The sequence below is a fragment of the Pseudomonas helvetica genome (genome assembly GCF_039908645.1).
Taxonomy (GTDB): Bacteria; Pseudomonadota; Gammaproteobacteria; order Pseudomonadales; family Pseudomonadaceae; genus Aquipseudomonas; species Aquipseudomonas helvetica.
Window position 1 is genome coordinate 347,719 of sequence record NZ_CP150917.1, and the last position, 115,343, is coordinate 463,061.

Sequence of the window (115,343 nt, forward strand, 5' to 3'; positions counted from 1 at the left end):
AGGCTGCGGCACCCTTCGCGCATCGGCAGGCGCAGGCGCTGTTCGGCAGGCAGGGCGTCCAGCACCTCGGCTGGCAGGCCACGGCTTTCCGGTCCGAACAGGAAGGCATCACCCTCGGCGAAGCTGGCGTCGTGGAACAGCCGGGAGCCCTTGGTGGTGAAGGCGAACACGCGCGGATGACCAAGACTTTCCAGGCAGCTTGGGAGATCAGCATGGCGCTGCAAAGTGGCATACTCATGGTAATCGAGGCCGGCCCGGCGCAGGCGCTTGTCGTCCATCTCGAAGCCCAGCGGTTCGATCAAATGCAGGTGGCAGCCACTGTTGGCGCACAGCCTGATAACGTTGCCGGTATTCGGCGGAATTTCTGGTTGAAAAAGGATGACGTGAAACATGCACGGCTCCGAAGGTAAAGATGGGCAGCATTCTACGCCTGAAGAGGACCCAAGACCGAAGCTATTCCCTCGGGTGATGGCCTCATTGGCGATTGTCGGCGTCATGGTCGGGATGATGATCGGTCGCCTGACCGAGCCCGACCCTACAGTATTGCAACAGGTTGAGGTCGAACCCGATGGCTTGGTGGTGTGGTTCAACAATGAACCCAAGACCCACGGCGAGTTCATCGACGGTAGCGTCGCGTTGCTGTTCGAGGCTGAGGGCAAGGCGCAAAACGGTCAGTTGAAGCTCAACGGCAAGGACGTGAACTGGCGGGTGCGATTGAGTGATAAGGGCTTGTTGCTGACGCTGGTGGCGGCCCGCCCCTTGAAGGGGGAGTGGGCCGGTAGCGAGGTCAATGACCGCTGGCGGTTGGAGGTCCATCTCCAGGAGCAATAAAAGAGGGAATCCCCGGCCTGCCTGTACCAAGGTTCCCCAAAACGGGAGGGGTTCGTCGCGGTCTGCGTGATGAACCCCGGATGTAAAGAGGGGAATCCCCGGCCTGCCTGTACCAAGGCCCCCGAAACTGGGTAGTGAATCGAATCACTGATTGGACTATTGCAGGGGGCGTGCCAGGTTTTTATAGGTAGCAACAAAAAGCCCGCATGAAGCGCTGAAAGCCCCGTATTCCGGGGCTTTGTGTTTTTTGTGCAATGGTTTTTCGTGTTGCTGGAGGCGGGATTTTGCTTGCCGTGGAGTGCGCGATTGCGGTTCACGGTGCATTGAGGCGGTGCACGCAGCCTCTAAAAGCATCGCGGGCAAGCCTTGCTCCTACAGGTTCGGGGTTGAATCATCGATGTGTGATTCACCACAAAACGGTAGGAGCAAGGCTTGCCCGCGATTGGATCTGCAGATCAGCGAAGATCTATAGGCGGCTTAACCCTCATCCCCTTCATCGTCATCGCCGCTATCGACCTTCATCCCCAGTTCCTTGATCTTGCGGGTCAAGGTGTTGCGGCCCCAGCCCAGTAATACGGCAGCGTCGCGACGGCGTCCGGCGGTGTGTTTGAGGGCGGTTTCGATCATGATCCGCTCGAAGCTCGGTACGGCGCTGTCGAGCAGGCTCGACTGACCACGCGCCAACGCCTGATCGGCCCACTGACGCAGCGCTTGCTCCCAGTTGGTCACCGGTGCCGAATCCTGCGGCAAGCTCAGCAGCTCTGGCGGCAGGTCACTGATGTGCACTTCGCGGCCCGACGCCATCACCGTGATCCAGCGGCAGGTGTTTTCCAGCTGCCGTACGTTGCCTGGCCATGGCAGGTTCTTCAGGTATTCCTCGGTTTCGCTTTTCAGCAGCTTCGGCTCCACCGCCAGTTCTTGTGCGGCGCGGGCGAGGAAATGCTTGGCCAGGGTCGGAATGTCTTCGCGACGGTCTGACAGGCGCGGAATGTGGATACGGATCACGTTCAGGCGGTGGAACAGGTCTTCACGGAATTTCCCGGCGTGCACCAGGGTTTCCAGATTCTGGTGAGTCGCGGCAATGATGCGCACATCGACCTTGACCGGCACATGACCGCCGACGCGATAGAACTCGCCATCGGCCAGTACCCGCAGCAATCGCGTCTGGGTGTCGGCCGGCATGTCGCCGATTTCATCGAGGAACAGTGTGCCGCCATCCGCTTGTTCAAACCGTCCGCGCCGCAGGTTGGCCGCACCGGTGAACGCGCCTTTTTCGTGACCAAACAGCTCGGACTCCATCAGGTCCTTGGGGATTGCCGCCATGTTCAGCGCGATAAACGGCGAGGCCGCGCGCGGGCTGTGGCGGTGCAGGGCGTGGGCCACCAGTTCTTTACCGGTACCGGATTCGCCGTTGATCAGCACGGTGATGTTGGAGTGGCTCAAACGCCCGATGGCGCGAAACACTTCCTGCATCGCCGGCGCTTCACCGATGATTTCCGGGGTGCGGGCCAGGATTGGCGCCACTTCCAGGCCTTGCTGTTCCTGGGCATGCTGGTTGGCGCGCTTGACCAGCGACACTGCTTCATCGACGTCGAACGGCTTGGGCAGGTACTCGAACGCACCGCCCTGATAGGACGCGACAGCGCTGTCCAGGTCGGAGTGCGCGGTCATGATGATCACTGGCAACCTTGGGTGTTGCTCGCGAATCCGTGCCAGCAGGTCCAGGCCGCTGGTGCCGGGCATGCGGATGTCGGAGATGATCACGTCCGGTTGTTGGCGCGCCAGGCGGCTCATCACGCCATCGGCGCTGTCGAAGCTTTGCGTGGTCATGCCTTCCTGTTGCAAGGCTTTTTCCAGGACCCAACGGATAGAACGGTCGTCATCGACGATCCACACGGTTTCACTACGGCTCATGTCGATGTGGCTCCTTGTTCCAGTGGCAGAAAGATCGAGAATGTGGTGTGGCCTGGATGGCTGTCACATTCGATCAGGCCCTGGTGCTGGCTGATGATGTTCTGGGTAATGGCCAGGCCGAGCCCGGTACCGTCCGGGCGGCCGCTGACCATGGGGAAGAAGATGGTTTCCTGCAGGTCTGCCGGAATCCCCGGGCCGTTGTCGATGATCTCGAGCTTGGTCACCAGGCGATGGCGCACGTGGCCGATGGTGAACTGGCGCATGGCACGCGAGCGCAGGGTAATGCGGCCCAGGCGCAACTCGTTCTGGGTGCTGATGGCCTGCATCGCATTACGCACGATATTCAGCACGGCCTGAATCATTTGCTCGCGGTCGATCAACACGTCCGGAATGCTCGGGTCGTAGTCGCGCACCAAAGTGATGCAACCTTGGCTTTCGGCTTCCACCAGATGACAGACGCGCTCCAGCACTTCGTGGACGTTGCACAGGGCGAGCGACGGCAGTTTGTTCGAGCCGAGCATGCGATCAACCAGATTACGCAGGCGATCCGCTTCCTCGATGATGACGTTGGTGTAGTCCTTGAGGCTTTCTTCCGGCAGCTCGCGGGCCAGCAACTGAGCGGCGCCGCGAATCCCGCCGAGCGGGTTCTTGATCTCGTGAGCGAGGCCGCGCACCAGCATCTTGCTGGTTTCCTGCTTGGAGAGCTGCGCTTCTTCTTTGGTGATGCGCAGCAAGCGATCCCGCGGGTGGACTTCGAGCAGCAGCAGCGTGTCGCCGTTGCTAAGGATCGGCGTCACCGCATAGTCGACGGTCAGGGTCTGGCCGGTCAGCGCGGTGAGCATCGCTTCGCGCTTGGTAAACGGGTGCGCTTGTTCGACCGCCTGGCGCAGGGAGTTAAGGGCTTCGGTCGACTCGGTGAACAGCTCGCTGATGAATTGCCCATGGCTGCGCTGGCCGCTGATGGCCAGGAGCATTTCCGCCGCGGGGTTCATGTACTCAAGGCGCAGGTCGGCGTTGAGCAGAATGGTGGCGGTCGTCAGGTTGTCGAGTAGCAAGCGGTGCAGTGCGTCGCTGATGGTCATTAGGACCTCTTTTGGAGCGTGGCGGCTCAGGCGGGGCTGAATCGCGCGCGTGAACTGGGCGCTGATACGAGGAAAATGCAAAAACCAAACCAAGGCTCCGAAAAGAAGCGTTCAGGCCCTGAAACAGGCGTTTTAAGCGCGATTGCGTGGCGTTCTGCCGGCCTTTGCGGGTATTTTCGAACCAAAATGGGTTGGAATATGGGTGGGGTGCAGCCGAATGCACCAATATAGTGCGTAAACCTGAACAAGGTTCAGAAGAAAGAAAAAATCCCGACTTTTTCTTCTTCTGGCTTATCCGCGAGCGGACATTCCGGGCGTTGGCCGTAATCGGTCAGGGTGCAGGGCTTGATCTGGCGCTTCTGCGCCAGGGAGATACGCAGCATATGGAATGGCTGATTGGCTGTGCGTTCGACAATCCGCCCGTGTTCGTCGAGGATTTCCACTGCCAGTTGATGGGTGCCGCGATCAATATTGCTCAAGGCGAACACCGGGCTGGGGCCGGGATCGGCAGTCGGTTGGCCGTCCAGTAACAACCGATAGCGATGGCCGCGTTGCAAGGTGGGTTCGTTGGTGACACTGACGATCACTTCCCCCGCGCTGCTGCGCACCGAAGCGTCCGGTTCCGGTACGAGTACGCGAAGCATGTCGTAGTGAAACAGTGGTTTTTCCTCAGGCTTCTTGGGGGCTGCTTGCGATATTGTCCCGCCGGGATTGGCCGACATGCGATTACCTGGCGCCAGTGTGACTCGCTTGGCGTTTCCTGGGCGGGGTTGATCGGTGAAGACCCGATTGCCTTGGGCGTCGATGTAGGTGTAGACCTCGGCCTGCGCCGGCACAGCGATCAGCCACAGGCACATGGTGATTATCCAGCACCTCACGGGAGGTGTACCCGCTGCACGGTGAAGGTTAGGGTCGGGCTTTGCTGCACCAGGCTTTCTCCGGCGAGCACCTGCACCGCGAGCTGGTGTTCGCCGCGATCGATGTTCACCAGTTGCAAGCGCGGCACGTTGCTTGGCTCGCCGTAGGGTTGGTCGTCCAGCAGCAATCTAAATACATGTGATCCTTGCAGTCGTGGCTGAATCTGCACGCCGACGGTGAAGGTGCCGTTATTGGCGCGCAGGGCTTCATCGCTGGGCAGGCCGGTCAGTTCCAGCACTGAATACACGGCGTTTTTGTCTGCGTGCGGGGTTGGTTGTTCGGGCGTCATCGGTGGTTGGTGTTCGATGCTGTTGAGTGGCGGCAACTCGACGGCCTGGCTCTTCACGCCATCGGGCGGCTGATTGCTGTAGGCGGTATTGCCGCTGGCGTCGGTGTAGCGGTAGATCTGCGCGGAGGCGGGCAGCGCGATCAGCAACAGGATGAACAGAAAACCACGACCCATGAAAAACGCCCAATAATCGAAAACGTTGGTTTGCAGCATAGGCCAGGGTTAAGTGTTGGCCCAATTCACTAACACCCTGACACGAAAGATCAATAAATCTCGCTCAAATGCGGCTCCTACGGATGGGCGCCGCACAATTCGGCGGTGGCGCGTACCAGCGCAAGCTCACGCAGCGGCACTTGGGTCGCGGCTTTATTGGCTTTGGCCAGCCATGACGGGCAGTGCGGATCATTGCGATACGGGGTGAAATCGGCCAATTGCTGCAGCAGGCGTGTTTGCAGCAGGTCGAGTTGCGGGCGGATCAGGCCAACGAGGTCGGGGCGAGGGTCGTTGGGCGCTTTGCCTTGTGCGTGCCAGTCGGACAAATGCGCGTACTGCACTAACTTGTTGGCTTCGATCTGCGCCGAGAAGAACTGCTCAACGGCTTCATTGCTCAATTTATAGTAGGGCGCTTCGGCAATAGCATCGGCAATGACTTCACGTTCACGCTGACGGTCCTCGACAGGCTTGCCGCTGTCCCACTTGCTCAGCGCGACTTTGTCAGCAATCACCAGTCGCTCCTGAATGGTGCTGAGCAGCGGGGCGAGGGCCGCGGGTGCCGGGGTTGGAGCTGGAGCATGAGTGGCAGTGGTGGCAGCGCAGGCAGTGTTGGCGAGCAGGGCGGTGAACAGTGCAAGGCTCAAACGTAGGTACATGGGACGTCTCTTCTTCATTCCGTGGAAGGGCATGATGCCTATAACAGTAGGCCTGATAATAAGTGTTCGCCCACAAAAAAGGCCTCCCGAAGGAGGCCTCTTTTTTGTTACGCCGCTTGCGCGGGCGTTACTGGATCAGCAGCTGTAGTACAGCTCGTATTCCAGTGGGTGTACGAAGGTGCGTACTTTGATTTCTTCTTCGCTTTTCAGGGCGATGTAAGCGTCGATGAAGTCGTCGCTGAAAACGCCGCCTTTGGTCAGGAACGCACGACCTTTGTCCAGCTCTTCCAGGGCTTCTTTCAGGCTGCCGCAAACTTGTGGGATCTCTTTCGCCTCTTCAGGCGGCAGGTCGTACAGGTTTTTGTCAGCCGCATCGCCTGGGTGGATCTTGTTCTGGATGCCGTCCAGGCCAGCCATCAACAGTGCAGCGAAGCCCAGGTACGGGTTGGCTGCCGGATCCGGGAAACGTGCTTCGATACGGCGAGCGCGAGGGCTCGACACGTAAGGAATACGGATCGAAGCGGAACGGTTGCGAGCCGAGTAGGCCAGCATTACTGGAGCTTCGAAGCCTGGGACCAGACGCTTGTAGGAGTTGGTCGACGGGTTGGTGAAGCCGTTCAGGGCCTTACCGTGCTTGATGATGCCGCCGATGAAGTACAGGGCGGTGTCGGACAGGCCGGCATAACCTTCGCCAGCGAAGGTGTTCTTGCCATCTTTGGCGATGGACAGGTGAACGTGCATACCCGAACCGTTGTCGCCGTACAGCGGCTTAGGCATGAAGGTCGCGGTGCGGCCGTATGCATCGGCAACGTTGTGTACGCAGTACTTCAGGGTCTGAACTTCGTCAGCCTTGGCGACCAGGGTGTTGAACTTCACACCGATTTCGTTCTGGCCGGCAGTCGCCACTTCGTGGTGGTGAACTTCGATGACCAGGCCCATTTCTTCCATGGCGTTGCACATGGAGGTACGGATTTCGTGGTCGTGGTCGAATGGCGGAACCGGGAAGTAGCCGCCTTTGACGCCTGGACGGTGGCCTTTGTTGCCGCCTTCCACGTCCTGGTCGGACATCCACGAACCTTGTTCGGAGTAGATCTTGAACATCGAGCCGGAGATGTCGGACTTGAACTTCACTTCGTCGAAGATGAAGAACTCAGGCTCTGGACCGACGAAAACGGTGTCGCCGATACCGGTGGACTTCAGGTATTCCTCGGCGCGCTTGGCGATGGCACGTGGGTCACGGTCATAGCCTTGCATGGTCGAAGGCTCGATCACGTCGCAAACCAGGATCAGGGTCGGCTCTTCGGTGAACGGGTCCAGGACGGCAGTGGTGTCGTCCGGCATCAGGATCATGTCGGAAGCTTCGATGCCTTTCCAGCCAGCAATGGAGGAACCGTCGAACATTTTGCCTTCTTCGAAGAAAGCTTCATCCAGCGCATCGCGAGCCGGCATGGTCACGTGGTGCTGAGTGCCTTTTGTGTCCGTGAAGCGCAGATCAATCCACTTGACGTCATGATCTTTGATGAGTTGAACCGACTTCGACATAGTGTCCTCCGGGTGGCTTCGGGCTTAGTAATGGATGCCCTTAGAATGTGGGTGATGCCGGCGCGAATACTCTGCCTTGGCAACCTGCCTCACAAGGGAGCAAATTGCATGCCAGTGCCCCGACTTGGGTTAATTGCCCCAATATCACGCTTATAAAGGTGCAAGGCGCTTTAAAACAGGAAATATCGCCCTTTAATGTAGCGCTCAATTTCATAAATGACCTGTTTTGGTGCATTGAAAACCTTCTGCACATTAACTGGTTAAACCTTGAGCAATTTCCGCTATAATCCGCGCCCCCCTTTTTCGGCTGGCCCTGCGCGCGCTGTTTTCATGAAACTAATCGTAAAAGTCTTCCCCGAGATCACCATCAAGAGCCGCCCGGTACGGACGCGTTTCATCCGTCAATTGGCCAAGAACATCCGTGCTGTGCTCCGCGACCTGGACCCGGCCGTGGTGGTGAACGGCGTGTGGGACAACCTCGAGCTGGAAACGCACGTCAGTGACCCCAAGGCCTTGAAGGACATGACCGAGCGCCTGAGCTGCATGCCGGGCATCGCGCATTTCCTGCAGGTCGACGAGTACCCGCTGGGCGACTTCGACGACATCGTTGCCAAGTGCAAGCAGCACTATGGTGATTCGCTGGCCGGGAAGATCTTTTCGGTGCGCTGCAAGCGTGCCGGCAAGCACGAATTCAGCTCGATGGACGTCGAGAAATACGTCGGCAGCCAGCTGCGTCGTCAGTGCGGCGCCGCCGGGATTTCGCTTAAACAGCCTGAAATCGAAGTTCGCATCGAAATTCGCGACAAACGGTTGTTCGTGATTCACAGCCAGCACAACAGCATCGGCGGCTACCCGCTCGGCGCGCTGGAACAGACCCTGGTGCTGATGTCCGGCGGTTTCGATTCCACCGTCGCGGCTTACCAGATCATGCGCCGCGGGCTGATGGCCCACTTCTGCTTCTTCAATCTCGGCGGGCGTGCCCACGAATTGGGCGTAATGGAAGTCGCGCATTTCATCTGGAAGAAGTACGGCAGCTCCCAGCGCGTGTTATTTGTCAGTGTGCCGTTCGAGGAAGTGCTGGGAGAAATTCTCGGCAAAGTCGATAACAGTCATATGGGCGTAGTATTGAAGCGTATGATGTTGCGCGCTGCGTCCCGGATCGCGGATCGACTGGACATCGAGGCACTGGTCACCGGCGAAGCGATTTCCCAGGTTTCCAGCCAGACGCTGCCGAACCTGTCGGTGATCGACTGCGTGACCGACAAGCTGGTGTTGCGTCCGCTGATCGCCAGTCACAAGCAGGACATCATCGACCTGGCCAACGAAATCGGCACCGCCGATTTCGCCAAGCACATGCCGGAGTACTGCGGGGTCATTTCGGTGAACCCCAAGACCCACGCCAAGCGTCCGCGCGTGGAGCATGAAGAGAAAGAATTCGATATGGCAGTGCTCGAGCGTGCGCTCGAGAACGCCAAGCTGGTGCCGATCGATCGGGTGATCGACGAATTGGGCCAGGATGTGCAGGTTGAAGAAGTCAGTGAGGCGCTGGCCGGTCAGATCATCATCGACATCCGTCACCCGGATGCCGCCGAAGACGACCCGCTGGAGCTTGCTGGTATCGAGGTACAAGCGATGCCGTTTTATGCTCTGAACGCTCGTTTCAAGGAACTGGACCCTACTCGCCAGTACCTGCTGTATTGCGACAAAGGCGTGATGAGTCGCCTGCATGCCCACCATTTGCTCAGTGAGGGGCATGCCAATGTGCGCGTTTATCGACCGAGCTAAGAGCCCGGGGCTGTTTGCCTGTGGCCTGCGTCACCGGCCCCCCGACGCCGCCGTCAAGCTGTAACGGCAAGGCCTGACTCTACTGTAAATCGCTGCCAAGACTTGTCAGCACACCGAATCCTCTGATCGAGATACACAAGTGATCGAAAATCTACGCAACATCGCCATCATTGCTCACGTTGACCATGGTAAGACCACCCTGGTAGACAAGCTCTTGCGTCAATCCGGCACCCTGGAGCGCAACGAGCTCAACGACGAGCGCGTGATGGACTCCAACGACCAGGAGAAAGAGCGCGGTATTACCATTCTGGCGAAAAACACCGCCATCAACTGGAACGGCTACCACATCAACATCGTGGACACCCCGGGCCACGCCGACTTCGGCGGTGAAGTTGAACGCGTAATGTCGATGGTTGACTCCGTTCTGCTGCTGGTTGACGCTCAAGACGGCCCTATGCCGCAAACCCGTTTCGTGACCAAGAAGGCCTTCGAAGCCGGCCTGCGTCCGATCGTGTGCATCAACAAGGTTGACCGTCCAGGCGCACGTCCGGACTGGGTTCTGGACCAGATCTTCGACCTGTTCGACAACCTGGGTGCTACCGAAGAACAGCTGGACTTCCAAGTCGTCTACGCTTCGGCCCTGAACGGTATTGCCGGTCTGGACCACACCGACATGGCTGAAGACATGACCCCGCTGTACCAGGCGATTGTTGACCACGTTCCAGCTCCAAAAGTTGACCGTGACGGTCCATTCCAGATGCAAATCTCGGCACTGGACTACAACAGCTTCCTGGGTGTTATCGGCGTTGGCCGTATCGCTCGTGGTCGCGTCAAGCCGAACACTCCGGTCGTGGCTATCGGCGCCGACGGCAAGAAGCGTAACGGTCGTATCCTGAAGCTGATGGGTCACCACGGTCTGCACCGTATCGACGTTGAAGAAGCTGCGGCAGGCGACATCGTGTGCATCAGCGGTATGGACTCGCTGTTCATCTCCGACACCCTGTGCCACCCGGACACTGTCGAGGCGATGAAGCCTCTGACCGTTGACGAGCCAACCGTTTCCATGACCTTCCAGGTAAACGACTCGCCTTTCTGCGGTAAAGAAGGCAAGTTCGTGACTTCCCGTAACATCAAGGAACGTCTGGACAAAGAGCTGCTGTACAACGTTGCACTGCGCGTTGAAGAAGGCGACTCGGCTGACAAGTTCAAGGTTTCCGGCCGTGGTGAGCTGCACCTCTCGGTACTGATCGAAACCATGCGTCGCGAAGGCTTCGAAATGGGCGTTGGTCGTCCGGAAGTGATCATCCGTCAGGTTGACGGCGTGAAGCAGGAACCGTTCGAAAACGTCACCATCGACACCCCTGAAGAATCCCAGGGCAAGGTCATGGAAGAGATGGGCCTGCGTAAAGGCGACCTGACCAACATGGTGCCGGATGGCAAAGGCCGTGTTCGTCTGGAATACAACATCCCTGCTCGCGGTCTGATCGGTTTCCGTAACCAGTTCCTGACCCTGACCAACGGTGCTGGCATCCTGACCTCGATCTTCGATCGCTACGACACCATGAAGTCCGGCGACATGTCCGGCCGTCAGAACGGTGTTCTGGTATCGGTAGAAACCGGCAAGGCGCTGACCTACTCCCTGGAAACCCTGCAGGCGCGTGGCAAGCTGTTCGTTGAACACGGTCAAGAGATCTACAACGGTCAGATCGTTGGTCTGAACAGCCGTGACAACGACATGGGCGTCAACCCAACCAAAGGCAAGAAGCTCGACAACATGCGTGCTTCGGGTAAAGACGAAACCATCGCCCTGGTTCCACCTGTTCGCTTCACCCTGGAACAGGCTCTGGAATTCATCCAGGACGACGAGCTGTGCGAAGTGACACCTAAGTCGATCCGCCTGCGTAAGAAGATCCTGGACGAAGGCGAGCGTACCCGCGCTGCCAAGAAAGCCAAGAACTGAGTTAACTCAGGCTGAATGAAAACGCCCCCGGTCGAAAGGCCGGGGGCGTTTTTGTTTGTCTGCCTGTAGCAGCTGTCGAGCCTGCGAGGCTGCGTTCGGCTGCGCAGCAGTCGTAGTCCGGTAAATATGGTGTATCTGATGCACTGCGGTGTTTGAATTCACGACTGCTGCGCAGCCGAACGCAGCCTCGGCAGCTGCTACGAAATAGTGGCTTTGATCAGAACTTGTCGAGGGTCCGCGGATTGCTCTCGCGCACGACTTCTTTCGGCTTGTACGCGCAATACCCAGGCCGCGGACCGATTTTCGGGTGGTTGCGGCAAGTATCCGGGCGCTTTTCATAAATAGTGCACAAACGGCTCTTACGATCCAGATACAGGCAATCGTTGTTGCTCATGCGTTGGAGCGTGAAGATCTCGGACTTCTGGTTGTAGCGCTCGACAATCCCTTCCTTCTGCAAGCGCTTGGCGATGTTCTTGGGTGGATCGCCCAGTTCGAATTCGTCGACGATACCGATGCGGATCAGGTCTTTGATCTTGACCTCGACCGGCAGCGTGCAGCAGCTGGACGCGCACGAGCCGCACATCGGGGCGGAGTACTTGGCCCAGGTATCGAGACGGTCGATCTCCGCGGCGGCGATCAGGTTCGGCTTCATCATGTGGAATTACCAGCGTGCATCAGGGCGCGCGATCATACCGGGACTGGTGATTTTTTGAACGACCATTTGCCGGTTTTTTTATGGCTACACTGAATTTTTCGAGGGAACGGCATGGCATCTGCATCTTTTCAACGTGTATCGGCAAGGGGATAGGCTCGATTCAGGCGATTAAAAAAAACGCCGAACGAGTGCATTTATCTCATGTCAGACCGACTAGGCTCAGTCAATTTCATGCTCGTCCGAGGTCCTATCGATGACTCAAGAACCACTAGTTCGCGAAGCTGAAGTGGCCGCATTTCGCGACGCCGTATTGACCAAACTTACCTATGCAGTGGGCAAGGATCCGGATCACGCCTTTGACCATGACTGGTTCGAAGCCATTGCCCTGGCGGCGCGTGATCACATGGTCGAGCACTGGATGGACCACACGCGGCAGATCTACCGCAAAGGCCAGAAGCGCGTTTACTACCTCTCGCTGGAATTCCTCATCGGCCGCCTGCTCTACGACAGCCTGAGCAACCTTGGCCTGCTCGACGTGGCTCGTGAAGCGCTGACCGAGCTGGGCGTCGACCTTGAACGCATACGCCTGCTGGAGCCGGACGCCGCACTGGGTAACGGCGGCCTCGGTCGCCTGGCAGCGTGTTTCATGGAAAGCATGTCGACGCTCGGCATCGCCGGCCATGGCTACGGTATTCGTTATGAACACGGGTTGTTCCGCCAGGCGGTTGTCGATGGCTGGCAGCAGGAGCAAACCGAAAACTGGCTGGATTTCGGCAACCCCTGGGAATTCGAGCGGCCGGAAGTGGCTTACCCGATCGGCTTTGGCGGCAGCGTTGAAACCGTGACCGATGAGACCGGCAGCTCCAAACAAGTCTGGTCGCCGGCGGAAACCGTTCGAGCGATTGCTTACGACACGCCAGTCGTCGGCTGGCGTGGCGCTAGCGTCAACACCTTGCGCCTCTGGCGTGCACGCGCCATGGAGGATTTGCACCTGGAGCGCTTCAACGCCGGCGACCACTTGGGTGCGGTGGCCGAAGTGGCCCGCGCGGAAAGCATCTCCCGCGTGCTCTATCCCGCCGACAGCACCGAGGCCGGTCAGGAACTGCGGCTGCGTCAGGAGTACTTCTTCGTCGCGGCGTCCTTGCAGGATCTGCTGCGCCGTCACCGCAATATGCACACCTCGGTGCTGACCCTGGGCGATCACGCAGCGATCCAGCTCAACGACACGCACCCCTCGATCGCCGTGGCCGAATTGATGCGGCAACTGGTCGATGTGTACGACGTGGCGTGGGACGCGGCCTGGCAGATCACCGTCGATACGCTTTCCTACACCAACCACACACTCTTGCCCGAAGCGCTGGAAACCTGGCCAGTCGGTTTGATGGAGCGGATGCTGCCACGGCACATGCAGATCATCTATTTGATCAACGCCCATCACATCGATTCGCTGCGCGCCAAAGGCATGCATGACTTTGACGTATTGCGCGCGGTGTCGCTGATCGAGGAAGACAACGGTCGCCGGGTGCGCATGGGCAACTTGGCGTTTCTGGGTTCCCACAGTGTCAATGGCGTGTCCGCCCTGCACACCCAGCTGATGCGCAGCACGGTGTTTTCCGAGCTGCACAAGCTGTATCCGGAGCGAATCAACAACAAGACCAACGGCATTACGTTCCGCCGCTGGCTCTATCAGGCCAACCCGGAACTGACCTCGATGATGGTCGATGCGCTGGGCCCGGATCTGTTGGATAACCCGGAACAGAAACTGATCGGCCTGGAGCCGTTTGCCGAGAAAGCGGCATTCCGCAACAAGTTCGCCGAGCAGCGCTTGCACAGTAAAAAAGCCTTGGCCTATCTGATTCATGAACGATTGGGGATCGCGGTCAATCCGGCGGCAATGTTCGACGTGCAGGTCAAACGGATTCACGAGTACAAGCGCCAGTTGCTCAACCTGATGCACACCGTGGCGCTGTATCAGGCGATCCGCGCCGAGCCGGAAGTCGATTGGGTGCCGCGGGTGAAGATCTTTGCCGGCAAAGCTGCCGCGAGTTATCACCAGGCCAAGCTGATCATCAAACTGACCAACGACATCGCTCGGGTGGTCAACAATGACCCGACGGTGCGCGGCTTGCTGAAAGTGGTGTTCTTGCCCAACTACAACGTCAGCCTGGCGGAGAGCATCATTCCGGCGGCCGACCTGTCGGAGCAGATATCCACGGCTGGCTTTGAGGCTTCCGGTACCAGCAACATGAAGTTTGGCCTCAATGGCGCGCTGACCATCGGCACCCTGGACGGTGCCAACGTGGAAATGAGCGAGCGCATTGGCGTCGAGCACATGTTCATTTTCGGACTGACCGCGCAGCAGGTTGAGGCGCGCAAGCAGAATCACGAGTTCTATGCCGCACCGGACATCGCCGCCTCCCGTCGATTGGGGGATGTACTGCAAGCGATTCGTGGCGGTGTGTTCTCGCCCGATGAGCCGTCGCGTTACACCGGGTTGATCGATTCGTTGATCGAATATGACCGCTTCCTGGTCTGCGCCGACTTCGATTCCTACTGGAATGCCCAGGTGCGGGTTGAAGAGCATTGGCACGACTCGAAGGAGTGGTGGCGCTCGGCGGTGCTCAACAGCGCGCGCATGGGCTGGTTCTCGTCCGACCGGACCATCCGCGAGTACGCCACGGATATCTGGAAAGCGCTGGAGTAACTTTTAGCAATAATTGCGAGCAAGGCCCAGCGGTTGTAGGGCCGGATCGATATACTAGGCAGCAGTTTTACCGGGCCATGAGTGGCTCGGATCTGTCCGTCTGTGCGTTTGGTATCTGCCCTGTCAGGTTGGAACACCGTCCGTAGCAGCTGGCGTAGCCTGCGTTCGAGCGCGCAGCGGTCGTAAATGCCATACCTCGTTTCTGAAGAGAGACTGAGGTGTCTGGATTGCGACTGCTTCGCAGCCGAACGCAGGTTTCGCCAGCTGCTACGAAGAGCAGTGTTTTCAATGGTAGATATGCTCGGTTTCAACGGACTGTGGGAACCGCTTAGGGATATCGACCATGCAATGGATGTTCATGCTGATAGGGCTGGTGCTGGGCTGGGTGCTCGATGAGTCATTCAGTGATGCGCTGATTGGCGCGTTGATCGGCCTGGGTGCGGGGCAGGCGATTGTGCTCAGGCGCCTGAATTCACAAACGGACGAACAGCGTCGCCAACTGGAGCAGGCGCAGGTTGCCCTCGACGTGGTCGAGCAGCGGCTGGCGTTATTGGAAACCCGTGGCGTCCAGGCAGCTCCGGTCCCTGAGTCGACAACGGCCAGCGAGCCGACTATTTCTCCTGATATCGTCTTTGACCAAGCGCCCGAGCCTGGCCCGGCGCCGTTGTCTGCCGCGCAGGAACTGGTTTGGGAATTGCCGCCCGAATTCGAACCGGTACACGCGAGCATCACACCTGAGCCTGCTGATCTCTGGGCCCCGCAACCCAGCGAACCACCACAACCGGCCGAACCCCGTGGTCCGAATCTGATCGAGCGCGGTATTACCGCCGCACGCAATTGGCTGTTCGGTGGCAACACCGTACTGCGGGTCGGCGTGGTGCTGTTGTTCTTCGGTTTGGCGTTTTTGCTGCGCTACGCCACCGAAGGCATGGTGGTGCCAATTGAATTGCGTTACGCCGGGGTCGCTGCGGCCGCGTTGGCGTTGCTGGGCCTGGGTTGGTGGTTGCGACTGCGCAACACCAACTACGCGTTGATCCTGCAGGGGACCGGCATTGCCGTGCTGTACCTGACGGTGTTCGCCGCCATGCGCCTGCACCCGTTGCTCGACCCGACGGCGGCGTTGGGCTTGCTGGTGGCGGTGACGATCTTCTCGGCGATTCTGGCGATCACCCAGGACTCGCTCGCGCTGGCCTGCGCGGCGGCATTGGGCGGGTTCGCCGCGCCGATCCTGACCTCCACCGGTGCCGGCAACCATGTCGCGCTGTTCAGCTACTTCGCCTTGCTCAACACCGGCATCCTCGCCATTGCCTGGTTCAAGGCCTGGCGCCCGCTGAACCTGATTGGCTTCGCCGGCACCTTCGGCATCGGTTTCGCCTGGGGCGTGCGTTCCTATACGCCGGAACTGCTGTGGAGCACCGAGCCGTTCCTGATCCTGTTCTTCCTCATGTACCTGGCGATCGGCTTGTTGTTCACCCGCCGCAAACTGCTCGAGATGACTGACGCGCCGGAGGATGACAGCCGTGACGCGCTGTTGCGCTGGTCGGCGCGCAAGGGCGACTACGTCGACGGCACGATGCTCTTCGGTCCACCACTGGTGGGCTTTGGCATGCAGTTCGCGCTGATTCATCATTTTGAGTTCGCTGCCGCGTTCAGCGCGCTAGCGTTGGGCATCGTGTACATGGGCCTGGCGCGTTTTCTCAGCGGCGGTCGAGCCCTGCTGCTGGCGGAAACCTGCCTGGCGCTGGGGGTGATTTTCGCCAGCCTGGCGATCCCGCTGGGTCTCGATGCGCGCTGGACGGCGGCCGCCTGGTCGGTGGAGGGCGCGGGAATCTTCTGGCTTGGCTTGCGTCAGCATCGGCCGTTGGCGCGGGCTTTTGCCTTGCTGTTGCAGCTGGGTTCGGCGCTGGCGTTCCTCAGCAAACTGAGCCTGGGCGACAGCAGTCTGCTCGATGGTTCAGCGCTTGGTGCGCTGATGCTCGGCGTGGCGTTGCTGTTCAGTTTCTACCACTTGCGCAACGCTTCCCCTGAGCAAACCTCGGCCTGGGAACGCAAGGGCTTGCCGGTGTTGGCCTGTGCAGGACTGACGTTCCTTTATCTGTTGGCGCCGTTGTCCTTCTTCACCCACGGTACTGCGATCAGTTGGGCGCTGGCCGGTTTGGTGACGTTGTTTGTCGGCTTGCGCCTGCAATCGCGGACCTTCCTGTTTACGGCGTTTGGGGTGCAACTGCTGGGCGGTGTGTTGTTCCTGCTGCGGCTGCAAGGCGCCAGCGGTGAGGAGGCGGCGGTGTTCAGTGCTGGCTGGAGCGGTTTGCTCACCGCATCGTTGATTGGCCTGGCGTTGATCGGCGGAATGCTGTTCGCCGCTCGCGACGACATGGTGCGCAGTGACGCACGATTGCTGCGTGGGTTGTCGGTGGTGTTGCTGGCCGGGTTGGTGCTGATCAATCTGGCGGTGCTGTTCGTGTTGCCGTGGCAAACGGCGAGCGCGGTGTGGGCGGCCAGCGGTCTGTTGATCATCTGGCTGAGCCTGTACTTGCAGCAGCGGGTGAGTTTTGTCTTTGGCTTGTTGTTGCAGGTGATCGGCGGCGCGGCGTTCCTGATCGCTGGCCCCGAACTGCTCGGGCCGCTCGCCAGCGAAGGTCTGCGGCCACTGGGCCACAGCGGTTTCTGGACGCCGATGGTGCTCGGGCTGGCGGCGATGGTCGGTGCCTGGCGCTTGCAGCTTGGCAATCATGCCAGTGCGTTCGATGCCTTGAGTTTGCAGCGCTTGTCCGAGTTGCTGCTGGTGTGGGGCGCCGCCTGGTGGGCGCTGGCGCTGATCAGCGAAGTGCTGCGGTTTGCACCGCTGAACCTGCAAGCCACGCTGTTGCTGGGCCTCGCAGCGCTGAGCGTCGCAGTGTGGACGTTGTTGTCCCGACGACTGCAATGGCCGGCACTGGGCGTGCTCTGCACGTTGCTGATTCCAGCGGCGGCGCTGGTATTGGTCGCGGCCTGGTATTCGCGTTATCACCCTGCAGCGAATTTCGGCTGGCTGGCGTGGGCGATGGTGTTCGGGATGCATTTCATCTCGCTGCGGCGCCTGGCGCCGATGCTCCCCGCGCGAGTATTGAGCGCTGCTCACGTGGTGGGTTGCTGGCTGTTGATCGGCGTGTTGGCGCTGGAGCTGCGTTACGGCTTGCTGGTGTTGTCCGAGCAATACAACGCTTGGCGCTGGCTGGGTTGGGCGATCTTGCCGAGCCTGTATCTGGTGCTGATGGCCGCACCGCGCGCCTGGCCGTGGCCGGTATCGACGTATGCCCGCGAGTACCGCGTGTACGCCGCGCTACCGCTGGCGCTGTTGATGCTCGGCTGGTTCTGGCTGGCGAACATTGCCAGCGACGGCACCGCCGAACCGTTGCCTTATCTGCCGTTGCTCAACCCGTTGGACATCGGCCTGCTGTTTGCCTTGTTCGGCGTTTATATGTGGTCGCGCAGTGCAGTCAGCCAATTGGCGATTCGTGCCGATTACGCTGAGGGTGCCACGCAAGTCGTGGCCGGAGTCTCGCTGTTTGCCTTCTTCACCGCGCTGGTGATGCGCAGCGCTCACCATTGGGCTGGCGTGCCGTTTGAGTTGGATGCGTTGCTGGAGTCGATGCTGGTGCAGGCGGGCTTGTCGATCGTCTGGACCCTGATTGCCCTGAGCCTGATGATCGGCGGGCATTTGCGCCATCGTCGGGAAGTCTGGCTGGTCGGCGCAGGGTTGATTGCGCTGGTGGTCGCCAAACTGGTCTTTGTCGAACTGAGTAACCGTGGCGGTCTGGCGCGGATCGTGTCGTTTATCGGTGTGGGCGTGTTGCTGCTGGTGGTGGGCTATTTCGCACCGCTGCCGCCCAAACGCGCCGAACCAACGCCCGGGCCTGAGAAACCGGCCAATGAATCTGAAGGAGTGTCATCTTGAATCGGAAGTGGTCGCTGGGCGTTGTTGGACTCTGTGTGGCGTTGTCGGCCGCGGCTCAGGAAGCACCGGCAGACTTCACCACGCAGGTGCCGTTGAGCCTGAGCGGCGAGGGGCCGTGGTATCGCCTCGAATTGCCGCTGGCGGTGCAATTGAATGCGCGCCAGACCGATCTCAGCGACGTGCGGGTATTCAACGCAGCCGGTGAAGTGCAGGCCTATTCGCTGGCGCGGGAACAGGCGCAGAGTCGCGAAAGTCTGGTGGTGAATAACGTCAAGTGGTTCCCGATTTACGACTCGGCCTCTGCCAGCGAGGCGGTGCCAAGTGTGCGCGTGCAGTCGAATGCCAGCGGCACGCTGGTGGAGGTCCAGCCATCGAATCCGCTCAAGGCTGGCAAAGAAGTACTGCGCGGCTGGTTACTGGACGCCAGCGCGATCAAGGCGCCGTTGCAGCAGTTGATCCTCGACTGGAGCAGCGAGCGCGACGGCTTCCAGCGTTTCAGCATCGAAGCCAGTGATGATTTGCAGCATTGGCAGCCTTGGGGCGAAGGTCAGGTAGCGCGGCTGTCGTTTGCCGACGAACGCGTCGAACAGCATGACGTCGATTTGCCGGGGCAGAGCGCGCGTTATCTGCGCTTGCTGTGGAAAACCCCGCAAGCGGCGCCCGCGCTGACCTCGGCGCAACTGCAAAGCACCAGTTCCAGCTACCTGCCGCAGCCGTTGGTCTGGTCCGAGCCGTTGGCCGGCAGCAGCACCAGGGCCGGTGAATACACCTGGCAATTGCCGATGGGTTTGAGCGTGGAGCGCTTGCAGGTCGAGTTGAGCCAGGCCAACAGCCTGGCGCCGGTGACCCTGTCGGGACGTCGCGAAAGCAGTTTGCCGTGGCAGCCCTTGAGCAGTGGTTTGCTCTATCGGCTGACGCAAAATGGTCAGGATGTGGTGCAGAACCAATTGCAGCTGCCTGGCCATGTGGTGCAGCAGTTGAAACTGACCGTCGATGAGCGTGGCGGCGGCTTGGGCGCACAGGCTCCGACAGTGCGCTATGCCGTGCGCTCGACCCAAGTGGTGTTCCTCGCTCGCGGGGTGGGGCCGTACACACTGGCGCTGGGTAGCGCGACGGTTAAAGCGGCGAGTTTGCCGCTGTCGACGCTGATTCCCGATTACAGTCCCAAGCGTCTGGCAACGTTAGGCCAGGCCAAGGTCGATGGTGCGGCGGTGGTGACTTCGCCGGCGACAGCAGTGGTGCCGATTGTCCCGGGCATGAACTGGAAGAAGATCGGCTTGTGGGCGGTGCTCTTGCTAGGAGTGGCAGGCTTGGCAGGGATGGCGTTCAGTTTGCTGCGCAAGCCACCCGTCAAATCCTGAGGCTGGCGCAGTTTTCTCTTTTGTGGCGAGGGAGCTTGCTCCCGCCGGCCGGTCCGCGTTCGGGCGTAGCAGTCGTAAACCTACGGATGCGATCTATTTGAAGCACCGTGCCGCATGGTTTTGGGGCCGCTTCGCGCCCCAGCGGGAGCAAGCTCCCTCGCCACAGTTATGTGCATTTGCAGCTACGCTCAACCTCGCGCATGAACTCTATTCAGTGAATCTCGTCTGATAAGAGGAATTGCGCACCGACTCGCGTTAAACTGCGCGGGTTTTTAGCCCCCATTCCTTCGGAGCCTTCCATGTCCCGCGTTACCTTGAGTCGCTATCTGATTGAGCAGACCCGTAGCAACAACACTCCTGCCGATCTGCGCTTTCTGATCGAAGTAGTGGCGCGTGCTTGCAAGGAAATCAGCCACGCCGTTTCCAAAGGCGCCCTGGGCGGCGTTCTGGGCAGCATGGGCACTGAAAACGTGCAAGGCGAAGTCCAGAAGAAACTCGACGTGATCTCCAACGAGATCCTGCTCGAAGCCAACGAATGGGGCGGTCACCTGGCCGGCATGGCGTCCGAAGAAATGGACAACGCCTACCAGATCCCGGGCAAATACCCGAAGGGCGCGTACCTGCTGGTATTCGACCCACTGGACGGTTCGTCGAACATCGATATCAACGCGCCGGTCGGTACTATCTTCTCCGTGCTGCGTTGCCCGAACGAATACCTGAGCCAGAACGAACCCTTGAACGAAAAGGCGTTCCTGCAGCCAGGCACCCAACAGGTAGCCGCCGGTTATGCCATCTACGGCCCGCAAACCATGCTGGTGCTGACCCTCGGTGATGGCGTGAAAGGCTTTACCCTGGACCGTGAAATGGGCAGTTTCGTACTGACCCATGAAGACATCAAGATCCCGTCCTCCACTCAGGAATTCGCGATCAACATGTCCAACCAGCGTCACTGGGAAGCGCCGGTACAACGCTACGTCGGCGAACTGCTGGCTGGCGAAGAAGGCCCGCTGAAAAAGAACTACAACATGCGCTGGGTCGCCGCGATGGTGGCCGACGTGCACCGCATCCTGACCCGTGGTGGCCTGTTCATGTACCCACGTGACAGCCGCGAGCCCTCCAAACCGGGCAAACTGCGCTTGATGTACGAAGCCAACCCGATGTCGTTCCTGGTTGAACAGGCCGGCGGCGCGTCCACTAACGGTCACCAGCGTATTCTCGACATCCAGCCTGAAGGCCTGCACCAGCGTGTAGCGGTGTTCCTGGGCTCGAAAGAAGAAGTCGAACGCGCCACGGCTTACCACAAGGAATAAACCATGACCGCGCCCTGGCAGCCGTTACTCGAATGGTGGTTCGGTTCAGCCGAAGCACCTAATGACGTAGCGGCTGACAAGGGCAAGTTATGGTTCGGTAAGCGTGACAGCCAGGACCTCGAAGCGCGCACGCGTTTCGGGGATCTGGTGGAACAGGCACTGGCCGGCGGATTGACCGAGTGGACGCAATGTCCCGAAGGTTGGCTGGCCCTGGTGTTATTGCTTGATCAGTTACCGCGGATGATCTTTCGCGAAACCCCCAAATCCTTTGCCGGCGACTTGAGAGCCCAGGCGCTGGTGGCGCAAGGTATTGCCGCGGATTTCGATCGGCAACTGCGGCCTATCCAGCGAGTGTTCATCTATCTGGTATTCGAGCATTGCGAGCATCTGGCGGTGCAAAACGAAGCCGTCTCACGTTTTGCCGACTTGCTGGCTGAGCAACCCGAGGCGGATCGTGCGGTGTTTGCCGATAACCTCGATTACGCCGAACGGCATCAGAAAATCATTGCCCGGTTTGGACGTTTTCCCCATCGCAATGCGATTCTTGGGCGGGAAAGTACGCCTGAAGAGATGGTATTTTTGAGTGGGCCCGGCGCACGGTTTTAACTACGGCATTGATCTCATGTGTTCACTTGCAGAAGTCGTTTCATCAACAGTGTCGGCAGATTTTTTCGTGTGTCGGCAATGATGTGGATGTAGACAGTCTTTTCCCTGACTTCATAAATGACCCGGTTCATCCCTGACAGGACTTGCCGATACTGGCTGATATTGAGTCTCTTGATTTCTTCCGGGATTGAGCCTGCATAAGGCTGTGTCGCCAAATGACGGATGGCTGCCTTCAAAGTGGCATAGGTGTTTTGCCATGTGTGGGCAGAGAACTGTTGGGTAAGGTAGCTGCGGAGCTCTTTGAGGTCTGTTTCTGCGGACTGAAGAATGACGACATTGAAGCTCATTGATGCTCGGCCTCGTCAAGCTCTGCGAAGACGTCCTCCGCACCCCGGAATTTTCCTTCCTCAATTTCACGATTGCCCATTGCCAGTAGCTTGAGAAGGGCCATTGTGTCTTCTTGCTCTTCGAAGCTTTTCACATCCATGACCACCAGTTTTGCTTCACCGTTTTGGGTGATAACCAAGGGTTCACGGCTTTCGGTGATCGTCTTGACGATTTCGGCAGTATGGCTTTTCAGGTAGCTGATGGGTTTGATTTGAGAGGAAAGCTTCATAAGATTGATCTCCTTCTGGTGAGCAGGACTGAGTTTAGTCTGAATTCAGTCCTGCGTCAGATTCACCAGACGGGCGCACTCAAAGTGCGCCGTTTGGTTTTAGATCCTGAAACTACCCACCAACTGCTTCAACCGCGCCGCTTGCTGCTCAAGATCGGCACAGGCGCGCAAGGTCGATTGCAGGTTTTCCACGCCTTCCTGGTTCAGGGTGTTGATCTCGGTGATGTCGACGTTGATCGATTCGACCACGGCGGTTTGCTCTTCGGTGGCGGTGGCCACCGACTGGTTCATGCCGTCGATTTCGCCGATGCGCTGGGTCACGCTGCCCAGGCGCTCACCGGCCTGGTTGGCGATGCCGACGCTGCTTTCGCTCTGGCGCTGACTGTCGGTCATGATGGCGACCGCCTCACGGGCGCCGACTTGCAGCTCTTCAATCATCTTCTGCACTTGCTGCGCCGAGTCCTGGGTGCGATGCGCGAGGTTGCGCACTTCGTCGGCAACCACGGCGAAACCACGTCCGGCCTCACCCGCGCGCGCCGCTTCGATCGCGGCGTTGAGAGCCAGCAGGTTGGTTTGCTGGGAGATGCTGGTGATGACTTCGAGAATCTGCCCGATATTCACCGTGTTGCTGTTCAGCGTTTCGATGTTGCCGCACGAGTCGCTGATTTTGGCCGACAGTTGCTGCATCGCCGCGATGGTCTTATCCACCACTTGCTGACCGTCTTCAGCCAGGCTGCGGGCGTCGCTGGAATGTTGCGAGGCGAGGGCGGCGTTCTGGGCGATTTCCTGGGCGGCGGCGCCCAGCTGGTTGATCGCCGCGGCCACACTGCTGGTGCGCGAGGCCTGCTGGTCGGAATTGAACATCGACGAGTTGGACGCGCTGACTACACGCAGGGCGACTTCGTTGACCTGGCCGGTGGCCGATGACACTTCGCGGATCGAAGTGTGAATACGCTCGACGAAGCGGTTGAACGAAGTGCCCAGCGCCCCGAATTCGTCCTGGCCATGAATGGTCAGGCGCTTGGTCAGGTCGCCTTCACCCTCGGCGATGTCATGCATGGCGCGACCCATGGTCAGCAACGGCTGCATCAGGACGCGGATCAGCATGCCGAGCAGCGTGATGATGATCACCACGGCAATCACCATGGCGATGATCGCCGAGGTGCGGAACTCACTGAGCATCGAGAATGCGGTGTCCTGGTCGAGCACCAGGGCCACGTACCAGTCAGCCGACGGCACGCCGTTGACGTGGGTGAACGAGATGAACTGCGTCTTGCCGTCCACCTCGACTTCCTTCATGCCGGGGCTGACCTTCGGCGCACCCGCGGGATAAGCCTCGGTGAGGCTTTTGAGCACCAGTTTGCTGTCCGGGTGAATGAGGATCTTGCCCTCGCTGCTGACGATGAATGCGTGGCCGTGGCCGCCGAAGTTCAGCGAGTTGATGATGGTGCTGATGCTGCTCAGGTCGATGTCTGCACCGGCGACGCCGATCATCTGGTTCTGATGCTGCACCGGGGTAGCGACGGTGATCACCAGCTTGCCTGAGGACGCAGCGATGTAGGGTTCGGTGACGATGGTCTGCTGTGCACTGTTGGCGGCTTTGTACCAGCCACGGGCACGAGGGTCGTAGTCCGCCGCGCGATTACCGGCCGGCACCGAGAACATCACGCCGTCGGCACCGCCGAAGTAGCTCAACTGAAAGTTGCTGGTGTACGCCGGCAGGCCGACCGCGCGTTTCAGGTTGTCCAGCGCCGGACCGTCGACGGCCACTTGCTGGGCCAGCGATTGCAGCAACTGGATGCGGCTTTCCAGCCAGGTCTGGATGTTGCTGGTGGTCAGGCTGCCGAGTTCCTGCATCGAGGACTCGGTGCTGTTGCGCAGGGTTTGGCGCTGACGGTAGTCGTTGAACAGAATGAAACAGGCGAACGCTACCGCGACCACAAGGGCAGCGGCGAGCAGGATCTTGTGGCTGAACTTCATGTTTCTGGTCATTAAAGGCGCTACCGCGGGAGGACTGATCAACGAGGAGCGTCAAATTGCCACAGGGCAGGCTTGGCGCTGCTTCTATGTCGACAGGGAAGCGCCAAAGATTAGGCGGGTTTGACGAAAACCGACGAAATACCGATCAGCGCAAAAAAATGCCTGATTTTGGTGCGAAATGTCGATTTTACCCTTCAAGAAATACCCGGTACCGGTGGGAACCAGAAGGGGGTTTTCTCTTCTAAGCTTCTGGTTGGCAGCCATGCCTCCCCCTCTTTACCAGGAGTTACACCATGTCGCTGCGATCTATCGCCTTGTTGTCGTTTTGCGTGCTGTTGGCTGCGTGCAGCAAGATCAACCAGGAAAACTATTCGAAACTCTCGACGGGCATGCCCAAGGCCGAGGTCGAAGCCTTGTTGGGTAAACCTGCCGATTGTTCAGGCGCGTTGGGCATGTCCAGCTGTACCTGGGGCGACAAGAACAGCTTTATCAGCGTGCAGTACGCCGGTGACAAAGTGCTGATGTTTTCCGGGCAAGGCCTGAAGTAAACCGGGGCCAAACGCCCTCGGGAGAAAAATAATGATGCGGTTAGTAATAGTTCTTTTGGCCGGTCTGTTGTTGGCCGGCTGCGCCACTTCTGGCGATGATGCGCTCGCGCCGAAAACGGTCAATAGCGTCAACCTCAAGCGTTACCAGGGTAAATGGTACGAGTTGGCGCGCATGCCGATGTACTTCCAGCGTAACTGCGCGCAATCCGAAGCCCATTACACCCTCAAGACCGATGGCGACATGGAAGTGTTGAACCGTTGCCTGACCCCAGAGTGGAAATGGGAAGAGGCCAAGGGCACGGCAACGCCGCAGATTCCCGGCAAGAACGACAAGCTGTGGGTGAATTTCGATAACTGGTTTACCCGGTTGTTGCCAGGCATGAGCAAGGGTAATTACTGGGTGCTGTATGTCAGCGATGACTACCAGACCGCGATAGTCGGTAGCCCCAATCGGCGCAACCTGTGGCTGCTGTCACGCAAGCCGGAAGTCAACGCCGATACCCGCGAGGAACTGCTGAGCAGGGCGCGTCAGCAGGGTTACGACACCACACGCCTGATCTGGCGGGTGTCGGACACCAAAATGGCCCAGACCTCTAAATAAGCGGCGTGCGGTTGGACTCCGTGGCGAGGGAGCTTGCTCCCGCTCGGCTGCGCAGCAGTCGTCACTCAGCTGATGAGATCTTTCTGAAAGAGCTCATTTGCTGATTTGGGGTCGCTTCGCAACCCAGCGCGAGCAAGCTCCCTCGCCACAGAAGCGGTGATCAGCCCAACAGCTCGCGCAGTACTTGGGTGAACGCCCGGTTACTGTCTTCTTCGCCAGCGTGATGCCCGTCGCGTACCACCCACTTGCCATTCACCAGCACGTCACGCACCTGGCGGTCGCCACCAGCAAACAGCCAACGGTTCAGAATCCCGTCGCCACTGGCGGTTGCCAGGTAAGGGTCGTTGCCGTCGAGCACCAGCCAGTCAGCGCGTTTGCCGACTTCCAATGCGCCAATCGGCTGGCCCAGCGCCTGTGCGCCACCGTCGAGTGCGGCGTCGTACAGGGTGCGCCCGACCATCGGCTGATCGGCGCCATACAAGCGGTTACGTCGCTGATCGCGCAGGCGCTGGCCGTATTCCAGCCAGCGCAGTTCTTCCACCACACTCAGCGACACATGGCTGTCCGAGCCAATGCCCATGCGCCCGCCTTGGGCGAGGAAGTCCACGGCCGGGAAAATCCCGTCGCCCAGGTTAGCTTCCGTGGTCAGGCACAGGCCGGCGATGGCGCGACTCTTGGCCATCAGGCTGACTTCTTCCGGGTTGGCGTGGGTCGCGTGGACCAGGCACCAGCGCTGATCGACGTCGGTATTTTCATACAGCCATTGCAGCGGACGGCGACCACTCCAGGTCAGGCAGTCGTCGACTTCCTTTTGTTGCTCGGCGATGTGGATGTGCACCGGGCAGTGCTTGTCGCTGGCTGCCAGCACTTCGCTGATTTGCTGCGGGGTCACGGCACGCAACGAGTGGAAGCACAGGCCCAGTTGTTGCGCCGGTTGCTGCGCCAGCAGCGGCTGCAAGCGGGCTTGTAGCTTCAGGTAGTTTTCAGTGCTGTTGATGAAGCGTCGCTGGCCTTCATTGGGCGCCAGGCCACCGAAACCGGAGTGGCTGTAGAGTACAGGCAGCAAGGTCAGGCCGATGCCGGAGGCGCTGGCGGCCTGACTGATTTGCAACGACAGTTCGGCCGGGTCCGCGTACGGATGGCCGTTGTGGTCGTGGTGCACGTAATGAAATTCGGCGACCGAGGTGTAACCGGCCTTGAGCATTTCGATGTAGAGCTGACGGGCGATGATCCCGAGTTGTTCCGGACTGATTTTTCCGACGAGGCGATACATCAGATCGCGCCAGGTCCAGAAACTGTCGTTCGGATTACCCGCTACTTCGGCCAGTCCGGCCATCGCCCGCTGGAAGGCGTGGGAGTGCAGATTCGGCATGCCCGGCAGCAGCGGACCGCTCAGCCGTTCGGCGCCTTCAGCGCTGGCATCGGCCTGGATGTGGGTCAGCAGGCCATCGGCACTGACCTCAAGACGTACATTGTTGGCCCATCCACTAGGCAAAAGCGCGCGTTCGGCAAAGAAGGCGGACATGGTTCAGTACCCCATCGTGTGTTATTTGTATATACATATACAGACGTTTGCCTGCTCGGTAAACTCCGGCAAGCTAGCGACTTTCATCAACGAACAAGGATTTCCTGTGCCGACTCCGCCTGTAGTTTCACCGCTGAGTGCCAATCTGGGCGACAGTCCGGCGCCCTTGTACGCTCGCGTCAAACAGATGATCACCCAGCAAATCGACAGTGGAAACTGGCCGCCGCATTACCGCGTGCCGTCGGAAAGCGAGCTGGTCAGTCAGTTGGGTTTCAGCCGCATGACCATCAATCGCGCCCTGCGCGAGATGACGGCTGACGGCCTGTTGGTGCGCATGCAAGGCGTCGGGACCTTTGTCGCCGAACCCAAGAGCCAGTCCGCGTTGTTCGAAGTGCATAACATTGCCGACGAAATCGCCTCCCGTGGCCATCGCCACACGTGCAAGGTGATTACTCTGGAAGAAGAGGCCGCCGGTTCCGAGCGCGCCCTGGCACTGGACATGCGTGAAGGCCAAAAGGTCTTCCACTCGCTGATCGTGCATTTCGAGAACGATATTCCCGTGCAAATCGAGGACCGTTTCGTCAATGCCCTGGTCGCGCCGGAATACCTCAAGCAAGACTTCACCCTGCAAACGCCTTATGCCTATCTGAATCAGGTCGCGCCATTGACCGAAGGCGAGCACGTGGTCGAGGCGATTCTTGCCGAGCCTTCCGAATGCAAATTGCTGCAGATCGAAAAAGGCGAGCCATGCCTGCTGATCCGTCGTCGGACCTGGTCCGGACGTCAGCCAGTGACGGCCGCTCGTCTGATTCATCCCGGTTCCCGCCATCGTCTGGAAGGGCGGTTCCACAAATAAAGAGCCATCAATAAAGAGACATAAATGGGCCAGTTGAACGTTTTGCGCGCGGCCAATTATCCGCGCATGCCGTGGAAAAACGGCGGCGGCAGCACCGAAGAAATCACCCGCGATGCAGGCACCGGCCTGGATGGCTTTGGCTGGCGCCTGTCGATTGCCGATATCGGTGAGTCGGGCGGGTTCTCGACCTTTGCAGGCTACGAGCGGGTCATCACCGTGCTGCAGGGTGAAGGCATGACCTTGACGGTCGACGGCCAGAACACGCGGCCCCTGTTACCACTGGACCCGTTTGCGTTCAGCGGCGAAAGCCATGTTTCCTGCACCCTGCTTGGCGGTGCGATCCGCGACTTCAACCTGATTTATGCGCCGAATCGCTACCAGGCGCGGTTGCAGTGGCTGGCGGGCGAGCAACGGTTTTTCAGTTCTGCCGGAACGCTGCTGGTTTTCAGCGTGGCTGATGCGCTTGAAGTTCGAATCAATGGCAGTGCGGCCCAAGTGCTGGGTCGTCATGATTGTCTGCAACTGGGCGGTAACACTGGGCTGCTGGATGTTTCCGTCAATGGCCAGTGCTGCGTGATTGAACTGACAGCACTCTGAGCTCCCTATTCCGGGAGCTTTTCTGTGGTGAGGGGGCTTGCCCCCGCTGGGTGGCGAAGCCGCCCCAATGGCTGCATGCCTACCCTGTCCCCTGTATTGAATCTCCGATTCTGCGACTGCTACGCCCGAGCGCGGACCGGTCGACGGGGCAAGCTCCCTCGCCACAAAAACCAACCTCCAGCGTTTCCCTGTGCGCACCAGTTTTGTTACCGAACGCCCCAGCGTGACGCAAAACCGCGCTCAGGTAACAACTGTCACTCCTCGAAAAAAACCTTCCCCCAAAAATATCGACAGCCGCAAAACCCTTGTCCCAAGGGCTTTTCAGCCAGGTTCAGCACTTTGTTGAAGCGCCATCCAGAAAGTTGGCCGCTTGATTGCATATGCTTGTATGTACAAGTAAAGACGTATGCGTATGAGTCACGAAGACTCGACCATCGTCCACTGATTCGCCGGTGTGCACCATCTGCACATTGGCTTGCTCGCCCACTGCCTGGGCTGGTTTGGATTGATTGCTGAGGAGCTTTTTTCGTGACTGACAATACCCAGAAACCGACCCCCGTTACTTTTACTAAGCACCGTGACGTTGAAATCCGTGCTGCTCGCGGCAACAAGCTGACCGCCAAAAGCTGGCTGACCGAAGCGCCGCTGCGCATGTTGATGAACAACCTCGACCCGGAAGTTGCCGAGAACCCTAAAGAACTGGTGGTTTACGGCGGTATCGGTCGCGCGGCGCGTAACTGGGAATGCTACGACAAGATCGTCGAGAGCCTGACCAACCTGAATGACGACGAAACCCTGCTGGTGCAATCCGGCAAGCCAGTCGGCGTCTTCAAGACTCACAGCAACGCCCCACGCGTGCTGATCGCCAACTCCAACCTGGTGCCACACTGGGCGAGCTGGGAGCACTTCAACGAACTCGACGCCAAAGGCCTGGCCATGTACGGCCAGATGACTGCCGGCAGCTGGATCTACATCGGCAGCCAGGGCATCGTTCAAGGCACCTACGAAACCTTCGTTGAAGCCGGTCGCCAGCACTACAACGACAACCTCACCGGTCGCTGGGTCCTGACCGCCGGTCTGGGCGGCATGGGTGGCGCTCAACCACTGGCCGCGACCCTGGCCGGCGCGTGCTCGCTGAACATCGAATGCCAACAAGTGAGCATCGATTTCCGCCTGAAAAGCCGTTATGTCGACGAGCAGGCCAAAGACCTCGACGACGCGCTGGCGCGCATCGCCAAATACACCAAAGAAGGCAAAGCGATTTCCATCGCCCTGCTGGGTAACGCGGCAGAAATCCTGCCGGAATTGGTCCGTCGCGGCGTGCGTCCGGACATGGTCACCGACCAGACCAGCGCCCACGATCCGCTCAACGGTTACCTGCCAGCCGGTTGGACCTGGGAAGAGTACCGCGCTCGCGCCAAGACCGAGCCGGCTGCTGTGATCAAAGCCGCCAAGCAATCGATGGCCGTGCACGTCAAAGCGATGCTCGACTTCCAGAAGCAAGGCATCCCGACGTTCGACTACGGCAACAACATCCGTCAGATGGCGCAAGAAGAAGGCGTCGAGAACGCATTCGACTTCCCGGGTTTCGTACCGGCCTACATCCGTCCGCTGTTCTGCCGCGGTATCGGTCCGTTCCGTTGGGCTGCACTGTCGGGCAACGCTGAAGACATCTACAAAACCGACGCCAAGGTCAAAGAACTGATCCCGGACGACGCCCACCTGCACAACTGGCTGGACATGGCGCGCGAGCGCATCAGCTTCCAGGGTCTGCCGGCACGTATCTGCTGGGTGGGTCTGGGTCTGCGCGCCAAGCTGGGCCTGGCGTTCAACGAAATGGTCCGCAGCGGCGAGCTGTCGGCACCGATCGTGATCGGCCGCGACCACCTGGACTCCGGTTCGGTGGCAAGTCCTAACCGCGAAACCGAATCCATGCAGGACGGTTCCGATGCCGTGTCCGACTGGCCACTGCTCAACGCTCTGCTGAACACCGCGAGCGGCGCGACCTGGGTTTCCCTGCACCACGGCGGCGGCGTCGGCATGGGCTTCTCCCAGCACTCGGGCATGGTGATTGTCTGCGACGGTACTGACGAAGCGGCCGAGCGAATCGCTCGCGTGCTGCACAACGACCCGGCCACCGGCGTTATGCGTCACGCCGATGCCGGTTACCAGATCGCTATCGACTGTGCCAAGGAGCAGGGCCTGAACCTGCCGATGATCACCGGTAAATAAAAAACGGGCCTCGGCCTGATGCGAACCTGTAGGAGTAAAGCTTGCTCGCGATGAACGATGACGCGGTGTGTCAGGTACATCGCCATCGCGAGCAAGCTCAGCTCCTACAGGGACAGATTGAATTCCACGAACAATCCAAAGAGGTTGACCCATGGCTAATGATGATCGTGCACGCAGTAAGCCGTTGATCGAGAAACGTTCGATCGACTACATCCCGGAAGCGGAAAGACACGGTCGTCTATTGAGTCAGTTCACCCTGTGGTTGGGTGCCAACCTGCAAATCACCGCGATTGTGACGGGTGCATTGGCGGTGGTACTGGGCGGGGATGTGTTCTGGTCGTTGGTCGGTTTGCTGATCGGCCAATTGCTCGGCGGTGGCGTCATGGCGCTGCACGCCGCACAAGGTCCGCAACTCGGCTTGCCGCAAATGATCTCCAGTCGCGTGCAGTTTGGCGTGTATGGGGCGGTGATTCCGCTGGTGCTGGTGTGCCTGATGTACATCGGCTTCTCGGCCAGCGGATCCTTGCTGGCAGGGCAGGCAGTTGCGCAGTTGCTGCACGTCGAAGACTGGGTCGGTATCACGCTGTTCGCGGGCTCGATCATGGTCTTCACCATCTTCGGCTATCGGGTGATCCACGGCATCGGCCGGGTCGCCAGTGTGCTGGGCGTGGTGGCGTTCATCTACCTGTTCTACAAACTGCTGGCCGGTAACGACATCGGCGCATTGCTGGGCAACAAGCACTTCTCGGTGGCGAGTTTCCTGTTGGCGGTGTCGCTGTCGGCGTCCTGGCAGATCGCGTTCGGCCCTTATGTGGCGGACTACTCGCGTTACTTGCCGCGCAGCACGCAGGCTAAGAAAACCTTCTGGGCTGTTGGCCTGGGTTCGGTAATCGGTGCGCAGGCGTCGATGGTCTTCGGTGTGTTCGCCGCAGCCCTGGCCGGTTCGCAGTTCGCTCACCACGAGGTGTCGTTCATCGTCAGCCTGGGCGGTACCGGGATTGTCGCGGCGCTGCTGTACTTCGCCGTGGCTTTCGGCAAAGTCACCGTGACCACCTTGAACGCCTACGGCAGCTTCATGTCGATCGCGACGATCATCAGTGGCTTCCGTGGCAGCCGCCACATTGGAAGCGGTGTGCGCCTGCTGTACATCTTCATCATGGTGTCGCTTGCCGCGGCTCTGGCATTGCTTGGCAAGGACTCGTTCCTCAAGGAATTCTCCGCGTTCATCCTGTTCCTGCTGGCGTTCTTCACGCCGTGGAGCGCGATCAACCTGGTGGACTTCTACTGCATCACCAAAGAGCGTTATGACATTCCGGCACTGTCCAACCCCGAGGGTCGCTACGGTCGCTGGAACATCATGGGCATCAGCATTTACGTGTTCGGCGTGTTGATTCAAATGCCGTTCATTTCCACTCACTTCTACACCGGCCCTCTGGTCGCGAGCCTCGGTGATACCGACATCTCGTGGATCATCGGCCTGGTGGTCCCGGCGGCGATGTATTACTTCGCAGCCAAGAAGTGGCATAGCGCAGTACCTGATCGGCTGATACTGCCGGTAGAGCAGGACGAGGCTGTAAAAGTGAAAACAAGCGGGGCGGATAGCGTTGCAGCAATCTGACTGGACGAAACTGGCGAAGATCTTCGTGAAGGCACATCCTGAGATCTGGCAGTTGCGGGTCACCACCGACACTGCCAGGAAAATCAACGCGGAACTGTAGGCAGATACCTCCCGGCTAACCGAGAGGCTGGCCGGGACGTTCGCCACATCCACTTGATTGAGAGTCTCTTATGTTTCCCGAAAGCTTCACCTTTTCCATCGCCGACCGGGTCAACGTCTGGGTTGATTCGCTGGTCGTCAACTACGGGGATGTGTTCCGCCACATCTCCGACACCTTGCTCTGGGCCATCGTCAACCTCGAAGGCCTGCTGCGCGCGGCGCCGTGGTGGTTGATGCTGGTGATCGTTGCCGGCATTGCCTGGCACGCGACCCGCAAGCTGGTGACGACGGCGGTGATCGTTGGTTTGCTGTTCCTGGTGGGCGCTGTCGGCCTCTGGGACAAGCTCATGCAAACGTTGGCACTGATGCTGGTGGCGACGGTTATTTCGGTGTTGATCGGCATTCCGTTGGGCATTTTGTCGGCACGCAGCAATCGCCTGCGTTCAGTGTTGATGCCGCTGCTCGACATCATGCAGACCATGCCCAGCTTCGTGTACCTGATCCCGGTGCTGATGCTGTTCGGTCTGGGCAAGGTCCCGGCGATTTTCGCCACGGTGATCTACGCCGTACCGCCGCTGATTCGCCTGACCGATCTGGGCATTCGCCAGGTCGATCGCGAAGTCATGGAAGCAATCAATGCCTTTGGTGCCAACCGCTGGCAGCAACTATTTGGCGTGCAACTGCCGCTGGCGCTGCCGAGCATCATGGCCGGGATCAACCAGACCACCATGATGGCCCTGTCGATGGTGGTGATCGCCTCGATGATCGGTGCGCGTGGCCTGGGTGAAGACGTGCTGGTGGGGATCCAGACCCTTAATGTCGGACGCGGTCTTGAAGCCGGTCTGGCGATCGTGATTCTGGCGGTGGTCATTGACCGCATTACCCAGGCCTACGGTCGTCCACGGCATGAGGTGAGCCAATGAGCAATGCCGCCAAGATCGAAGTCAAAAACGTTTTCAAGATTTTCGGTGACCGTTCGGCAGACGCGCTGGACATGATCCGACAGAACAAGAGCAAGGATCAGGTACTGGCCGAGACCGGCTGTGTGATTGGCGTGAATGATCTGTCACTGAGCATCGCTACCGGCGAGATATTCGTGATCATGGGCCTGTCGGGTTCCGGCAAGTCGACACTGGTGCGGCACATCAACCGCCTGATCGACCCGACCAGCGGCGTGATCCTGGTGGATGGCGTGGACATCCTGCAATACGACATGGAAGCCCTGCGCGAATTTCGTCGGCACAAGATCAGCATGGTGTTCCAGAGCTTCGGCCTGTTGCCCCACAAGAACGTACTGGACAACGTCGCCTACGGTTTGAAAGTGCGTGGTGAAAGCAAGCAAGTGTGCGCCGAGCGCGCGCAGCACTGGATCAACACCGTGGGCCTTCAAGGCTACGAAAACAAATACCCGCATCAGCTGTCTGGCGGTATGCGTCAGCGTGTGGGCCTGGCTCGCGCCTTGGCGGCGGACACCGACATCATCCTGATGGATGAAGCCTTCAGTGCCCTTGACCCGCTGATCCGCGCCGAGATGCAGGACCAGTTGCTCGAACTGCAACAGACCTTGCACAAGACCATCGTTTTCATCACCCATGACCTCGATGAAGCCGTGCGCATCGGTAACCGGATTGCGATTCTCAAGGATGGGCAGTTGATCCAGGTCGGCACGCCGAAAGAGATCCTTCACTCGCCGGCCGATGAATACGTCGACCGGTTTGTCCAGCGGCGTGCGGCGGTGGTTTAGGAGAGATGCCATGTTTCAGGCTGAATTGATTTTGAAAGACCCGATACTGCTGTAAACCGCGTTACCCAAGTTGTACTGATTTCTACAAAAGCCAGCGTGCCAAGGCGCCACCCCCTCAAGAAGCGGGCGGCGACGGACAACGGAATCATCCGGAGCGTCTGGTTAGTTAACTGCTCTTATATAAAGAGCATAAAAAACTCTCAAAAGGAGAATAAATGTGACTGCTCTGAATCTTATCCCTGGCCAACTGAGTCTTGCCCAACTGCGCGCTGTTTATCAGCAACCGGTCAACGTCCGTCTCGACGACAGTGCCTCTGCCCAGATCGAAGCCAGTGTTGCCTGCGTGGAACAGATCCTCGTGGAAAACCGCACGGCCTACGGTATCAACACCGGTTTCGGCCTGCTGGCTTCGACCCGCATTGCCAGCGAAGACCTGGAAAACCTCCAGCGCTCGCTGGTGTTGTCTCACGCTGCCGGTGTGGGCGAGCCAATCAGCGACGCTCTGGTGCGTCTGATCATGGTGCTCAAGGTCAACAGCCTGAGCCGTGGTTTCTCCGGCATTCGCCGGGTGGTGATCGACGCGCTGATCGCCTTGATCAACGCTGAGGTTTACCCGCACATTCCGTTGAAAGGTTCGGTCGGTGCTTCCGGTGACCTGGCGCCTCTGGCCCACATGTCGCTGGTGCTGCTGGGCGAAGGCAAGGCCCGTTACAAAGGTGAATGGCTGCCAGCAACTGAAGCGCTGAAAGTCGCAGGCCTGCAACCGCTGACCCTGGCGGCCAAAGAAGGCCTGGCGCTGCTTAACGGCACTCAGGTGTCCACCGCTTACGCACTGCGTGGCCTGTTCGAAGGCGAAGACCTGTTCGCTGGCGCCCTGGCCCTTGGCGGTCTGACCGTTGAAGCCGTACTGGGCTCGCGCTCGCCGTTCGATGCGCGGATTCACGCTGCTCGTGGTCAAAAAGGCCAGATCGACGCCGCCGCCGCTTACCGCGACCTGCTGGGCGAGCGTAGTGAAGTCTCCGATTCGCACCAGAACTGCGAAAAGGTTCAGGACCCGTACTCGCTGCGCTGCCAGCCACAAGTCATGGGCGCTTGCCTGACTCAGTTCCGTCAGGCCGCTGAGGTGTTGGCGATCGAAGCCAACGCCGTGTCGGATAACCCGTTGGTTTTCGCGGCTGAAGGTGACGTGATCTCCGGCGGTAACTTCCACGCCGAGCCGGTTGCCATGGCAGCTGACAACATGGCCCTGGCCATCGCTGAAATCGGTTCCCTGAGCGAGCGTCGCATCTCGCTGATGATGGACAAGCACATGTCGCAACTGCCGCCGTTCCTGGTGGCCAACGGTGGCGTGAACTCCGGCTTCATGATCGCTCAGGTGACTGCGGCGGCTCTGGCCAGCGAAAACAAGGCACTGGCGCATCCGCATTCGGTCGACAGCCTGCCGACGTCCGCCAACCAGGAAGACCACGTTTCCATGGCCCCGGCCGCTGGCAAGCGTCTGTGGGAAATGGCTGAAAACACTCGCGGCGTTCTGGCTGTCGAGTGGCTGGCTGCCTGCCAGGGTCTGGACCTGCGCGACGGTCTGAAGACTTCGTCGAAACTGGAAAAAGCTCGCAGCACCCTGCGCGCCAAAGTACCGTTCTACGAGAAGGACCGTTTCTTTGCACCGGACATCAACGCCGCGAGCGAGCTGCTGGCTTCGCGTTGCCTGAATGAGCTGGTGATGGCGAAGTTGTTGCCTAGCCTGTAAGTCTGATGATCGTTCCCACACTGATCGTTCCCACGCTCCCGCGTGGGAACGATCAGTGTCATGGGGGAACAATCATTTCCGCCGATAAAAATAACTAAGGACGAGAAATGCAAAAGCCAGCAAACGGCTTGAAACGCGGGCTATCGGCCCGACATATTCGCTTTATGGCACTGGGGTCGGCGATCGGCACCGGGCTGTTTTACGGTTCTGCCTCGGCCATCCAGATGGCCGGTCCTGCGGTGCTGCTTGCGTACCTGATTGGTGGCGCAGCGGTGTTCATGGTCATGCGCGCCCTTGGCGAAATGGCTGTGCACAACCCGGTCGCAGGTTCTTTCGGTCAATACGCCAGTACTTACCTGGGACCGATGGCAGGCTTCATCCTCGGTTGGACGTACGCATTCGAAATGGTCATCGTCGGCATGGCCGACGTCACTGCGTTCGGTATTTACATGGGCTTCTGGTTCCCGGAAGTCTCTCGCTGGATTTGGGTATTGGGCGTCGTTTCTATCGTCGGCGGCTTGAACCTGTGCAACGTCAAAGTCTTCGGCGAAATGGAGTTCTGGCTGTCGCTGCTCAAGGTCGCCGCCATCGTTGCGATGATCCTCGGGGGCTTCGGCATCATGCTGTTCGGTATCAGCACGGCCCCAGGCCAGGTGACCGACATCAGCAACCTCTGGACCCAAGGTGGCTTCATGCCTAATGGCATGGGCGGTCTGATCGCTTCGTTCGCGGTGGTGATGTTTGCGTTTGGCGGTATTGAAATCATCGGCGTCACCGCCGGTGAGGCCAAAGACCCGCAGCACGTGCTGCCTCGTGCAATCAACGCCGTACCGTTGCGGATTCTGCTGTTCTACGTGCTGACGATGCTGGTGCTGATGTCGATCTTTCCTTGGCAGCAGATCGGTAGCCAGGGCAGCCCGTTCGTGCAGATCTTCGATAAGCTGGGGATCAGCTCGGCGGCCACCATCCTTAATATTGTGGTGATTACGGCGGCGATTTCGGCGATCAACAGTGACATCTTCGGCGCTGGCCGCATGATGTTCGGTCTGGCCCAGCAAGGGCACGCACCGAAGGGCTTCGCCCACCTGTCGCGCAATGGCGTGCCATGGATGACCGTGGTGGTGATGAGCGTTGCGCTGCTGCTGGGCGTGTTGCTGAACTACCTGATCCCGGAAAACGTGTTTCTGCTGATCGCGTCCATTGCGACCTTTGCTACCGTCTGGGTCTGGCTGATGATTCTGTTCACTCAGGTGGCGATGCGTCGCTCCATGACCGCCGAGCAAGTGGCGCAGCTGAAATTCCCGGTACCGTTCTGGCCGTATGCGCCGATGGCGGCGATTGCCTTCATGCTGTTTGTCTTCGGCGTGCTGGGTTATTTCCCGGATACCCAAGCGGCGCTGATCGTCGGCGTGGTCTGGATCGTGTTGCTGGTACTGGCCTATCTGATGTGGGTCAAGCCGGCTGCAGGGCAGGCGGCCCTGGTCGCGCGTGATCCTTCTTTTTCTAATCGATAACTAACGGAGGCCTCGGATGAAAACTCTCTGGCAACACTGCCACGTTGCAAGCATGGCGCAGGGCACTTACTCGATCATCGAGGATGCCGCCATCGTGACGTCAGGAGCGCACATTGAGTGGATCGGCCCACGTAGCGAGCTGCCGTCCGGCGAGTACCTCGAGGTCCATGACCTCGCGGGGGCCTGGGTCACCCCGGGCCTGATCGACTGCCACACCCACACGGTGTTCGGCGGCAATCGCAGCGGCGAGTTCGAGCAACGCCTGCAAGGCGTGAGCTACGCAGAAATCGCCGCGGCCGGTGGCGGCATTGCCAGCACTGTGCGTGCCACGCGTGCGGCGACCGAGGACGAGCTGTTCGCCAGTGCGAAGAAGCGTCTGAAAAGCCTGATGCGTGACGGTGTGACCAGCATCGAGATGAAATCCGGTTATGGCCTCGACCTCGCCAGTGAGCGGAAGATCCTGCGGGTGATCCGTCGTCTCGGCGCCGAACTGCCGATCAGTGTGCGCAGCACCTGCCTGGCCGCTCACGCCTTGCCGCCAGAGTACGCCGACCGCGCCGACGACTATATCGAGCATATCTGCAGCGAAATGCTGCCGGCGCTGGCCGCAGAAGGCCTGGTCGATGCGGTGGATGCGTTCTGTGAATACCTGGCGTTCTCGCCAGCGCAGGTCGAGCGAGTGTTCGTCGCCGCGCAGAAGCTCGGTTTGCCGGTGAAGCTGCATGCCGAGCAACTGTCGTCCTTGCACGGCTCCAGCCTGGCAGCGCGTTATCACGCGCTGTCGGCCGACCATCTGGAGTTCATGACCGAAGAGGACGCCATCGCCATGGCGGCCTCCGGGACCGTTGCCGTGTTGCTGCCAGGAGCCTTCTACTTCCTGCGGGAAACCCAATTGCCGCCGATGGATGCCTTGCGCAAGCATGGGGTGAAAATCGCCATCGCCAGCGACCTTAACCCTGGCACTTCGCCGGCGTTGTCGGTTCGGTTGATGTTGAACATGGCCTGCACCTGCTTCCGCATGACCCCGGAAGAGGCCCTGGCCGGCGCGACCATTCACGCCGCGACGGCATTGGGCATGGAGCGTACCCACGGTTCGCTTGAAGTCGGCAAAGTCGCCGACTTCGTGGCCTGGCAAATCGATCGTCCAGCCGACCTGTCGTACTGGTTGGGCGGTGACCTGGAAAAACGCGTCGTGCGTCACGGCGTTGAAGTCGAGTTATAGGAGAACGGTTGTGGATAAGGTTCTGAACTTCAAACAAGGCCGGGTGCCGCTGCTGATCAGCATGCCTCACGCTGGCGTGCGTCTGACGCCTGCGGTTGAAGCCGGTTTGATTCCCGAAGCAAAAAGCCTGCCGGACACCGACTGGCATATTCCCACGCTCTACGAGTTCGCCGCCGAGCTGGGTGCCAGCACCCTGGCCGCCGAGTATTCGCGGTTCGTCATCGACCTCAACCGGCCGTCCGATGACAAGCCGATGTATGTAGGTGCGACGACGGGCCTGTACCCGGCGACATTGTTCGACGGCGTGCCGTTGTTCCGCGAAGGGCTGGAGCCGTCGGCTGAGGAACGTGCGAGCTACCTGGAAAAGGTCTGGACGCCGTACCACAGCACCCTGCAGCAAGAGCTGGCGCGGCTGAAGGCCGAGTTCGGTTATGCGTTGTTGTTCGATGCGCATTCGATCCGTTCGGTGATCCCGCACCTGTTCGACGGCAAGCTGCCGGACTTCAACCTCGGCACGTTCAACGGCGCCAGTTGCGATCCGCAGCTGGCCAGCCAGCTCGAAGCGATCTGCGCCCGGCACACGGATTACAGCCATGTGCTTAACGGGCGCTTCAAGGGCGGCCACATCACCCGTCATTACGGCAACCCGGCCGAAAACATCCATGCGGTGCAGCTGGAGTTGGGGCAGTGCACTTACATGGAAGAGGTCGAACCGTTCCGCTATCGGCCTGACCTGGCGGCACCGACGCAGGTGGTGCTCAAGGAGTTGCTGCAAGGGTTGTTGGTCTGGGGGCAGAAACACTACGCCTGACACTATCTTGTGGCGAGGGAGCTTGCTCCCGCTCAACTGCGCAGCAGTTGCAAAGCCTGCCAGTCGGATCTTGCAGATACTGAGAGGTGGCTGTTTTCAGGGCCGCTTCGCGGCCCAGCGGGAGCAAGCCCCCTCGCCACAACGATCGGTTGCGGTCGCCACCGTGCAAGACACGGTCGCCTCAGGGCGTTTTTGTCGCTCAGACGCTGAGTAACGTTGTGGGCACGGTGCACGAAGACACCGGGCCCACAATAACCAGCTGCCGAGCGAGCCTTCCCGATGAAACGACTGTTCAACCGCTGTCTGTTAATCCTTACCGGCACCGCACTCCTGAGCGCCAACACCTTTGCCAGCGAACCGGCGTCCTGCCAATCCGTGCGCATGGGCGTGGTCAACTGGACCGACGTGATCGCCACCAGTGGCATGGCCGAAGTCTTGCTCAACGGGCTTGGCTACGAAAGCAAGCAAACCAGCGCCGTGCAGCAAATCATCTTCGCCGGCATCCGCGACAAACGCCTGGATATCTTCCTCGGCTACTGGAAGCCCGCGATGGACAAGAACATCGCGCCGTTCATCGCCGCCAATCAGCTCAAAGTCATGGACAAGCCCAGCCTGTCTGACGCCCAGGCGACCCTTGCAGTGCCTGATTATGTCGCGGCAGCTGGCCTGAAAACCTTCGGCGATATCGCCAGATTCAAAGACCAGCTGGGTGGCAAGATCTACGGCATCGAGCCGGGCAGCGGCGCCAACACCACGATCAAAACCATGATCGAGACCAATCACTTTGGCCTCAAGGACTTCAAGCTGATCGAATCCGGCGAGGCCGGCATGCTGGCCGCCGTGCAGCGGGCAATCAATCGCAAGGAGTTCGTGGTGTTCGTCGGCTGGACCCCGCATCCAATGAACATCAACATGAAGATCAACTACCTGACCGGCAGCGAGGATGTGTACGGCCCTAACGAAGGTGCAGCGACGGTTTCGACCGTGACCGCGCCGGATTATGCCCAGCGTTGCCCGAACGTGAACCGCCTGTTGGAAAACCTGACGTTCACCGCCGCTCAGGAAAGCCAGTTGATGGTGCCGATCATGGAGCGCAAGACCGCACAGGAAGTTGCCCGCCAATGGCTGCGTGACCATCCCGAGGATCTTCAGCGTTGGTTGGCGGGAGTCAGCAGTTTCGATGGCAAGGACGGTGTGAAGGCGGTACAAGCCAGCCTGAAGCTCTGAGCCGTCGAGAACCTTATGGCTGATTATCCGATCTCTGCGCAGCTCTCGGCCTTTGTCGAGAAAACCCTCAGCTTCAACAGCCCTGACAGCAGCCTGGACGGGCTGCGTCAGGCTTACAGTCAAATGTGCCGGGCATTTACCCCAGCTCGCCCGGACGGTCTGGAGGTCACCGACTTCACGTTGGAAGGTGTTCGTGTCCGGTCCTACCAGCCAGCGGTGGCACCGCCGGATTCGGGATGGCCGTGCATCCTTTATCTGCACGGCGGTGGCTGGGTGGTGGGGGATCTGGACTCGCACGACTTCATCTGCACCGAGTTGTCGGCGGTTTTGGGCGTGCTGGTGATAGCCGTCGATTACCGACTGGCACCGGAACATCCCTTTCCGGCGGCGTTCGATGACTGCCTGAGCGTCTGGCGAGCGCTGTGCGCGGGAGCGAGCCGGTTTGCTCTGGACGCGGCGCGGATGCTGGTGGCCGGTGACAGCGCCGGCGGCAATCTTGCCGCCGCGTTGTGCCTGGCATTGCGTGACCGGGGCGAGCGCTTGCCCTGCGCACAAGTCTTGATTTACCCAGGACTGGGCGGTGACGCCAGTCTTCCATCGCGCAGCGAATGTGCTGATGCGCCGCTACTCAGCAGCAGCGACCTGGACTGCTATCACGCGTTGTACCTGCGCGGTACGCGGCAGCCGCCGGCCTACGCCATGCCATTGCTCGCTGATGATTTCAGCGGTTTGCCAGCGGCAATGATCGCCGTCGCACAGTTCGACCCGCTACGCGACGACGGCGTCAGTTATGCCCGGCGACTTGAAGCCGCCGGGGGCGAGGTCAACCTGTATTCAGGCAAAGGGCTGATTCACGGGTGTTTGCGGGGCCGGGGCGAGGTCGCGGAAGTGGATCTGCTCTATGAAAACCTGTTGGCATATTTGCATCGGTTTCTTGTAAGCGAAGTCTGATTTTTTGTGGGCATGCTCATTCAGGTAATTCGGGTTTATGATGCCGGACGGCAGAATAATTGAAGTCCCCCCAGGGATGAACTCGACCCCTTACGGAGCGCGCAATGCAGACTTTGTACCCGCAGATCAAACCCTACGCCCGGCACGATCTGGCCGTCGATGCAATACACACGCTGTACGTCGACGAAAGTGGTTCACCGGAAGGTTTGCCGGTGGTGTTCATTCACGGCGGCCCGGGGGCCGGTTGTGATGCGCAGAGTCGGCGCTACTTCGATCCGAACCTGTACCGCATCGTTACCTTCGATCAGCGCGGCTGCGGTCGTTCCACGCCCCACGCCAACCTCGAAAACAACATCACCTGGGATCTGGTCGCCGACCTTGAGCGGATTCGCCAGCACCTGGGGATCGACAAATGGGTGCTGTTCGGCGGCTCCTGGGGTTCGACCCTGGCCCTGGCCTACGCACAAACCCACCCGGAGCGTGTGCACGGTCTGATCCTGCGCGGGATCTTTCTCTGCCGCCCTCAGGAAATCGAATGGTTCTATCAGGCTGGCGCCAGCCGTCTGTTCCCGGATTACTGGCAGGACTACATCGCGCCGATCCCGCTGGACGAGCGCGACGACCTGCTCAGCGCATTCCACAAGCGCCTGATCGGCAACGACCAGATTGCCCAGATGCACGCGGCCAAGGCCTGGTCGACCTGGGAAGGCCGCACGGCTACCTTGCGTCCGAACCCGATGGTGGTCGACCGCTTCTCCGAGCCGCAGCGCGCGCTGTCGATTGCCCGGATCGAATGCCACTACTTCACCAACAACGCGTTCCTGGAGCCGAACCAACTGATTCGCGACATGGGCAAGATCGCCCATTTGCCTGGCGTCATCGTCCACGGCCGTTACGATGTGATCTGCCCGCTGGATAATGCCTGGGAACTGCATCAGGCCTGGCCGAACAGCGAACTGCAGGTGATCCGCGATGCCGGACACGCGGCGTCCGAGCCGGGTATCACCGATGCATTGGTGCGTGCGGCCAGCCAGATGGCCCGGCGTTTGCTTGATCTGCCGCCTGAAGAAGCATGAAGGGCCTGTTGCAACGCGTGCGAAATGCACGCGTCGAAGTGGCGGGGGAGGTTGTTGGCGCAGTAGATCAGGGTTTGCTGGTGCTGGTGGCGGTCGAGCCGCAAGACACACGGGCCAGTGCCGACAAACTTCTGCATAAGCTGCTTAACTATCGGGTATTCAGTGACGCCGAGGGCAAGATGAATCTGTCCCTGGCCGATGTCGGCGGTGGTTTGCTGTTGGTCTCGCAGTTCACCCTGGCCGCCGATACCAAAAATGGTTTGCGTCCGAGCTTTTCTACCGCGGCCCCACCGGCACTCGGAGAAGAGCTTTTTGGCTATATATTGACCAAAGCGCAGCAGTTACATGGCAAAGTGGCATCAGGTAGATTTGGCGCAGACATGCAGGTGCATCTGGTCAATGATGGCCCGGTAACCTTCCTGTTACAGACCTGAAGACGCTTGAAACATCTTTTCAGGCGTGTTTCGGTCGAAAACAGGGGTTTTTCGCGATAAATACTTTGTTACCCCTGATGCGTTGTAACGCGGCCTACTAGATAATCCCGCGCTACGGGGATCAGCGTTCGTTGGCCCATTTTTGACTTAGGTAGAGACTTGTCCGCAACCGTTTGGGGAATCATTTAGCCCCATCGGAGTCGGAACAATGCTCGCCAACCTGGCATGAGTGGTCTGTACGGTTGGTTTTGTGAGCATTATTTCGGATGTCAGGTAGCCAGAAACAAGGCGCTGCGACGAGTCATAGCCCGCTATGGCGAGAAGCAGCAACGCAGTATCTGGTTACCTGACGCCGAAGTAAGCTCACAAAACCGACCACACAGACCGCCTAGTCTGGCCGTTGGTTTTTTGATCTGTTTTCGGCGAGGGTTGCTCGTGATTGTTAGTCCCTGTAATGCACCAAAATTGTCTGCCAAACGGTTACGAAACGCACTGGTGACGGGCTCTGCTTTGCTTTGCCTGCTCAGCGCTGGCCAGCTTTGGGCATTCAATCTGGATGATGTGTCGGCCAAGGCAAAAGAGCTGGCCGGGCAGAAATACGAAGCTCCGCGCAGCAATCTGCCGAACGAATTCCGTGAGATGAAATTCGCGGATTATCAGAAAATTCGTTTCCTGACCGAAAAAGCCGAATGGGCCGACCAGAAAACCCCGTTCAAGCTGTCGTTCTATCACCAGGGTATGCACTTCGACACGCCGGTGAAGATCAACGAAATCACCGCCAACAACGTTGAAGAGATCAAGTACGACCCAAGTCGTTTCGATTTCGGCGACGTGAAGTTCGATCCTAAATCCACCGAAAAGCTGGGTTATGCCGGCTTCCGCGTGCTGTACCCGATCAACAAGGCCGACAAGCAAGACGAAATCATGACCATGCTCGGCGCGAGTTACTTCCGCGTCGTCGGCAAAGGCCACACCTATGGCCTGTCCGCCCGTGGCCTGGCGATCGACACTGCGTTGCCGTCCGGTGAAGAGTTTCCGCGCTTTACCGAGTTCTGGATCGAGCAACCCAAGCCGACCGACAAGCACCTGGTGATCTACGCTCTGCTGGACTCGCCGCGTGCCACCGGCGCCTACCGCCTGACCCTGCGTCCAGGCAGCGACACCATTGTCGACGTCAAGGCGCAGATGTTCCTGCGTGACAAGGTCAGCAAACTGGGCATCGCGCCACTGACCAGCATGTTCCTGTTCGGCGCCAACCAGCCGTCGAAAGTGCTCAACTACCGTCGCGAACTGCACGACTCCAGCGGCCTGTCGATCCATGCCGGTAATGGCGAGTGGATCTGGCGCCCGTTGAACAACCCGAAACACCTGGCTGTCAGCAACTTTTCGGTTGAGAACCCGCGTGGTTTCGGCCTGCTGCAACGTGGTCGTGACTTCAGCCACTACGAAGACCTCGATGACCGCTACGACAAGCGTCCAAGCGCCTGGATCGAGCCACAGGGCGACTGGGGCAAAGGCACCGTCGACCTCGTAGAGATCCCGACTGCCGACGAAACCAACGACAACATCGTTGCCTTCTGGAGCCCGGAAAAACTGCCTGAGCCTGGTCAGCCGCTGGACTTCGCCTACCGTCTGCACTGGACCATCGACGAAGCAGCCCTGCATTCGGCAGACAGCGCCTGGGTTCAACAGACCCTGCGTTCCACCGGTGACGTGAAACAGTCCAACCTGATTCGTCAGCCAGATGGCAGCGTTGCCTACCTGGTGGACTTCACCGGCCCGTCCCTCAAGGCACTGCCGGAAGATGCACCGGTTCACAGTCAGGTCAGCGTTGGCGACAACGCCGAAGTGGTCGAGAACAGCGTGCGCTACAACCCTGAAACCCAGGGCTGGCGTTTGACCCTGCGCATGAAGATCAAGGACCCAGGCAAATCCACCGAAATGCGTGCTGCGCTGGTCAAGGACATCGCCTCCCCTGAGCCGGCCAAGGCCTCGGTGCCATACGCCAATTCTTCCATTGCCAAGGCCGACAAGATCGCCGCCAAGCAACTCGAGAAGAAAGAAAAGGAATCCAAGGACGCGAAAGACAAAGACGCCAAGCAGCCTGCCGCTGCCGAAGCAGCCCCTGCCACACCTCCTGCCCCGGATGCAGCCAAGACTGAACAAGTGCTGACCGAGACCTGGAGCTACCAGTTGCCAGCCGATGAGTAATTCCCAAGTACAGCCAGAAACTCTCAACGAGTATCTGGCGCACCTGCCAATGACCGATGAGCAGCGCGCAGAACTTGCGGGTTGCACATCTTTCAGCGAACTGCATGAGCGCCTGTCGTCGAAGACCTTCGACGCACCGGGCGAAGCGAACCAGGCTTCGGTCGGTCGCCGGCTGACCCTCAACTCCGCCGAGGAGCTGGAGGAGGCCGAGATGTTGGCGCTCGACGCCAGCGGTCGGGTGTGCCTGAAGGCAACCCCGCCGATTCGTCGGACCAAGGTCGTGCCCGAGCCATGGCGTACCAATATCCTGGTGCGTGGCTGGCGTCGCCTGACCGGTCGCACCAATCCTCCGGCACCGCCGAAGGATGAGCGCGTGCTGCCGGCGGCTCGCTGGCGCACCGTCGGTTCGATCCGCCGCTACATTCTGCTGGTGTTGATGTTGGGCCAGACCATCGTCGCGGGCTGGTACATGAAAGGCATCATGCCGTACCAGGGCTGGTCGTTCGTCGACCTCAACGAAGTTCTGCACCAACCGCTGCTCCAGACCGCCACGCAAGTGCTGCCCTATGCCTTGCAAACCAGCATCCTGATTCTGTTCGGGATTCTGTTCTGCTGGGTGTCGGCCGGTTTCTGGACCGCACTGATGGGCTTCCTCGAGTTGCTCACCGGGCACGACAAATACCGCATTTCCGGCGCCAGCGCCGGCAACGAGCCGATTCCCAAGGACGCTCGCACTGCATTGGTGATGCCGATTTGCAACGAAGACGTACCGCGAGTGTTCGCCGGTTTACGCGCGACCTTCGAGTCGGTCGCAGCCACCGGTGACCTGGATCGCTTCGACTTCTTTGTCCTCAGTGACAGTAACGACACCGATATCTGCGTTGCCGAGCAGCAAGCCTGGCTGGACGTCTGCCGCGAAGCCAAGGGCTTTGGCAAGATCTTCTATCGCCGTCGTCGCCGTCGGGTGAAACGCAAGAGCGGCAACCTCGACGACTTCTGCCGTCGTTGGGGCAGTGATTACAAGTACATGGTCGTACTCGACGCCGACAGCGTGATGAGTGGCGAATGCCTGACCAGTCTGGTGCGCTTGATGGAAGCTACGCCGGATGCCGGGATCATTCAGACCGCGCCACGTGCCTCGGGCATGGACACGCTGTATGCGCGCATGCAGCAGTTCGCCACACGGGTCTACGGTCCGCTGTTTACCGCCGGCCTGCACTTCTGGCAGTTGGGCGAATCCCACTACTGGGGCCACAACGCGATCATCCGCATGAAGCCGTTCATCGAGCACTGCGCCCTGGCGCCGTTGCCCGGTAAAGGCGCATTTGCGGGGGCGATCCTTTCCCACGACTTCGTTGAAGCGGCGCTGATGCGCCGAGCCGGCTGGGGCGTGTGGATTGCCTACGACCTGCCTGGCAGCTACGAAGAACTGCCGCCGAACCTGCTCGACGAGCTCAAGCGTGACCGTCGCTGGTGCCACGGCAACCTGATGAACTTCCGGCTGTTCCTGGTCAAGGGCATGCACCCGGTGCACCGCGCGGTGTTCCTGACCGGCGTGATGTCTTACCTGTCGGCACCGCTGTGGTTCTTCTTCCTGGTGTTGTCGACGGCGCTGCTGGCGGTCAACACGCTGATGGAGCCGCAGTACTTCATGGAGCCACGACAGTTGTATCCGCTGTGGCCACAATGGCACCCGGACAAGGCCGTTGCGCTGTTCTCGACGACCATCGTGCTGCTGTTCCTGCCGAAGTTGCTGAGCATCATCCTGATCTGGGCCAAGGGCGCGAAAGAGTTCGGTGGCAAGTTCAAGGTGACCCTGTCGATGCTGCTGGAGATGCTGTTCTCCATGCTGCTGGCGCCGGTGCGGATGATCTTCCACACCCGTTTCGTACTCGCCGCGTTCCTCGGTTGGGCAGCGACCTGGAACTCGCCACAACGTGACGACGACTCGACACCGTGGAGCGAAGCGGTACGCCGCCATGGTCCGCAAACCTTGCTGGGCTTTTTCTGGGCTTTGCTGGTGGTCTGGCTGAACCCGAGCTTCCTCTGGTGGCTGGTACCGATCGTCGGTTCGTTGATGCTGTCGATCCCGGTGTCGGTGATCTCCAGCCGCGTGAAGCTGGGCCTCAAGTCCCGCGACGAAAGCCTGTTCCTGATCCCTGAGGAATACGCACCGCCGCAGGCCTTGCTGGCAACCGATCAGTACACCCACGAAAACCGTTGGCACGCACTGAACGACGGCTTCATCCGCGCCGTGGTCGATCCGCAGCAGAATGCCCTGGCGTGCGCGCTGGCGACTTCGCGTCACGGTCAGGCCGAGCCGATTGAGTGGCTGCGTATCGAACGGGTTCGTCATGCGCTGAAAGCCGGCCCTGCCGGGTTGAACAACCATGAGCGTCTGCAACTGCTGAGCGACCCTGTAGCACTGGGTCGCCTGCATGAGCAGGTCTGGAGCGACAGTCACGCCGAGTGGCTGGATGCCTGGCGAGCGTCGGTGAAAGCCGATCCTCACGCACCGTTGTTGCCGCTCAAACCACTGAGCACACAGGCACAACCGGCCTGATGAAAAAGCCCCGCTACCGAGCGGGGCTTTTTTTTTGCGTGAGTGATCAGCAAACAACAAATCCCCTTCTGCCCCCTTGTGCAAACGGACGAGTGCGTTAGCATCGCTCCCCTCTTTGGTGCGCCCGGACAACTTTCTGTCCGTAACTGTCGGTTTTAAAAAGAAAATCGGCTTTTTGCGCGCCTGACAACACTATGGGTTAGGGGAGTTGATGATGAAGAAGTATCTCTCGAGGCTGCTGCTCGGCGTCACGGCACTGGTTGCCGTCAACGCGGCGCACGCCGGCGCCATCGACGACGCAGTCAAGCGTGGCACGCTGAAAGTCGGCATGGACCCGACCTACATGCCGTTTGAAATGACCAACAAGCGTGGCGAGATCATCGGCTTCGAAGTCGACATCCTCAAAGCCATGGCCAAGGCCATGGGCGTCAAGCTGGAGATGGTCTCCACCGGCTACGACGGGATCATCCCGGCCCTGATGACCGACAAGTTCGACATGATCGGCAGTGGCATGACCCTGACCCAGGAACGCAACCTGCGCCTGAATTTCAGCGAACCGTTCATCGTGGTCGGCCAGACATTGCTGATCCGCAAGGAGCTGGAAGGCACCATCACCTCCTACAAAGACCTGAACACCGCGGACTACCGCATCACCTCCAAGCTTGGCACCACCGGGGAAATGGTCGCGAAGAAGCTGATCTCGAAAGCCAAGTACCACGGTTACGACAACGAGCAGGAAGCCGTGCTCGACGTGGTCAACGGCAAGGCTGACGCCTTCATCTACGATGCGCCTTACAACGTCGTGGCAGTGAACAAGGTCGGCAACGGCAAACTGGTGTTCCTCGACAAGCCGTTCACCTACGAGCCGCTGGCCTTCGGTCTGAAGAAGGGTGACTACGACAGCATCAACTTCATCAACAACTTCCTGCACCAGATCCACGAAGACGGCACCTACGATCGCATCCATGACAAGTGGTTCAAAGACTCCGCCTGGCTCAAGGACATGGAATAACGCCTGACCTTTGTGGCGAGGGAGCTTGCTCCCGCCGGCCGGTCCGCGCTCGGGCGCAGCAGCCGTAAACCGCTTTACACGTTTTACCCGAAGATGCGCGGTGGCTGATTTCAGGGCTGCTTCGCACCCCAACGGGAGCAAGCTCCCTCGCCACAGGGGGGAGCGCGCGCCCTGATCGATATGGATTTGCTGACAAATGAAACAGAAAAAAGCCCAATGGCCCTGGCACGTGTTGACCGTGCTGGTGCTGATCGGCATGGCTGGTGCGTTGTATTACGCCACCTCGCTGATGTCTTACGAATGGCGCTGGAACCGCGTGCCGCAGTATTTCGCCTATCAGGCTGAAGAAACCCAGCGTGCCGCTGATATTTCCACTGTCAGCGAGCTGGTGCGCACTGGCAATAAGGCCGAAGTGACCCTGCGCAATGACGCCGGGGTCGAACAGCTGCTGAGCGTTGATGACAACAGCCTGCAAGTGGCCCGTGGCGACGACGTGGCGGAAGGCGATGTGGTCGGCGTGACCCGGCATTGGGCGGCAGGACCGCTGTTGTGGGGCCTGTGGACAACGTTGTGGTTGTCGCTGGTGTCGGGCGTGCTCGGGCTGTTGATCGGCCTGGCGACCGGTCTCTGTCGGCTGTCGAATAACCCGACCCTGCGTGATCTGTCGACCGTCTACATCGAGCTGGTGCGCGGTACGCCGCTGCTGGTGCAGATATTCATCTTCTACTTCTTCATTGGTACGGTGCTGAATCTGTCCCGCGAATTTGCCGGGATCGCCGCACTCTCGCTGTTCACCGGTGCCTATGTGGCCGAGATCATTCGTTCTGGCGTGCAATCGATTGCCCGTGGGCAGAACGAAGCCGCCCGTTCGCTGGGTTTGAGCGCTGGCCAGTCGATGCGCCACGTGGTGTTGCCGCAAGCGTTCAAACGCGTGCTGCCACCGTTGGCCGGGCAATTCATCAGTCTGGTCAAGGACACCTCGCTGGTGTCGGTGATCGCCATCACCGAGTTGCTCAAGAGTGGCCGTGAAGTCATCACCACCTCGTTCTCGCCGTTCGAAATCCTGTTCTGCGTGGCGGGTCTGTACCTGTTGATCAACCTGCCGCTGTCGAAAATCGCCAGCCGGCTTGAGCGGAGGCTCGCGCAAAGTGATTGAAGTCCGCGATCTGGTAAAAGTCTTCGACACCCGCGGCCAAGTGGTCCGTGCGGTGGACAACGTCACCACTCGAGTGGCCAAGGGCGAAGTGTTGGTGGTGATTGGGCCGTCGGGTTCCGGCAAGTCGACCTTTCTGCGCTGCCTGAATGGCTTGGAAGCATTCGACTCGGGCTCGGTGAGCATCGACGGTCTGCAACTGGCGGACCCGAAAACCGATGTCAACGCTTACCGCCGTGAAGTCGGGATGGTGTTCCAGCACTTCAACCTGTTCCCGCACATGACCGTGCTGGAAAACCTCTGCCTGGCGCAGAAAGTCGTGCGCAAGCGCGGCAAGCAGGAGCGCGAGGCCAAGGCTCTGGCACTGCTGGAAAAAGTTGGCATCGCGCAGAAGGCCCACGAGTTTCCGTCACGCCTCTCCGGCGGTCAGCAACAGCGCGTAGCGATTGCCCGGGCGCTGGCCATGGAGCCTAAGGTGATGTTGTTCGATGAGCCAACGTCGGCGCTGGACCCGGAAATGGTCGGCGAAGTGCTGGACGTGATGAAGACTCTGGCCGTGGAAGGCATGACCATGGTCTGCGTGACCCACGAAATGGGCTTTGCGCGGGAAGTCGCGGATCGGGTGCTGTTCTTCGATCACGGCAAATTGCTCGAAGACGCCTCGCCGGCCGAGTTCTTCGATGCGCCGAAGGACCCGCGAGCACAGGCGTTTTTGCGGCAGGTTTTATAACTTCAGCGCCTGTCAGACCGCTATCGCGGGCAAGCCTTGCTCCTACAGATTTATGTTGTGCCCGAATCTTGCGGCAAACATGGGTTCGTAGGAGCAAGGCTTGCCCGCGATGGCATCGCCTCGGTCCCAAGCGAACCGAGGTATCTGCATCACCTCAAACCCTGAACTTGCCCACCAGCATCTGCAAATGGGTGCCCAACCGCGCCAGCTCGACGCTGGAGGCCGCGGTCTCTTCGCTGGCGGCCGAGGTCTGGTCGGAAACGTCGCGCACGTTCAGCACGCTGCGGTTGATTTCCTCGGCCACGGCGCTCTGTTGTTCGGCGGCTGCGGCGATCTGCTGGTTCATCGCCTGAATTGCCGAGACAGTGCGAGTGATGTTGGACAGCGAACCGCCAGCGCGGCGGGTCAGTTCAACACTGCTGTCGGTCAGGCTGCGGCTGTTGTCCATGATGCTGGCGACCTGTTGAGTACCGCTTTGCAGGCCGACAATCAGCTCTTCGATCTCTTCGGTGGACTTCTGGGTGCGTTGCGCCAGGCTGCGCACTTCGTCGGCAACCACGGCAAAACCACGTCCGGCCTCACCGGCCCGTGCAGCCTCGATGGCCGCGTTGAGGGCCAGCAGGTTGGTTTGTTGGGCCACGGACTTGATCACATCCAGCACGCTGCCGATCTTGTCGCTCTCACGCTTGAGATGCCCCATGGCTTCAGTGGAGTTGCCGACTTCGGTGGCCAGGCGTTCGATCTGGGCGATGGCTTCGCCGACCACCTTGTCGCCTTCGCGGGCCTGCTGGTCAGCGGCGACGGCGGCTTCCGATGCTTCCTCGGCGTTGCGTGCGACTTCCTGTACGGTGGCGGCCATTTCGTTCATGGCGGTGGCCACCTGGTCGGTTTCAATTTTCTGGTTGTTGACCCCGGCGCTGGTCTGCTCGGTCACGGCTGAAAGTTCTTCGGCGGCGCTGGCGATCTGTGTCACGCCTTCGCTGATGCCGCCGATCAGTTCGCGCAGGCCGACGGTCATGCTCTGCATCGCGCGTTGCAACTGGCCGAGTTCATCGCGTCGCTGGGAAACGAGGTTGTGAGTCAAGTCGCCGGCAGCCACCTGTTCAGCAACTTTAAGAGTCTGGTTCAACGGGATGATGATCTGCCGGGTGATTGCCCAGGCAGCGAGCAGACCGAATGCCAGTGCCAGCGCGGTCACCAGCAGCAAGGTGTTTTTGGCTGCGGTGGCATCGCTATCACGCACGACGGTTTGGGCGGTGGTGAGTTTCTTGCTCAGCTCGAACAGCAGGTCGCCTTGCTGGGCCATGTCCTTGAGGGCGGTGGCGCTGGCCACCTGGGAATCGCGGTATTGGCTGACGGCTGCGCGGTAGGCGATCAACATGTCGGTGGCTTGTTGCAGGTTGGCGGTGTGCTGTTCCGGGAGTTTTTCCGGCAGGGTCTTGAGGTACTTCAAGGCGTTGTCGATGGCGTCCAGCGCCGGTTGCTCAGCCTCGACCTTGCCGCTGTAGGTGTAGCCGCGCACCTGGAAGCGTGCCTGCTGGATCAACTTGCTCAGCTCGATGACGCTGTTGAACCGGGCGACACTGTCTCCTTGCAGCAGGGCGGCTTCGACTTCCGCCACGTGGGCCACGGCATTGTCGGCGCTGGCACCGAGTTTGGCGCGGGCCGCTTCGCGGTTGGCGGTAGCCTGGGTCATGTCGGTAAAGGCGTGCTTGTACTTGCTGACGGCTTCAATCTGCTGATTGAGCATCGCCACGTCGGCCGGCTGCTCGATCATCTTGAGGGCGCCTTGCAGGCCTGAGTCGAGCTTGTCCAGCAACTCGCTGACAGCGGCGGGGCCTTGTTCACCGCGACGCATTTCATAGTCCAGGCGAGCAATACGCAGGTCTTTGGTCAGCTCATTGAGGCTGGAAATATACCCGAGCTTGTCGCCGCGACTGATGATGCCGCTCATGCCCGTCCAGCCATCCACAGTGATCAGCAGGGTCAGGAGCAACACCAGGCCAAAGCCGATGCCAAGCTTGCGATTGACGCTCACATTTCCCAGGTGTTCGGCTAACCATCGGTACATGCTGCGGACTCCCTACGACCACGTTAATTGGATTTATAGAGAGACTATCGGCCGGAAGATGGAGATCTGTAGGCCGCCGCAATGTCTGGGTCGGCAGTCACTTGTGGCGAGGGAGCTTGCTCCCGTTCGGCTGCAAAGCAGTCGTAAAGTCGGTGGATGCGTTCTTGCTCGAAAAAAGCGATGGCCGCTTCGCGCCCAAGCGGGAGCAAGCTCCCTCGCCACAGGGCTGTGTTAGAAAAGGCGCGAAAGCAGGGCGGTGACGGCGGTTTCGACCCGCAGGATGCGGTCGCCGAGCTGTACCGGTTGCAGGCCGGCCTTGCTCAGCAGGTCGACTTCGTAGGGGATCCAGCCGCCTTCCGGGCCGATCGCCAGGGTTACCGGTTCGTCCAGCCCTCGAGGGCAGGGCGGGTACTGGCCGGGGTGGCCGACCAGCCCAAGGGTGCCGTCGGCAATGGCCGGCAGACGGTCTTCGACGAAGGGCTTGAAGCGTTTCTCGATAACGATCTCGGGCAACACGCTGTCGCGAGCCTGTTCGAGACCGAGGATCAGTTGCTCACGGATGGCCTCGGGTTCGAGGAACGGCGTCTGCCAGAAGCTCTTCTCGACCCGATAGCTGTTCACCAGCACGATTCGCGGCACACCCATTGCGGCGACCGTCTGGAACACTCTGCGCAGCATCTTCGGCCGTGGCAGGGCCAGCAGCAGGGTCAGCGGCAGCTTGGCCGGTGGTGGCTGGTCGAGGGTGACGCGCAGTTCGGCTTCGGTGGCTTCCAGGCGCAGCACTTCGGCCGAGCCCATCAATCCGCCAATCCGCCCGACCCGCAGGCTGTCGCCGACTTCACAGCGGTGGACTTCCTGCATGTGAGTGAGTCGGCGATCGCGCAGGATCACCCGGTCGGCCGCAATGAAGTCGGCCTCTTCTAGGAGCAGCAGGTTCACGGTTGAGTCGCTGGCGGCTGGTCGTTGTGATCGTCCGCCGGCTGGTCATCCGCCGGTTTTTCGCGTTTGCTGACCAGGCTGCCAAACACTATGCCGATCTCGAACAACAGCCACATCGGCACGGCCAGCAGGGTCTGCGAGAAGATGTCCGGCGGGGTCAGGATCATGCCGACCACGAAGCAGCCGATGACCACGTACGGGCGGATCTTCTTCAGGTATTTGACGTCGACCACGCCGATCCACACGAGCAGCACCACGGCCACCGGGATCTCGAACGCCACGCCGAAGGCGAAGAACAGCGTCATGACGAAATCCAGGTAACTGGTGATGTCGGTCATCATTTCCACGCCCGCCGGAGTGGCCGAGGCGAAGAATTTGAAGATCAGCGGGAACACCAGAAAGTAGGCGAACGCCATGCCGGTGTAGAACAACAGGATGCTGGAGACCAGCAGCGGCACCGCGATGCGCTTTTCATGCTTGTACAGGCCCGGCGCGATGAAGCCCCAGATCTGATGCAGGATCACCGGGATCGCCAGGAACAGCGAGACCATCATGGTCAGCTTCAACGGCGTCAGGAATGGCGAGGACACGTCGGTGGCAATCATCGTCGCGCCGGCTGGCAAATACTGGCGTAGCGGTATCGAGACGAAGGTGTAGATCTGCTGGGTGAAGGCAAACAACCCGGCAAAGATCAGGAAAATCGCCGCGACGCAACGCAGCAGGCGAGTACGCAACTCGGTGAGGTGCGAAACCAGCGGCATGTGCTGGTCGTTCTCTGGAATATCGCTCATGGGGCTCGCGGCGGCAGTGTTGGGTCGTGGGGAGCCGGCGCAGTAGTTGCCGCCGCAGGAGTAACAGGGGCTGTCGGTGGTGCGGCAACGACCGCTGGAGGCGGCTCGACCCGTGTTGCGACAGCTGCAGTTTCGGCAGCAGGCGCAGGCGCCTGGACCGTCTGCTCGGCTACCGTCTCGACTGGCGTCGGCTGCTGGGCTGGATTGAGGATTTTGCGCGCCTCTTGTTCCAGCGACAGAATGTGCTCGTTGTGCAGTTGCCGGCGAATCTCGTCGGCCCCGATTTCACGTTCAACTTCCTGTTTGATCGCGTTAAAGCTGCGCTTCAGGCGTCCGATCCACAGGCCGGCGGTGCGCGCAGCGCCCGGCAGACGCTCGGGGCCCAGCACCAGCAGGGCAACGAGGCCGACAAGCAGCAGTTCAGAGAAGCTGATACCGAACATTAGTCTGCGCTCACGAGTCTTTGCGGGTCGGCTCTTCGACTTTATGGGCCTGCACGTCGATGGTGTGCGGCTCGTTCAGTGTCGAGGCCTGTGGCTGCACCGGCGCTGTTGGCTGTGCAGTGGTCGGCGGCACGACGGGTTCGGCAGGCTTCTCTTCATCGTTCATGGCTTTGCGAAAGCCCTTGATCGATTCACCGACGTCGGTGCCGAGGTTTTTCAGTTTCTTGGTGCCGAACACCAGTACCACAACCACCAGGATGACGATCCAGTGTTTCCAGTCAAAAATGCCCATGTTGCTGCTCCTCTCTAATCGTTATTCAGGCGGACGGGCGCGAGGCTTTCTCGACGTGACCGGACAGGCCGAAGCGGCGGTCCAGCTCATCGAGGACAGCCTGCGGATGCTGCCCCAGTTGGGCGAGCATGACCATACTATGGAACCACAGGTCAGCGGTTTCGTAGATTACATCACTGCAATCTCCGCTGATGGCAGCGTCTTTGGCGGCAATGATCGTCTCGACCGATTCTTCGCCGACTTTTTCCAGAATCTTGTTCAAGCCCTTGTGGTAAAGGCTGGCGACATAGGAGCTGTCGGCGGCAGCGCCTTTACGCTCTTCCAGCACTTGGGCCAGACGGGTCAGGGTGTCAGTCATGTTTGTGGTCCGAATAGATGGCGTGCGGGTCCTTGAGCACCGGGTCGACGGTTTTCCAGTCGCCGTTTTCATAGACGCGGTAGAAGCAGCTTTGGCGGCCGGTATGACAGGCGATGTCGCCGATCTGCTCGACCATCAGAATGATCACGTCGGCGTCACAGTCCAGGCGCATCTCATGCAGGGTTTGCACATGCCCGGACTCTTCGCCCTTGCGCCACAGCTTGCCACGCGAACGTGACCAGTAGATGGCGCGGTTCTCGGCGGCGGTCAGTTCCAGCGCTTCGCGGTTCATCCAGGCCATCATCAGCACGCGCCCGGTTTTATGGTCCTGGGCGATCGCCGGCACCAGGCCGTCGCTGTCCCATTTGATCTCGTCCAGCCAATCTTTCATCTTCGACTCCGACAGCGGGCTCGACACTTCAGTAGTGGAACCCTGGCGTTGGAACAGTGTGCCAGCGTGCAGCGCGGCTGGCTATCGTCGAACGATCAGATACAAGCCCACGGCCACCATGATCGCGCCGGGCCAATGGCCCAGTCCGTCCAGAGGGCCGCCGGCCAGCAGGATCGCGCCACCCGCCAGATGCGCGGTGCCGAGCAGGCGCAGGAACCAGTCGTCCGAGCGTCGATGCCAGGCCGCTGGCGAGTTGACGACGTGCGGCTGCGACATGCGTTCGAGCAGGTCACGGGTCATGTTGGCCAGGTGCGGCAGTTGCTCGACCTGGTTGTGCAGGTTGCCGAGCAAGGTTTTCGGGCTGACGCGCTCGCGCATCCAGCGTTCGAGGAACGGCTGGGCGGTGTTCCACAGGTCCAGTTCCGGGTACAGCTGACGGCCCAGGCCTTCAATGTTGAGCAGGGTTTTCTGCAAAAGAACCAGTTGTGGCTGCACTTCCATGTTGAAGCGCCGTGCCGTCTGGAACAGGCGCATCAGCACCTGGCCGAAGGAAATATCCTTTAGCGGTTTTTCGAAGATCGGCTCGCAGACCGTACGGATTGCCGCTTCGAATTCGTTGAGTTTGGTTTCCGCCGGCACCCAGCCCGAATCGATGTGCAGTTGGGCGACCCGGCGATAGTCGCGCTTGAAGAAGGCGAACAGGTTGCGTGCCAGATAGTCCTGGTCTTCAGGCGTCAGGCTGCCGACGATCCCGCAGTCGATCGCAATGTACTGCGGGCTCCACGGCTGCACGGTGCTGACGAAGATGTTGCCGGGGTGCATGTCGGCGTGGAAGAAGCTGTCGCGGAACACCTGGGTGAAGAAGATCTCCACGCCACGTTCGGCGAGCATTTTCATGTCGGTGCGCTGGTCGGCGAGGGTCGCCAGGTCCGTGACCTGAATCCCGTAGATGCGCTCCATCACCAACACTTTTGGTCGGCACCAGTCCCAGTAGACCTGTGGCACGTACAGCAACGGCGAGCCGTCGAAGTTGCGCCTCAGCTGGCTGGCATTCGCCGCTTCGCGCAGCAGGTCGAGTTCGTCGAAGATGGTCTTTTCATAGTCGCTGACCACTTCCACCGGGTGTAGCAGGCGGGCGTCGGCGGAGAGTTTTTCCGCTGCGCGGGCGAGGATGAACAGCCAGGCCAGGTCTTGCGCGATCACCGGTTTGAGGCCCGGGCGTATGACCTTGACCACCACTTCTTCGCCGCTCTTCAACTGCGCCGCATGAACTTGCGCCACCGAAGCCGAAGCCAGTGGCTCGATGTCGAATCGGCTGAACACATCGCTGATTTTCTGGCCCAGCTGTTCTTCGATCAGCTTGACCGCTACCTGCGAGTCAAACGGCGGCACGCGGTCCTGCAACAGCATCAGCTCATCGGCGATGTCTTCGGGCAGCAGGTCGCGGCGGGTCGAAAGAATCTGTCCGAACTTGATGAAAATCGGTCCCAGGTCCTGCAAGGCCAGCCGCAGGCGCGCGCCCCGACTCAAGTCCAGGGTTTTACGCGGAAACCAGCGCCATGGCAGCGCATAACGCAGCCCCAGCAGGAACCACGGCAGTGGCAGGGCGAACAGCAGGTCATCGAGGCGGTAGCGGATCACGACGCGCTGGATGCGCAATAAACGGCGGACGGCAAGCAGCTTCATGCGTTATCGCTTGAATCAAGGGATCGGGAAAGACGCTCGAAGCGCGCCTCAAGACGTTCCAGATCAAGTTTGATCTGGTCCAGTTCACTAAACCGCGCTTCGGCTTCGCGCTGGCCGACGAGGGCACGCGATTCTTCGGCGAGGTAGTCGGCAAGATTCTGGTTCAGGCTGGCGAAACCTTGCTGATACCAGCGTGCGCGGCTGCGCAAGTGACCGCCCAGCAGTTGCGTGGCGACCGGGCCAAGCCAGCGCGAGAGTTCGTATTCCCAGTCCAGCTCCAGGTCCTGAAGGACGGACGCCAGCGCCAGCAGCACGCCGCTGTCGCCGTCGAGTTCAACGTCAGGGCCATGCAGGACCGCCGTCTTGTCCTTGCTCAAGGCCAGCTTGAGCAGGCTTGCCGCCGGTGCGCGCAAGGTGCAGTCGGCGTCCGCGGCCCAGTGTGCTGCCAGCATCAGGCCTTCGTCGCTGGGCACAATGAACATCTGCAACGCCGGGCTGCGGCAATCGACGGCAATCACCTTGCCGCTCAAATGCGCCAGACGCGGCAGCGCCGTGCTGTCGAGCCGCAACACCCGGTTGAGGCCGAGTTCGACACTGGCGAGCAGGCCGGCGAGCAACATCAGGGTTTGATGCCGCGGTGCAGGGCGACGATGCCTGCGGTCATGTTGTGGTAGGTCACGCGGTCGAAACCGGCTTCAACCATCATCGACTTCAGGGTTTCCTGGTTCGGGTGCATGCGGATCGATTCGGCCAGGTAGCGATAGCTTTCCGAGTCATTGGTGATCAGCTTGCCCATCAACGGCATGAAGGCGAACGAGTAGGCGTCGTAGGCTTTGGACATCAGTGCGTTGGTCGGTTTGGAGAATTCCAGCACCAGCAAGCGCCCGCCCGGTTTGAGCACTCGCAGCATGGAGCGCAGGGCGTCTTCCTTGTGGGTGACGTTGCGCAGGCCGAACGCGATGGTCACACAGTCGAAGTGGTTGTCCGGGAACGGCAGCTTTTCAGCGTCGGCCTGAACGAACTCGACGTTGCCGGCCACGCCCAGATCCAGCAGGCGGTCACGACCGACCTTGAGCATGGATTCGTTGATGTCGGCGAGCACGACCTGGCCGGTCGGACCGACGAGGTGCGAGAACTTTCTGGTCAGGTCGCCGGTGCCACCGGCGATGTCCAGCACGCGGTTGCCGGTGCGAACGCCCGACAGTTCGATCGCGAAACGCTTCCACAAACGATGCATGCCGCCCGACAGGAGGTCATTCATCAGGTCGTATTTGGCGGCTACCGAGTGGAAAACCTCAGCGACTTTTTCCGCTTTCTGGCTTTCCGGAACGTTTTTGAAGCCGAAGTGAGTGGTGGGTTCGGCATCGCTGCCTTTGCGCTGATCAGTCATATCGCTGTCACCAAAAGAGAATGCGCGACATTCTAATCCCCAAGGCATGCTTTGTCTTGGCAAGGCTGAAGGTAAGATAAGCAACTGCCCGGACGTTTTGACGCAGCAGGGGTCAGAATGCGTGAGGCAAGTCCCGATAAAACAGGAGTCATTCAGTGGCCCATATTAGTGTTGAGCGTGCCCATGGCCTGGGTAAGGAAGCAGCCCGCGAGAAGGCTGACAAACTGGCGGAAAAACTGGCGGCGCAATATGGCCTGGAACCTCAGTGGTCGGGCGACACCCTGAACCTCAAGCGTTCCGGGGTAAAAGGCGCCGTGTATGTGGGCGACACCTCGATCAGGGTCGATGTCGAACTCGGCCTGTTGATGTCAGCCATGAGCGGCACCATCAAGTCGGAAATCGAAAGAGCCCTCGATAAAGCACTGGTCTGATCGCCCTTGTTTTTGTAGGAGCAAGGCTTGCCCGCGAGTTGGTATACCAGGCACGCCACGTTATCGTTCATCGCGAGCAAGCTTTGCTCCTACAGGTTTGAGGCACCACTCAATTGTTGCGGTTGTTAGGGTGCCGTTTCTAATTTTTCTCACTACGTTGTGCCTGAGCCCGACGCTTGACGGGCAGTTCCTCAAACCTTCTGCGCGTGAGGTGCACCATGGCCAAAGTTACTTTGAAGAAAAAAACTGACGTTCAGCCGACTGCGTTGAACGAAGTGAAATCCTATGCCCGCAAGATCTGGCTGGCAGGCCTGGGTGCCTACACCAAGGTCGGTCAGGAAGGCAGCGAGTACTTTCAGGAGTTGATCAAGGCTGGTCAAACTGTTGAAAAGAAAGGCAAAAAAGTCGTTGCCGAGAAGCTTGAAGCGGCCAACGCCGAGATTGATGAAGCCAAGAGTGAAGTCAGTACCTTCAAAGGCAAAGTCGAAGTTCAGCTCGACAAAGTCGAGAAGGCTTTCGACACGCGTGTCGCAAGTGCCTTGAATCGTATCGGCATTCCGTCTAAACATGACGTTGAGACACTCTCTGCTAAGCTCGATGAGCTGACGGCATTGCTCGAACGCGTCGCGCGTAAACATTAAGGAGAACGGGATGGCTGGTAAAAAGAACACCGAGAAAGAAGGCAGCTCGTGGATTGGGAAAGTCGAAGACTACTCCCGCAAAATCTGGCTTGCTGGTTTAGGCGTGTACTCGAAGATCGACACTGACGGCAGCAAACTCTTCGAGTCATTGGTTAAAGATGGCGAGAAAGCCGAGAAGCTCACCAAGAGCGCTGTCGGCAAAACTGTCGACGCTGCCAAAGACTCCGCTCAATCGGCCAAGTCGCGTATCAGTGGTGTCAAAGATCGCGCGCTGGGCAAGTGGGATGAACTGGAAGGGGCTTTCGACAAGCGTCTGAACAGCGCGATTTCGCGTCTTGGCGTGCCAAGCCGCAATGAAGTCAAAGCGCTGCACAGTAAGGTCGATACCCTGACCAAGCAAATCGAAAAACTCACCGGTGCCAAGGTTGCGCCTGTTGCCGCTAAAACGGCAGCAGCCAAACCGGCCGCTAAAACTGCCGCCAAACCCCTGGTCAAAGCTGCCGCAAAAACGGCTGCCAAACCAGCGGCTAAAGCGCCAGCCAAGCCGGCAGCTAAAACCGCGGCAGCCAAACCTGCAGCGGCCAAGCCAGCAGCCAAACCAGCAGCCAAACCGGCAGTTGCCAAAGCCGCCGCCAAGCCTGCTGCTGCGAAGAAGCCAGTAGCCAAAAAGCCTGCAGCCCCGAAAGCGGCCGCAGCGAAACCGGCAGTGGCTGCCGCCAAACCGGCAGCACCGGTCAGCCCGGCGAACTCCGCCGCGGCGCCAACCCCTGCTGTGACCCCGACTGTAGCGCCAACCCCATCGGCGCCAACCAGTCAGTCCTGATTAACCCAGGGCACGCAAAAACGCCCGGCCTGCGAAGGTCGGGCGTTTTTGTTTGTGCCGCAAAAACTGAGTGGTTCGCCAACCGGTGTAGCAGCTGCCGAAGGCTGCGTTCGGCGACGAAGTCGTCGTAAATCGGTCACCCGGTTTTATCAGGTAGGTTGTGCTATCCGGATTGCGACTGCTGCGCACTCGAACGCAGGCTTCGCCAGCCGCTACAGGGGCGGTGTTGCTTCAGTCATGCTCTTCCAGATACTGCAACGCCAACTGCTCGGTTGCGAGTTTCGCCGACGGCGGCAGGTGCGGCGCCACCAGCATCATGATCTGGTAGACCACCACGCGTACTTCGCCTTCGCGATCGAGAATCCGCTGATAGTCCAGGGAAAACAGCAAGGTCATGGTGATCTGTTCCACCAGTTGCCCGAGTGCCTGGGTATCGCTGACCAATTGCCCCTGAGCCTTCAGCTGCGCCAGTAACGAGGCCAGTGTGCGCTTGAGGGCATTGAGCAGATTACGAATGCCCTTGGCCAGTTTCGGCAAGCGCCCGGCCAGGTTCGACAGGTCCTGGAACAGGAAGCGGTAGTGTGCCAGGCGTTCGACGATCAGGTGCAGGAACAGCCAGTAATCCTCCGGGGCCAGTTGCACGTCCGACGGCGGATCGAGCAAGGGCGTCAATTCGCTCTGGAAGCGCTCGAACAACCCGAGAATCAGCGGCTCCTTGCCGTGAAAGTGGTAGTAGAGGTTGCCGGGGCTGATCCCCAGCTCATTGGCAACTTCCATGGTAGAGACATTTGGCTCGCCCTTTTGGTTGAACAGCAGCAGGGCACATTCAAGAATCCGGTCGCGGGTTTTCATCCAGTCTTCTTAGTGATTCGTCAGGCCACGGCCGACACTTCAGGCCGTGGCGCGGGGAGAGTTCAGCGTACGCGCACGTAGGTGCCTGGCGCCGCTTCCATCGGTGGATAGTTCTGGTTGCCAAGGGCCATCAGCGTTTCGCGCTGAGTGCCGGAACGTTCCTGAATCCAGCTCAGCCACTGGTTCCACCAACTGCCGTCGACGTGTTTGGCGTCGTAGTACCAGGCCCGTGGATCGCTGCTCAGTTTCGGGCTCTCGACGTAGTTGGCCTTGGGGTTGCTCGGTGGGTTGAGAATGCTCTGCACGTGGCCGCTGTTGGACAGCACGAAGCGCCGCTCACCGCCCAGCAGCAGTGTCGAGCGGTACACCGCATCCCAAGGTGTGATGTGGTCGTTGATCCCGGCGACGCTGAAGCTGTCGACGTTGACCTTCTGCAAGTCGATCGGCGTGCCGCAGACCTCCAGTCCGCCAGGATGGGTCAGCGGGTTGTGCTTGAAGAAGTCCAGCAGGTCGCCATGAAAAGCGGCCGGCAGGCGAGTGTTGTCGTTGTTCCAGTAGAGAATGTCGAAGGCTGGCGGCTCTTTGCCCAGCAGGTAGTTGTTGACCCAGTAGTTCCAGATCAGGTCGTTGGGGCGCATCCAGGCGAATACCTTGGCCATGTCGCGACCTTCGAGCACGCCTTTCTGGTAGGAGCGACGCTTGGCCGCTTCGAGGGTTTGTTCATCGGCAAACAGGGTTGCCGGGCTTTCCAGTTCACTGTCGAGCAGGCTCACCAGATAGGTCGCGCTCGAGACCCGACGCAACTGCCGCTTGGCTTGCAGATGTCCTTGCAGGGCCGCGATGGTCAGGCCGCCGGCGCAGGCGCCCATCAGGTTGACCTCGCGGCTGCCGCTGATCGCCCGGCAGACGTTCAGCGCTTCTTCCACGGCCTCGACGTAACTCGACAGACCCCATTCGCGATGACGGACATCCGGGTTGCGCCAGCTGACCATGAACACCTGCAGGCCGTTCTTCAACGCGAACTGGACGAAGCTGTTGTGCGGGCTCAAGTCGAAAATGTAGTACTTGTTGATCTGCGGCGGTACCACCAGCAGCGGCCTTGCGTACTGCTTTTCGCTCATCGGCTTGTACTGCATCAGCTCCAGCAGTTCGTTGCGAAACACCACGGCACCGGTGGTGGTGGCTACCGTTTTGCCGACTTCGAAGGCGTGCTTGGTCACCTGGCTGGGCAGGCAATTGTTGTGCATTAGATCGTCGAACAGATGGCTGAGGCCACGCACCAGACTTTGGCCGCCGGTGTTGAACAGCTCCTTGATCGCCAGCGGGTTGAGCAAAGTGTTGGACGGCGAGACGGCGTCGTTGAGCAGGGTAAAGGCAAAGTGCGCACGTGCACGGTCATCGGCGGGCATACCGCTTTCATCGATCCATTTTTTGATCTGCTTCTGCCAGCTCAGGTAAGCCTGAAGGCCGCGTCGGTAAAACGGATTGAGGGCCCAGCTCGGGTCGGCAAAGCGGCTGTCCGAAGGGTTGGGCTGATGCAGGGTCTCGCCCAGTAGTACCCGGCCCAGCTGGCCACCCAACGCCAGTGCGTGTTTGGCACTCTGTACCGGGTGACGCAAGCCGTGAGCGGCGACACTGCGCAGAGTCGAGAACAGATCCCGGCCGCGCAGACCGGTGATCGCACTCTGGGCATTGATGAATGCGGCGGGTGGAGGAAAGGCGCCCGGCGCTTTTTTGTCTCGCATGAGTCAACACTCCTTCGTCAAGCCATCAACAAGTACATCAATTGCGAATAGACACCATAGTCGCTTCGGACCTCCCTTGCGGCTTTCGACACGCCTGTCGACATACGCAGTACGTTATGTGCCGCCGAACGACCCCGGGTGCGGATGCATCACCGCCCGTTGGCGTTCTTCCTGGAGAAATTTCATGATGATCGGAGCGACGGCTTCAGCCCGAGTGATCAGGAATAAATGGCCGTCGTCGATTATGTGTAGCTGGGCATTGGGAATACGCCAGGCGAGTACCCGCATATTGATCAGCGGAATGAGCGGGTCATCGTCACCGGCCAGCACCAGGGTCGGCTGATTGATTTTGTGCAGCCAGTGAATACTGGTCCAGCCCAGGCCCGCGAACAGCTGCCAGTAGTAGCCAAGCTTGCCCGCCGAACGGACTTTGCTGGCGTGCTCCGCTGCGAGGTTCGGATCACGACGGAACGAACCACCATAAATCAGCGGCGCAATGCGAATCACGTGGGATGGCTGGATGTAGCGTCTGGGGCTGGCCATCATCCACAGCACTTTCGGTTTGCCCGGCACCATCACCATGCCCGCCGCCGTCGCCGCCAACACCAGTTTCTTGCAGCGCTCGGGGTAGTCGAAAGCGAACTGTTGGGCGAGTGCCCCGCCCCAGGAAACACCGACCACGTTGACTTGCCCGTAATCGAGGTAGTCGAGCATCCGAGCGGTCAGCTTGGCCAGTCCGGGAAAGCGGTAAGGGTGGGTAGGCGTCGATGAACCGCCGACACCGGGGACATCGAAGGCGATCACTTCCAGGTCCGGGTCGAGCGCCTGGACGAACGGAAACACCAGCTCAAGGTTGGCGCCGATGCCGTTGAAAATCAGCAGGGGCGTCAAGTGAGGCTTGCCGGGGCGTACCGCGGTGCGGATGGTTTGACCATCCAGGTCGACAGTACGAAATATGAACGGTTGCGGCATGCTTCAAGCCCTGTGGGTGGATCGTTATCCCTGTAGGAGCACGGCTTGCCGGCGATGGCGTCCTTGAGGTCGCCATCGCGAGCAGGCTCGGCTTCTGCAGGTTTGTGGTCAGTTAACGTTCATGCACATAAGTCCCCGGTGATGCCTCACCTGCCGCATAGGTCTTGTTGCCGAGCACGGTCGGGGCTTTTTTCAGCTTGCCCGAACGCTCGGCCTGCCAGGCCTGCCAGTGCAGCCACCAGGAGTCAGTGTGCTTGGTTGAGTTTTCCAGCCAGTCGTTGGCATGGACCGGCATGTCGGAGCTGGTCATGTAACGGGATTTCGGGTTGCCCGGCGGGTTCAGGATGCTCTGGATATGGCCGCTGCTGGACAACACGAATTCGACTTTGCCACCGAACAGCTGCGCCGATTTGTAGCACGACTTCCACGGTGTGATGTGGTCGTTGGTGCCCGCCAGGGAGTAGACGTCTGCCGTGACCTGCTTGAGGTCGATCGGCGTACCGCACACTTCCAGTGCATCAGGACGGATCAGTGGGTTGTTTTTGAACAGTTCGATCAGGTCGCCGTGGAACGCCGCCGGCAGGCGGGTGGTGTCGTTGTTCCAGAACAGAATGTCGAAGACCGGCGGCTCGTTGCCCAGCAGGTAGTTGTTGACCCAGTAGTTCCAGATCAGGTCGTTGGGGCGCATCCAGGCGAAGACCTTGGCCATGTCGCGACCTTCAAGCACACCGGCCTGATAGGAATGACGCTTGGCGGCTTCCAGGGTTTGTTCGTCGACGAACAGCGCGACCTGGGAATCAAGGGTGGTGTCGAGGACGCTGACCAGCAGCGTCAGGGCGTTGACCTTCTTCTCGCCAATCGCCGCGTAGTGGCCCAGCAGCGCGGTGCAGGTGATGCCGCCGGAGCAGGCGCCGAGCATGTTCACGTCTTTGCTGCCGGTGATCGCGGTAACCACATCGACCGCTTCCTTGAGTGCTTCGATGTAGGTCGACAGGCCCCATTCGCGTTGGGCCTTGGTCGGGTTGCGCCAGCTGACGATGAAGGTCTGCACATTGTTGCGCAGGCAGAAGCGCGCCAGGCTTTTGTCCGGGCTCAGGTCGAAAACGTAGAACTTGTTGATCTGTGGTGGCACCACCAGCAGTGGGCGTTCGTGCACTTGTTCAGTGATTGGCCGGTACTGGATCAGCTCCAGTACATCGTTGCGGAAAACCACCGCGCCTTCGGTGGTGCCCAGGCTCTTGCCGACTTCGAAGGCGCCCATGTTGACCTGGCTCGGCATGCCGCCGTTGTGCACCAGATCCTTGGCCAGGTGCGAGAGGCCATCGAGCAGGCTTTTGCCGCCGGTTTCGAAGAAACGTTTGACGGCAGCAGGGTTGGCCGCGCTGTTGGTCGGGGCCATGGCCTCGGTCATCAGGTTGATCACGAAGTGTGCGCGGCTGATGTCCTGGGTGGACAGATTGCTTTCGCCAATCCAGTCGTGGAGTTCCTTGCGCCACGCCAGGTAGGTTTGCAGATAACGTCTGTAGAGCGGGTTCTGACTCCACGCCGGATCGTTGAAACGACGGTCATCGCTTTCCGGTTGCAGCTCGGATCTGCCGAGCATCACGTTCTTTAGCTCAATGCCAAAATGCGCGACATGCTTGACGCTGTGAATGGGTTGTTTGATGGCCTGGGTCAGCACCATGCGGGCAGAGGTAAGCAGATCCTTTCGACGCAAGCCGATGACCGGATTAAGCCCCAGGGTATTTTCCGAGGCTTGAAGTTTCAGGTCATCGTTATTCTTGTTACTCATCTACGACGCTCCATTGTCCTGAGGCGAGTACCTGAGTCCTGCTGTGTAGTCACACAGCAAATGCCGGGTACACGCTCGGGTGACCGTTAGTTGTACATCGCTGACTTTTTCATTCAGGAGGCGCGCTGCACAGAACTTGCCAGATCCATTGGTTACCCGAGTTTAATTTTTTTCGCAAGCAGGCCGATCCTCGGCACCGCAGCCCAGCATTCAAACAGATGAAATTAGAAAATGCCCTCTAAAGAGCGCGGGCCTTGAGCTAGAGCATCAGCTTGACGACAGACTCGTTTGGATCGCGGGTCTTTCCGGCGGCTTTGAGCTCGGCAAGATAATCGTCCCAGAGTGCGTCATATCGTCGCGCCAACTGATAGAGATATTCCCAGGTGAACAGACCGCTGTCGTGCCCGTCATCGAAGGTCAATTTCAGTGCGTACTGACCGGCCGGTTCTACCTTGGTCAAGCCTACGCCGATCTTGCCAAATTGAAGGATGGGTTTGCCGTGGCCCTGGACCTCGGCGGAAGGAGAGTGCACGCGCAAGAATTCTGCGCTCAGGTGATAGACCTCATCGGGCGCGTATTGCAGCTCCAGGGTTTTCGAGGCTTTGTGCAGTTTGATGGCGGTGGGGAGTTTGGTCATGACCTGTCGTCCGTCTGTAGGGAGCGTTGGCCTGATCCCTGTAGGAGCACGGCTTGCCGGCGATGGCGATTTCAACGGCGCCATCGCCGGCAAGCCGTGCTCCTACGGGAGGCACATGACCTACAGGATATAACGGGACAGGTCTTCGTTCTGCGCCAATTCGCCGAGGTGGCTGTTGACGTAGTCAGCGTCGATGCGGATCGGCTCTTCGCTGTGGGTGCTGGCCAGATCGCTGGCGCTGAACGACACCTCTTCGAGCAGACGCTCAAGCAGGGTGTGCAGGCGACGGGCACCGATGTTCTCGGTCTTCTCGTTGACCTGCCAGGCGATCTCCGCCACGCGTTTGATGCCGTCCGGCTGGAACTCGATCGTCACGCCTTCGGTTTTCAGCAGGGCGCAATACTGCTCGGTGAGCGAGGCATGCGGCTCGCTGAGGATGCGCTCGAAGTCTTCCGGTGTGAGGGCCTTGAGTTCGACGCGGATCGGCAGGCGGCCTTGCAGCTCGGGCACCAGATCGCTTGGCTTGCTCAGGTGGAACGCACCGGAAGCGATGAACAGGATGTGGTCGGTCTTGACCATGCCCAGTTTGGTGTTGACCGTGCAGCCTTCGATCAGCGGCAGCAGGTCGCGCTGTACGCCTTCGCGGGATACGTCGACGCCGCCGGTATTGCCGCGCTTGGCGACCTTGTCGATTTCGTCGATGAACACGATGCCATGCTGTTCGACCGCTTCCAGCGCCTTGGCCTTGAGTTCTTCATCATTGACCAGGCGGCTGGCTTCTTCGTCGCGCACCAGTCTCAGCGCTTCCTTGACCTTGAGCTTGCGGCTCTTGCGCGCGCCCTTGCCCATGTTGGCGAACAGGCTTTGCAACTGGTTGGTCATTTCTTCCATGCCCGGTGGCGCGGAGATATCGACGCCGGACACTTCGGCGACTTCGATTTCAATCTCCTTGTCATCCAGCTGACCTTCGCGCAGGCGCTTGCGGAACAGTTGGCGGGTGTTGGAATCCTGGGCCGGCGCGGAGTCTTCGTTGCTGAAGCCCATGCGTGCCGGTGGCAGCAATGCATCGAGGATGCGCTCTTCGGCGGCATCTTCGGCGCGATGGCGAACCTTGGTCATTTCCTGTTCGCGCAGCAACTTGATCGCTGCATCGGCGAGGTCACGAATGATCGACTCGACGTCACGGCCGACATAGCCGACCTCGGTGAACTTGGTCGCTTCAACCTTGATGAATGGCGCATTGGCGAGTTTGGCCAGGCGACGGGCGATTTCGGTTTTACCGACACCGGTCGGGCCGATCATCAAAATGTTCTTGGGTGTTACTTCAACGCGCAGCTCTTCAGGCAGTTGCATCCGGCGCCAGCGGTTACGCAGGGCGATGGCGACGGCGCGCTTGGCATCGTCCTGGCCGATGATATGGCGACTGAGTTCATGGACGATTTCGCGGGGAGTCATTGGCATGGTAATGGGTGGTCCTCAAGCAAAAATGAATGCCGTGGCGTGATGGCCGAAACAGGCTTATTCGCTGAGATCCTGCTCCTCAATGGTGAAGTTGTGGTTGGTGAAAACACAGATGTCGCCGGCGATGCCCAGAGCGGTTTCGACGATTTCACGGGCCGACAGATCGGTTTTCTTCAGCAGGGCGCTGGCCGCGGCCTGAGCGTAACCGCCGCCGGAACCCATGGCGATCAGGCCTTCTTCGGGTTCGACCACATCGCCGTTACCGGTGATGATCAGAGAGGCGTCTTTGTTGGCGACTGCAAGCATCGCTTCGAGGCGGCTGAGGGAGCGGTCGGTGCGCCATTCTTTGGCGAGTTCGACGGCGGCGCGAACCAGGTGGCCCTGGTGCTTTTCAAGCTGGCCTTCGAAACGTTCGAAAAGGGTAAAGGCGTCAGCGGTGGCGCCAGCAAACCCGGCGATGACCTGACCGTGGTACAGGCGGCGAACTTTCTTCGCGTTGCCTTTCATCACGGTATTGCCGAGAGAAACCTGGCCGTCGCCGCCCATGACGACTTTGCCGTGGCGGCGAACTGAAACGATGGTGGTCAAGGGAAGAGTCTCCACGCAGCGGGGCGAAAATGCCTTATCCCAACTCATATGGGGGTGGTGAGGCGTTTTTCAACTGCGGGGCGCAGGAGGGGATGAGCGGTGTACATCAAGCGTGTGGCGAGGGGGCTTGCCCCCGTTGGGGCGCGAAGCGGCCCGGTAATCAGCCACCACGCCGTTTCAGGTCGAGCCGGGATAGCGATTTACGGTCGCTTCGCAACCGAACGGGGGCAAGCCCCCTCGCCACAAAAGCAGATTGCTCCCGCAAATGGGGGAGCAATCATCAGAAGTCAGCGGCTTTGGCGTTGTTGTAACAACAGGTTGCTGAAACCGCTGCCAGCCAGTTGTTTCTGGGCGGTGGTCAGCTGTTCGCGGTTGCTGAACGGGCCGACCAGCACGCGGTACCAGGTCTCGTCCTTCACCGTGCCGGACTCCACCGAAACTGCCTGGCCGAGCAGAATGATCTGCGCACGAACCTTGTCGGCGTCGGCTTCCTTGCGGAACGAGCCAGCCTGCAGGAAGAACTTGGTCACCGGCGCCGCTTTCGCCACGGGTGGCGCTGGCGGCGGGGTAACGCCGCTCAGGGCTGCCTGCGCACGCGCGGTGTCGATCTTCGCCGCTTCTGCCGGGGTTACCGGTGCAACGGGTGCAGTCTGCGGCGTCGGCAGGGTTTTCTCCGGCACGGCATCCGGCGGCACGATGACCTCCGATTCCGGCAGCAAGGTGTAGAAGTCATATTTCGGCTTCACCGGCTGCGTCGGGCTCGGCGGGGTCTTGTTGGCCTCGGCGATCTTGCTGGCTTTCTGTTGTTCGACCTTCTCGCGCTTGACGCTTTCGCTGCCTTTACCCGGCTCCAGCTTCATCAGGAACACGATGAAGGCGCCCACGGTCAGGCCGATGGCCATCCACAGCCATCCCGGAATCGGCTTTTTTGCAGGAGCTTGGTAACGGCTGGCGCCACGCTTTGGTGCTGGTTTTTTCTTGGCAGCCAACTTACATACGCTCCAGAGTTTCCAGACCCAAGAGTTCCAGGCCTTGCTTGAGGGTGCGACCGGTCAATGCGGCGAGGCGCAAGCGGCTTTGCATTTGTGCCGGAGTTTCGGCGCTGAGGATCGGGCAGTTCTCGTAGAAGCTGGAGAACAGGCCGGCAACATCGTACAGGTAGGTGCAGAGGATGTGCGGCGTACCTTTTTCGGCGACGTTGTTCAGCACTTCACCGAACTGTGCCAGCTTGGCGGCCAGTTCGTGTTCGTGAGTGGCCTCGAGGACGATCTGCCCTTCGACTTCGCTGAAGTCCTTGCCGAGTTTGCGGAACACGCCGGCCACGCGAGTGTAGGCGTACAGCAGGTACGGCGCGGTGTTGCCTTCGAAGTTCAGCATCAGGTCGAAGTTGAAGCTGTAGTCGCTGGTGCGGTGCTTGGACAGGTCGGCGTATTTCACCGCGCCAATGCCCACGACTTTGGCGATGTTGCGCAGGTCGGCTTCGGCAAGCTCGGGGTTCTTTTCCTTCACCAGCGTGTAGGCGCGTTCCTTGGCTTCGTTCAGCAGGTCGATCAGCTTCACGGTGCCGCCATCACGGGTCTTGAACGGACGGCCATCGGCGCCGTTCATGGTGCCGAAGCCCATGTGCTCCATTTCCATCGGATGGGTCACGAAACCGGCCAGGCGAGCCACTTCGAATACTTGCTGGAAGTGCAGGGCCTGACGTTGGTCGACGAAGTACAGCACTCGATCGGCTTTCAGCACGCCGTTACGGTAGCGCACGGCCGCCAGGTCAGTGGTGGCGTAGAGGTAGCCGCCATCGGCCTTGACGATGATTACCGGCAGCGGGTCGCCATCGGCATTCTTGAATTCGTCGAGGAACACGCACTGGGCGCCGTTGCTCTCGACCAGCATGCCTTTGGCCTTGAGGTCGTTGACCACGTTGATCAGGTCGTCGTTGTAGGCACTTTCGCCCATCACATCGGCCATGGTCAGTTTGACGTTCAGCTGTTCGTAGATTTTCTGGCAGTGGGACAGGGAAATGTCTTTGAACTTGGTCCACAGCGCCAGGCAGTCCGGGTCACCGGCTTGCAGCTTGACCACCAGGCCACGGGCGCGGTCGGCGAATTCTGCGGATTCGTCGAAGCGCTGCTTGGCGGCGCGGTAGAAGTTTTCCAGGTCCGACAGCTCGTCGCTGGTGATCGGGTTTTCTTGCAGGTACGCCATCAGCATGCCGAACTGGGTGCCCCAGTCGCCGACGTGGTTCTGGCGGATCACTGTATCGCCGAGGAACTCCAGTACGCGCGCCACGCCGTCGCCGATGATGGTCGAACGCAAGTGACCGACGTGCATCTCTTTGGCCAGGTTCGGTGCCGACAAGTCGACCACAGTGCGCTGCACGGGACCTGCCTTGCGCACGCCGATGTGGGCGTCGGCCAGGGCGACGTCCAGGCGCGAGGCCAGGGCCTGGGTATTCTGGAAGAAGTTGAGGAAGCCCGGGCCGGCGATTTCGGTTTTGCTGACGTTTTCGTCAACCGGCAGCGCAGCGATGATTTTTTCCGCCAGATCGCGCGGTTTCATGCCGGCCGGTTTAGCCAGCATCATGGCGATGTTGCTGGCGAAGTCGCCGTGAGTCTTGTCACGGGAGTTCTCCACCTGAATCGCCGGCGTCAGGCCTTCAGGCAACACACCGTCGGTAACGAGTTGGGTGAGGGCTTGCTGGATCAACTGGCGAATGGTGTCTTTCATGGTCTTCTCTTTCAACCGCAGAGCGGCGGCGCATCAATGCGCAGGTGGAAAAACTGGGCATTATCCGTTGCGAAGTCGGGCTTGCCAACCATTGTAGGTTCATTGCGGACTTACGGTGATTGATTACCTTGTGGCGAGGGAGCTTGCTCCCGCTGGGGCGCGGAGCGGCCCTGAAATCGGGTGCTGCATTCTGTCTGCTGGGAGGGGGGACTTGTTTGCGGCTGTTGCACAGCCGAGCGGGAGCAAGCTCCCTCGCCACATAGTTGACTCAATACAAATCGACCGGATCAACATCCAAAGACCAGCGCACCGCCCGCCCGCTCGGCATCTGTTCCAGCGCCAGCAACCAGGCGCTCAGCAGTCGATGCAGTGGTGCCCGAGCCGAGGCTTGCAACAATAATTGCGCACGATAGCGTCCAGCCCGACGCTCCATCGGCGCCGGCACCGGCCCGAGCAATTCGATGCCGGTCAGGGTGTGTTCATCCAACAATCGCTCTGCTTCGCTGCAGGCTTCATCGAGGAAACTTTCGGCCTGCCCCGGTTTGTGCGCTTCGGCCCGCAACAGCGCCAGGTGCGCGAACGGCGGTAGCCCGGCGGAACGACGTTCGCTCAAGGCCTGCTCGGCAAAGGCGAAATAACCTTGCTCGGTCAGTTGCACCAACAACGGGTGGTCAGCCAGGTGAGTCTGGATGATCACTTTGCCCGGCTCTTCGGCGCGACCGGCACGTCCCGCCACCTGCACGATCAACTGAGCCATGCGTTCGCTGGCGCGGAAATCACCGGAGAACAGTCCGCCGTCGGCATCGAGAATCGACACCAGCGTCACCCGTGGAAAGTGATGCCCTTTGGCGAGCATCTGCGTGCCCACCAGAATGCACGGCTGACCTTTCTGAATGGTCGCGAACAGCTGATTCATCGCATCTTTACGCGAGGTGCTGTCGCGGTCGACCCGCAATACCGGGTAGTCCGGGAACAGAATGCCCAAACGCTCTTCGGCGCGTTCGGTGCCGGCACCCACGGGGCGCAAATCGACCTTGCCGCATTTCGGGCAGTGCCGAGGGACGCGTTCAACGTAGCCGCAATGGTGGCAACGCAGCTCGCCGGAACGCTGGTGGACGGTCATTCGCGCATCGCAGCGCTGGCACTCGGACATCCAGCCGCAATCGTGACAGAGCAGGGTGGGCGCAAAGCCGCGACGGTTGAGAAATACCAGGACTTGCTGGCCGGCAGCGAGGGTCTGGCCGATCGCCTGCTGCATCGGCCCGGAAATACCGCTGTCCAGCGGGCGACTTTTGACGTCCAGGCGCAGGAAACGGGGTTGTTTCGCCCCGCCGGCGCGCTCGTTCAGGCGCAGCAGTCCGTAACGACCGGTGTAGGCGTTGTGCAGGCTTTCCAGTGACGGCGTCGCCGAGCCAAGGACAATCGGGATGTTTTCCTGTCGTGCTCGGACCAATGCCAGATCGCGGGCGTGATAGCGCAAACCTTCCTGCTGTTTATAAGAGCCGTCGTGCTCTTCATCGATGATGATCAGCCCGGGGTTTTTCATCGGTGTGAACAGCGCCGAGCGGGTGCCGATAATAATGTCGGCCTCGCCATCCCGGGCCGCGAGCCAGGATTCCAGCCGTTCGCGGTCATTGACGGCCGAATGCACGAGGGCAATACGCGCATTGAAGCGCTGTTCGAAGCGCGCCAGGGTTTGCGGCCCGAGGTTGATTTCGGGGATCAGCACCAGCGCCTGCTTGCCGGCCTCAAGGGTTTCGCGGATCAGCTGCAAATAGACTTCGGTCTTGCCGCTGCCAGTGACCCCGGCCAGCAGGAACGCATGAAAACTGTCGAAACCTGCGCGGATCGCTTCATACGCGGCGCGCTGCTCCGGGTTCAGCGGCAGCTCCGGTTGCGCCAGCCAGTGTTCGTGACGTTCGCCGGGTGCGTGTTTGCGGATATCCACCTGCACCAGTTCTTTGGCCAGCAGCAGGTCGAGGCTGTCCTTGCTCAACATCAACTTGCTCAGCAACTGATGGGCAACGCCATGCGGATGCTGGGCCAGCGTTGCCAAGGCTTCGCGCTGACGTGGCGCGCGGGCGATACGCGGATCATCCAGTTTCGCGCCCGGGGTGATCGACCAGAAGCGCTCCTGACGCGCCTCGGCCAGTTCGCCCTGGCGTAACAGCACCGGCAGCGCCCAACTCAAGGTGTCGCCGAGGCTGTGCTGGTAATACTGGGACGTCCACAGGCACAACTTGAACAGTGCTGCCGGTAGCGGTGGAGTGGCATCGAGCAGCGCCAGTGCCGGTTTGAGTTTGTCGGCCGGGACTTCGCTGTGGCTGGTGACTTCCACCAGGATCCCGATCATCTCGCGGCGGCCGAACGGCACCCGCAACCGCATGCCCGGGTGCAAATGCGCGCGCAGGACTCCCGCCGGGGCACGGTAGTCGAACAGGCGGCGCAGGGGCGAAGGCAGGGCGAGGCGCAAAATGGCGTCGGGCACGCGGGGGGATCTCATTGAGCAGGCGGTAAAGAAGGGCCGGAGCCTAGCAGACGACTGGATTAGTGTCCTCTATTAGGAAAGTGTTCACTTGCCAGAATCGAACAGTCTTTTCTGATGGAGGGCACTTTGGACAGCTTGCGTGATTGTAAAGGTCTGGTAGAATCCGCGGCCTAATTACGTGCGGTATTCAACAATAGTGTTGAGTGGCGGCACGCTAGCCCGAGGAAGACACCATGAAAGCCGATATCCATCCAACATACGAAATCACCGCAGTTACCTGCAGCTGTGGCAACAAGTTCGAAACTCGTTCGAACCTGGCCAAGCCTCTGGCGATCGACGTATGCAACGAGTGCCACCCGTTCTACACCGGTAAGCAGAAGACTCTGGATACTGGCGGCCGTGTACAGAAGTTCGCCGATCGTTTCGGTGCTTTTGGCAAAAAAGCCTAAGACTGATCATGTTGGAAAGTCGATTCGACTTCTCCAGACTGATGAAAAAGGCGCCCCTAGCGGGCGCCTTTTTTATGTCCGCGATTTGGTTCTCCAGCGCCCAGGCCCTCTGTCCTGCGCCCACGAGTCAGCTGGAAGCTGTCAGCGTGCAGCGCGTGGTGGATGGCGACACGGTGCGCCTGCGCGACGGCCGCAGTGTGCGTATGATCGGTTTGAATACCCCGGAACTGGGCAAGAAAGGTCGCTCCGACGAACCTTTCGCTGCGGCTGCACGCAAGCGTCTGGAAACGTTGGTGGCCGCAAGCGACGGACGGTTGGGTTTGCTGGCGGGGCAAGAGGGCAAGGATCGTTACGGGCGCACCCTGGCCCATCTTTACAGCGCCAACGGTGACAATCTCGAAGCGCAGATGCTTGCCGAGGGGCTTGGTTACCTGGTGGCAGTGGCGCCGAACGTCGATTTTGTCAGTTGCCAACAGACCGCTGAACGCACTGCGCGGCAGGCCCGGCTGGGGTTATGGCGGCAGTCTCCTGTACTGAAAGCGGAACAGATCAACCAATCGGGTTTTGCCGTGCTCAGTGGGCGTGTGAGCAAGGTTCAGCGCAATCGTGGCGGAATTTGGATCGAGTTGCAGGATTCGGTTGTATTGCGCGTTGCACCCAATCTACTCGGTCAATTCGATCTGGCGGCTCTGGAGCGGCTCAACGGCAAGCAGATCGAGGCGCGTGGCTGGGTGCTCGATCGCTCACGGCGTGGTGGTCTGGATTCCGGCGAGGCGCGCTGGTTGTTGCCATTGACCCATCCGGCCATGCTGCAAGCAGTGCCGTAAAAAGAAATTGTCGACATTTTTTAAGTCAATTGTGAACAGTTGAGCCCTTGCGTTCCGTGGCTCTTGGCCCAAAGTCGTAGGGTAGGGCGCTTGACAGGGGTGACCGGTCAGTCTTGTGGGGACTTTGCGACGCGAGTATCCTCGGCGGTCCGTCGTTCAACAGTAAAAGCGGAATGCCCACATGTCTGATTTGAAAACTGCCGCTCTCGAATATCACGCCCATCCTCGTCCAGGTAAGCTGAGTGTCGAGCTCACCAAGGCCACCGCTACCGCCCGCGATCTGTCGCTGGCCTACAGCCCCGGCGTAGCCGAACCAGTACGCGAAATCGCCCGCGATCCTGAACTGGCCTACAAATACACCGGCAAGGGCAACCTGGTTGCAGTCATTTCCGATGGCACCGCGATTCTCGGCCTGGGTAACCTTGGCCCATTGGCTTCCAAGCCGGTGATGGAAGGTAAAGGCGTGCTGTTCAAGCGCTTCGCCGGTATCGACGTGTTCGACATCGAAGTCGACTCCGAAAGCCCGCAAGCCTTCATCGACACCGTCAAGCGTATCTCCATCACCTTCGGTGGCATCAACCTGGAAGACATCAAGGCACCCGAGTGCTTTGAGATCGAACGCGCGCTGATCGAACAGTGCGACATTCCGGTGTTCCACGATGACCAGCACGGCACCGCGATCGTGACCGCTGCGGGCATGATCAACGCCCTGGAAATCGCTGGCAAAACCCTGCCGGAAGCCAAGATCGTCTGCCTGGGCGCTGGCGCTGCCGCTATCTCCTGCATGAAGTTGCTGGTGAGCATGGGCGCCAAGATCGAAAACATCTTCATGGTTGACCGTACCGGCGTGATCCACTCCGAGCGTGACGACCTGAACCAGTACAAGGCTGTCTTCGCTCACGCGACCGATAAGCGCACGCTGACTGACGCCCTGAAAGGCGCAGACGTGTTCGTTGGCCTGTCCGGTCCGAACCTGCTGAGCGCTGAAAACCTGATGCTGATGGCGGCCAACCCGATCGTGTTCGCGTGCTCGAACCCTGATCCGGAAATCGCCCCGGAACTGGCTCACGCCACCCGTAACGACGTGATCATGGCGACCGGCCGTTCGGACTACCCGAACCAGGTGAACAACGTACTGGGCTTCCCGTTCATTTTCCGTGGTGCTCTGGACGTTCGCGCCAAGCGCATCAACGAAGAAATGAAAGTGGCTGCGGCCAACGCTCTGCGTGAATTGGCCAAGCTGCCAGTGCCTCAGGAAGTGTGTGACGCTTACGGTGGCATCAAGCTGGAGTTCGGTCGTGAGTACATCATTCCGAAGCCAATGGATGCTCGTTTGATCACTGTGATCTCGGATGCTGTGGCCAAGGCTGCAATCGAGACGGGTGTGGCGACTCTGCCGTATCCGAAGAACTACCCGCTGAAAAGCGTGGATGACGTGTTCAACGGCTAAGTCGTTGTAGCGCTTCAACAGAAAGCCCCGGCTCTTGTGAGTCGGGGTTTTTTTATGCCTGCTATTCGCTGTGCACCCCCGATCTACTGTGGGAACTGGCTTGCCTGCGAAGGCGGCCTGACAGCCGGCCTATCGCTTGCGGATGTACACCAATCCATTGTGGGAGCCGGGCTTGCCCGCGATGGCGGCCTGACAGCCGACCGGTCTCTCGCAAGTGTACATATCCATTCCTGCGGTAACGGCCACTTAGGGTTTCGCCCTGACGGCGACTCACTTTTGCAGACGCCCAAAAGTAAGCAAAACGCTTCGCCCCAAGCGTACGGCACCTCGCCTAGGCTCGGCGTACCCTCACTCCGGTGTCCATCAGGGGGCATCGCCTACGGTCTGCTTCGCGACGACCTCCTCTCGATGTGTCCGGCTGCGCCGTACGGCGCTGCGCGCCCACCCCCTGATGAACACCTGCGCTCGGCCTCCCGAAGGGGCGGGTGGATCAAGATCAACAGCAAAGCACGGCGGCCTACCGGCCGGCCTGAGTGGTAAGAGCGCGTACGGCTTAGATCTCGTTCCCACGCGCAGCAAAGGAATGCCGCCAGGGACGCTCCGCGTTCCGCTTCACGAGCTGACGGGGAGCGTGGGAACGATCATTTGTGTAATGCCCGTAGGATGAGCTCGGAACTTGATGACAGCATCACGGGCAACGTAGAAATCTCTGACAAGTCTTTAAGGTTGCCTCTCGGAAGCGTGGCCTCTAGCCTTTGATCGTCGCTGCCAATTCAGCGACCGGATTTGACCGTCCGTGTAAATCAAGGCGCACCAGTGCCCAAGACCTGTTTCAGGCGATTTTTTCGTCTGGGGTATCGTGTCATGGCGGCTGTGCGTGGGACACCTTCGGGTGTGCCGGGTCCCTTGATTCCCGGTCTGTCAATCCGCGTACAGCTGCCACCTCCAGAAACTAAAAAGCCCCGCCTTCAAACGAAGAGTGGGGCTTTTTGTTGGGGCTGCGCGATCAGAACAGGTCGATCGGCGCCGCTTCGTCCGCGGGCAGTGGGCTGCCCGGTGCATTGCCGTTGCCCAGTTCGTTGATCGATGGCGGGGAGTCTTCGGACTTGAACAGCTCGAAGTAGGCGCCAGGCGTGCTTGGGGTGGCCGCACGGCCGCTGACCGGGTCAACCCGCAGGCTGAGGATGCCTTCCGGCTCGGCCTGGGTATGCGGTGGTTTGCCTTTGAGCGCGGCGCTCATGTAGTTCATCCAGATCGGCAGCGCCACGGTGCCGCCGAACTCGCGCTTGCCGAGGCTTTCCGGTTGGTCGAAACCGGTCCAGACCGTGGTCACGTAATCGGCGTTGTAGCCCGAGAACCAGGCATCCTTGGATTCGTTGGTGGTCCCGGTCTTGCCCGCGATGTCGCTGCGGCCCATGGACAGGGCGCGACGTCCGGTACCGAGCTTGATCACGTCTTCGAGCATGCTGTTGAGGATGAAGGTGGTGCGCCCGTCGATGATCCGTTCTGCGACGGCCGGTGCTTGTACGGTGGTTTGCGTTGCCGGGGCTTCACCTGGCGTCGGGTTGACCGTAAAGGTGTTGCTCACCGGCGCTGCAATCCCGTTGCTGGCGATATCGCCTTTCGGCACGCTTGGCGGGTTGGCGACGAACAGCGTGTCACCGTTGCGGCTTTCGATCTTGTCGATGATGTACGGGGTGATCTTGTAGCCGCCGTTGGCAAAGGTGCTCCAGCCGGTGGCGATTTCCATTGGCGTCAGCGTTGCAGTGCCCAAGGCCAGCGACAGGTTGCGCGGCAGGTCCTGCTTGTTGAAACCGAACTTGCTGATGTAGTCGATGGTGCGATCGACGCCCAGTGCCTGGAGCAGGCGGATCGATACCAGGTTGCGCGACTTGTAGAGCGCTTCACGCATGCGGATCGGGCCGAGGAAGGTGTTGGTGTCGTTCTTCGGACGCCAGACCTTGTCCAGGTACTCGTCGACGAACACGATCGGGGCGTCGTTGACCAGCGTTGCCGGGGTGTAGCCGTTATCCAGCGCAGCGCTGTAGACGAATGGCTTGAAGCTCGAGCCCGGTTGGCGCTTGGCCTGCATGGCGCGGTTGTAGTTGCTCTGCTCGAACGCGAAGCCGCCGACCAGCGCGCGGATGGCGCCGTTTTGCGGGTCCAGCGAAACCAGTGCGCTTTGGGCGACCGGAATCTGGCTGAACTTCAGGGCGTTGTCCGCTTGGCGCTGTACGCGAATCAGGTCACCGACCTGGGCGACGTCCGATGGCTGCTTCGGTGCCGGGCCCATGCTGTTGGTGTTCAGGAACGGGCGCGCCCATTTCATGCTGTCCCAGCTGACATGTTCTTCGCCGTTGCGGGTCAGGACCTGCACGCCGTTTTTCTCGATCAGAGTGACGATGGCTGGTTCCAGGCCGCTGATGGTGCGCTGTTTGGTCAGTTCCGTGGCCCAGGCAGCAGGCGTCTTGCCTGGCAGGCGGGATTCAGGGCCGCGATAGCCGTGACGCTGGTCGTAGGTGATCAAGCCTTCATGGACGGCGGTGTTGGCCATTTCCTGAAGGTTGCTCGGCACGGTGGTGGTGACGCGGAAACCTTCGGTGTAGGCATCGCTGCCATAACGACCAACCATTTCGGCGCGGGCCATTTCGGCGATGTACGGCGCGTTCACTTCCGGCGTCGGCACGTGATAGCTGGCGTTCAGCGGCTCGTTGATCGCGGCCTGATACGCCGCTTCGTCAATTTTCCCGAGCTTGTACATGCGGCCCAGGATCCAGTCGCGACGTTCTTTGCTGCGCGCGGGGTTGGCCAGCGGGTTGAAGCGCGAAGGGGCTTTCGGCAGGCCGGCGATCATCGCCATCTGCGCCAGGCTGACGTCGCGGATCGACTTGCCGTAATACACCTGCGCCGCCGCCTCGATGCCGTAGGCGCGGTTGCCCAGATAGATCTTGTTCACGTAGAGCTCAAGGATCTCGTCCTTGGTCAGCTGACGCTCGATTTGCAGGGCCAGGAGGATTTCCGTGGTCTTGCGCGAGAAGCTGCGCTCGCTGGTGAGGAAGAAGTTCTTCGCCACCTGCATGGTGATGGTGCTGCCGCCGGATTGAATGTGTCCGCTTTTGACCAGTTGGCTCGCGGCACGCATCAGGCTGCTGGGGTCGACGCCATAGTGATTGGCGAAGTTGTCGTCTTCGGCACTGAGTAACGCATTGATGAAATTCGGTGGGATGTCGGCGAAGCGGATCGGTGTGCGGCGCATTTCGCCAAACTCGGCGATCAATTTGCCGTCGCTGCTGTAGACCCGCAAAGGAATCTGCAACTGAATGCTTCTCAGCGCCTCCACGGATGGCAATCCCGGACTAAGGTAAAGAAAAGCGCCGCTCAGACCGAGGAGCAGTCCGCAGAAAACGGCGACGATGGACCACCCGAAAAATTTCAGCAGACGAATCAAGGCTTTTGGACATCCAGGGTAAAGAATGAATTAGGCGTCAGGGCATTCAAGGTAAGCAAGGGTCGACCCGCGCTTGAGAAAGCGGAAAAAACGCTGGCCATTATAAGCATTTTTCCGCCAAAAGCGCATTTGGCGCCTCTGTCAAGACGCAGCTATTGAACGCAATGAATCATAAAGAGTCCGTAACTCACGGATAGTCATAGGGAATTGCAAGTGCTGGGACTCTTCAATAAAAAAAGCCGCACGCTTTTGGGGATCGATATCAGCTCCACTTCGGTGAAGCTTCTCGAGCTAAGCCGTGCAGGCAATCGATACCGGGTCGAAGCCTACGCGGTAGAGCCGCTGCCGACCAACGCCGTGGTCGAGAAAAATATCGCCGAACTCGAAGGCGTCGGGCAGGCGTTGTCCCGGGTGTTGCTCAAGGCCAAAACCAGCGTCAAGAGTGTCGCGGTGGCGGTTGCCGGATCGGCGGTCATCACCAAGATCATCGAAATGGACGCCGGGCTTTCCCCCGATGAAATGGAAAATCAGCTGAAGATTGAAGCTGACCAGTACATCCCCTATCCCCTCGAAGAAGTCGCCATCGATTTTGAAGTGCAGGGCGCCTCCCGGCGTAATCCCGAGCGGGTCGACGTATTGCTGGCGGCCTGTCGCAAGGAAAACGTCGAAGTTCGCGAAGCTGCGCTGGCCCTTGCCGGCCTGACCGCACAGGTCGTCGATGTCGAGGCGTACGCGCTGGAGCGTTCATTCGGCTTGCTGACGGCACAGTTGGCCGGCGTGACCGAGCGTTCGACGGTGGCCGTGGTCGACATCGGCGCCACCATGACCACCTTGAGCGTGCTGTCCAACGGCCGAATCATCTACACCCGCGAGCAGTTGTTCGGCGGTCGTCAGTTGACGGAGGAAATCCAGCGCCGCTATGGCATGACGGTTGAGCAGGCCGGTCTTGGAAAAAAACAGGGTGGCTTGCCTGAAGACTACGTCAGCGAAGTCCTGCAACCGTTCCGCGAGGCGCTGGTGCAGCAGGTTTCGCGATCGTTGCAGTTCTTTTTCGCCTCGGGTCAGTACAACGCGATCGACTACATCCTGCTGGCCGGTGGCACAGCCTCGGTCACCGGGCTGGATCGACTGATCGAGCAGCGCCTGGGCACGCCGACGCAGGTGGCCAATCCGTTTGCGGACATGACATTGAGCAGCAAGGTCAACGCCAGTGCCCTGGCCAGTGATGCGCCGGCGCTGATGATTGCCTGCGGCCTGGCGCTGAGGAGTTTCGACTGATGGCGCGGATCAATCTTCTCCCTTGGCGCGAAGAGCTGCGTGAGGAGCGTCGCAAGCGCTTCCTGTTGGGGTTGGCCGGCGCGCTGGCGGCGGCGGTCGGGGTAATTTTGCTGGGTGATCACGCCATCAGCAGTGCGATTGATCGACAGGTCGCCCGCAACGATTACGTCGGCAAACAGATCGCCGTGCTGGATGACCGGATCAAGCAGATCAGCGATCTGAAAACCCGTCGTCGGCAACTCGTGGAGCGGATGCGGATCATCCAGGACTTGCAAGGCAATCGATCGGTCAGCGCACGTATTTTCGATCAACTGGCGCGCAGGCTGCCGGACGGGGTGTATTTCACCGACGTGAAGCTGGTCGATAAAACGCTGTCCATCAGCGGGGCGGCAGAGTCGAACAATCGCGTCTCGGAGTTGTTGCGCAACCTCGATGCCTCCGACCGGTTCGAGTCGCCGAACCTGACCGAGGTCAAAGCGACCACGGCCGGCGCGCTGGATCAGGCCAACGTGTTTCAGTTGACCGTTCGTCAGTCTCAACCGGCCGCAGCGGAGGACGCGAAATGAGCCCGTCCCAATGGTTCGAGGGGTTGCGCAAGGTCGATATCAACGACCTGGACCTGAACAACATAGGCTCCTGGCCCACGGCGATCAAAGGCCTGGCCAGCGGGCTGCTGATCGTGCTGGTGCTGGCGCTGGGTTACAGCTTTTACCTCAAGGATCTTGAAGATCAGCTTGAGCAGGCCCGCGTCGGGGAAGCCACCCTCAAGGAGCAGTTCGCGAGCAAGGCGCACATGGCGGCCAATCTGGAGCGCTACATCGAGCAGATGAAAGCAATGGAAACCTCCTTCGGCGTGCTCCTGCGACAGTTACCCGGCGATACCGAGGTGCCCGGTCTGCTGGAAGATATCACTCGCACCGGATTGGGCAGCGGGCTGGAGTTTGAAGAGATCAAGCTGCTGCCGGAAGTCACCCAGCAGTTCTACATCGAGTTACCGATCCAGATCACTGTCACTGGCGCCTACCATGACCTGGCGACCTTCGTCAGTGGCGTCGCCAACCTCCCGCGGATCGTCACCCTGCACGATTTCAACGTCGAGCCGGTTGTTCCGGGCAGCGGCGCGAAACTGCGCATGAACATCCTGGCCAAGACTTACCGCTACAACGACAAGGGGCTGCAGAAATGAACGCGGCCCGATGGTTTTCGCTGGCTGTGCTGCTGGGAGGGCTTGCCGGTTGTGGCAACGGTAACGACTTCAGCGATCTGGACGCCTACATGAACGAGGTGCGTCTGCACCCGCCCGGCAAGATCGAGCCGGTGCCGACGTTCAGGTCCTACGAGACATTCACTTACAGTGCTGCGTCGTTGCGCAGTCCGTTTTCACCGCAGATCAGGGTCGACCTTGCAGGTCGAAAACCGGGGGCACGCAACGTCAAGCCCGATCCGAACCGGGTCAAGCAATACCTTGAAGGTTTCAACATCGAGCAGTTTGAAATGGTCGGCACTATTTCCAATGCGTCCGGCGCCTTTGCGCTGCTGCGCGGTGCCGGTGGGGTGCATCGGCTGAAGGTCGGTGACTACCTGGGGCGCAACGATGGCCGGATCGTGGTCATCAGCGACTCGCAAGTCGATGTGGTCGAAATCGTTCCCGATGGCCAAGGTGCCTGGCTGGAGCGAGCGCGGACTATTCCTTTGAAAGAGCACTCATAGTGGAACTCGTATCATGAACAGGATCTTCTCAACCCTCGGTTTTTCGCTATGGATGGCGCTGCTTTCTCCGATGGTGCAGGCAGCCAATCTCAAAGCGCTGGATGTCGCCGCGCTGCCGGGTGATCGCATCGAGTTGAAACTGGCTTTCGACGGGCCACCGCCCGCGCCTCATGGCTATACCACCGATCAGCCGGCACGCATCGCCCTTGATCTGCCGGGTGTGAGCAGCCAACTGGCGAGCAAGACGCGGGATCTGGGAGGCGGCAACGCCCGCAGTGCGACAGTGGTCGAGGCCAAGGACCGCACCCGTTTGATCATCAACCTGACGCAGTTGACGCCTTACAGCACGCGAGTCGAGGGCAATACGCTGTTCGTGGTGGTTGGGCAGGCTGCTGCCGCTCAGAAACCCCGATCCGCGGCACCGCGAGTGGCGAGCGCCATGCCAGTGGCCGCCAAGACTTATGCTCCCGTGAGCAAGGCCATTCGCGGCGTGGACTTTCAGCGCGGTGCGCAGGGTGAAGGCAATGTCGTCATTGATTTGTCAGACCCTGGTATCAGTCCGGACATCCAGGAGCGTGATGGCAAGATCATCCTCACATTCGCCAAAACCCAGTTGCCTGAACGGTTGCGGGTTCGCCTGGACGTCAAGGATTTCGCCACGCCGGTGCAGTTCGTCAATGCCAGTGCGTCCGCCGATAAAGCGAGCATCAGCATCGAGCCCGGTGGCACATACGACTATTCGACCTACCAGACCGACAACAAGCTGACCGTCAGCGTCCGCCCGATGACTGTCGACGATCTGCAGAAGCGCAACGCAGATCGTTTCGCCTACAGCGGTGAGAAGCTGTCGTTGAATTTTCAGGACATCGATGTGCGCTCGGTGCTGCAACTGATCGCCGACTTTACCAACCTCAACCTGGTGGCCAGCGACACGGTGCAGGGCGGCATCACCTTGCGCCTGCAAAACGTGCCGTGGGATCAGGCGCTGGATCTGGTGCTCAAGACCAAAGGGTTGGACAAGCGCAAGATCGGTAACGTCTTGCTGGTCGCGCCGGCAGATGAGATTGCCGCCCGCGAGCGCCAGGAGCTGGAGTCGCGCAAACAGATCGCCGAGCTGGCGCCACTGCGCCGTGAGCTGTTGCAGGTCAACTACGCCAAGGCGGCGGATATCGCCAAGCTGTTCCAGTCGGTGACCAGCGCCGAGGCGAAAGTCGACGAGCGTGGTTCGATCACTGTCGACGAGCGAACCAACAATATCATCGCCTACCAGACCCAGGATCGCCTGGATGAGCTACGGCGAATCGTCGCTCAGCTGGATATTCCGGTACGCCAGGTGATGATCGAGGCGCGGATCGTCGAAGCCAACGTCGACTACGACAAAAGCCTCGGCGTGCGTTGGGGCGGCTCGGTCCGCAACAAGGGTAACTGGAATGCCTCCGGGGTCAGCAACGGGGCCAACGCCTCATCGACCATTGGTACACCGGGCAGCACCAGCACCAACTCACCGTTCGTCGATATGGGCGCGGCAGGGAATACATCGGGGATCGGCATCGCCTTCATCACCGATAACGTGTTGCTGGACCTTGAGCTGACGGCCATGGAGAAGACCGGTAACGGGGAAATCGTCTCTCAACCCAAAGTGGTCACCTCCGACAAGGAAACCGCGAAGATCCTCAAGGGTACGGAAATCCCCTATCAGGAAGCCAGCTCCAGCGGCGCGACATCGGTGGCGTTCAAGGAGGCCTCGCTGTCTCTGGAGGTGACGCCGCAGATCACCCCGGATAACCGCATCATCATGGAGGTCAAGGTCACCAAGGATGAGCCGGACTACCTGAACAAAGTGCAGGATGTGCCGCCGATCAAGAAGAACGAGGTCAATGCCAAGGTACTGGTCAACGATGGCGAAACCATCGTCATTGGCGGGGTTTTCTCAAATACTCAGAGCAAGGTTGTAGATAAGGTGCCATTTCTCGGTGATGTGCCGTATCTTGGCCGCCTTTTCCGGCGTGACGTGGTGTCGGAGAAAAAATCCGAGCTGCTGGTATTTCTCACTCCGCGTATCATGAATAACCAGGCGATTGCTGTGAGTCATTGATTCTGTGCGAAATTTGATTCTTGTTGGGCCGATGGGTGCTGGAAAAAGCACCATCGGTCGCTTGTTGGCCAAAGAGCTGCGCCTGCCGTTCAAGGATTCCGATAAGGAAATTGAATTGCGCACGGGCGCCAATATCCCGTGGATCTTCGACAAAGAAGGCGAGCCCGGCTTTCGCGACCGCGAGCAGGCGATGATCGCCGAGCTGTGCGCGCTTGATGGCGTGGTGCTGGCGACGGGTGGTGGCGCAGTGATGCGCGAAGCCAATCGTCGGGCGCTGCATGCTGGCGGGCGTGTGGTGTATCTGCATGCGTCCGTCGAGCAGCAGGTCGGGCGCACCGCGCGTGATCGTAATCGTCCTCTGTTGCGCACCGCCGATCCGGCAAAAACCCTCCGTGATCTGCTGGCATTACGCGATCCGCTGTATCGGGAGATCGCCGACCTGGTGGTGGAAACCGATGAGCGGCCGCCGCGGATGGTGGTCCTGGACATCCTGGAGCGCTTGCAGCAGCTGCCTCCCCGTTAATGCGCAGGACGAAATGCGCTATCCTCGGCTCCGGTCATGACCGTTCGAAGGTGTGGCGCATGACGAACGGGCAGCGTCACACACGCAGATGTTGTCAGTCGATAATGTAAGGCCGGACACCTGATTCCAACTTCACTGTGGGGACACATGCAGACACTTAAGGTCGATTTAGGCGAGCGAAGCTACCCGATCCATATTGGCGAAGGGTTGCTGGATCAGCCCGAACTGCTGGCGCCGCATATCGCCGGGCGGCAAGTCGCGATCATCTCCAACGAGACCGTTGCGCCGCTGTATCTAGAGCGTCTGACCCGCAGCCTTGCACAGTTTTCGGTGATCTCCGTGGTTCTGCCTGACGGTGAAGCCTTCAAGAACTGGGAAACCCTGCAAACCATCTTTGACGGCCTGCTCACCGCTCGCCATGACCGCCGCACCACCGTGATCGCCTTGGGCGGCGGTGTGATAGGCGACATGGCCGGTTTTGCCGCTGCTTGTTACCAGCGTGGTGTCGATTTCATCCAGGTTCCGACCACCTTGCTGTCGCAAGTCGACTCTTCGGTGGGCGGCAAGACCGGCATCAACCACCCGTTGGGCAAAAACATGATTGGCGCCTTCTATCAGCCGAACGTCGTGTTGATCGATACCGCCACGCTTAATACCTTGCCGGCTCGCGAGCTGTCGGCGGGTCTGGCGGAAGTCATCAAGTACGGGTTGATCTGCGATGAGCCGTTCCTCACCTGGCTCGAAGACAACGTCGATCGCTTGCGGGCACTGGATCAAACGGCCCTGACCTACGCTATCGAACGCTCCTGCGCGGCCAAGGCTGCTGTGGTCGGTGCCGACGAACGCGAGTCTGGGGTGCGCGCTACGCTCAATTTGGGCCATACCTTCGGCCACGCCATCGAAACCCACATGGGCTATGGTGTCTGGCTACATGGTGAAGCGGTGGCTGCTGGCACTGTAATGGCCTTGGAAATGTCTTCGCGCCTGGGCTGGATCAGCGACCAGGAGCGTGATCGCGGCATTCGCCTGTTCCAGCGGGCCGGGTTGCCGGTCATCCCGCCTTCAGTGATGACCGAAGCCGATTTTCTCGAACACATGGCAATTGACAAGAAAGTAATCGACGGTCGTTTGCGACTGGTGTTGTTGCGCCGCATGGGCGAAGCCGTAGTGACCGACGATTATCCGAAAGAGGTTTTACAGGCCACGCTGGGAGCGGATTACCGCGCCCTGGCTCAGCTTAAAGGTTAATAAGATCCCGATGACTAGTTTGCATGCCGACGAGGCGTTCCTCGGCCATTACCAGTTGAGTCACGACCCTTTCGCTCCACGGGTGCCTGGCTTCAAGTTCTTCCCTGCCCAGCGCAAGCCCGTGCTGGGGCAACTGCATCACCTGGCCCGTTATAGCCAGTTGTTGCTGGTGGTTACCGGCCCGCAAGGCAGTGGCAAGACCCTGTTGCGTCAGGCGCTGGTAGCCAGCACCAACAAGCAGTCGGTGCAGAGCGTGGTAGTTTCCGCCCGTGGCGCCGGTGATGCAGCGGGTGTGTTGCGTCAGGTGGCTCAGGCGCTGAACGTTGCCCAGGCTGAAGTCGGTGCGATTCTCAAGCAAGTGGTGCAGCTCGCACTGACCGGTCAGGAAGTCTATTTGCTGGTCGATGACGCCGAGCAGCTCGACGAGTCCGCCCTTGAAGCGCTACTGGCATTGGCGGCGGGTGCGCCGGAAGGTCGTCCGCACGTGTTCCTGTTTGGTGAGTCGTCGCTGATTGCCGAACTTGAGCAACTGAGCACCGAGGAAGAGCGCTTCCACGTCATCGAACTGCAACCTTACGCCGAAGAAGAAACCCGCGAATACCTGGCCCAGCGACTCGAAGGCGCCGGTCAGGGAATCGAACTTTTCTCTGCGAATCAGATCTCTGAGATACACGAAAGCTCCGATGGATGGCCTGGAAACATCAATCAGGTCGCCCGCGATGCGATGATCGAAGCCATGATTGCTAGCCGCTCAGCGGTCAAGCGTCCAAGTATGGGGTTCAACATGCCGAAGAAACACGTATTGGCGATATCTGCCGTAGTCGTGGTCGCGGTGGCCGCCGCCTGGTTGATGCCGGGTCGCAGCAAGGCACCAGCCACCGGCGCGCCTGCCAATGAGCAGGCGCAATTGCCACTGGGCACACCGAAACCGAATGGTGGTGCTCCGTCGGTCGAGTTCGCCGGTAATACCCAGCCGATGCCATTGCCGCTGGTCGGACAATCGCAGCCGGTTATGCGCGGCCCATTGGCGGAAGCTGCGGGCGGTATCACTGAAGGCGACGACGGCGTGCCAGTCGAAGGCTCCAGCGCCAAACCGCCTACCGTGACCACCACTGCGCCGCCAGCCGGTATTCCGGCCGGTCCGACGCCAGCCCCTGCACCAGCGCCTGCGGCCAAGCCAACGCCAGCGCCGACTCAGGTCGCAACTGCCAAGCCAGCCCCGGCACCTGCGGCCAAACCGGCTCCAGTGGCCAAACCTGCCCCAGTCGCCAAAGCTGTCGAGAAACCGGTCGAGAAACCGGCGACCGTCGCCAAAGCCGCAACCGGTGGCACCTGGTACGCAGGTCAGGCGCCGGGCAACTATGTGGTGCAAATCCTCGGCACCAGCTCTGAAGCCGCGGCGCAAAACTTCGTCAAGGAGCAGGGCGGCGAGTACCGCTATTTCAAGAAAGTCCTCAACGGCAAGCCGCTTTACGTCATCACTTACGGTAGCTTCGCCAACCGCGATGCAGCTGTTACCGCCATCAAGGCCTTGCCAGCGAAGGTTCAGGCTGGTAAACCTTGGCCTCGCTCTGTCGCCAGCGTCCAACAAGAACTGGCAACAGCTCGCTGAAGATTCGGCGGCCTTACCCAGGCCGCCTCTCCCGGCACCTCAAAATTTCTGCAAGCGCATGTGGCTGTCAAAGCCGCGTGCCTTGTGGCGTCTGCGTCACAGTAGTCTTTGAGTCGTTGCGGTCAACATTAAAAATGTTTTGACTAGCACAGCATATCGCTTTAAACCTTTCACAAATGCGACATAGATTTGCGACATTTCGTCGTCAAATTTGTGAGCCTCTGTGTCGGTGTGTACAATGACCTCCCTTTTGCCCCCGCAAAGCTGGCGTACGTTCGGCGTGGAAGGTAACTGGCTGAATTGAAAAGAAATTTGTCTCGATAAGAGGCAGCCTGGTGAGAAAGTGTCTATGAAAGCAGGTCTGTACCAACCAGATGAGTTCAAGGATAACTGCGGTTTCGGCCTGATAGCCCATATGCAGGGCGAACCCAGTCATACCCTGTTGCAAACGGCCATTGAGGCCCTGACCTGCATGACCCACCGCGGTGGGATCAACGCTGACGGCAAAACCGGCGACGGTTGCGGTCTGCTGATGCAAAAGCCCGACGTGTTCCTGCGAGCCATCGCCCAGGAAACGTTTGGTATTGAACTGCCCAAGCAATACGCCGTGGGCATGGTGTTCTTCAACCAGGACCCGGTAAAAGCCGAAGCGGCTCGCGAGAACATGAACCGCGAGATCCTGGCTGCCGGCCTGCAACTGGTGGGTTGGCGCAAAGTGCCGATCGACACCAGCGTTCTCGGCCGTCTGGCGCTCGAGCGCCTGCCGCAGATCGAACAAGTGTTCATCGGCGGTGCGGGCCTGAGCGATCAGGACATGGCCGTCAAACTGTTCACGTCCCGTCGTCGCTCGTCCGTGGCCAACGCCGCCGACCTCGACCACTACGTCTGCAGCTTTTCGCACAAGACCATCATTTACAAAGGCCTGATGATGCCGGCGGACCTGACCGCCTTCTATCCAGACCTCAGCGATCAGCGCCTGCAAACCGCAATCTGCGTGTTCCACCAGCGCTTCTCCACCAACACCCTGCCGAAATGGCCGTTGGCTCAACCGTTCCGCTTCCTCGCGCACAACGGTGAAATCAACACCATCACCGGTAACCGTAACTGGGCCCAGGCTCGTCGCACCAAGTTCACCAACGATCTGATGGATCTGGATGAACTCGGCCCGCTGGTCAATCGCGTGGGTTCCGACTCCTCGAGCATGGACAACATGCTGGAGCTGATGGTCACCGGCGGCATCGACTTGTTCCGTGGCGTGCGGATGATCATTCCGCCTGCGTGGCAGAACGTCGAGACCATGGACCCGGATCTGCGTGCATTCTACGAATACAACTCGATGCACATGGAACCGTGGGATGGCCCGGCCGGCGTGGTAATGACCGACGGTCGTTACGCGGTGTGCCTGCTCGACCGTAACGGTCTGCGTCCGGCGCGTTGGGTCACCACCAAAAACGGCTTCATTACGCTGGCCTCGGAAATCGGTGTCTGGAACTACCAGCCTGAAGACGTGATCGCCAAGGGCCGCGTTGGCCCGGGTCAGATCTTCGCCGTGGACACCGAAACCGGTCAGATCCTCGACACCGATGCCATCGACAACCGTTTGAAGTCCCGTCATCCATATAAGCAATGGCTGCGCAAGAATGCCCTGCGCATCCAGGCGACCATGGAAGACAACGACCACGGTTCGGCGTTCTATGACGTTGACCAGCTCAAGCAATACATGAAGATGTATCAGGTCACGTTCGAAGAACGTGATCAGGTGCTGCGTCCGCTCGGCGAACAAGGCTATGAAGCCGTTGGCTCCATGGGCGACGACACGCCAATGGCAGTGTTGTCCCAGCGTGTGCGCACGCCGTACGACTATTTCCGCCAGCAGTTCGCGCAGGTCACCAACCCGCCGATCGACCCGCTGCGTGAAGCCATCGTCATGTCGTTGGAAGTCTGCCTCGGTGCCGAGCGCAACATCTTCCAGGAGTCGCCGGAACACGCCTCGCGGGTGATCCTCAGCTCGCCGGTCGTTTCCCCGGCCAAGTGGCGCTCGCTGATGAACCTCGATCGTCCAGGCTTCGAACGCCAGATCATCGACCTCAACTACGACGAGGCGCTGGGCCTTGAAGCCGCGGTGCGCAACATCGCTGATCAGGCCGAAGAGGCCGTGCGTTCCGGGCGTACCCAGATCGTGCTGAGCGACCGTCACATCGCCCCAGGCAAACTGCCGGTTCACGCTTCCCTGGCCACTGGCGCGGTGCACCATCGCCTGACCGAAAAAGGCCTGCGTTGCGACAGCAACATCCTGGTCGAGACCGCCACCGCACGCGACCCGCATCACTTCGCGGTGCTGATTGGCTTCGGCGCTTCTGCGGTTTATCCGTTCCTGGCTTACGAAGTGCTAGGCGACCTGATCCGTACCGGTGAAGTGCTGGGCGACCTCTATGAGGTGTTCAAGAACTACCGCAAAGGCATCACCAAAGGCCTGCTCAAGATCCTCTCGAAGATGGGCATCTCGACCATCACCTCCTATCGCGGAGCACAACTGTTCGAAGCGATCGGTCTGTCCGAGGAAGTCTGCGACCTGAGCTTCCGTGGTGTGCCGAGCCGCATCAAGGGCGCACGGTTCGTCGACATCGAAGCCGAGCAGAAGGCCTTGGCTGCCGAAGCCTGGAGCCCGCGCAAGCCAATCCAGCAGGGCGGTTTGCTGAAGTTCGTCCACGGTGGCGAATATCACGCGTACAACCCGGACGTGGTCAGCACCCTGCAAGCCGCTGTGCAGCAGGGCGACTACAGCAAGTTCAAGGAATACACGGCGCTGGTGGACAACCGTCCGGTGTCGATGATCCGCGACCTGTTCAAGGTCAAGACCCTTGAGACACCGCTGGATATCAGTGAAATCGAACCACTGGAATCGGTGCTCAAACGCTTCGACTCCGCGGGCATCTCTCTCGGCGCATTGTCGCCGGAAGCTCACGAAGCCCTGGCCGAAGCCATGAACCGCCTTGGCGCGCGTTCCAACTCCGGTGAAGGCGGCGAAGACCCGGCGCGTTACGGCACTATCAAGAGCTCGAAAATCAAGCAGGTGGCCACTGGCCGTTTCGGTGTGACCCCGGAATACCTGGTCAACGCCGAAGTGCTGCAGATCAAGGTCGCGCAGGGCGCCAAGCCCGGCGAAGGCGGTCAACTGCCAGGCGGCAAGGTCAACGGCCTGATCGCCAAGCTGCGCTATGCAGTGCCGGGCGTGACGCTGATTTCGCCACCACCGCACCACGACATCTATTCGATCGAAGACTTGTCGCAGCTGATTTTCGACCTGAAACAAGTTAACCCGAAGGCCCTGGTCTCGGTGAAGCTGGTAGCAGAAGCCGGCGTTGGCACCATCGCCGCTGGCGTGGCCAAGGCCTATGCCGACCTGATCACCATTTCCGGTTACGACGGCGGTACTGGCGCATCGCCGCTGACCTCGATCAAGTACGCGGGCGCACCGTGGGAACTCGGCCTGGCTGAAACCCACCAGACCCTGCGCGGCAACGACTTGCGCGGCAAGGTTCGGGTGCAAACTGACGGCGGCCTGAAAACCGGCCTCGACGTGATCAAGGCGGCGATCCTCGGCGCTGAAAGCTTCGGCTTCGGCACCGCACCAATGATTGCCCTGGGCTGCAAATACCTGCGCATCTGCCACCTGAACAACTGCGCCACCGGCGTGGCGACTCAGAACGAAAAACTGCGCAAGGACCACTACATCGGTACGGTCGACATGGTGGTGAATTTCTTCACCTACGTCGCCGAAGAAACCCGTGAGTGGCTGGCGAAGCTGGGCGTACGTTCCCTCGAAGAGCTGATCGGTCGTACCGATCTGCTGGAAGTCCTCGAAGGTCAGACCGCCAAGCAGCAACACCTGGACCTGACGCCGTTGCTCGGCAGCGATCACATCCCGGCAGACAAGCCACAGTTCTGTCAGGTAGACCGCAACCCGCCGTTCGACAAAGGCCTGCTGGCCGAGAAGATGGTCGACATGGCCACTTCGGCGATCAACGACCTGAGCGGCGCCGACTTCGCTCTGGATATCTGCAACTGCGACCGTTCGATCGGCGCGCGGATCTCCGGTGAAATCGCTCGCAAACACGGCAACCAGGGCATGGCCAATGCGCCGATCACCTTCCGCTTCAAAGGGACGGCCGGTCAGAGCTTTGGCGTATGGAACGCCGGCGGCCTGAACATGTACCTCGAAGGCGATGCCAACGACTATGTCGGCAAAGGCATGACCGGCGGCAAACTGGTCATCGTTCCGCCAAAAGGCAGCGTCTACAAGACTCAGGACAGCGCCATTATCGGCAACACCTGCCTGTACGGCGCCACGGGCGGCAAGCTGTTCGCCGCCGGTACTGCGGGCGAGCGTTTCGCGGTGCGCAACTCCGGTGCTCATACCGTGGTGGAAGGCACTGGCGATCACTGCTGCGAGTACATGACCGGTGGTTTCGTCTGTGTATTGGGCAAGACCGGTTACAACTTCGGCTCAGGCATGACCGGCGGTTTCGCCTACGTGCTCGACCAGGACAACACCTTCGTTGACCGGGTCAACCACGAACTGGTTGAAATCCAGCGGATCAGCGGTGAGGCGATGGAAGCCTATCGCAGCCACCTGCAACGCGTGCTGAACGAATACGTCGAGGAAACCGACAGCGAGTGGGGTCGTAACCTCGCTGAAAACCTCGATGACTACTTGCGTCGGTTCTGGTTGGTCAAGCCTAAGGCTGCCAGCTTGAAATCGTTGCTTTCCAGCACCCGTGCCAACCCGCAGTGATATGCGCCTGAAGAGTTTGATGAGGTTTTAACAATGGCTGAACGTCTGAATAATGACTTCCAGTTCATCGAGGTCGGGCGCAAGGATCCGAAGAAGAAACTGTTGCGTCAACGCAAGAAAGAGTTCGTGGAGATCTACGAACCCTTCAAACCCCAGCAGTCGGCCGACCAGGCCCACCGCTGCCTGGGTTGCGGTAACCCGTATTGCGAATGGAAGTGCCCGGTGCACAACTTCATTCCCAACTGGCTGAAGCTGGTGGCCGAGGGCAACATCCTCGCCGCCGCCGAACTGTCGCACCAGACCAACACCCTGCCGGAAGTTTGCGGCCGGGTGTGCCCGCAGGACCGTCTGTGCGAGGGTGCGTGCACCCTTAACGACGGCTTCGGCGCGGTGACCATCGGTTCGGTCGAGAAGTACATCACCGACACCGCGTTCGCCATGGGCTGGCGCCCGGACATGTCCAAGGTCAAGCCGACCGGCAAGCGTGTCGCGGTGATCGGTGCAGGCCCTGCTGGCCTGGGCTGTGCCGACGTGCTGGTACGCGGTGGCGTGACCCCGGTGGTGTTCGACAAGAACCCGGAAATCGGCGGTCTGCTGACCTTCGGCATCCCCGAGTTCAAGCTGGAAAAGACCGTGCTGAGCAATCGCCGCGAAGTCTTCACCGGCATGGGCATCGAGTTCCGCCTGAACACTGAAATCGGCAAGGACGTGAGCATCGAGCAACTGCTCGAAGAATACGATGCCGTGTTCATGGGCATGGGCACCTACACCTACATGAAGGGCGGCTTTGCCGGTGAGGACCTGCCGGGCGTCTATGACGCGCTGGACTTCCTGATTGCCAACGTCAACCGCAACCTGGGCTTTGAAAAGTCGCCGGAAGACTTCGTCGACATGAAGGGCAAGAAGGTCGTGGTACTGGGCGGCGGCGACACGGCGATGGACTGCAACCGGACCTCGATCCGCCAGGGCGCCAAGTCGGTGACCTGTGCCTATCGTCGTGACGAAGCGAACATGCCGGGCTCGCGCAAAGAGGTGAAGAACGCCAAGGAAGAAGGCGTGAAATTCCTCTACAACCGTCAGCCAATCGCCATCGTCGGTGAGGACAAGGTTGAAGGCGTGAAGGTGGTCGAGACCCGTCTCGGCGAACCGGATGCCCGTGGCCGTCGCAGCCCCGAGCCGATCCCGGGTTCCGAAGAGATCATCCCGGCCGACGCCGTGGTCATCGCCTTCGGTTTCCGTCCGAGCCCGGCGTCGTGGTTCGAGCAGTTCAGCATCCAGACCGACAGCCAGGGCCGCGTTGTGGCCCCGGAACAGGGCCAGTACAAGCACCAGACCAGCAACCCGAAAATCTTCGCCGGTGGCGACATGGTGCGGGGTTCTGACCTGGTGGTGACGGCGATCTTCGAAGGCCGTAATGCGGCGGAAGGGATCCTGGATTACCTGGGCGTCTGACCCTCATCGCGAGTAAACCGCGTTCCCGTGGGAGCAAAGCTTGCTCGCGATAGCATCACCGCAGTAATCAGGTCGACCGAGGTGCCCGCATCGCGAGCAAGCTTTGCTCCTACGGGGGAGAGGTCGGCTCGTGAGGTGGTTCCACCGCGACAAATTGACCCGATAGACAAAAGGTTCGGCACTTGCCGTGCCTTTTGCGTCGCGCTCTGAGAAAATGCCCGCACTTTTTTTCCGGATGCCGACATGACTGCCCTGAAGAACGACCGTTTCCTTCGCGCCCTGCTCAAGCAACCCGTAGACGTCACCCCTGTGTGGATGATGCGTCAGGCCGGTCGCTACCTGCCTGAATACCGCGCCAGCCGTGCCAAGGCCGGTGATTTCATGAGCCTGTGCATGAACCCGGAGTTCGCTTGCGAAGTCACAATGCAACCTCTGGATCGTTATCCACAGCTGGATGCGGCGATCCTCTTCTCCGACATCCTGACCATCCCCGATGCCATGGGCCAAGGCCTGTACTTCGAAACCGGCGAAGGTCCGCGCTTCAAGAAAGTCGTCAGCACCCTGGCCGACGTCGAAGCCCTGCCAATTCCTGACCCACACAAAGACCTCGGCTACGTCATGGACGCGGTCAGCACCATTCGCCGCGAGCTGAACGGCCGTGTGCCGCTGATCGGCTTCTCCGGTAGCCCATGGACCCTGGCCACCTACATGGTCGAAGGCGGCTCGTCGAAAGACTTCCGCAAGACCAAGGCCATGCTCTACGACAACCCGCAAGCCATGCACCTGCTGCTGGATAAGCTCGCGCAGTCGGTCACCTCCTACCTCAACGGCCAGATCATGGCCGGCGCGCAGGCGGTGCAAATCTTCGACACCTGGGGCGGTAACCTCTCGGCAGCGGCGTACCAGGAGTTCTCCCTGGCCTACATGCGCAAAATCGTCAGCGGCCTGATCCGCGAGCACGAAGGCCGCAAAGTGCCGGTGATCCTGTTCACCAAAAACGGCGGCCTGTGGCTGGAAAGCATCGCCGACGCCGGTGCAGATGCCTTGGGCCTGGACTGGACCTGCGACATCGGCGAAGCCCGCCAGCGCGTCGGCAACAAAGTCGCCCTGCAAGGCAACATGGACCCGACCGTACTCTACGCAAAACCAGAAGCCATTCGCGCTGAAGTTGGCCGCATCCTCGCCAGCTATGGCAAAGGCAGTGGCCACGTGTTCAACCTCGGCCACGGCATCACCCCGGAAGTCGACCCGGAACATGCCGGCGCCTTCCTGCGTGCGGTGCATGAATTGTCGGCGCAATACCACCAGTAATCCTGTTCTGGATAGCTGCCAAAGCCCGTCTGACCTTTGCGTCAGACGGGCTTTTTTGTTTTTCACGTTCTTGCGGAATGTGTCGGAAGTTATTCCATTCATTGCAAGTTAGTATTACTTGCAATGTCTGATTAATCATCCTGCTGAGATTTCCCGCGTTGGTGGGGGATTCTTCCTGCATAGAGTGTTTGTTTGTATCGGTAGAGTACTTTCTCGGCTATTTGAATTGTTCGGTGCCGAGACCGATTTTTTATTCATGGATGAACAGGAGTTAATAGTGTGATCAAAGAGAATGCCAAGCCATCAACAAATGATCGGAGTTTCCGCATCATGGCCCCTAATGTTCATTGGGTAGTTTAATTGGAATGAGGAATTCATCGTATTCGGGTTGGCAGAAGTTTCTGCATTGGTTATCTGCAGTCATTATCATATGGGCGCTGGGTAGCGGGTTTTATGTTTCTCTGTTTGATGTTTCATTGGCGGTCAAGGAGTGGGTGGCGTTTGTCAATGTATCGCTGACGACAGTGTTTTTACCGTTTTTCGCTCTGCGGGTATTTCTTCATTGGCGCCACAGCCGTCATGAAAACCGTCAGCCACTCTCACCCGTCGAGTTGTTTGTATTGTTTATGCACCGACTGATTTATCTGGTGACAGGTGTTGTCATGGTGACGGGTTTTTTGATGATGGATCGGGCAATCAATGTGTTTGATGTCTTGTTGATTCCACAGCCGCTGACGAATGCTTATTTGATTGTGCTGTTTTTTAAAATACATATCGTCGCGTGCGTGCTGCTCGCACTGCTGGTTGCGTTGCATGTGGCGGCTGTTATCAAGCACGAAGCTTCAGGGCGTCGAGTACTGAAACTCATGTCCTTTCGACGCTGAGCCCCGAAGCTTCAAGCCGGTTGGTTGTTTGGCAGCAATGGCAAACGGGCCAGTTTCAACGACACCAGCAGCGCAATCATCAGCAACCCGCCGATGAACAGGCCGATGCCGTTCCAGCCGCCCAGGTGCCAGAACACCCCGCCCGCCGTGCCGGCGACACTCGAACCGGCGTAGTAGCTGAACAGGTACAGCGACGAGGCCTGGCCCTTGGCTTTGGTCGCGCGGCGGCCGATCCAGCTGCTGGCCACCGAGTGCGCGGCGAAGAAGCCGAAGGTGAAGATCAACATGCCGATGATCACCAGCGGCAATGGCGTGAACAGGGTCAGCGCAAGGCCTGCGAGCATCAGCACGATGGTTGCCCACAGGACTTTGCGCCGGCCAAGCTTGTCGGCCAATGCGCCGATTTTCGCCGAGCTGTAGATGCCCGACAGGTAGACCACCGAGAGCAAGCCAACGAAGGCCTGATCCATGTGATACGGCTCGGCCAGCAGGCGATAGCCGATGTAGTTGAACAGCGTGACGAACGCGCCCATCAGCACGAACGCTTCGAGGAACAACCACGGCAGCCCGGCGTCGCGAAAGTGCATGGTGAAGCCGTCGAGCAAGCTGCGCGGATGCAGCGAGCGGGAGCGGAAGTTGCGCGACTCGGGGAGGATTTTCCAGAACACCGCCGCCGCAATCAGCGCCAGGCCACCGATCACCAGCATCGCGGTGTGCCAGTTAACGAAGTCGATCAGTACGCCGACGATCAGCCGGCCGCACATCCCGCCAATCGCGTTGCCACCGATGTACAGTCCCATCGCCAGGCCGATGTGCTGTGGATGAATCTCTTCGCTCAAGTACGTCATGGCCACCGCCGCCAGCCCGCTGAGAGACAGCCCGACCAGCGCACGCATCACTAGCACGCCCTGCCAGCTTGGCATCATCGCACTGGCCATGGTGCACAACGCTGCCGCGAACAGCGCCGCAACCATCACCGGTTTACGACCAATGCGGTCGGAGATCGGGCCGGTGATCAGCAAGCCGATGGCGAGCATCCCGGTGGCCACCGACAGGATCAGGCTGCTCTGCGCCGCGTTGATCGAAAACTCTCGGGAAAACAGCGGCATCATCGGCTGCACGCAGTAGAGCAGGGCGAAGGTCGCAAAGCCGCCGGAGAACAGCGCCAGCACCGTACGCATGAACATCGGCGTGCCTTTTTCGATGTACACATCATTCAGTTGGGCGACCACATCGTCCAGCGCAGTAGGCGGCAATTCATGGGCGAGCGGGGCGACAGCAGTTTTCACGGGGGACCTCGGGAGAGCACGGCCAGGCAGGCAATGGAAAAATCATATAGCTGGCTAATGTTTCTATCCAATATATTGTTCGACCTGTTTGATAGGTTTAACGACCTAATGGAGTTTTCATGGAATTGCGCCATTTGCGCTACTTCATCGCCGTCGCCGAAGAACTGCATTTTGGCCGCGCCGCACAGGTGCTGGGCATCTCTCAGCCGCCGTTGAGCCAGCAGATTCAGGTGCTGGAACAGGAAGTCGGCGCACGTTTATTCGAGCGTACCAATCGTCGGGTCGAGCTCAGTGAAGCCGGTCGGCTGTTCCTCGAAGAGGCTCGGCTGGTGCTGGCCCAGGTCGACAAGGCTGCCGACGTCGCCCGTCGAGCCCAACTTGGCGAGCTGGGGGAACTGAAGATCGGCTTCACCTCATCGGCGCCGTTCAACTCGACGATCCCGCAGGCGATCTTCGCGTTTCGTCAGCGCTTCCCGGCGGTGCATCTGAACTTGCGGGAAATGAGCAGCACCCAGGTTGCCGAGGCGCTGGTGGACGAGTCGATTCAGGTCGGGATCATGCGGCCATTGCCGCTGCCGGATTCGCTGGAGGTGGTCGAGTTGACGCGTGAACCCTTGGTGGCCGTGCTCAGCTCCAAGGACCCGCTGGTGGTCGGCAGCGAGGCAGGGCTGTTTCTGTCTGCACTGGCCCACGAGCCTTTCGTGTTCTTCCCGCGCAGCTACGGCAGTGGTCTATACGCGCAACTGCTGAACCTGGCGCGTGACGCGGGTTTCAGCCCGCACTTCACCCAGGAAGCCGGTGAGGCCATGACCATCATCGGCCTGGTGGCGGCAGGACTCGGGGTGTCGGTGTTGCCGGCGTCGTATCAGCGGATGCGCATCGACGGCGTGGTCTATCGGCCCTTGCTCGACCCGCTGGCGATGTCGGCGGTGTGGCTGGTGCAGCGCAAGGACCAGAAGTCGCCGATGGCCAAGGCGTTTGTCGAGTTGCTGACGCGTAAGGTTGAGGTGACGTAGTCGGCACAGGGCGATGACAGGCTGACACCGCCGAAGGCGGAGTTTTTGTTTACCTGGCGTTGAGCACGATGTAGATCGGCGCAAGCCCCGCACCAGCAGGAAACCAGATAATCGTATCCTGATACTCAGGCGGATGCTGCGGGTTCACCAATACTTTGTAGGCTTGCTCGTTGGACGGATACACCTATACCGTCGGCAATTGCGGGGCGCCTTCCAGTGCGGGAATGGCGGGTACATCATCGGGATTTGCCGCTGAGGTCCTGGTCAGGCCTATCCCGTTGCCGATGTCGGCAACAAACTTTTCGCCGTCCTGAGTGGCTTTGATGACCGGGACAAACTCCCAGTCTTTCTTTCCACCCGTGTAGAAGCCGTAAGCGCTGACGGAACCGTCCGGCAGTGTCTTCACGTTGATGCGGACATGGGTTCGCCCGGTATCAGCGTTGCGTACTGTTCGTTTTTGTAGAAGGCGCTGTCGGGCGAAAGGCTGGTGTTCGGTATCAGTAGCGCAACGGTGCCAACCGCTGCGCCAGCCGTCACACCTGCCGAGTCTGTCAGCAGGGTGAGTGCGAGCGAGCCGCCGAGACGTTGGGCAATAGCGCCGCAGGTTGCCGAACCACCGACCAGTTTCAGATGTATCCCTTCGACGGTGATCGCTGCGCCGGTGCCAAGCACCGCCCACACGCCGTAGTTAGCCAGTTTCTCGAGAGGGACAAACCCGGAGGTGTTGTTGTGATTGATGACGCCGTCGGGGAGGTTGCAGCTCTTGGTGAACACGCAACCCTTGAGGTGTGAATCAGGCCGTGTTTCGGGCGCATTCTGCTGTTTTCTTTGATACGCCTCCCAGCGGGTGTTGGCGTCCAGCTGGTTTTTTTCGATTTTGGCGAATGTCGCTGCACCGGCCTCCTGGAAGGTCCGGGTCTCTTCCCGGGTGGGGAGTCGTCTTGGGGCGGGCAGAAAGTCCGGGGTTTCAGGGAAACCGAGCTTTTTCATCAGCGCTTCTTGTTCGTCCTTGGGCAATCCCGGCCTTAGGCTGGGGCAGCCTTGACCCTACCGAGAATCGGGATAGTTTGTCAGCGGCTCACGCGTATGTCGGCCGGGTCTTGTGCGGTTCTTGGCCTCCATAGTTGAAAGCTTCGGCTCCATACCACGAACTCAGCAGTCAGTGCTTTAAAGGCTTCGAGAATCGGCTTGTTCACGGCCCAGTTGCCGTGGCGATTTTGGTACACATGAGCTTCGCCGAACATCAGACGGATCTCCCGCGCGGCGACAGCTTGCGGCAGATAGTCTTGTTTACGGTATTCGGCCAGCATCCATTGGGCGATGCGCATGTCTTCATCTGTCCAAGTAATGACGCGGATTCCTGCTGAGGCCCCTTGGGTCACAATTGCTGATCGGGACGGAAGAGGTGTTGATCGAGAATGCGTTCAACCTGTTGCGGCGTCTTGCACGAGAACCACAGGTTAGCTGGGTAAATCACCATGACCGGGCCGTGGTCGCAGCGACCCAGGCAGCCCGATGCGTTGGCGCGCGATGTTCCTGGCTCACCCACTTTGGCGAGCTTGCGTTTTGCTGCGCTGAGCAGTTCATGAGCGCCTGAGCCCGAGCAACTACGGCGGCCATCGGGGCGCAAGTTGGTGCAAATCAGCACATGGTGCTCGTAGGCCAAGGTCGGATTTTCTGCGTTATTCATAGGTGGTCACGACCGCTGTTCAAACGTTGTCGGCAGGAACCGCGACTTTCGATGGTTCCAGATTGAGGGCGAGTACGCTCATCAGCACAATGACCGTTCCGACGATCACCATGGCCGAAGGGCGTTCGCTCAGAACCAGTGAGGCCATCAACATGGCTGTGGGCGGTATCAGGTAAAGTGAAATGGAAGCGCGGCTCACATTGCTGTGCGCCAGTACGTATGCCCAGGCGAGGTACGCAAGGGCACTGGGGAAGATGCCCAGAATGAGTACCGCCAGATTGACCGAGGTTGAGGCATTTTGCGCTGCGCTCCACAGCCCTGGGACATATACAAGCAGCAGTACCGTGCCCGACCAGATGGTGTAACACACCATCATCAGCCCGTCATAACGATAGGAATGGCGTTTTTGCAAAGCGAAATACAGACTCCATGAAAACGCCGCCAGCAGGATCAGCAGCCCGTGTGCGTCCAGCTCACCAAAACCACGGTCCCCGGTGACTACCACAGCGGCGCCGAGCAGGCCGCACAGCACACAGATCCATTGCCAGCCGTTGACCCGATCCTTGAACGCGAAATGCGCCAATAACGTGCTGAACAGCGGCGTGGATTGTGCCAGTACGCTGGCGGCCCCAGCGCTAACACCTCGTTGGCCGTAGTTGAGGGCTATGTGATGCAGGCTGACAGCAAAAAATCCCAGCACCGCCAGCAGCGGCAGGTCTTTCAGGCGTGGCAGGGAAATACGCATCACAGATGCGACTCCGGCCATGAACGTTGAGGCGATGAGGAATCGCATCAGTGCGAGATGACCGGGTTCGTAAGCCTTTAGTCCGATGTGGATTCCAATGGGGGAATAGGCCCAGCAAAGAATTACAAATATCGCCGCCAACGTGATTTTTAAGCTGGGCCTTGTATTCATCAAATCGTCATCTTGGAAGCAACACGACTTTGCACGCTGGGCATGGCACGAGCTATTCCGTTCCAGTATTGCTCAGTGATGTCCAGGAAGCGGTTGAACGAAGCGCGGACTTCCTCTATGTGCTGGTCGGTGGTGCATTCCTGGGTGGCGGCTTTCACGGCCTGGATTTTGTGTTCTTTTTCCGCATCCCCGATGTGGATGTAGAAATACTCGCAGTGCTCATGAAAGTCGTCGTTATTGGCATACAGATGCTTATAGTTGCGCGCTCCTTCGTACAAACGGGTGAGCATCGAATAGGCCAGCCACTCCTGAGCCAATAATGTGCCGAGCACGTGGCGCGGATTGTTGTGGCCACCGTCGGTGTAAAGACTCAATTGTTCGCGACTAAACGTGTGGGTACTTTCCAGCACAGGCAAGGCCATGAGTTCGTCCATGCTGTATGGCCGATCAGCAAGACGGCTGAGAAGGTCGATCAGATAACTTTCCAGCAGGGCGAGGTGGGCCTTTTCCGGGTTACCGTAGCCCATCTCGGAGTACAGGTTTTTGACGATTTCGACCTGAGCGTACAAGTCGTCCGTACCCACAAATGACAGGGCAACCATACGAGAAGTCTGCGTCGTACGGGCCAGGTAGTTTTGGGCGAACACCTCAACGTCGCCGAGGGAGAGTGTGCCTCCCATCCATCGTTGGTAGAACGTGTTATTCAAGGCGTTATGGGTGAACACGCTTTCGGCGAGGCACTGGATTTTGCGCTGAGATAACTCCATAAGAACTCCTGTTCATCGGGGAAATGAAGGCGCGATGGCATCCCTGCAACGTGCGCCGGTTGAAGTATCAAAAACACGCAGTCTCACTACAAGTGACTTAAACTGACCCATGCATTCACTTTGGGTGAGCTATGGAATTGTCCCAACTGCGCATGTTCAAGACGGTTCACGATTTCGGCAGCATCGCGCACGCCGCCGAGTTGCTGCACTGCGTGCCGTCCAATATCACTGCACGCCTGAAGTCCCTGGAGCGTGAGCTCGGCACACCGCTGTTTTTCCGCGATGGTCGAGGGTTGCGGATCACTCCTGCTGGGGAGGTATTTCTCGAGTACGCGACGAAAATCCTGTGTTTGGCTGATGAAGCCCGGCGCGCGGTAGCGCCCACCCATACGCCTGGCGGTCCCCTGCGCATTGGCGCCATCGAGTCTAGTGCTACGGGACGGTTGCCCCGGTTATTGGCCAAGTACCATGCGCTGTACCCGCAGGTGTCACTGGAGTTGAGCACCGGCACCTGGGCTCAACTGCTGGACGATACTCAGCAGCACCGGCTTGATGGGGTGATCGTGGCGGTGAACATTGAACGCCCCGGTCTCAAGCGTGCAGTGATCTACCGTGAAGATTTAGTGCTCATCGCATCCGCGTCGCATGGGCCTTTACGCAAGGCAGCGGATTTACAAGGTAAGGAAGTTTTCATGTGGCCCCCCGGCTGTCCGTACCGGTTGGCACTGGAGCAGTGGCTGTTGCGCCATGATCAGGTGTTGCCGATCGTCAGCATTGCAAGCTATGGCACCATAGTTGGCTGTGTCAGTGCTGGTGCCGGCGTTTCGCTGGTTCCTCGCGGGATCTACGAGCAATACCGTCACAGTGCGGGTTGGCAAGGATATGAATTCCCGGACCTGACGAGTATTGACAACCTGTTTTACTGGCATGAAAACGCAGGTCGACACCCAGCCCGGGAAGCGTTTTTGGCACTACTGCAGACAGAGTTCGAGGGCCCAACTGCGTTGGAAGGGGACATCGATACGACGCAGCCTCCTGCAATACCCGCGTCTTGAATTACTGAGCCTTCGCCATATCCCCCTCAACGCAATCCCGTCCATGTTCGCCTCGGCGTGACATTTATAGGTCTTGGTATCGGGGGCTTCTTGACCTTGAAGTTTTAAGTTACGACCAACGCCGAAAGATCAGCGACGTATTAACCCCACCAAAGGCAAAGTTGTTGTTCATCACGTACTGGCAGCTCATCTCACGGAACTCGCCGCGCAGGTAGTCCAGTTCGCCGCAGCGTGGATCGATGTCGTCGAGGTTGAAGGTGTGCACGTACTCGTCACTGTTCATCATTTCGATGCTGAACCAGGACTCCAATGCACCGCAGGCGCCAAGGGTGTGACCGAGAAAACTCTTCTGCGAGCTGATTGGCATGTGGCTGCCGAACAGGCTGTTGGTGGCCAGGGTTTCCGCGATGTCGCCTTGCTCGGTGGCGGTGCCGTGACCGTTCACGTAGCCGATGGCCGAGGGTTCCAGACCTGCGTCTTCCAGTGCCAGCTCCATGGCTCGACGCATGGTGGTTTGTTCCGGGCGGGTCGCGTGCTGGCCGTCGGCGTTGCTGCCAAAACCAACGATTTCGGCGTAAATGTGCGCACCGCGGGCCAGCGCGTGTTCGAGTTCTTCGAGTACCAGCATGCCGCCGCCTTCACCGATCACCAGGCCATCGCGTGCACTGTCGTAAGGCCGGGGGCTGGTTTTCGGGGCGTCGTTTTTCAGGCTGGTTGCGTAGAGCGCGTCGAACACCATGGCTTCGGTCGGGCACAGCTCTTCGGCGCCGCCGGCGAGCATCAGCGGCAGGCGGCCGAACTTGATCGCCTCGTAGGCATAACCGATGCCCTGGCTGCCACTGGTGCAGGCGCTGGAGGTCGGGATCAAGCGCCCGGTGAGGCCAAAGAAAATGCTGATATTGGCCGCCGTGGTGTGCGGCATCATCCGCACGTAAGAGTTGGCGTTCAAACCTTCAGCCACCGAATTGAGCAGCATCTTGCCGAAGGCTTTTATCTCCTCGGTGCTGCCGGTGGATGAGCCGCAGGACACGCCCATGCGGCCGTCCTTGATCGACTCGTCACCGAGCAGGCCGGCATCGGCCAGCGCCTGTTCTGCCGCGCCGACCGCCAGCCGGGAAACCCGGCCCATGCTGCGCAATTGCTTGCGGGTCCAGTGGCTCGGGACGGTGAAATCATCGATGGGACCGGCCAGGCGCGTGTTCAGTTCGATGAAACGATCCCACTCGTCCATGCGGCGGATGCCACTGCGATTGGCCTTGAAGTTAGCGCGAATGGTCTCCCAGTCGCTGCCCAACGAGGTGATGCCGGCCATGCCGGTGACGACGACACGTTTCATCAGCACAGGCCTCCGTTGACGGCCAGCACCTGCCGGGTGATATAGCCCGCTTCGGCGGACATCAGGAAGTTCACCGCGCCGGCCACCTCTTCAGGGGTGCCCATGCGTTGTGCGGGAATCATTTTCAGCAGCTCTTCCACGGGGACGTTTTCGTCGAGCATCGCCGTGTCGATCAGCCCCGGCGCGACGCAGTTGACGGTGATCTTGCGTTTGCCCAGTTCGATCGCCAGGGCCTTGGCGGCGCCGATCAGCCCGGCCTTGGAGGCGCTGTAGTTGACCTGCCCACGGTTGCCGATCAACCCGGAAACCGAGGTGATGCACACGATCCGCCCGGCGGCGCGACGGCGAATCATCGGCATCATCACCGGGTGCAACACGTTATAAAAACCGTCGAGGTTGGTGCGCATCACCACATCCCAGTCGTCCTCGCTCAGGGCCGGGAAGGCACCGTCGCGGGTCAGGCCGGCGTTGAGCACCACGCCGTAATAGGCGCCGTGGGTTTCCACGTCGGCTTCCAGATGTGCTTTGCAGCTGGCGCGATCCGACACGTCGAATTGCAGGATGCGCGCACGGCGGCCCAATGCTTCGATTTCGGCCTGAACGGCTTCGGCGTCGCTGCGACCGCTACGGCAATGCAGCACCAGATCAAAGCCGGCCTGGGCCAGGCGTAGTGCGATGGCGCGGCCGATGCCACGGCTGGAACCGGTGACCAGTACGGATTCAGTCAAGACTGGACTCCAGTAGTGCTAGTAGAAGAGTGGGATTCATGTAGGTAGTGAGCCGACTGAGGTGGGCAGAACACATTCAGACGGGCCGTGGCATGAATGCCGGGTGCCGTCAGGTGGCATTCGAAAACGCCCATGCCGTTGTCGTCTTCGAGCGAGCGCAGGGCGTGGATCGTCAGTTCGCTGCCAACCGGGAAGTGTTCCACATTACATTCAAATTTACGCGTACCGAGCAGGAATCCAAGCTCAACCGGATTGCCTCGCTCGCGTGCGCGACAGCCGGCGTACGCTGCCACGCTTTGCGCCATCAGCTCGATACCGACCCAGGCCGGCAAACTACCGTCGGGCTGGTTGAACAGGCCACCGGGCTTGACGGTGAGGCGGGTGTGAATCTGTTCTTCGTCGAACGACAGCACGTGATCGATAAGGATCATGTCACCCGCGTGGGGCAGCAGTTCGGCGAGAGGCCAATCAATCATTGGGCGTCTCCGATAATCAGGCTGACGTTGTTGCCACCAAAGGCAAAGGAGTTACTCATCAGGCAACGTGCAGTACGTTGTTCCAGGCGATCAGCAGCGGTCACAAAACTCAGCGCTGGCAGCTGCGGGTCGGGCTGGCCGTCCCAGATCTGCGGTGGCAATGCGTGTCGGGTATTTTCGCGGCTCAGGCTCAACCAGCAGAACGCCGCTTCCAGCGCCCCGGCCGCGCCAAGGGTGTGGCCGGTCATGGGTTTGGTTGAAGAGCAGGGCACGCCCGCCGGGAACAGGCTGTTGACCGCCAGGCTTTCCATGGCGTCGTTGTGTTGGGTGGCCGTGCCGTGCAGGTTCAGGTAGTTGATCCGCTCAGGCACTAAACCGGCGCTGCGCAGGGCCTTGTTCATCGCTTGCAGGGCACCGCGCCCGCTCGGTTCCGGGGCGGAAATATGGTGCGCGTCGGAGCTGGCACCGCTGCCCAGCAGGGCAATCGGTTGGCTGCTGCCGAGGTGTTTGCTCATCAGGAAAAGTACCGCCGCTTCGCCTATGTTGATGCCGTTGCGATTGACCGAGAACGGATTGCAGCGCTGCTCGGACACCGCATCCAGCGCCGAGAAACCGTTTAGGGTCAGTTTGCACAGACTGTCGACGCCGCCGCACAGCACGGCATCACACACTCCAAGGTCGAGCAAGCGCTGGGCACTCAACAAGGCGCGGGCGCTGGAGGTGCAGGCCGTGGAGATCACGTAGGCCGGACCGCTCAGTTGCAGCCAGTCGGCGAGGAAGTTCGCCGGGGCGCCGAGTTCCTGTTGCTGGTAGTCGTAGCCAGGCGGGAACTGACCGTCGCGGATGTACTGGGCAATCCCGCGACTGGCTTCGTCGATGCCCGAGGTGCTGGTGCCCAGGACGATGCCGATGCGTCCACGGCCATAGGTTTGAATGGCCTGTTCGATGTCTTCGCGGATTTGCAGCGCGGCGTCCAGCAGCAACTGATTGTTGCGGGTGTTGTGCTGGTTCAACGCCGCCGGGATCGCGGGCAACTCACCGTGTACCGCCGCCACCGGCAGCGAACGCTCAGGCACCCAGCCGGCCTCGACACGGATCCCCGAGCAGTCGCCGGCAAACAGCTTGCGGGCCACTTCGTGTTTGTTATGGCCCAGGCTGCAGATCAGCCCGAGGGCGTTCAGGTAGGCCGTCATGGTGCGGTCTCGGCGGTCAGCGGGGTAACGTGATAATTCAGCTGTTCGGGCAGCGTCAGCACGAAGTCCGACGGGGTTCGATACAGCACCTGCCAATGCGGTGTCAGCGAGCGTAAAGCGGCATGACGCCGGGCAGCAGGATAATTATTGAGCAACTCGGCCTCCGGTGTCAGGGCGAACAACAACGCCGCAAACAACTGGCGCGCTTCCGGGTTGGGCGGCAGCAAGCCGTCGGCCTGCCACTGGTTGTCGATCAGGCGCTGGCGAGCCACAGGAATGCCCAATGGGTCCATCAGCGACCAGCGAATACCGGCACCTTCGCGCTGGATCACCAGCAACCAGTCCTGGCGCTGATCGGCCCGTTGCCGCTCGACATGCAATTGCAGCGGCAAAGCCAGTGTCGGGTTGCGCTCGGGCAGCGGCGGCTGGCTGGCGCAAGCGCTCAGCAGCAAGGCACAGCACACGAGCAGGAGGCGAATCATTAGTGCTTACCTTCGAGCGGTTTACGGGCAACCACGTTGACCAGGGTTTCTTCCCGTTGGCCAACCGGTTTTGGGCGGCGCAGTCCAAAGCGTTCGAGCAGACCGAAGTCCTTCGCGCGACTCCACCACAGATAAGGGTAGGACACGTTTTGCGGGCCGAATTCAAAACCCTGCCGGCGAATCATCTGCAAATACCCGTCGGCGCTCTTTTGCACGTGCATCGGGTGGCGGAACAACCAGCGAATCACCCAGGTGTCGATGTAGGCTTCGGTGGACTCGGCAAACATCAGATAGCCGCCCGGCTTGAGCACCCGATAGAACTCGGCGAGGGCTTGCTCCTGTTCCACGAGGTGGTGGAAGGTCTGGTGGCAGAACAGCAAATCGACGCTGGCGTCCGGCAGCTTGAGGGTCGCGCAATCGCTCCCGATCAGTTCGACATCGATGTTCTGGCGCTGTGCCTCTTCGCCGCTGAGCATCAGGCTGTGTGGGTCGGCGTCGAGGCCGATCAGCCGTTGCGGGGCAAACACCTGATACAGGTACTGGAACGACTTGCCCTGACCGCAACCGGCATCCAGCAGTACCGGATGGCTGGGCAGTGCTTCGCTGAACAAGCTGCGCAGGTCGTTGATTGCCACCCGCAGCACGTGGTGCTGCCAGGTGAAGCTGCGCAGGAACCAGAACCCGAAGCGGGTTTCTTCGACGTAACTGTCGCTGAGATAGTGTTGTTCGGTGTCACTCACGTTGCATCACTCGCACAAATTTCCGAGAGCATGCGCAACCGGCGCTTGGGTTCGCTGACGAACGGATTGCGTTCGTCCCAGGCGTAACCGGCGAGGATCGCGCTGATCATGCGGCGGATCTCCGGAGCGCTGCCAGGATGGTAGATCACATCCTGGAAGGTCCCGGCATACCAGCCTTCGACGTAGCAGCGGAAGGTGTCGACACCTCGCTTCAGTGGCACGGCAAATTCGCGTTGCCAGTCCACGGTTTCGCCTTGCAGTTGGCGATGCAGAACGCCGGCGGCCATGCTCGCCGAACGCATGGCGATGGTCACGCCGGAGGAAAACACCGGATCAAGGAATTCTGCGGCGTTGCCGAGCAAGGCGAAGCCCGGGCCGTGCAAGGTTTTGACGTTGGCCGAGTAGCCGCCGATGGTCCGCGTGGGCGTGTCCCAATGGGCGTTTTTCAGCACCTTGGCCAAGCTCGGGGTTTCGGCGATGAAGCCACGCAGGCATTCGTCGAGATCGTCGCCGCGGCCGTCGAAGTGTTCGGCTGCAGCAACCACGCCCACCGAGCAGCGACCCTGGCTGAACGGGATGGTCCAGAACCAGATGTCGCGCTGGGTCGGGTGGGTGGTGATGAGGATCTTTTCACGGTCGAAGTGCGGGCCGTCGATGTGGTCTTCGATGTGGGTGAACACGGCCTGGCGCAGGGGGAAGTTCGACGGTGCTTCAAGGTCGAGCAGGCGCGGCAAGACGCGGCCGTAGCCGCTGGCATCGAGCACGAAATCTGCTTCGAGATGGTATTCGCTGCCGTCTTCACGGCGAGCACTGAGCTGGGGTTTCGCCCGCTCGAAGTTGGCACTGATGATCGTCTCGCCGTAACGGATTTCCACCCCTTGCAGCGCTGCCTGATCGGCCAGCAGTTTGTCGAAATCAGCGCGCTGGACCTGAAAGGTGGTCGGCTTGCCGTTACTGAAGGTGTCGCCGAAATCGAACGTGCTGTAGCGCTCGCCCCAGGCGAACGCTGCGCCGTTTTTCAGCTGGAAGCCGGCGGCTTGTACCGCTTCGAGCATGCCGGCTTCTTCGACGAAATCCAGGCAGTGCGAGAGCAGGCTTTCGCCGATCGAAAACCGCGGGAAGTGCTGACGTTCAATGATCAGCACGTCATGGCCGTTACGCTTGAGCAGCGCGGCGGCGATGGCGCCCGATGGGCCGGCACCGATGACGATGACCTGGCGACGTTCCGTATCAACTGTTGGCACTGGAGCTCCTGGCCGGGGCGGCGAGCGGTGAGGGGATTCGGTGCACGCCGGCGAGTGCCGGCAGCAGTGTTGCGATCAAACCCATCAGCATCAGCGCGAAATACAGCGCGGGACTGATCAGCTGTTGTTGCAGCAGCAGATTGAGAAAGACGATCTCGCTCAAGCCGCGAATGTTCAACAGCAGACTTTCGCGCCAACGGTTGGCGCCGACAAACGATGTTCCGGCCCAACCGAGGCCGAGCCAGTTACCCAGCAGTTTGCTGGCGATAGGAAACACCAGCAGCGCACCGAGCTGCATCCAGCTGAGGCTGTCCATGGCGCTGTGCACGTTGATCTGCACAATGCCGAAGGTCAGGATCAGCGGGATTGCGATGCTGTTCTGCAAGCGACTCATCCAGGCTGCCGATAACGGTAGCACCAGCGGTAGTTTGAGTGCAGCCATGCACAACAGATAACCGATGCCGAAAATCAGCGCATTGAGTTTGAAGTGTTCCGCCACCACCAGCAGCGCAAAGAAGCCCAGGCTGTGCAGCAGCGGCTGACGCAACCCGAGCACACGCAGCAGCAACGGCAGGCAGGCGCCGGCCAGCGGCAGCAACAGGCTGCTCAGGTCCAGGCTGCCTTGGGCGAAAGCGAACAGGCTCCAGCAAGTCAGGTCGATGAGGATGGCGGTTTGCACCAGTCGGCGGGTCGCGGCCGGTGGATAGTTGATGTGCCGCAGGTACAGATACAGCACCGGAATCGCCGTGATCGCGAACAACAGGCCGACCGCCAGTGAGCTCAACCATGGCTGATCCGGCAGCAACCAAATCGCTGTCGCCAGACCACAGGCGAACGGAATGCCGAAACTCGGCAAGGCGATTTTCAGGCTCTGACGGTCCAGCTTCAGGTCGATCACGTCGCTGAGGATATGCCCCAGCAACAGCGCGAAACTCAGGCTGTAGAGGTTTTTCAGCCAGCCCGGCGAGACCAGTTCGGCGCCGCTCAACTGCCAGTACGGTTCAATCCAGAAATACATCAGCAGCGGCAGGCCGAAGGTCGCCAGCAGCAACTGGCTGACAATCGGGATCAAGCCAAAATGACGCCCAACGCGCGTCGCTACGGCGAACAGCGCCAAGGCCAGCAGCCAGAACAGCACGGTCATCATGCTGCCGGCTCTACGACGGGCGCGGCATGCGCCGAAGGTTTGGCCCACGGCGCAAGGATGAAGCTGAAGGCCAGCCCGAGGCTCACCGAAAGACCGAAGTTGCTCACCGCCGGGGTGCTGGAAATCGCCAGCAGACCAAACGACAGCCACGTGGTCGCCGCCGCCAGCAGCGTGCCCAACAGGCTCACGGCGGCCCCGCCGATCTGCTCGCGCATGAGGATCGCGTAATCGACACTGATCGCTGTCACCAGCAGCAACCCGAACACGCTGAACAGCGTCAGCGGCTGCCCCAGCCAACCGAGGCTGGCCAGGCTGCACAGGGCCGCCAGTAATGGTAGCGCGACGAGCCGCAGGGCGCCGCCAAAACCGAAGGGCAGAATCAGCAGCAACACGATCAATGCGCAGGACATCAGTTTCAGTTCAGCCGCGCTGATCTGGGTGGCGGCGAAGACCTTGTTCAGGTCGTCCAGACGATCCACCAACTGCACACCCGGCAAATCCAGTGCTTGCACCCGCAGCAGCGCGGTATCGTTCAAGCCTTGCAAGCTGACCATCGCCGCCACGCCGCCATCCGAGGTGCCCAGCCACAGTGGGCGCCACGGCTCGGCCAACGGTCCGACCAGCGCTGCGTCGATGTCTTCGACCGGCAAGGCCTGCAACTGCGTCAGTTCGGTTTGCAGTGCGGTGGCCGGGATGCCGAGGTCGAGCAACGGCTGCCAGAATGCCGGGAGTTTATTCAGCGCTTCGCGAACCTGTTGCTGCTCGGAAGGCAGGCTGACCAGTTGGCTCAGCGCCAGGTAGCCTTTGAGCTTGTCCAGATTGACCAACTGATCCAGGCGGTCGCTGAGGGCTTTCTGGCGCTCGAGCAATTGCTGCTGGTTGGCCGCGCGCACCAGGAAGAACTGGCTGGTGGGTTGATAGCCGGTGATCCGCGCAATGGTCTGCGCTTCGTTCATCAATTGCGGCGGCGCACTGACCCACTGACGGATGTCGTTTTTCGTGGTCAGGTGCCACAGGCCGCCCGCACAGAAGGCCAGGACCAACACCAGCAGGACCGAACTGCGTACGCGTTTGAGCAGCGCTGCACGCACGTTCACCAAGAACTCGGCCACCCGCAGCGGCCACTGCGCGGGTCGCAGGTCCGTGCCCTTGAGCAGCGCCGGCAACAAGCACACCGCCGACAGGTAGGCGCCAAGCAGACCGGCGGCAGAGAACACGGCAATCTGGGTCAGCGCCGGGAACGGTGTCCAGGCCAGTGCCAGATAACCGATGCAACTGGTGGCCAGGCTCAGGGTCAGCCCCGGCAAGGTCAGGCGCAGTGCGGGCCAGCTGTGCCAGGGTTTCAGGCTCCAGCTCTTGGACAGGTAATGCAGCGGGTAGTCGACGGCGACGCCGATCAGGCTCGATCCCAGCACCAGGGTCATCACGTGCATATGACCAAACAGTGCGACGCAGGCCACCGCACCAAACAGCATGCCGACCAATACAGGGATGAAGGCCAGCAGCACGCGAAATCTGCGGAACGCCAGCAACAACAGCAACAGGATGCCGACGGTTGCACCACCGCCGACCCAGGTAATTTCGCGGGTCGCTTGCTGTTGACCGTTGGCGGCGTACAGCAGGCCACTGGCGGCGAGTAGTTGCACGTCGGCCTGCGCCGCTTCTTCGCGGCTGTGCTTGAGCAGCTCGGCGACCTTCAGCGGCAGCTGCATGTCGAACGCGTTACCGCTGGTGCGGGCTCGCAGCATGACCCAGCTTTTGCCGTCAGCATCAGCGACCAATGTGCCGCTGCCAATGTCCAGTTGCACTGAACCATGCTGCGGCTGGCTGTTTTGAATGCGTCCGGTCAGGCCCAGCCAGTCGTCCTGGCTCGGCACCAGGCTGAAACCGGTAAAGGGGTCGAACAGCGCTTGTACGCGCTGCTGGATGAACGCTTGCGGTTGTTCGATCAGTTGTTGCCGATCGGCTGCCGAGAGCATCGCCAACCGACCTTGCAACAGCTGTGCGCGCAACGCAGGCAAGTCGGCTTGCAGGTTCCATTGGACTTTCTCGAACAGTCCACTGGCCAGCCATTGTTCGCCGAGCTTCTGCGTCATAGCGATTGCTTGCTCGCGATTAGTGTGGCCGACCAGCACCAGCATTTCGCGGTTCAGCGGTTCTTGCATGCGCTGTTCGGCCTTGAGCTCCAGCGCATCCGGCGCGGTGCCCGGTACCAGATCCATCAGGTTGGCCGACAGCGGTGCGCCGTCGTGCCATTGCCAACCGGCGAGTGCGAGCACCGCCAGCAGCAGGGTCAGAAATAGCCGTGGAAGCCTCCGTTCACTCGGCAAAGTCATGTTGCTCCGCATCGCTCAATGGGGTGGCGCTGGTGGTGTCCTGCATGCGCAAAACGGTGCTGTCGCCCTGGGTTTCCAGCAACTCGATGCGCTGCACCAGTTCACCTCCGTCGATGTTGATCTGATTGAACACTTGCTTGAGCAGCATCGAACGCGGGGTCAGTGTGAGTTTCCAGTTGTGTGCTTCGCCGCTCAGCGACAGCTCGAAATCCCGTTGCAGCCCGCTGCTGTCGCCTTGCAGTACCGCGAGGAAGATGCGGTTCTGCTCGGCGCCGGCACTTTTGCCCGGCAGCATTTGCCAGCCACTGCTGTCACGCCGCGCGATGCCCTTGGTGCTGATCCGGTAATCCTGTTGCAGCGGCGTCTTGAGCAGCCACAGCAAACCGTGATCCTTGGCCAGTACGAACGAGCCCTTGCTGGTCAGTGGTTGCGGCAGGGCACGCAGGTGTTTTTCCTGAATGAAACTGCCGTGGATCACGCTGGGTTTGGCCAGTTGATCGCTCAGCTGTTGCAGGTCGAAGGCGTTAGCCAGCGATGAAAAACCGAGCAGCGCTATCAGTATCACCACAACCTTGTAGCCGCAGCGTGTGGCGAGGGCGCTTGCTCCCGCTGGAGTGCGCAGCAATCCCCAACCCAGACGACGGCATTTCATCGGGGGGATCGAGTCGTCAGATTTACGGGTGCTGCGCGCCCGAGCGGGAGCAAGCTCCCTCGCCACAGGGCAGTCATCAAGTCGATTGGTGCTAAAGGTCATGGCAACATCCTCTCGACCGCATCGGTAAACACCTTGGGCGACGCCAGTTGCATCTCGCGGCTGGCGACGTGCACGGCAACCTGCACCGAGCTTGCGCGGGTCAGGCGTTCACCGGTGGCGAGGTCGCTGATCAGGTAGCTGATCTTCAGGCGATTTTCCCATTCCACCAGACTGGCGCGGACGTTGAGCATCTGGCCGAACACCGCGCCGCGCACATAACGCAGTTGCAGGTCGATCACCGGCCACGCGTAGCCGGATTCCTGCATGGCGGTGTAGTTGTGGCCGAGCTGGTCGAGCAGGGCGCAGCGGGCGACTTCCAGGTACTTCACGTAATGGCCGTGCCAGACCACGTTCATCGAATCGACGTCGAAGAACGGCACGAGGATTTGCGTATCGGCGTGAAGCACTCCCTTGCTACGCATGCAGCCTCCAGTGTTGTTCGGCGATGCGTTGCAGACACAGGCGCAATTCACCTTCCAGGGCGCGGTCTTCAATGACCGGCGCGAAGTCCTTGGCGAGCTCTGTGTGCATCGCCGCCAGCGCCGGCGGCAATGGCCGGGCATCTTCTGCCTGGCTGCGCAACCAGACCCCTTGATTGGCCGCCAACAGCGTCGCGGCGGCAACCTGTTCGGTCAGCTCCAGCACGCGGATCGCATCGCGGGCAGCGATGGTGCCCATGCTCACTTTGTCCTGGTTGTGGCATTCGGTGGAGCGTGAGAACACGCTGGCCGGCATGGTGTT

At 60.0% G+C, this 115,343-nt stretch carries 99 protein-coding genes and 1 pseudogene (2 of these 100 only partly in view); 49 read left to right on the forward strand and 51 right to left on the reverse strand.

The genetic code is table 11. From position 1 onward, the window contains the following. On the reverse strand, nt 1-392 hold the 5' portion of the coding sequence (locus AABM55_RS01570; protein ID WP_054595166.1) for a tRNA (cytidine(34)-2'-O)-methyltransferase. The gene continues 64 nt to the left of window position 1, outside the view; only the first 392 of its 456 coding nucleotides appear in the window; its start codon is at nt 390-392; the stop codon falls past the left edge of the window. Here AABM55_RS01570 and AABM55_RS01575 point away from each other — a divergent pair. After that, nucleotides 391-831: a hypothetical protein gene (locus AABM55_RS01575; protein ID WP_081013726.1), complete on the forward strand. Its 441-nt coding sequence runs from the start codon at nt 391-393 to the stop codon at nt 829-831. The genes AABM55_RS01570 and AABM55_RS01575 overlap by 2 nt on opposite strands. Nucleotides 832-1,308: 477 nt before the next feature. Here AABM55_RS01575 and ntrC read toward each other — a convergent pair whose 3' ends face one another. The 6 genes from ntrC to glnA form a co-directional block, all read right to left on the reverse strand. Continuing rightward, nucleotides 1,309-2,745, reverse strand: coding sequence for a nitrogen regulation protein NR(I) (ntrC, locus tag AABM55_RS01580; RefSeq protein ID WP_054595168.1), 1,437 nt, complete (start codon nt 2,743-2,745; stop codon nt 1,309-1,311). Then, nucleotides 2,742-3,827 carry a nitrogen regulation protein NR(II) gene (gene glnL, locus AABM55_RS01585; protein WP_054595169.1) on the reverse strand — a complete coding sequence of 362 codons (1,086 nt, stop codon included), beginning with the start codon at nt 3,825-3,827 and terminating at the stop codon, nt 2,742-2,744. The genes ntrC and glnL overlap by 4 nt, the downstream gene beginning before the upstream one ends. A 251-nt stretch (nt 3,828-4,078) precedes the next feature. Next, entirely contained in the window at nt 4,079-4,705 is a 627-nt protein-coding gene (locus AABM55_RS01590) for a DUF4124 domain-containing protein (protein ID WP_347928646.1), read from the reverse strand. Further along, on the reverse strand, nt 4,702-5,208 hold the full coding sequence (locus tag AABM55_RS01595; RefSeq protein WP_347928647.1) for a DUF4124 domain-containing protein: 507 nt from the start codon (nt 5,206-5,208) through the stop codon (nt 4,702-4,704). Before AABM55_RS01595 ends, AABM55_RS01590 begins: the two co-directional genes overlap by 4 nt. A 116-nt stretch (nt 5,209-5,324) precedes the next feature. Beyond that, entirely contained in the window at nt 5,325-5,903 is a 579-nt protein-coding gene (locus AABM55_RS01600; RefSeq protein ID WP_347928648.1) for a chorismate mutase, read from the reverse strand. Nucleotides 5,904-6,038: 135 nt separating this feature from the next. Then, nucleotides 6,039-7,445 (reverse strand): glutamate--ammonia ligase, encoded by a 1,407-nt coding sequence (glnA, locus tag AABM55_RS01605; protein ID WP_019691316.1) that lies wholly within the window; start codon nt 7,443-7,445, stop codon nt 6,039-6,041. A gap of 330 nt (nt 7,446-7,775) precedes the next feature. Here glnA and thiI point away from each other — a divergent pair, with 330 nt between their 5' ends. After that, complete coding sequence (thiI, locus tag AABM55_RS01610; RefSeq protein WP_054595172.1) at nt 7,776-9,230, forward strand: tRNA uracil 4-sulfurtransferase ThiI; 1,455 nt, start codon at nt 7,776-7,778, stop codon at nt 9,228-9,230. A gap of 139 nt (nt 9,231-9,369) precedes the next feature. Beyond that, entirely contained in the window at nt 9,370-11,190 is a 1,821-nt protein-coding gene (typA, locus tag AABM55_RS01615) for a translational GTPase TypA (RefSeq protein ID WP_054595173.1), read from the forward strand. Nucleotides 11,191-11,407: 217 nt separating this feature from the next. Here typA and AABM55_RS01620 read toward each other — a convergent pair whose 3' ends face one another. Further along, on the reverse strand, nt 11,408-11,845 hold the full coding sequence (locus AABM55_RS01620) for a YkgJ family cysteine cluster protein (protein ID WP_347928649.1): 438 nt from the start codon (nt 11,843-11,845) through the stop codon (nt 11,408-11,410). A 253-nt stretch (nt 11,846-12,098) separates the two neighbouring features. Here AABM55_RS01620 and AABM55_RS01625 point away from each other — a divergent pair, with 253 nt between their 5' ends. The 5 genes from AABM55_RS01625 (at nt 12,099) to AABM55_RS01645 (ending at nt 21,763) form a co-directional block, all read left to right on the forward strand. Then, on the forward strand, nt 12,099-14,549 hold the full coding sequence (locus tag AABM55_RS01625) for a glycogen/starch/alpha-glucan phosphorylase (RefSeq protein ID WP_347928650.1): 2,451 nt from the start codon (nt 12,099-12,101) through the stop codon (nt 14,547-14,549). A 343-nt stretch (nt 14,550-14,892) separates the two neighbouring features. Continuing rightward, nucleotides 14,893-18,486 (forward strand): DUF2339 domain-containing protein, encoded by a 3,594-nt coding sequence (locus AABM55_RS01630; RefSeq protein ID WP_347928651.1) that lies wholly within the window; start codon nt 14,893-14,895, stop codon nt 18,484-18,486. After that, nucleotides 18,483-19,847 (forward strand): DUF3999 domain-containing protein, encoded by a 1,365-nt coding sequence (locus tag AABM55_RS01635; RefSeq protein ID WP_347928652.1) that lies wholly within the window; start codon nt 18,483-18,485, stop codon nt 19,845-19,847. The genes AABM55_RS01630 and AABM55_RS01635 overlap by 4 nt, the downstream gene beginning before the upstream one ends. Before the next feature lie 299 nt (nt 19,848-20,146). Continuing rightward, nucleotides 20,147-21,157 (forward strand): class 1 fructose-bisphosphatase, encoded by a 1,011-nt coding sequence (locus AABM55_RS01640; protein WP_054595177.1) that lies wholly within the window; start codon nt 20,147-20,149, stop codon nt 21,155-21,157. A 3-nt stretch (nt 21,158-21,160) separates the two neighbouring features. Next, nucleotides 21,161-21,763, forward strand: coding sequence for a DUF924 family protein (locus AABM55_RS01645; RefSeq protein WP_347928653.1), 603 nt, complete (start codon nt 21,161-21,163; stop codon nt 21,761-21,763). Nucleotides 21,764-21,777: 14 nt separating this feature from the next. Here the strand turns inward: AABM55_RS01645 and AABM55_RS01650 are convergent, their stop codons facing one another. The 3 genes from AABM55_RS01650 to AABM55_RS01660 form a co-directional block, all read right to left on the reverse strand. Continuing rightward, nucleotides 21,778-22,110, reverse strand: coding sequence for a type II toxin-antitoxin system RelE/ParE family toxin (locus AABM55_RS01650; protein ID WP_103320421.1), 333 nt, complete (start codon nt 22,108-22,110; stop codon nt 21,778-21,780). Beyond that, nucleotides 22,107-22,379 carry a type II toxin-antitoxin system Phd/YefM family antitoxin gene (locus AABM55_RS01655; protein ID WP_103320423.1) on the reverse strand — a complete coding sequence of 91 codons (273 nt, stop codon included), beginning with the start codon at nt 22,377-22,379 and terminating at the stop codon, nt 22,107-22,109. The genes AABM55_RS01650 and AABM55_RS01655 overlap by 4 nt, the downstream gene beginning before the upstream one ends. 99 nt (nt 22,380-22,478) lie before the next feature. Further along, on the reverse strand, nt 22,479-24,371 hold the full coding sequence (locus AABM55_RS01660; protein ID WP_347928654.1) for a methyl-accepting chemotaxis protein: 1,893 nt from the start codon (nt 24,369-24,371) through the stop codon (nt 22,479-22,481). Between the two features lie 281 nt (nt 24,372-24,652). Between AABM55_RS01660 and AABM55_RS01665 the strand changes: the two genes are divergently transcribed. Beyond that, nucleotides 24,653-24,907 carry a hypothetical protein gene (locus AABM55_RS01665; protein WP_054595181.1) on the forward strand — a complete coding sequence of 85 codons (255 nt, stop codon included), beginning with the start codon at nt 24,653-24,655 and terminating at the stop codon, nt 24,905-24,907. A 31-nt stretch (nt 24,908-24,938) separates the two neighbouring features. Beyond that, nucleotides 24,939-25,508 (forward strand): lipocalin family protein, encoded by a 570-nt coding sequence (locus AABM55_RS01670; RefSeq protein WP_054595182.1) that lies wholly within the window; start codon nt 24,939-24,941, stop codon nt 25,506-25,508. 160 nt (nt 25,509-25,668) lie between these two features. Here the strand turns inward: AABM55_RS01670 and AABM55_RS01675 are convergent, their stop codons facing one another. After that, nucleotides 25,669-27,033 carry a formimidoylglutamate deiminase gene (locus AABM55_RS01675; protein WP_216742862.1) on the reverse strand — a complete coding sequence of 455 codons (1,365 nt, stop codon included), beginning with the start codon at nt 27,031-27,033 and terminating at the stop codon, nt 25,669-25,671. Between the two features lie 187 nt (nt 27,034-27,220). Here AABM55_RS01675 and hutC point away from each other — a divergent pair, with 187 nt between their 5' ends. From hutC to AABM55_RS01770, 19 genes are all read left to right on the forward strand, one after another. After that, nucleotides 27,221-27,889 (forward strand): histidine utilization repressor, encoded by a 669-nt coding sequence (gene hutC, locus AABM55_RS01680; protein ID WP_232252242.1) that lies wholly within the window; start codon nt 27,221-27,223, stop codon nt 27,887-27,889. Between the two features lie 24 nt (nt 27,890-27,913). Continuing rightward, nucleotides 27,914-28,486 carry a HutD family protein gene (locus AABM55_RS01685; RefSeq protein WP_347928655.1) on the forward strand — a complete coding sequence of 191 codons (573 nt, stop codon included), beginning with the start codon at nt 27,914-27,916 and terminating at the stop codon, nt 28,484-28,486. A gap of 528 nt (nt 28,487-29,014) precedes the next feature. Continuing rightward, nucleotides 29,015-30,718: a urocanate hydratase gene (gene hutU / locus AABM55_RS01690; RefSeq protein WP_347928656.1), complete on the forward strand. Its 1,704-nt coding sequence runs from the start codon at nt 29,015-29,017 to the stop codon at nt 30,716-30,718. 151 nt (nt 30,719-30,869) lie between these two features. After that, the gene (locus tag AABM55_RS01695) at nt 30,870-32,336 is read left to right on the forward strand and encodes a cytosine permease (RefSeq protein WP_054595186.1); all 1,467 of its coding nucleotides are present in this window, start codon (nt 30,870-30,872) and stop codon (nt 32,334-32,336) included. Nucleotides 32,337-32,506: 170 nt separating this feature from the next. After that, nucleotides 32,507-33,358, forward strand: a complete 852-nt coding sequence (locus tag AABM55_RS01700) for a proline/glycine betaine ABC transporter permease (protein ID WP_145016663.1) — start codon at nt 32,507-32,509, stop codon at nt 33,356-33,358. Then, nucleotides 33,355-34,179, forward strand: coding sequence for a glycine betaine/L-proline ABC transporter ATP-binding protein (locus tag AABM55_RS01705; RefSeq protein ID WP_054595188.1), 825 nt, complete (start codon nt 33,355-33,357; stop codon nt 34,177-34,179). The genes AABM55_RS01700 and AABM55_RS01705 overlap by 4 nt, the downstream gene beginning before the upstream one ends. A gap of 217 nt (nt 34,180-34,396) precedes the next feature. Further along, a complete protein-coding gene (hutH, locus tag AABM55_RS01710) occupies nt 34,397-35,929 on the forward strand; it encodes a histidine ammonia-lyase (RefSeq protein ID WP_347928657.1) in 1,533 nt (510 codons plus the stop codon). Between the two features lie 107 nt (nt 35,930-36,036). Next, complete coding sequence (locus AABM55_RS01715) at nt 36,037-37,443, forward strand: amino acid permease (RefSeq protein WP_054595190.1); 1,407 nt, start codon at nt 36,037-36,039, stop codon at nt 37,441-37,443. A gap of 16 nt (nt 37,444-37,459) precedes the next feature. Next, nucleotides 37,460-38,665 (forward strand): imidazolonepropionase, encoded by a 1,206-nt coding sequence (gene hutI, locus AABM55_RS01720; RefSeq protein ID WP_347928658.1) that lies wholly within the window; start codon nt 37,460-37,462, stop codon nt 38,663-38,665. 10 nt (nt 38,666-38,675) lie between these two features. Then, nucleotides 38,676-39,476 (forward strand): N-formylglutamate deformylase, encoded by an 801-nt coding sequence (hutG, locus tag AABM55_RS01725; RefSeq protein ID WP_347928659.1) that lies wholly within the window; start codon nt 38,676-38,678, stop codon nt 39,474-39,476. Between the two features lie 279 nt (nt 39,477-39,755). Beyond that, nucleotides 39,756-40,703, forward strand: coding sequence for a choline ABC transporter substrate-binding protein (locus AABM55_RS01730; RefSeq protein WP_347928660.1), 948 nt, complete (start codon nt 39,756-39,758; stop codon nt 40,701-40,703). A 15-nt stretch (nt 40,704-40,718) separates the two neighbouring features. Then, the gene (locus AABM55_RS01735) at nt 40,719-41,654 is read left to right on the forward strand and encodes an alpha/beta hydrolase (RefSeq protein ID WP_347928661.1); all 936 of its coding nucleotides are present in this window, start codon (nt 40,719-40,721) and stop codon (nt 41,652-41,654) included. A gap of 104 nt (nt 41,655-41,758) precedes the next feature. Continuing rightward, nucleotides 41,759-42,730: a prolyl aminopeptidase gene (gene pip / locus AABM55_RS01740; protein WP_347928662.1), complete on the forward strand. Its 972-nt coding sequence runs from the start codon at nt 41,759-41,761 to the stop codon at nt 42,728-42,730. Next, nucleotides 42,727-43,164 (forward strand): D-aminoacyl-tRNA deacylase, encoded by a 438-nt coding sequence (gene dtd, locus AABM55_RS01745; protein ID WP_054595196.1) that lies wholly within the window; start codon nt 42,727-42,729, stop codon nt 43,162-43,164. Before pip ends, dtd begins: the two co-directional genes overlap by 4 nt. Before the next feature lie 435 nt (nt 43,165-43,599). Then, nucleotides 43,600-45,375, forward strand: a complete 1,776-nt coding sequence (locus tag AABM55_RS01750; protein WP_347928663.1) for a glucan biosynthesis protein G — start codon at nt 43,600-43,602, stop codon at nt 45,373-45,375. Continuing rightward, a complete protein-coding gene (gene mdoH, locus AABM55_RS01755) occupies nt 45,368-47,938 on the forward strand; it encodes a glucans biosynthesis glucosyltransferase MdoH (RefSeq protein ID WP_054595198.1) in 2,571 nt (856 codons plus the stop codon). The genes AABM55_RS01750 and mdoH overlap by 8 nt, the downstream gene beginning before the upstream one ends. A gap of 214 nt (nt 47,939-48,152) precedes the next feature. Then, nucleotides 48,153-48,950: a transporter substrate-binding domain-containing protein gene (locus tag AABM55_RS01760; RefSeq protein ID WP_054595199.1), complete on the forward strand. Its 798-nt coding sequence runs from the start codon at nt 48,153-48,155 to the stop codon at nt 48,948-48,950. A 196-nt stretch (nt 48,951-49,146) separates the two neighbouring features. Further along, nucleotides 49,147-50,106 (forward strand): amino acid ABC transporter permease, encoded by a 960-nt coding sequence (locus AABM55_RS01765; protein ID WP_103317078.1) that lies wholly within the window; start codon nt 49,147-49,149, stop codon nt 50,104-50,106. Further along, nucleotides 50,099-50,833 carry an amino acid ABC transporter ATP-binding protein gene (locus AABM55_RS01770; protein WP_054595201.1) on the forward strand — a complete coding sequence of 245 codons (735 nt, stop codon included), beginning with the start codon at nt 50,099-50,101 and terminating at the stop codon, nt 50,831-50,833. The genes AABM55_RS01765 and AABM55_RS01770 overlap by 8 nt, the downstream gene beginning before the upstream one ends. Before the next feature lie 154 nt (nt 50,834-50,987). Here AABM55_RS01770 and AABM55_RS01775 read toward each other — a convergent pair whose 3' ends face one another. From AABM55_RS01775 to ubiE, 10 genes are all read right to left on the reverse strand, one after another. After that, nucleotides 50,988-52,904, reverse strand: coding sequence for a methyl-accepting chemotaxis protein (locus tag AABM55_RS01775; protein WP_347928664.1), 1,917 nt, complete (start codon nt 52,902-52,904; stop codon nt 50,988-50,990). A 231-nt stretch (nt 52,905-53,135) separates the two neighbouring features. Further along, entirely contained in the window at nt 53,136-53,843 is a 708-nt protein-coding gene (locus tag AABM55_RS01780) for a 16S rRNA (uracil(1498)-N(3))-methyltransferase (protein ID WP_054595203.1), read from the reverse strand. Further along, on the reverse strand, nt 53,840-54,634 hold the full coding sequence (gene tatC, locus AABM55_RS01785) for a twin-arginine translocase subunit TatC (RefSeq protein ID WP_054595204.1): 795 nt from the start codon (nt 54,632-54,634) through the stop codon (nt 53,840-53,842). The genes AABM55_RS01780 and tatC overlap by 4 nt, the downstream gene beginning before the upstream one ends. After that, complete coding sequence (gene tatB / locus AABM55_RS01790) at nt 54,631-55,077, reverse strand: Sec-independent protein translocase protein TatB (RefSeq protein ID WP_347928665.1); 447 nt, start codon at nt 55,075-55,077, stop codon at nt 54,631-54,633. Before tatB ends, tatC begins: the two co-directional genes overlap by 4 nt. A gap of 10 nt (nt 55,078-55,087) precedes the next feature. Next, nucleotides 55,088-55,369: a twin-arginine translocase TatA/TatE family subunit gene (locus tag AABM55_RS01795; RefSeq protein ID WP_054595206.1), complete on the reverse strand. Its 282-nt coding sequence runs from the start codon at nt 55,367-55,369 to the stop codon at nt 55,088-55,090. A gap of 25 nt (nt 55,370-55,394) precedes the next feature. Beyond that, nucleotides 55,395-55,727, reverse strand: coding sequence for a phosphoribosyl-ATP diphosphatase (locus tag AABM55_RS01800; protein ID WP_018929162.1), 333 nt, complete (start codon nt 55,725-55,727; stop codon nt 55,395-55,397). Beyond that, the gene (hisI, locus tag AABM55_RS01805; RefSeq protein ID WP_054595207.1) at nt 55,720-56,118 is read right to left on the reverse strand and encodes a phosphoribosyl-AMP cyclohydrolase; all 399 of its coding nucleotides are present in this window, start codon (nt 56,116-56,118) and stop codon (nt 55,720-55,722) included. The genes AABM55_RS01800 and hisI overlap by 8 nt, the downstream gene beginning before the upstream one ends. Nucleotides 56,119-56,199: 81 nt before the next feature. Continuing rightward, nucleotides 56,200-57,804: a ubiquinone biosynthesis regulatory protein kinase UbiB gene (ubiB, locus tag AABM55_RS01810; protein ID WP_347928666.1), complete on the reverse strand. Its 1,605-nt coding sequence runs from the start codon at nt 57,802-57,804 to the stop codon at nt 56,200-56,202. Continuing rightward, complete coding sequence (locus AABM55_RS01815) at nt 57,801-58,424, reverse strand: SCP2 sterol-binding domain-containing protein (protein ID WP_347928667.1); 624 nt, start codon at nt 58,422-58,424, stop codon at nt 57,801-57,803. The genes ubiB and AABM55_RS01815 overlap by 4 nt, the downstream gene beginning before the upstream one ends. Next, nucleotides 58,424-59,194, reverse strand: a complete 771-nt coding sequence (ubiE, locus tag AABM55_RS01820) for a bifunctional demethylmenaquinone methyltransferase/2-methoxy-6-polyprenyl-1,4-benzoquinol methylase UbiE (RefSeq protein ID WP_007989286.1) — start codon at nt 59,192-59,194, stop codon at nt 58,424-58,426. The genes AABM55_RS01815 and ubiE overlap by 1 nt, the downstream gene beginning before the upstream one ends. A 155-nt stretch (nt 59,195-59,349) precedes the next feature. Here ubiE and AABM55_RS01825 point away from each other — a divergent pair, with 155 nt between their 5' ends. The 3 genes from AABM55_RS01825 (at nt 59,350) to AABM55_RS01835 (ending at nt 61,089) form a co-directional block, all read left to right on the forward strand. After that, a complete protein-coding gene (locus AABM55_RS01825) occupies nt 59,350-59,625 on the forward strand; it encodes a polyhydroxyalkanoic acid system family protein (protein ID WP_054595210.1) in 276 nt (91 codons plus the stop codon). Nucleotides 59,626-59,843: 218 nt separating this feature from the next. Continuing rightward, complete coding sequence (locus AABM55_RS01830; protein ID WP_054595211.1) at nt 59,844-60,266, forward strand: phasin family protein; 423 nt, start codon at nt 59,844-59,846, stop codon at nt 60,264-60,266. Between the two features lie 10 nt (nt 60,267-60,276). Beyond that, entirely contained in the window at nt 60,277-61,089 is an 813-nt protein-coding gene (locus tag AABM55_RS01835) for a phasin family protein (protein ID WP_347928668.1), read from the forward strand. Between the two features lie 231 nt (nt 61,090-61,320). Here AABM55_RS01835 and AABM55_RS01840 read toward each other — a convergent pair whose 3' ends face one another. The 10 genes from AABM55_RS01840 to AABM55_RS01885 all read right to left on the reverse strand — a co-directional run bounded on the left by AABM55_RS01840 (nt 61,321) and on the right by AABM55_RS01885 (nt 74,351). Next, nucleotides 61,321-61,941, reverse strand: a complete 621-nt coding sequence (locus AABM55_RS01840) for a TetR/AcrR family transcriptional regulator (protein WP_054595213.1) — start codon at nt 61,939-61,941, stop codon at nt 61,321-61,323. A gap of 62 nt (nt 61,942-62,003) precedes the next feature. Then, nucleotides 62,004-63,686 (reverse strand): class II poly(R)-hydroxyalkanoic acid synthase, encoded by a 1,683-nt coding sequence (phaC, locus tag AABM55_RS01845; protein ID WP_347928669.1) that lies wholly within the window; start codon nt 63,684-63,686, stop codon nt 62,004-62,006. Between the two features lie 114 nt (nt 63,687-63,800). Then, complete coding sequence (gene phaZ, locus AABM55_RS01850) at nt 63,801-64,658, reverse strand: poly(3-hydroxyalkanoate) depolymerase (RefSeq protein WP_054595215.1); 858 nt, start codon at nt 64,656-64,658, stop codon at nt 63,801-63,803. A 112-nt stretch (nt 64,659-64,770) separates the two neighbouring features. Next, nucleotides 64,771-66,450 (reverse strand): class II poly(R)-hydroxyalkanoic acid synthase, encoded by a 1,680-nt coding sequence (phaC, locus tag AABM55_RS01855; RefSeq protein WP_347928670.1) that lies wholly within the window; start codon nt 66,448-66,450, stop codon nt 64,771-64,773. Nucleotides 66,451-66,709: 259 nt separating this feature from the next. Then, nucleotides 66,710-67,087: a gamma-butyrobetaine hydroxylase-like domain-containing protein gene (locus AABM55_RS01860; protein WP_103317103.1), complete on the reverse strand. Its 378-nt coding sequence runs from the start codon at nt 67,085-67,087 to the stop codon at nt 66,710-66,712. A gap of 120 nt (nt 67,088-67,207) precedes the next feature. Next, a complete protein-coding gene (gene hslU / locus AABM55_RS01865; protein ID WP_054595218.1) occupies nt 67,208-68,548 on the reverse strand; it encodes an ATP-dependent protease ATPase subunit HslU in 1,341 nt (446 codons plus the stop codon). 57 nt (nt 68,549-68,605) lie between these two features. Continuing rightward, on the reverse strand, nt 68,606-69,136 hold the full coding sequence (hslV, locus tag AABM55_RS01870) for an ATP-dependent protease subunit HslV (protein WP_054595219.1): 531 nt from the start codon (nt 69,134-69,136) through the stop codon (nt 68,606-68,608). 287 nt (nt 69,137-69,423) lie between these two features. Next, nucleotides 69,424-70,125, reverse strand: coding sequence for an SPOR domain-containing protein (locus tag AABM55_RS01875; RefSeq protein WP_054595220.1), 702 nt, complete (start codon nt 70,123-70,125; stop codon nt 69,424-69,426). A 1-nt stretch (nt 70,126) separates the two neighbouring features. After that, nucleotides 70,127-71,863: an arginine--tRNA ligase gene (gene argS, locus AABM55_RS01880; protein ID WP_347928671.1), complete on the reverse strand. Its 1,737-nt coding sequence runs from the start codon at nt 71,861-71,863 to the stop codon at nt 70,127-70,129. Between the two features lie 268 nt (nt 71,864-72,131). Further along, a complete protein-coding gene (locus AABM55_RS01885) occupies nt 72,132-74,351 on the reverse strand; it encodes a primosomal protein N' (RefSeq protein WP_347928672.1) in 2,220 nt (739 codons plus the stop codon). Between the two features lie 233 nt (nt 74,352-74,584). Between AABM55_RS01885 and rpmE the strand changes: the two genes are divergently transcribed. The 3 genes from rpmE (at nt 74,585) to AABM55_RS01900 (ending at nt 77,077) form a co-directional block, all read left to right on the forward strand. Continuing rightward, nucleotides 74,585-74,800: a 50S ribosomal protein L31 gene (gene rpmE / locus AABM55_RS01890; protein WP_054595223.1), complete on the forward strand. Its 216-nt coding sequence runs from the start codon at nt 74,585-74,587 to the stop codon at nt 74,798-74,800. 8 nt (nt 74,801-74,808) lie between these two features. After that, nucleotides 74,809-75,627 carry a thermonuclease family protein gene (locus AABM55_RS01895; protein WP_347928673.1) on the forward strand — a complete coding sequence of 273 codons (819 nt, stop codon included), beginning with the start codon at nt 74,809-74,811 and terminating at the stop codon, nt 75,625-75,627. A 181-nt stretch (nt 75,628-75,808) separates the two neighbouring features. After that, on the forward strand, nt 75,809-77,077 hold the full coding sequence (locus tag AABM55_RS01900) for a malic enzyme-like NAD(P)-binding protein (RefSeq protein WP_054595225.1): 1,269 nt from the start codon (nt 75,809-75,811) through the stop codon (nt 77,075-77,077). 1,006 nt (nt 77,078-78,083) lie between these two features. Here the strand turns inward: AABM55_RS01900 and AABM55_RS01905 are convergent. Further along, on the reverse strand, nt 78,084-80,525 hold the full coding sequence (locus tag AABM55_RS01905) for a penicillin-binding protein 1A (protein WP_347928674.1): 2,442 nt from the start codon (nt 80,523-80,525) through the stop codon (nt 78,084-78,086). A gap of 213 nt (nt 80,526-80,738) precedes the next feature. Between AABM55_RS01905 and AABM55_RS01910 the strand changes: the two genes are divergently transcribed. The 12 genes from AABM55_RS01910 to AABM55_RS01965 all read left to right on the forward strand — a co-directional run bounded on the left by AABM55_RS01910 (nt 80,739) and on the right by AABM55_RS01965 (nt 97,433). Further along, nucleotides 80,739-81,803, forward strand: coding sequence for a pilus assembly protein PilM (locus AABM55_RS01910; RefSeq protein WP_347928675.1), 1,065 nt, complete (start codon nt 80,739-80,741; stop codon nt 81,801-81,803). After that, nucleotides 81,803-82,369 (forward strand): PilN domain-containing protein, encoded by a 567-nt coding sequence (locus tag AABM55_RS01915; RefSeq protein ID WP_103317115.1) that lies wholly within the window; start codon nt 81,803-81,805, stop codon nt 82,367-82,369. The genes AABM55_RS01910 and AABM55_RS01915 overlap by 1 nt, the downstream gene beginning before the upstream one ends. Next, nucleotides 82,366-82,989, forward strand: a complete 624-nt coding sequence (gene pilO, locus AABM55_RS01920) for a type 4a pilus biogenesis protein PilO (RefSeq protein WP_347928676.1) — start codon at nt 82,366-82,368, stop codon at nt 82,987-82,989. The genes AABM55_RS01915 and pilO overlap by 4 nt, the downstream gene beginning before the upstream one ends. Beyond that, the gene (locus AABM55_RS01925) at nt 82,986-83,513 is read left to right on the forward strand and encodes a pilus assembly protein PilP (protein WP_347928677.1); all 528 of its coding nucleotides are present in this window, start codon (nt 82,986-82,988) and stop codon (nt 83,511-83,513) included. Before pilO ends, AABM55_RS01925 begins: the two co-directional genes overlap by 4 nt. Nucleotides 83,514-83,526: 13 nt before the next feature. Next, nucleotides 83,527-85,608: a type IV pilus secretin PilQ gene (gene pilQ, locus AABM55_RS01930; protein ID WP_347928678.1), complete on the forward strand. Its 2,082-nt coding sequence runs from the start codon at nt 83,527-83,529 to the stop codon at nt 85,606-85,608. 4 nt (nt 85,609-85,612) lie between these two features. Next, nucleotides 85,613-86,131, forward strand: coding sequence for a shikimate kinase AroK (gene aroK, locus AABM55_RS01935; protein WP_054595232.1), 519 nt, complete (start codon nt 85,613-85,615; stop codon nt 86,129-86,131). Nucleotides 86,132-86,278: 147 nt separating this feature from the next. Further along, nucleotides 86,279-87,379 carry a 3-dehydroquinate synthase gene (gene aroB, locus AABM55_RS01940; protein WP_054595233.1) on the forward strand — a complete coding sequence of 367 codons (1,101 nt, stop codon included), beginning with the start codon at nt 86,279-86,281 and terminating at the stop codon, nt 87,377-87,379. Nucleotides 87,380-87,389: 10 nt separating this feature from the next. Continuing rightward, nucleotides 87,390-88,991: an AAA family ATPase gene (locus AABM55_RS01945; protein ID WP_103317123.1), complete on the forward strand. Its 1,602-nt coding sequence runs from the start codon at nt 87,390-87,392 to the stop codon at nt 88,989-88,991. A 349-nt stretch (nt 88,992-89,340) separates the two neighbouring features. After that, nucleotides 89,341-93,786, forward strand: a complete 4,446-nt coding sequence (gene gltB / locus AABM55_RS01950) for a glutamate synthase large subunit (RefSeq protein ID WP_103317125.1) — start codon at nt 89,341-89,343, stop codon at nt 93,784-93,786. Nucleotides 93,787-93,819: 33 nt separating this feature from the next. Beyond that, nucleotides 93,820-95,238 (forward strand): FAD-dependent oxidoreductase, encoded by a 1,419-nt coding sequence (locus AABM55_RS01955; RefSeq protein WP_054595236.1) that lies wholly within the window; start codon nt 93,820-93,822, stop codon nt 95,236-95,238. A 243-nt stretch (nt 95,239-95,481) separates the two neighbouring features. Next, the gene (gene hemE, locus AABM55_RS01960) at nt 95,482-96,549 is read left to right on the forward strand and encodes a uroporphyrinogen decarboxylase (RefSeq protein WP_054595237.1); all 1,068 of its coding nucleotides are present in this window, start codon (nt 95,482-95,484) and stop codon (nt 96,547-96,549) included. 365 nt (nt 96,550-96,914) lie between these two features. Next, nucleotides 96,915-97,433: a cytochrome b gene (locus tag AABM55_RS01965; RefSeq protein WP_103317128.1), complete on the forward strand. Its 519-nt coding sequence runs from the start codon at nt 96,915-96,917 to the stop codon at nt 97,431-97,433. An 11-nt stretch (nt 97,434-97,444) separates the two neighbouring features. Here the strand turns inward: AABM55_RS01965 and AABM55_RS01970 are convergent, their stop codons facing one another. Continuing rightward, nucleotides 97,445-98,722, reverse strand: coding sequence for an MFS transporter (locus AABM55_RS01970; RefSeq protein ID WP_347928679.1), 1,278 nt, complete (start codon nt 98,720-98,722; stop codon nt 97,445-97,447). Between the two features lie 119 nt (nt 98,723-98,841). Between AABM55_RS01970 and AABM55_RS01975 the strand changes: the two genes are divergently transcribed. Then, nucleotides 98,842-99,738, forward strand: coding sequence for a LysR substrate-binding domain-containing protein (locus AABM55_RS01975; protein ID WP_347928680.1), 897 nt, complete (start codon nt 98,842-98,844; stop codon nt 99,736-99,738). Nucleotides 99,739-99,790: 52 nt separating this feature from the next. Here AABM55_RS01975 and AABM55_RS01980 read toward each other — a convergent pair. The 5 genes and pseudogenes from AABM55_RS01980 to AABM55_RS02000 form a co-directional block, all read right to left on the reverse strand. Beyond that, nucleotides 99,791-100,728: pseudogene (locus AABM55_RS01980) on the reverse strand (S-type pyocin domain-containing protein); the annotation flags it as partial. Nucleotides 100,729-100,808: 80 nt separating this feature from the next. Then, entirely contained in the window at nt 100,809-101,066 is a 258-nt protein-coding gene (locus AABM55_RS01985) for a hypothetical protein (protein WP_347928681.1), read from the reverse strand. Nucleotides 101,067-101,116: 50 nt separating this feature from the next. After that, entirely contained in the window at nt 101,117-101,428 is a 312-nt protein-coding gene (locus AABM55_RS01990) for a (2Fe-2S) ferredoxin domain-containing protein (protein WP_347928682.1), read from the reverse strand. A gap of 19 nt (nt 101,429-101,447) precedes the next feature. Continuing rightward, a complete protein-coding gene (locus AABM55_RS01995) occupies nt 101,448-102,344 on the reverse strand; it encodes a DMT family transporter (protein ID WP_347928683.1) in 897 nt (298 codons plus the stop codon). Then, nucleotides 102,344-103,111 (reverse strand): iron-containing redox enzyme family protein, encoded by a 768-nt coding sequence (locus tag AABM55_RS02000; protein WP_347928684.1) that lies wholly within the window; start codon nt 103,109-103,111, stop codon nt 102,344-102,346. Before AABM55_RS02000 ends, AABM55_RS01995 begins: the two co-directional genes overlap by 1 nt. Nucleotides 103,112-103,242: 131 nt before the next feature. Here AABM55_RS02000 and AABM55_RS02005 point away from each other — a divergent pair, with 131 nt between their 5' ends. After that, nucleotides 103,243-104,166: a LysR family transcriptional regulator gene (locus tag AABM55_RS02005; RefSeq protein ID WP_347928685.1), complete on the forward strand. Its 924-nt coding sequence runs from the start codon at nt 103,243-103,245 to the stop codon at nt 104,164-104,166. A 109-nt stretch (nt 104,167-104,275) separates the two neighbouring features. Here the strand turns inward: AABM55_RS02005 and AABM55_RS02010 are convergent, their stop codons facing one another. The 12 genes from AABM55_RS02010 to AABM55_RS02065 form a co-directional block, all read right to left on the reverse strand. Further along, on the reverse strand, nt 104,276-105,502 hold the full coding sequence (locus tag AABM55_RS02010) for a beta-ketoacyl-ACP synthase (protein WP_103317137.1): 1,227 nt from the start codon (nt 105,500-105,502) through the stop codon (nt 104,276-104,278). Further along, nucleotides 105,502-106,230 carry a 3-oxoacyl-ACP reductase FabG gene (gene fabG, locus AABM55_RS02015; RefSeq protein WP_054595253.1) on the reverse strand — a complete coding sequence of 243 codons (729 nt, stop codon included), beginning with the start codon at nt 106,228-106,230 and terminating at the stop codon, nt 105,502-105,504. The genes AABM55_RS02010 and fabG overlap by 1 nt, the downstream gene beginning before the upstream one ends. After that, entirely contained in the window at nt 106,227-106,706 is a 480-nt protein-coding gene (locus AABM55_RS02020) for a hotdog family protein (protein WP_103317142.1), read from the reverse strand. Before AABM55_RS02020 ends, fabG begins: the two co-directional genes overlap by 4 nt. After that, nucleotides 106,703-107,899, reverse strand: coding sequence for a beta-ketoacyl-[acyl-carrier-protein] synthase family protein (locus AABM55_RS02025; protein ID WP_347928686.1), 1,197 nt, complete (start codon nt 107,897-107,899; stop codon nt 106,703-106,705). The genes AABM55_RS02020 and AABM55_RS02025 overlap by 4 nt, the downstream gene beginning before the upstream one ends. Next, a complete protein-coding gene (locus AABM55_RS02030; protein ID WP_123581977.1) occupies nt 107,896-108,381 on the reverse strand; it encodes a DUF3261 domain-containing protein in 486 nt (161 codons plus the stop codon). Before AABM55_RS02030 ends, AABM55_RS02025 begins: the two co-directional genes overlap by 4 nt. After that, nucleotides 108,381-109,121: a class I SAM-dependent methyltransferase gene (locus AABM55_RS02035; protein WP_347928687.1), complete on the reverse strand. Its 741-nt coding sequence runs from the start codon at nt 109,119-109,121 to the stop codon at nt 108,381-108,383. The genes AABM55_RS02030 and AABM55_RS02035 overlap by 1 nt, the downstream gene beginning before the upstream one ends. Then, nucleotides 109,118-110,365, reverse strand: a complete 1,248-nt coding sequence (locus AABM55_RS02040; RefSeq protein ID WP_347928688.1) for an NAD(P)/FAD-dependent oxidoreductase — start codon at nt 110,363-110,365, stop codon at nt 109,118-109,120. Before AABM55_RS02040 ends, AABM55_RS02035 begins: the two co-directional genes overlap by 4 nt. Next, a complete protein-coding gene (locus AABM55_RS02045) occupies nt 110,352-111,512 on the reverse strand; it encodes a sodium:proton antiporter (RefSeq protein WP_347928689.1) in 1,161 nt (386 codons plus the stop codon). The genes AABM55_RS02040 and AABM55_RS02045 overlap by 14 nt, the downstream gene beginning before the upstream one ends. Then, complete coding sequence (locus tag AABM55_RS02050) at nt 111,509-113,848, reverse strand: MMPL family transporter (RefSeq protein WP_347928690.1); 2,340 nt, start codon at nt 113,846-113,848, stop codon at nt 111,509-111,511. Before AABM55_RS02050 ends, AABM55_RS02045 begins: the two co-directional genes overlap by 4 nt. Further along, nucleotides 113,832-114,416, reverse strand: a complete 585-nt coding sequence (locus AABM55_RS02055) for an outer membrane lipoprotein carrier protein LolA (protein WP_347929987.1) — start codon at nt 114,414-114,416, stop codon at nt 113,832-113,834. Before AABM55_RS02055 ends, AABM55_RS02050 begins: the two co-directional genes overlap by 17 nt. A gap of 182 nt (nt 114,417-114,598) precedes the next feature. Next, nucleotides 114,599-115,024, reverse strand: coding sequence for an acyl-CoA thioesterase (locus AABM55_RS02060; RefSeq protein WP_347928691.1), 426 nt, complete (start codon nt 115,022-115,024; stop codon nt 114,599-114,601). After that, nucleotides 115,017-115,343: the 3' end of an aromatic amino acid ammonia-lyase gene (locus tag AABM55_RS02065; protein ID WP_347928692.1), read on the reverse strand. It continues 1,218 nt past the right edge of the window; the window shows 327 of its 1,545 coding nt (coding positions 1,219-1,545); its start codon lies off the right edge, out of view; the stop codon is at nt 115,017-115,019. Before AABM55_RS02065 ends, AABM55_RS02060 begins: the two co-directional genes overlap by 8 nt.

Excerpts from the sequence above, each read along its gene's own strand:
- AABM55_RS01575 (WP_081013726.1), top strand. The coding sequence starts at position 391 with ATGCACGGCTCCGAAGGTAAAGATGGGCAGCATTCTACGCCTGAAGAG.
- ntrC (WP_054595168.1), bottom strand. The coding sequence starts at position 2,745 with ATGAGCCGTAGTGAAACCGTGTGGATCGTCGATGACGACCGTTCTATC.
- glnL (WP_054595169.1), bottom strand. The coding sequence starts at position 3,827 with ATGACCATCAGCGACGCACTGCACCGCTTGCTACTCGACAACCTGACG.
- AABM55_RS01595 (WP_347928647.1), bottom strand. The coding sequence starts at position 5,208 with ATGGGTCGTGGTTTTCTGTTCATCCTGTTGCTGATCGCGCTGCCCGCC.
- AABM55_RS01600 (WP_347928648.1), bottom strand. The coding sequence starts at position 5,903 with ATGTACCTACGTTTGAGCCTTGCACTGTTCACCGCCCTGCTCGCCAAC.
- glnA (WP_019691316.1), bottom strand. The coding sequence starts at position 7,445 with ATGTCGAAGTCGGTTCAACTCATCAAAGATCATGACGTCAAGTGGATT.
- thiI (WP_054595172.1), top strand. The coding sequence starts at position 7,776 with ATGAAACTAATCGTAAAAGTCTTCCCCGAGATCACCATCAAGAGCCGC.
- AABM55_RS01620 (WP_347928649.1), bottom strand. The coding sequence starts at position 11,845 with ATGATGAAGCCGAACCTGATCGCCGCCGCGGAGATCGACCGTCTCGAT.
- AABM55_RS01625 (WP_347928650.1), top strand. The coding sequence starts at position 12,099 with ATGACTCAAGAACCACTAGTTCGCGAAGCTGAAGTGGCCGCATTTCGC.
- AABM55_RS01630 (WP_347928651.1), top strand. The coding sequence starts at position 14,893 with ATGCAATGGATGTTCATGCTGATAGGGCTGGTGCTGGGCTGGGTGCTC.
- AABM55_RS01640 (WP_054595177.1), top strand. The coding sequence starts at position 20,147 with ATGTCCCGCGTTACCTTGAGTCGCTATCTGATTGAGCAGACCCGTAGC.
- AABM55_RS01645 (WP_347928653.1), top strand. The coding sequence starts at position 21,161 with ATGACCGCGCCCTGGCAGCCGTTACTCGAATGGTGGTTCGGTTCAGCC.
- AABM55_RS01650 (WP_103320421.1), bottom strand. The coding sequence starts at position 22,110 with ATGAGCTTCAATGTCGTCATTCTTCAGTCCGCAGAAACAGACCTCAAA.
- AABM55_RS01655 (WP_103320423.1), bottom strand. The coding sequence starts at position 22,379 with ATGAAGCTTTCCTCTCAAATCAAACCCATCAGCTACCTGAAAAGCCAT.
- AABM55_RS01660 (WP_347928654.1), bottom strand. The coding sequence starts at position 24,371 with ATGACCAGAAACATGAAGTTCAGCCACAAGATCCTGCTCGCCGCTGCC.
- AABM55_RS01665 (WP_054595181.1), top strand. The coding sequence starts at position 24,653 with ATGTCGCTGCGATCTATCGCCTTGTTGTCGTTTTGCGTGCTGTTGGCT.
- AABM55_RS01670 (WP_054595182.1), top strand. The coding sequence starts at position 24,939 with ATGATGCGGTTAGTAATAGTTCTTTTGGCCGGTCTGTTGTTGGCCGGC.
- AABM55_RS01675 (WP_216742862.1), bottom strand. The coding sequence starts at position 27,033 with ATGTCCGCCTTCTTTGCCGAACGCGCGCTTTTGCCTAGTGGATGGGCC.
- hutC (WP_232252242.1), top strand. The coding sequence starts at position 27,221 with ATGATCACCCAGCAAATCGACAGTGGAAACTGGCCGCCGCATTACCGC.
- AABM55_RS01685 (WP_347928655.1), top strand. The coding sequence starts at position 27,914 with ATGGGCCAGTTGAACGTTTTGCGCGCGGCCAATTATCCGCGCATGCCG.
- AABM55_RS01695 (WP_054595186.1), top strand. The coding sequence starts at position 30,870 with ATGGCTAATGATGATCGTGCACGCAGTAAGCCGTTGATCGAGAAACGT.
- AABM55_RS01700 (WP_145016663.1), top strand. The coding sequence starts at position 32,507 with ATGTTTCCCGAAAGCTTCACCTTTTCCATCGCCGACCGGGTCAACGTC.
- AABM55_RS01705 (WP_054595188.1), top strand. The coding sequence starts at position 33,355 with ATGAGCAATGCCGCCAAGATCGAAGTCAAAAACGTTTTCAAGATTTTC.
- AABM55_RS01715 (WP_054595190.1), top strand. The coding sequence starts at position 36,037 with ATGCAAAAGCCAGCAAACGGCTTGAAACGCGGGCTATCGGCCCGACAT.
- hutI (WP_347928658.1), top strand. The coding sequence starts at position 37,460 with ATGAAAACTCTCTGGCAACACTGCCACGTTGCAAGCATGGCGCAGGGC.
- AABM55_RS01730 (WP_347928660.1), top strand. The coding sequence starts at position 39,756 with ATGAAACGACTGTTCAACCGCTGTCTGTTAATCCTTACCGGCACCGCA.
- AABM55_RS01735 (WP_347928661.1), top strand. The coding sequence starts at position 40,719 with ATGGCTGATTATCCGATCTCTGCGCAGCTCTCGGCCTTTGTCGAGAAA.
- pip (WP_347928662.1), top strand. The coding sequence starts at position 41,759 with ATGCAGACTTTGTACCCGCAGATCAAACCCTACGCCCGGCACGATCTG.
- dtd (WP_054595196.1), top strand. The coding sequence starts at position 42,727 with ATGAAGGGCCTGTTGCAACGCGTGCGAAATGCACGCGTCGAAGTGGCG.
- mdoH (WP_054595198.1), top strand. The coding sequence starts at position 45,368 with ATGAGTAATTCCCAAGTACAGCCAGAAACTCTCAACGAGTATCTGGCG.
- AABM55_RS01760 (WP_054595199.1), top strand. The coding sequence starts at position 48,153 with ATGAAGAAGTATCTCTCGAGGCTGCTGCTCGGCGTCACGGCACTGGTT.
- AABM55_RS01765 (WP_103317078.1), top strand. The coding sequence starts at position 49,147 with ATGAAACAGAAAAAAGCCCAATGGCCCTGGCACGTGTTGACCGTGCTG.
- AABM55_RS01775 (WP_347928664.1), bottom strand. The coding sequence starts at position 52,904 with ATGTACCGATGGTTAGCCGAACACCTGGGAAATGTGAGCGTCAATCGC.
- tatC (WP_054595204.1), bottom strand. The coding sequence starts at position 54,634 with ATGAGCGATATTCCAGAGAACGACCAGCACATGCCGCTGGTTTCGCAC.
- tatB (WP_347928665.1), bottom strand. The coding sequence starts at position 55,077 with ATGTTCGGTATCAGCTTCTCTGAACTGCTGCTTGTCGGCCTCGTTGCC.
- AABM55_RS01795 (WP_054595206.1), bottom strand. The coding sequence starts at position 55,369 with ATGGGCATTTTTGACTGGAAACACTGGATCGTCATCCTGGTGGTTGTG.
- AABM55_RS01800 (WP_018929162.1), bottom strand. The coding sequence starts at position 55,727 with ATGACTGACACCCTGACCCGTCTGGCCCAAGTGCTGGAAGAGCGTAAA.
- hisI (WP_054595207.1), bottom strand. The coding sequence starts at position 56,118 with ATGAAAGATTGGCTGGACGAGATCAAATGGGACAGCGACGGCCTGGTG.
- ubiB (WP_347928666.1), bottom strand. The coding sequence starts at position 57,804 with ATGAAGCTGCTTGCCGTCCGCCGTTTATTGCGCATCCAGCGCGTCGTG.
- AABM55_RS01815 (WP_347928667.1), bottom strand. The coding sequence starts at position 58,424 with ATGTTGCTCGCCGGCCTGCTCGCCAGTGTCGAACTCGGCCTCAACCGG.
- ubiE (WP_007989286.1), bottom strand. The coding sequence starts at position 59,194 with ATGACTGATCAGCGCAAAGGCAGCGATGCCGAACCCACCACTCACTTC.
- AABM55_RS01830 (WP_054595211.1), top strand. The coding sequence starts at position 59,844 with ATGGCCAAAGTTACTTTGAAGAAAAAAACTGACGTTCAGCCGACTGCG.
- AABM55_RS01835 (WP_347928668.1), top strand. The coding sequence starts at position 60,277 with ATGGCTGGTAAAAAGAACACCGAGAAAGAAGGCAGCTCGTGGATTGGG.
- AABM55_RS01840 (WP_054595213.1), bottom strand. The coding sequence starts at position 61,941 with ATGAAAACCCGCGACCGGATTCTTGAATGTGCCCTGCTGCTGTTCAAC.
- phaC (WP_347928669.1), bottom strand. The coding sequence starts at position 63,686 with ATGCGAGACAAAAAAGCGCCGGGCGCCTTTCCTCCACCCGCCGCATTC.
- phaZ (WP_054595215.1), bottom strand. The coding sequence starts at position 64,658 with ATGCCGCAACCGTTCATATTTCGTACTGTCGACCTGGATGGTCAAACC.
- phaC (WP_347928670.1), bottom strand. The coding sequence starts at position 66,450 with ATGAGTAACAAGAATAACGATGACCTGAAACTTCAAGCCTCGGAAAAT.
- AABM55_RS01860 (WP_103317103.1), bottom strand. The coding sequence starts at position 67,087 with ATGACCAAACTCCCCACCGCCATCAAACTGCACAAAGCCTCGAAAACC.
- hslU (WP_054595218.1), bottom strand. The coding sequence starts at position 68,548 with ATGCCAATGACTCCCCGCGAAATCGTCCATGAACTCAGTCGCCATATC.
- argS (WP_347928671.1), bottom strand. The coding sequence starts at position 71,863 with ATGAAAGACACCATTCGCCAGTTGATCCAGCAAGCCCTCACCCAACTC.
- rpmE (WP_054595223.1), top strand. The coding sequence starts at position 74,585 with ATGAAAGCCGATATCCATCCAACATACGAAATCACCGCAGTTACCTGC.
- AABM55_RS01895 (WP_347928673.1), top strand. The coding sequence starts at position 74,809 with ATGTTGGAAAGTCGATTCGACTTCTCCAGACTGATGAAAAAGGCGCCC.
- AABM55_RS01900 (WP_054595225.1), top strand. The coding sequence starts at position 75,809 with ATGTCTGATTTGAAAACTGCCGCTCTCGAATATCACGCCCATCCTCGT.
- AABM55_RS01915 (WP_103317115.1), top strand. The coding sequence starts at position 81,803 with ATGGCGCGGATCAATCTTCTCCCTTGGCGCGAAGAGCTGCGTGAGGAG.
- pilO (WP_347928676.1), top strand. The coding sequence starts at position 82,366 with ATGAGCCCGTCCCAATGGTTCGAGGGGTTGCGCAAGGTCGATATCAAC.
- AABM55_RS01925 (WP_347928677.1), top strand. The coding sequence starts at position 82,986 with ATGAACGCGGCCCGATGGTTTTCGCTGGCTGTGCTGCTGGGAGGGCTT.
- pilQ (WP_347928678.1), top strand. The coding sequence starts at position 83,527 with ATGAACAGGATCTTCTCAACCCTCGGTTTTTCGCTATGGATGGCGCTG.
- aroB (WP_054595233.1), top strand. The coding sequence starts at position 86,279 with ATGCAGACACTTAAGGTCGATTTAGGCGAGCGAAGCTACCCGATCCAT.
- AABM55_RS01945 (WP_103317123.1), top strand. The coding sequence starts at position 87,390 with ATGACTAGTTTGCATGCCGACGAGGCGTTCCTCGGCCATTACCAGTTG.
- gltB (WP_103317125.1), top strand. The coding sequence starts at position 89,341 with ATGAAAGCAGGTCTGTACCAACCAGATGAGTTCAAGGATAACTGCGGT.
- AABM55_RS01955 (WP_054595236.1), top strand. The coding sequence starts at position 93,820 with ATGGCTGAACGTCTGAATAATGACTTCCAGTTCATCGAGGTCGGGCGC.
- hemE (WP_054595237.1), top strand. The coding sequence starts at position 95,482 with ATGACTGCCCTGAAGAACGACCGTTTCCTTCGCGCCCTGCTCAAGCAA.
- AABM55_RS01965 (WP_103317128.1), top strand. The coding sequence starts at position 96,915 with ATGAGGAATTCATCGTATTCGGGTTGGCAGAAGTTTCTGCATTGGTTA.
- AABM55_RS01975 (WP_347928680.1), top strand. The coding sequence starts at position 98,842 with ATGGAATTGCGCCATTTGCGCTACTTCATCGCCGTCGCCGAAGAACTG.
- AABM55_RS01985 (WP_347928681.1), bottom strand. The coding sequence starts at position 101,066 with ATGCGCATCGCCCAATGGATGCTGGCCGAATACCGTAAACAAGACTAT.
- AABM55_RS01990 (WP_347928682.1), bottom strand. The coding sequence starts at position 101,428 with ATGAATAACGCAGAAAATCCGACCTTGGCCTACGAGCACCATGTGCTG.
- AABM55_RS01995 (WP_347928683.1), bottom strand. The coding sequence starts at position 102,344 with ATGAATACAAGGCCCAGCTTAAAAATCACGTTGGCGGCGATATTTGTA.
- AABM55_RS02000 (WP_347928684.1), bottom strand. The coding sequence starts at position 103,111 with ATGGAGTTATCTCAGCGCAAAATCCAGTGCCTCGCCGAAAGCGTGTTC.
- AABM55_RS02005 (WP_347928685.1), top strand. The coding sequence starts at position 103,243 with ATGGAATTGTCCCAACTGCGCATGTTCAAGACGGTTCACGATTTCGGC.
- AABM55_RS02010 (WP_103317137.1), bottom strand. The coding sequence starts at position 105,502 with ATGAAACGTGTCGTCGTCACCGGCATGGCCGGCATCACCTCGTTGGGC.
- AABM55_RS02020 (WP_103317142.1), bottom strand. The coding sequence starts at position 106,706 with ATGATTGATTGGCCTCTCGCCGAACTGCTGCCCCACGCGGGTGACATG.
- AABM55_RS02025 (WP_347928686.1), bottom strand. The coding sequence starts at position 107,899 with ATGACGGCCTACCTGAACGCCCTCGGGCTGATCTGCAGCCTGGGCCAT.
- AABM55_RS02030 (WP_123581977.1), bottom strand. The coding sequence starts at position 108,381 with ATGATTCGCCTCCTGCTCGTGTGCTGTGCCTTGCTGCTGAGCGCTTGC.
- AABM55_RS02045 (WP_347928689.1), bottom strand. The coding sequence starts at position 111,512 with ATGATGACCGTGCTGTTCTGGCTGCTGGCCTTGGCGCTGTTCGCCGTA.
- AABM55_RS02050 (WP_347928690.1), bottom strand. The coding sequence starts at position 113,848 with ATGACTTTGCCGAGTGAACGGAGGCTTCCACGGCTATTTCTGACCCTG.
- AABM55_RS02060 (WP_347928691.1), bottom strand. The coding sequence starts at position 115,024 with ATGCGTAGCAAGGGAGTGCTTCACGCCGATACGCAAATCCTCGTGCCG.